108 protein-coding genes, 1 tRNA gene and 2 pseudogenes (1 of these 111 only partly in view) are annotated in these 112,059 nt (G+C 61.1%); 54 read left to right on the top strand and 57 right to left on the bottom strand.

The window, feature by feature from the left end; genetic code table 11:
* Positions 1-330, top strand: the end of a protein-coding gene (locus A3C3_RS0110935) for an MOSC domain-containing protein (protein ID WP_022714645.1). The gene continues 528 nt to the left of window position 1, outside the view; only the last 330 of its 858 coding nucleotides appear in the window; the start codon falls outside the window, past its left edge; it ends in the stop codon at positions 328-330.
* Here A3C3_RS0110935 and A3C3_RS0110930 read toward each other — a convergent pair.
* The 11 genes and pseudogenes from A3C3_RS0110930 to rpoZ form a co-directional block, all read right to left on the bottom strand.
* Complete coding sequence (locus tag A3C3_RS0110930) at positions 327-1,322, bottom strand: aldo/keto reductase (protein ID WP_022714644.1); 996 nt, start codon at positions 1,320-1,322, stop codon at positions 327-329. The two genes, A3C3_RS0110935 and A3C3_RS0110930, sit on opposite strands and share 4 nt — an antisense overlap.
* Before the next feature lie 98 nt (positions 1,323-1,420).
* Positions 1,421-2,194 (bottom strand): DNA repair protein RecO, encoded by a 774-nt coding sequence (gene recO / locus A3C3_RS0110925; protein WP_022714643.1) that lies wholly within the window; start codon positions 2,192-2,194, stop codon positions 1,421-1,423.
* Between the two features lie 54 nt (positions 2,195-2,248).
* Positions 2,249-2,674, bottom strand: a pseudogene (locus A3C3_RS38155) (response regulator); the annotation flags it as partial.
* Positions 2,675-2,907: 233 nt separating this feature from the next.
* Positions 2,908-3,849, bottom strand: coding sequence for a GTPase Era (gene era, locus A3C3_RS0110915; protein ID WP_022714642.1), 942 nt, complete (start codon positions 3,847-3,849; stop codon positions 2,908-2,910).
* Between the two features lie 7 nt (positions 3,850-3,856).
* Entirely contained in the window at positions 3,857-4,576 is a 720-nt protein-coding gene (gene rnc, locus A3C3_RS0110910; RefSeq protein ID WP_022714641.1) for a ribonuclease III, read from the bottom strand.
* Positions 4,573-5,316, bottom strand: coding sequence for a signal peptidase I (gene lepB / locus A3C3_RS0110905; RefSeq protein WP_028739562.1), 744 nt, complete (start codon positions 5,314-5,316; stop codon positions 4,573-4,575). Before lepB ends, rnc begins: the two co-directional genes overlap by 4 nt.
* Positions 5,317-5,430: 114 nt before the next feature.
* Positions 5,431-5,835, bottom strand: a complete 405-nt coding sequence (acpS, locus tag A3C3_RS0110900) for a holo-ACP synthase (protein WP_022714639.1) — start codon at positions 5,833-5,835, stop codon at positions 5,431-5,433.
* 25 nt (positions 5,836-5,860) lie between these two features.
* Positions 5,861-6,451: a DUF2062 domain-containing protein gene (locus tag A3C3_RS0110895; protein WP_028739561.1), complete on the bottom strand. Its 591-nt coding sequence runs from the start codon at positions 6,449-6,451 to the stop codon at positions 5,861-5,863.
* Between the two features lie 145 nt (positions 6,452-6,596).
* The gene (locus tag A3C3_RS43505) at positions 6,597-6,746 is read right to left on the bottom strand and encodes a DUF3563 family protein (RefSeq protein WP_074067150.1); all 150 of its coding nucleotides are present in this window, start codon (positions 6,744-6,746) and stop codon (positions 6,597-6,599) included.
* Between the two features lie 164 nt (positions 6,747-6,910).
* Complete coding sequence (locus tag A3C3_RS0110890; RefSeq protein ID WP_022714637.1) at positions 6,911-9,124, bottom strand: RelA/SpoT family protein; 2,214 nt, start codon at positions 9,122-9,124, stop codon at positions 6,911-6,913.
* A 119-nt stretch (positions 9,125-9,243) separates the two neighbouring features.
* Positions 9,244-9,648 (bottom strand): DNA-directed RNA polymerase subunit omega, encoded by a 405-nt coding sequence (gene rpoZ, locus A3C3_RS0110885; RefSeq protein WP_022714636.1) that lies wholly within the window; start codon positions 9,646-9,648, stop codon positions 9,244-9,246.
* A gap of 295 nt (positions 9,649-9,943) precedes the next feature.
* Here rpoZ and A3C3_RS0110880 point away from each other — a divergent pair, with 295 nt between their 5' ends.
* Positions 9,944-10,525 carry a LabA-like NYN domain-containing protein gene (locus A3C3_RS0110880; RefSeq protein WP_022714635.1) on the top strand — a complete coding sequence of 194 codons (582 nt, stop codon included), beginning with the start codon at positions 9,944-9,946 and terminating at the stop codon, positions 10,523-10,525.
* Between the two features lie 3 nt (positions 10,526-10,528).
* On the opposite strand, the gene A3C3_RS0110875 is transcribed toward A3C3_RS0110880, so the two are convergent.
* The 3 genes from A3C3_RS0110875 to dapA form a co-directional block, all read right to left on the bottom strand.
* Positions 10,529-10,945, bottom strand: coding sequence for a DUF3830 family protein (locus A3C3_RS0110875; protein WP_022714634.1), 417 nt, complete (start codon positions 10,943-10,945; stop codon positions 10,529-10,531).
* 3 nt (positions 10,946-10,948) lie between these two features.
* Complete coding sequence (gene smpB, locus A3C3_RS0110870; protein ID WP_022714633.1) at positions 10,949-11,428, bottom strand: SsrA-binding protein SmpB; 480 nt, start codon at positions 11,426-11,428, stop codon at positions 10,949-10,951.
* Positions 11,429-11,541: 113 nt separating this feature from the next.
* On the bottom strand, positions 11,542-12,426 hold the full coding sequence (gene dapA, locus A3C3_RS0110865) for a 4-hydroxy-tetrahydrodipicolinate synthase (RefSeq protein WP_022714632.1): 885 nt from the start codon (positions 12,424-12,426) through the stop codon (positions 11,542-11,544).
* 215 nt (positions 12,427-12,641) lie between these two features.
* Here dapA and A3C3_RS0110860 point away from each other — a divergent pair, with 215 nt between their 5' ends.
* Positions 12,642-14,717, top strand: coding sequence for a lytic transglycosylase domain-containing protein (locus A3C3_RS0110860; protein ID WP_028739560.1), 2,076 nt, complete (start codon positions 12,642-12,644; stop codon positions 14,715-14,717).
* A gap of 57 nt (positions 14,718-14,774) precedes the next feature.
* Entirely contained in the window at positions 14,775-15,668 is an 894-nt protein-coding gene (locus A3C3_RS0110855) for an alpha/beta fold hydrolase (RefSeq protein WP_022714630.1), read from the top strand.
* Positions 15,669-15,769: 101 nt separating this feature from the next.
* Here A3C3_RS0110855 and A3C3_RS0110850 read toward each other — a convergent pair whose 3' ends face one another.
* The 4 genes from A3C3_RS0110850 to A3C3_RS0110835 form a co-directional block, all read right to left on the bottom strand.
* A complete protein-coding gene (locus A3C3_RS0110850; RefSeq protein ID WP_028739559.1) occupies positions 15,770-16,834 on the bottom strand; it encodes a porin in 1,065 nt (354 codons plus the stop codon).
* 744 nt (positions 16,835-17,578) lie between these two features.
* Positions 17,579-17,669: transfer RNA gene (locus A3C3_RS0110845), tRNA-Ser, on the bottom strand.
* Between the two features lie 83 nt (positions 17,670-17,752).
* Positions 17,753-18,970 carry an NAD(P)/FAD-dependent oxidoreductase gene (locus A3C3_RS0110840; protein ID WP_022714628.1) on the bottom strand — a complete coding sequence of 406 codons (1,218 nt, stop codon included), beginning with the start codon at positions 18,968-18,970 and terminating at the stop codon, positions 17,753-17,755.
* Positions 18,971-19,055: 85 nt separating this feature from the next.
* Positions 19,056-20,171 (bottom strand): Gfo/Idh/MocA family protein, encoded by a 1,116-nt coding sequence (locus A3C3_RS0110835; RefSeq protein ID WP_022714627.1) that lies wholly within the window; start codon positions 20,169-20,171, stop codon positions 19,056-19,058.
* Positions 20,172-20,380: 209 nt separating this feature from the next.
* On the opposite strand from A3C3_RS0110835, the gene A3C3_RS0110830 reads away from it, so the two are divergent.
* From A3C3_RS0110830 to A3C3_RS46020, 8 genes are all read left to right on the top strand, one after another.
* Complete coding sequence (locus A3C3_RS0110830) at positions 20,381-21,253, top strand: MurR/RpiR family transcriptional regulator (protein WP_022714626.1); 873 nt, start codon at positions 20,381-20,383, stop codon at positions 21,251-21,253.
* A gap of 92 nt (positions 21,254-21,345) precedes the next feature.
* Positions 21,346-23,280, top strand: a complete 1,935-nt coding sequence (locus tag A3C3_RS0110825; RefSeq protein ID WP_022714625.1) for a bifunctional 5-dehydro-2-deoxygluconokinase/5-dehydro-2-deoxyphosphogluconate aldolase — start codon at positions 21,346-21,348, stop codon at positions 23,278-23,280.
* Positions 23,281-23,304: 24 nt separating this feature from the next.
* Positions 23,305-25,149: a 3D-(3,5/4)-trihydroxycyclohexane-1,2-dione acylhydrolase (decyclizing) gene (iolD, locus tag A3C3_RS0110820; RefSeq protein ID WP_022714624.1), complete on the top strand. Its 1,845-nt coding sequence runs from the start codon at positions 23,305-23,307 to the stop codon at positions 25,147-25,149.
* Positions 25,150-25,170: 21 nt separating this feature from the next.
* The gene (gene iolE, locus A3C3_RS0110815; protein ID WP_022714623.1) at positions 25,171-26,070 is read left to right on the top strand and encodes a myo-inosose-2 dehydratase; all 900 of its coding nucleotides are present in this window, start codon (positions 25,171-25,173) and stop codon (positions 26,068-26,070) included.
* 47 nt (positions 26,071-26,117) lie between these two features.
* Entirely contained in the window at positions 26,118-26,915 is a 798-nt protein-coding gene (gene iolB, locus A3C3_RS0110810; RefSeq protein WP_022714622.1) for a 5-deoxy-glucuronate isomerase, read from the top strand.
* 91 nt (positions 26,916-27,006) lie between these two features.
* A complete protein-coding gene (locus A3C3_RS0110805) occupies positions 27,007-27,231 on the top strand; it encodes a DUF1127 domain-containing protein (protein WP_022714621.1) in 225 nt (74 codons plus the stop codon).
* A 61-nt stretch (positions 27,232-27,292) separates the two neighbouring features.
* Positions 27,293-28,123 (top strand): helix-turn-helix transcriptional regulator, encoded by an 831-nt coding sequence (locus tag A3C3_RS0110800; RefSeq protein ID WP_022714620.1) that lies wholly within the window; start codon positions 27,293-27,295, stop codon positions 28,121-28,123.
* 102 nt (positions 28,124-28,225) lie between these two features.
* On the top strand, positions 28,226-28,387 hold the full coding sequence (locus tag A3C3_RS46020) for a hypothetical protein (RefSeq protein WP_167521945.1): 162 nt from the start codon (positions 28,226-28,228) through the stop codon (positions 28,385-28,387).
* A 22-nt stretch (positions 28,388-28,409) separates the two neighbouring features.
* Here A3C3_RS46020 and A3C3_RS0110790 read toward each other — a convergent pair whose 3' ends face one another.
* A complete protein-coding gene (locus A3C3_RS0110790; RefSeq protein WP_028739558.1) occupies positions 28,410-28,844 on the bottom strand; it encodes a glyoxalase superfamily protein in 435 nt (144 codons plus the stop codon).
* 339 nt (positions 28,845-29,183) lie between these two features.
* On the opposite strand from A3C3_RS0110790, the gene A3C3_RS0110785 reads away from it, so the two are divergent.
* Together A3C3_RS0110785 and A3C3_RS0110780 are read left to right on the top strand one after the other, a co-directional pair.
* Positions 29,184-29,534, top strand: a complete 351-nt coding sequence (locus A3C3_RS0110785; protein ID WP_022714617.1) for a hypothetical protein — start codon at positions 29,184-29,186, stop codon at positions 29,532-29,534.
* Positions 29,535-29,807: 273 nt separating this feature from the next.
* Positions 29,808-30,674 (top strand): LysR family transcriptional regulator, encoded by an 867-nt coding sequence (locus A3C3_RS0110780; protein WP_022714616.1) that lies wholly within the window; start codon positions 29,808-29,810, stop codon positions 30,672-30,674.
* Between the two features lie 45 nt (positions 30,675-30,719).
* Here the strand turns inward: A3C3_RS0110780 and A3C3_RS0110775 are convergent, their stop codons facing one another.
* Entirely contained in the window at positions 30,720-31,166 is a 447-nt protein-coding gene (locus A3C3_RS0110775) for a baeRF12 domain-containing protein (RefSeq protein ID WP_022714615.1), read from the bottom strand.
* Between the two features lie 269 nt (positions 31,167-31,435).
* On the opposite strand from A3C3_RS0110775, the gene A3C3_RS0110770 reads away from it, so the two are divergent.
* Together A3C3_RS0110770 and A3C3_RS0110765 are read left to right on the top strand one after the other, a co-directional pair.
* The gene (locus A3C3_RS0110770; RefSeq protein WP_022714614.1) at positions 31,436-31,843 is read left to right on the top strand and encodes a PilZ domain-containing protein; all 408 of its coding nucleotides are present in this window, start codon (positions 31,436-31,438) and stop codon (positions 31,841-31,843) included.
* Positions 31,844-31,936: 93 nt separating this feature from the next.
* Positions 31,937-33,049: a pyridoxal phosphate-dependent aminotransferase gene (locus tag A3C3_RS0110765; protein ID WP_028739557.1), complete on the top strand. Its 1,113-nt coding sequence runs from the start codon at positions 31,937-31,939 to the stop codon at positions 33,047-33,049.
* Positions 33,050-33,185: 136 nt separating this feature from the next.
* Here the strand turns inward: A3C3_RS0110765 and A3C3_RS0110760 are convergent, their stop codons facing one another.
* Positions 33,186-33,452 (bottom strand): sel1 repeat family protein, encoded by a 267-nt coding sequence (locus A3C3_RS0110760; RefSeq protein ID WP_022714612.1) that lies wholly within the window; start codon positions 33,450-33,452, stop codon positions 33,186-33,188.
* 441 nt (positions 33,453-33,893) lie between these two features.
* Between A3C3_RS0110760 and A3C3_RS0110755 the strand changes: the two genes are divergently transcribed.
* Entirely contained in the window at positions 33,894-34,232 is a 339-nt protein-coding gene (locus tag A3C3_RS0110755) for a DUF2147 domain-containing protein (RefSeq protein ID WP_022714611.1), read from the top strand.
* A 234-nt stretch (positions 34,233-34,466) separates the two neighbouring features.
* Here A3C3_RS0110755 and A3C3_RS0110750 read toward each other — a convergent pair whose 3' ends face one another.
* Complete coding sequence (locus tag A3C3_RS0110750) at positions 34,467-35,168, bottom strand: glutathione S-transferase family protein (protein WP_022714610.1); 702 nt, start codon at positions 35,166-35,168, stop codon at positions 34,467-34,469.
* Between the two features lie 163 nt (positions 35,169-35,331).
* Between A3C3_RS0110750 and A3C3_RS46015 the strand changes: the two genes are divergently transcribed.
* Both A3C3_RS46015 and A3C3_RS0110740 read left to right on the top strand, forming a co-directional pair.
* Entirely contained in the window at positions 35,332-35,502 is a 171-nt protein-coding gene (locus A3C3_RS46015) for a hypothetical protein (protein ID WP_167363805.1), read from the top strand.
* Between the two features lie 64 nt (positions 35,503-35,566).
* Positions 35,567-37,072: an AMP nucleosidase gene (locus A3C3_RS0110740; RefSeq protein ID WP_022714608.1), complete on the top strand. Its 1,506-nt coding sequence runs from the start codon at positions 35,567-35,569 to the stop codon at positions 37,070-37,072.
* Between the two features lie 3 nt (positions 37,073-37,075).
* Here the strand turns inward: A3C3_RS0110740 and A3C3_RS0110735 are convergent, their stop codons facing one another.
* A complete protein-coding gene (locus tag A3C3_RS0110735) occupies positions 37,076-37,294 on the bottom strand; it encodes a hypothetical protein (protein WP_022714607.1) in 219 nt (72 codons plus the stop codon).
* Positions 37,295-37,448: 154 nt separating this feature from the next.
* On the opposite strand from A3C3_RS0110735, the gene A3C3_RS0110730 reads away from it, so the two are divergent.
* Genes A3C3_RS0110730 through A3C3_RS0110715 form a run of 4 tightly spaced genes read left to right on the top strand, consistent with a single transcriptional unit; the run spans position 37,449 to position 39,782 of the window.
* Entirely contained in the window at positions 37,449-37,799 is a 351-nt protein-coding gene (locus tag A3C3_RS0110730) for a YciI family protein (RefSeq protein WP_022714606.1), read from the top strand.
* An 11-nt stretch (positions 37,800-37,810) separates the two neighbouring features.
* Complete coding sequence (locus A3C3_RS0110725; RefSeq protein WP_022714605.1) at positions 37,811-38,170, top strand: YciI family protein; 360 nt, start codon at positions 37,811-37,813, stop codon at positions 38,168-38,170.
* A 4-nt stretch (positions 38,171-38,174) separates the two neighbouring features.
* On the top strand, positions 38,175-38,534 hold the full coding sequence (locus A3C3_RS0110720; protein WP_022714604.1) for a YciI family protein: 360 nt from the start codon (positions 38,175-38,177) through the stop codon (positions 38,532-38,534).
* A gap of 3 nt (positions 38,535-38,537) precedes the next feature.
* Positions 38,538-39,782 (top strand): RNA polymerase sigma factor, encoded by a 1,245-nt coding sequence (locus A3C3_RS0110715; RefSeq protein WP_022714603.1) that lies wholly within the window; start codon positions 38,538-38,540, stop codon positions 39,780-39,782.
* Here A3C3_RS0110715 and A3C3_RS0110710 read toward each other — a convergent pair.
* Positions 39,750-40,712, bottom strand: coding sequence for a lysylphosphatidylglycerol synthase domain-containing protein (locus A3C3_RS0110710; protein WP_022714602.1), 963 nt, complete (start codon positions 40,710-40,712; stop codon positions 39,750-39,752). The two genes, A3C3_RS0110715 and A3C3_RS0110710, sit on opposite strands and share 33 nt — an antisense overlap.
* A 74-nt stretch (positions 40,713-40,786) precedes the next feature.
* Between A3C3_RS0110710 and A3C3_RS0110705 the strand changes: the two genes are divergently transcribed.
* The 3 genes from A3C3_RS0110705 to A3C3_RS0110695 are packed head-to-tail and all read left to right on the top strand — an operon-like array spanning position 40,787 to position 43,435.
* Complete coding sequence (locus tag A3C3_RS0110705; protein WP_022714601.1) at positions 40,787-41,800, top strand: glycosyltransferase family 2 protein; 1,014 nt, start codon at positions 40,787-40,789, stop codon at positions 41,798-41,800.
* Entirely contained in the window at positions 41,797-41,925 is a 129-nt protein-coding gene (locus A3C3_RS47895) for a hypothetical protein (RefSeq protein ID WP_022714600.1), read from the top strand. The genes A3C3_RS0110705 and A3C3_RS47895 overlap by 4 nt, the downstream gene beginning before the upstream one ends.
* A gap of 13 nt (positions 41,926-41,938) precedes the next feature.
* Complete coding sequence (locus A3C3_RS0110695; RefSeq protein ID WP_028739556.1) at positions 41,939-43,435, top strand: glycosyltransferase family 39 protein; 1,497 nt, start codon at positions 41,939-41,941, stop codon at positions 43,433-43,435.
* On the opposite strand, the gene A3C3_RS0110690 is transcribed toward A3C3_RS0110695, so the two are convergent.
* A complete protein-coding gene (locus tag A3C3_RS0110690; protein ID WP_022714598.1) occupies positions 43,432-44,799 on the bottom strand; it encodes an aspartate aminotransferase family protein in 1,368 nt (455 codons plus the stop codon). The genes A3C3_RS0110695 and A3C3_RS0110690 overlap by 4 nt on opposite strands.
* Before the next feature lie 83 nt (positions 44,800-44,882).
* Here A3C3_RS0110690 and A3C3_RS0110685 point away from each other — a divergent pair, with 83 nt between their 5' ends.
* Both A3C3_RS0110685 and A3C3_RS38145 read left to right on the top strand, forming a co-directional pair.
* Positions 44,883-46,238 (top strand): glutamine synthetase family protein, encoded by a 1,356-nt coding sequence (locus A3C3_RS0110685; RefSeq protein ID WP_033419646.1) that lies wholly within the window; start codon positions 44,883-44,885, stop codon positions 46,236-46,238.
* Positions 46,239-46,333: 95 nt separating this feature from the next.
* Positions 46,334-47,200: a nickel-binding protein gene (locus A3C3_RS38145; protein ID WP_022714596.1), complete on the top strand. Its 867-nt coding sequence runs from the start codon at positions 46,334-46,336 to the stop codon at positions 47,198-47,200.
* Here A3C3_RS38145 and A3C3_RS0110675 read toward each other — a convergent pair.
* The gene (locus A3C3_RS0110675) at positions 47,166-48,110 is read right to left on the bottom strand and encodes a diacylglycerol/lipid kinase family protein (protein WP_022714595.1); all 945 of its coding nucleotides are present in this window, start codon (positions 48,108-48,110) and stop codon (positions 47,166-47,168) included. The genes A3C3_RS38145 and A3C3_RS0110675 overlap by 35 nt on opposite strands.
* A gap of 314 nt (positions 48,111-48,424) precedes the next feature.
* On the opposite strand from A3C3_RS0110675, the gene A3C3_RS0110670 reads away from it, so the two are divergent.
* On the top strand, positions 48,425-49,642 hold the full coding sequence (locus A3C3_RS0110670; protein ID WP_022714594.1) for an MFS transporter: 1,218 nt from the start codon (positions 48,425-48,427) through the stop codon (positions 49,640-49,642).
* On the opposite strand, the gene A3C3_RS0110665 is transcribed toward A3C3_RS0110670, so the two are convergent.
* The gene (locus tag A3C3_RS0110665; protein WP_022714593.1) at positions 49,613-50,005 is read right to left on the bottom strand and encodes a winged helix-turn-helix transcriptional regulator; all 393 of its coding nucleotides are present in this window, start codon (positions 50,003-50,005) and stop codon (positions 49,613-49,615) included. The two genes, A3C3_RS0110670 and A3C3_RS0110665, sit on opposite strands and share 30 nt — an antisense overlap.
* 103 nt (positions 50,006-50,108) lie before the next feature.
* Here A3C3_RS0110665 and A3C3_RS0110660 point away from each other — a divergent pair, with 103 nt between their 5' ends.
* Positions 50,109-51,122: a zinc-binding alcohol dehydrogenase family protein gene (locus tag A3C3_RS0110660; protein WP_022714592.1), complete on the top strand. Its 1,014-nt coding sequence runs from the start codon at positions 50,109-50,111 to the stop codon at positions 51,120-51,122.
* A gap of 270 nt (positions 51,123-51,392) precedes the next feature.
* Entirely contained in the window at positions 51,393-52,769 is a 1,377-nt protein-coding gene (gene mgtE / locus A3C3_RS0110650) for a magnesium transporter (RefSeq protein ID WP_022714590.1), read from the top strand.
* Between the two features lie 343 nt (positions 52,770-53,112).
* Here the strand turns inward: mgtE and A3C3_RS0110645 are convergent, their stop codons facing one another.
* Complete coding sequence (locus A3C3_RS0110645) at positions 53,113-53,586, bottom strand: Lrp/AsnC family transcriptional regulator (RefSeq protein WP_022714589.1); 474 nt, start codon at positions 53,584-53,586, stop codon at positions 53,113-53,115.
* Positions 53,587-53,731: 145 nt separating this feature from the next.
* On the opposite strand from A3C3_RS0110645, the gene A3C3_RS0110640 reads away from it, so the two are divergent.
* Positions 53,732-54,637: a DMT family transporter gene (locus A3C3_RS0110640; RefSeq protein ID WP_022714588.1), complete on the top strand. Its 906-nt coding sequence runs from the start codon at positions 53,732-53,734 to the stop codon at positions 54,635-54,637.
* Between the two features lie 72 nt (positions 54,638-54,709).
* Here the strand turns inward: A3C3_RS0110640 and A3C3_RS0110635 are convergent, their stop codons facing one another.
* On the bottom strand, positions 54,710-56,374 hold the full coding sequence (locus A3C3_RS0110635; protein WP_022714587.1) for an electron transfer flavoprotein-ubiquinone oxidoreductase: 1,665 nt from the start codon (positions 56,372-56,374) through the stop codon (positions 54,710-54,712).
* Between the two features lie 255 nt (positions 56,375-56,629).
* Here A3C3_RS0110635 and A3C3_RS0110630 point away from each other — a divergent pair, with 255 nt between their 5' ends.
* The 7 genes from A3C3_RS0110630 to A3C3_RS46010 all read left to right on the top strand — a co-directional run bounded on the left by A3C3_RS0110630 (position 56,630) and on the right by A3C3_RS46010 (position 65,021).
* Positions 56,630-57,418: an SDR family oxidoreductase gene (locus A3C3_RS0110630; RefSeq protein ID WP_022714586.1), complete on the top strand. Its 789-nt coding sequence runs from the start codon at positions 56,630-56,632 to the stop codon at positions 57,416-57,418.
* Positions 57,419-57,580: 162 nt separating this feature from the next.
* Positions 57,581-58,846: an efflux RND transporter periplasmic adaptor subunit gene (locus A3C3_RS0110625; RefSeq protein ID WP_022714585.1), complete on the top strand. Its 1,266-nt coding sequence runs from the start codon at positions 57,581-57,583 to the stop codon at positions 58,844-58,846.
* Positions 58,843-61,956, top strand: coding sequence for an efflux RND transporter permease subunit (locus A3C3_RS0110620; protein WP_022714584.1), 3,114 nt, complete (start codon positions 58,843-58,845; stop codon positions 61,954-61,956). The genes A3C3_RS0110625 and A3C3_RS0110620 overlap by 4 nt, the downstream gene beginning before the upstream one ends.
* A gap of 317 nt (positions 61,957-62,273) precedes the next feature.
* A complete protein-coding gene (locus tag A3C3_RS0110615; RefSeq protein WP_022714583.1) occupies positions 62,274-63,566 on the top strand; it encodes an Hsp70 family protein in 1,293 nt (430 codons plus the stop codon).
* Between the two features lie 57 nt (positions 63,567-63,623).
* Positions 63,624-64,499, top strand: a complete 876-nt coding sequence (locus A3C3_RS0110610; protein ID WP_022714582.1) for a uracil-DNA glycosylase — start codon at positions 63,624-63,626, stop codon at positions 64,497-64,499.
* A 134-nt stretch (positions 64,500-64,633) separates the two neighbouring features.
* Entirely contained in the window at positions 64,634-64,825 is a 192-nt protein-coding gene (locus A3C3_RS0110605; protein ID WP_022714581.1) for a hypothetical protein, read from the top strand.
* 46 nt (positions 64,826-64,871) lie between these two features.
* On the top strand, positions 64,872-65,021 hold the full coding sequence (locus A3C3_RS46010) for a hypothetical protein (protein ID WP_167521946.1): 150 nt from the start codon (positions 64,872-64,874) through the stop codon (positions 65,019-65,021).
* Here the strand turns inward: A3C3_RS46010 and A3C3_RS0110595 are convergent.
* On the bottom strand, positions 65,018-65,908 hold the full coding sequence (locus A3C3_RS0110595) for a hypothetical protein (RefSeq protein WP_022714579.1): 891 nt from the start codon (positions 65,906-65,908) through the stop codon (positions 65,018-65,020). The genes A3C3_RS46010 and A3C3_RS0110595 overlap by 4 nt on opposite strands.
* A gap of 212 nt (positions 65,909-66,120) precedes the next feature.
* Positions 66,121-67,059, bottom strand: a complete 939-nt coding sequence (locus A3C3_RS0110590; RefSeq protein WP_022714578.1) for a DMT family transporter — start codon at positions 67,057-67,059, stop codon at positions 66,121-66,123.
* Positions 67,060-67,364: 305 nt separating this feature from the next.
* On the opposite strand from A3C3_RS0110590, the gene A3C3_RS47890 reads away from it, so the two are divergent.
* The 3 genes from A3C3_RS47890 to A3C3_RS0110570 all read left to right on the top strand — a co-directional run bounded on the left by A3C3_RS47890 (position 67,365) and on the right by A3C3_RS0110570 (position 73,795).
* Complete coding sequence (locus A3C3_RS47890) at positions 67,365-68,468, top strand: methyl-accepting chemotaxis protein (RefSeq protein ID WP_022714576.1); 1,104 nt, start codon at positions 67,365-67,367, stop codon at positions 68,466-68,468.
* Positions 68,469-68,645: 177 nt separating this feature from the next.
* The gene (pepN, locus tag A3C3_RS0110575) at positions 68,646-71,294 is read left to right on the top strand and encodes an aminopeptidase N (RefSeq protein ID WP_022714575.1); all 2,649 of its coding nucleotides are present in this window, start codon (positions 68,646-68,648) and stop codon (positions 71,292-71,294) included.
* Between the two features lie 182 nt (positions 71,295-71,476).
* Entirely contained in the window at positions 71,477-73,795 is a 2,319-nt protein-coding gene (locus A3C3_RS0110570) for a PAS domain-containing sensor histidine kinase (RefSeq protein WP_022714574.1), read from the top strand.
* Here A3C3_RS0110570 and A3C3_RS0110565 read toward each other — a convergent pair.
* The 4 genes from A3C3_RS0110565 to A3C3_RS0110550 form a co-directional block, all read right to left on the bottom strand.
* Positions 73,792-76,746, bottom strand: coding sequence for a bifunctional [glutamine synthetase] adenylyltransferase/[glutamine synthetase]-adenylyl-L-tyrosine phosphorylase (locus tag A3C3_RS0110565; protein WP_022714573.1), 2,955 nt, complete (start codon positions 76,744-76,746; stop codon positions 73,792-73,794). The genes A3C3_RS0110570 and A3C3_RS0110565 overlap by 4 nt on opposite strands.
* A gap of 83 nt (positions 76,747-76,829) precedes the next feature.
* Positions 76,830-78,236 (bottom strand): sensor histidine kinase, encoded by a 1,407-nt coding sequence (locus A3C3_RS0110560; RefSeq protein WP_022714572.1) that lies wholly within the window; start codon positions 78,234-78,236, stop codon positions 76,830-76,832.
* Entirely contained in the window at positions 78,233-78,910 is a 678-nt protein-coding gene (locus tag A3C3_RS0110555) for a response regulator transcription factor (protein ID WP_194730100.1), read from the bottom strand. Before A3C3_RS0110555 ends, A3C3_RS0110560 begins: the two co-directional genes overlap by 4 nt.
* A gap of 153 nt (positions 78,911-79,063) precedes the next feature.
* The gene (locus tag A3C3_RS0110550) at positions 79,064-80,626 is read right to left on the bottom strand and encodes a Do family serine endopeptidase (RefSeq protein WP_022714570.1); all 1,563 of its coding nucleotides are present in this window, start codon (positions 80,624-80,626) and stop codon (positions 79,064-79,066) included.
* A 266-nt stretch (positions 80,627-80,892) separates the two neighbouring features.
* On the opposite strand from A3C3_RS0110550, the gene A3C3_RS0110545 reads away from it, so the two are divergent.
* On the top strand, positions 80,893-81,483 hold the full coding sequence (locus A3C3_RS0110545; RefSeq protein ID WP_028739554.1) for an ankyrin repeat domain-containing protein: 591 nt from the start codon (positions 80,893-80,895) through the stop codon (positions 81,481-81,483).
* Between the two features lie 41 nt (positions 81,484-81,524).
* A complete protein-coding gene (locus A3C3_RS0110540) occupies positions 81,525-82,046 on the top strand; it encodes a YHS domain-containing (seleno)protein (protein ID WP_022714568.1) in 522 nt (173 codons plus the stop codon).
* A gap of 2 nt (positions 82,047-82,048) precedes the next feature.
* Here A3C3_RS0110540 and A3C3_RS0110535 read toward each other — a convergent pair whose 3' ends face one another.
* The 9 genes from A3C3_RS0110535 to A3C3_RS0110495 form a co-directional block, all read right to left on the bottom strand.
* Positions 82,049-84,265 (bottom strand): adenylate/guanylate cyclase domain-containing protein, encoded by a 2,217-nt coding sequence (locus A3C3_RS0110535; RefSeq protein WP_022714567.1) that lies wholly within the window; start codon positions 84,263-84,265, stop codon positions 82,049-82,051.
* Between the two features lie 93 nt (positions 84,266-84,358).
* Positions 84,359-84,814, bottom strand: coding sequence for a cytochrome c-type biogenesis protein (locus tag A3C3_RS0110530; RefSeq protein WP_022714566.1), 456 nt, complete (start codon positions 84,812-84,814; stop codon positions 84,359-84,361).
* The gene (locus tag A3C3_RS0110525; RefSeq protein WP_022714565.1) at positions 84,811-86,799 is read right to left on the bottom strand and encodes a heme lyase CcmF/NrfE family subunit; all 1,989 of its coding nucleotides are present in this window, start codon (positions 86,797-86,799) and stop codon (positions 84,811-84,813) included. Before A3C3_RS0110525 ends, A3C3_RS0110530 begins: the two co-directional genes overlap by 4 nt.
* The gene (gene ccmE / locus A3C3_RS0110520; protein ID WP_022714564.1) at positions 86,796-87,248 is read right to left on the bottom strand and encodes a cytochrome c maturation protein CcmE; all 453 of its coding nucleotides are present in this window, start codon (positions 87,246-87,248) and stop codon (positions 86,796-86,798) included. Before ccmE ends, A3C3_RS0110525 begins: the two co-directional genes overlap by 4 nt.
* Entirely contained in the window at positions 87,245-88,378 is a 1,134-nt protein-coding gene (gene ccmI / locus A3C3_RS0110515) for a c-type cytochrome biogenesis protein CcmI (protein ID WP_022714563.1), read from the bottom strand. Before ccmI ends, ccmE begins: the two co-directional genes overlap by 4 nt.
* A 115-nt stretch (positions 88,379-88,493) precedes the next feature.
* Complete coding sequence (locus tag A3C3_RS0110510; protein WP_022714562.1) at positions 88,494-88,886, bottom strand: lipA protein; 393 nt, start codon at positions 88,884-88,886, stop codon at positions 88,494-88,496.
* A 118-nt stretch (positions 88,887-89,004) separates the two neighbouring features.
* Positions 89,005-90,408, bottom strand: coding sequence for a sensor histidine kinase (locus A3C3_RS0110505; protein WP_022714561.1), 1,404 nt, complete (start codon positions 90,406-90,408; stop codon positions 89,005-89,007).
* Positions 90,398-91,069 carry a response regulator transcription factor gene (locus tag A3C3_RS0110500; protein WP_022714560.1) on the bottom strand — a complete coding sequence of 224 codons (672 nt, stop codon included), beginning with the start codon at positions 91,067-91,069 and terminating at the stop codon, positions 90,398-90,400. Before A3C3_RS0110500 ends, A3C3_RS0110505 begins: the two co-directional genes overlap by 11 nt.
* 52 nt (positions 91,070-91,121) lie before the next feature.
* Complete coding sequence (locus A3C3_RS0110495; protein ID WP_022714559.1) at positions 91,122-91,370, bottom strand: hypothetical protein; 249 nt, start codon at positions 91,368-91,370, stop codon at positions 91,122-91,124.
* Between the two features lie 506 nt (positions 91,371-91,876).
* On the opposite strand from A3C3_RS0110495, the gene A3C3_RS0110490 reads away from it, so the two are divergent.
* Positions 91,877-93,091: an MFS transporter gene (locus tag A3C3_RS0110490; RefSeq protein WP_084796945.1), complete on the top strand. Its 1,215-nt coding sequence runs from the start codon at positions 91,877-91,879 to the stop codon at positions 93,089-93,091.
* Positions 93,092-93,563: 472 nt separating this feature from the next.
* Here the strand turns inward: A3C3_RS0110490 and A3C3_RS0110485 are convergent, their stop codons facing one another.
* Both A3C3_RS0110485 and A3C3_RS0110480 read right to left on the bottom strand, forming a co-directional pair.
* Positions 93,564-93,872 carry a Dabb family protein gene (locus A3C3_RS0110485; protein WP_022714557.1) on the bottom strand — a complete coding sequence of 103 codons (309 nt, stop codon included), beginning with the start codon at positions 93,870-93,872 and terminating at the stop codon, positions 93,564-93,566.
* 17 nt (positions 93,873-93,889) lie between these two features.
* Positions 93,890-94,573: a chitinase gene (locus tag A3C3_RS0110480; RefSeq protein WP_022714556.1), complete on the bottom strand. Its 684-nt coding sequence runs from the start codon at positions 94,571-94,573 to the stop codon at positions 93,890-93,892.
* A gap of 129 nt (positions 94,574-94,702) precedes the next feature.
* Between A3C3_RS0110480 and A3C3_RS47885 the strand changes: the two genes are divergently transcribed.
* Positions 94,703-94,834, top strand: coding sequence for a hypothetical protein (locus A3C3_RS47885; protein WP_022714555.1), 132 nt, complete (start codon positions 94,703-94,705; stop codon positions 94,832-94,834).
* A 35-nt stretch (positions 94,835-94,869) separates the two neighbouring features.
* Here A3C3_RS47885 and A3C3_RS48145 read toward each other — a convergent pair whose 3' ends face one another.
* Together A3C3_RS48145 and A3C3_RS0110465 are read right to left on the bottom strand one after the other, a co-directional pair.
* Positions 94,870-95,016: a hypothetical protein gene (locus tag A3C3_RS48145; RefSeq protein ID WP_022714554.1), complete on the bottom strand. Its 147-nt coding sequence runs from the start codon at positions 95,014-95,016 to the stop codon at positions 94,870-94,872.
* A 212-nt stretch (positions 95,017-95,228) separates the two neighbouring features.
* Positions 95,229-95,702, bottom strand: a complete 474-nt coding sequence (locus A3C3_RS0110465) for a YcgN family cysteine cluster protein (protein WP_028739552.1) — start codon at positions 95,700-95,702, stop codon at positions 95,229-95,231.
* A gap of 186 nt (positions 95,703-95,888) precedes the next feature.
* Between A3C3_RS0110465 and A3C3_RS0110460 the strand changes: the two genes are divergently transcribed.
* Complete coding sequence (locus A3C3_RS0110460) at positions 95,889-98,027, top strand: transglycosylase domain-containing protein (protein ID WP_022714552.1); 2,139 nt, start codon at positions 95,889-95,891, stop codon at positions 98,025-98,027.
* A gap of 104 nt (positions 98,028-98,131) precedes the next feature.
* Here A3C3_RS0110460 and A3C3_RS48140 read toward each other — a convergent pair.
* A pseudogene (locus A3C3_RS48140) lies at positions 98,132-98,435 on the bottom strand (GIY-YIG nuclease family protein).
* 452 nt (positions 98,436-98,887) lie between these two features.
* On the opposite strand from A3C3_RS48140, the gene A3C3_RS0110445 reads away from it, so the two are divergent.
* Positions 98,888-99,475, top strand: a complete 588-nt coding sequence (locus A3C3_RS0110445) for a DUF1214 domain-containing protein (RefSeq protein ID WP_022714550.1) — start codon at positions 98,888-98,890, stop codon at positions 99,473-99,475.
* On the top strand, positions 99,468-100,019 hold the full coding sequence (locus A3C3_RS0110440; protein ID WP_022714549.1) for a DUF1254 domain-containing protein: 552 nt from the start codon (positions 99,468-99,470) through the stop codon (positions 100,017-100,019). The genes A3C3_RS0110445 and A3C3_RS0110440 overlap by 8 nt, the downstream gene beginning before the upstream one ends.
* A 9-nt stretch (positions 100,020-100,028) precedes the next feature.
* Here A3C3_RS0110440 and A3C3_RS0110435 read toward each other — a convergent pair whose 3' ends face one another.
* Positions 100,029-100,208, bottom strand: a complete 180-nt coding sequence (locus A3C3_RS0110435; RefSeq protein WP_028739551.1) for a hypothetical protein — start codon at positions 100,206-100,208, stop codon at positions 100,029-100,031.
* A gap of 521 nt (positions 100,209-100,729) precedes the next feature.
* Between A3C3_RS0110435 and A3C3_RS0110430 the strand changes: the two genes are divergently transcribed.
* A complete protein-coding gene (locus A3C3_RS0110430; protein ID WP_028739550.1) occupies positions 100,730-100,936 on the top strand; it encodes a hypothetical protein in 207 nt (68 codons plus the stop codon).
* 229 nt (positions 100,937-101,165) lie between these two features.
* A complete protein-coding gene (locus tag A3C3_RS0110420; protein ID WP_028739549.1) occupies positions 101,166-102,206 on the top strand; it encodes a DUF2336 domain-containing protein in 1,041 nt (346 codons plus the stop codon).
* Between the two features lie 5 nt (positions 102,207-102,211).
* Here A3C3_RS0110420 and A3C3_RS0110415 read toward each other — a convergent pair whose 3' ends face one another.
* From A3C3_RS0110415 to A3C3_RS38125, 3 genes are all read right to left on the bottom strand, one after another.
* Positions 102,212-102,568 (bottom strand): DUF1491 family protein, encoded by a 357-nt coding sequence (locus A3C3_RS0110415; protein WP_022714544.1) that lies wholly within the window; start codon positions 102,566-102,568, stop codon positions 102,212-102,214.
* A 37-nt stretch (positions 102,569-102,605) separates the two neighbouring features.
* The gene (locus tag A3C3_RS0110410) at positions 102,606-104,042 is read right to left on the bottom strand and encodes a methyl-accepting chemotaxis protein (RefSeq protein WP_022714543.1); all 1,437 of its coding nucleotides are present in this window, start codon (positions 104,040-104,042) and stop codon (positions 102,606-102,608) included.
* Between the two features lie 119 nt (positions 104,043-104,161).
* Positions 104,162-104,734, bottom strand: coding sequence for a TetR/AcrR family transcriptional regulator (locus tag A3C3_RS38125; protein WP_022714542.1), 573 nt, complete (start codon positions 104,732-104,734; stop codon positions 104,162-104,164).
* Between the two features lie 267 nt (positions 104,735-105,001).
* Here A3C3_RS38125 and A3C3_RS42560 point away from each other — a divergent pair, with 267 nt between their 5' ends.
* On the top strand, positions 105,002-105,637 hold the full coding sequence (locus A3C3_RS42560) for a TetR/AcrR family transcriptional regulator (protein WP_022714541.1): 636 nt from the start codon (positions 105,002-105,004) through the stop codon (positions 105,635-105,637).
* Positions 105,638-105,721: 84 nt separating this feature from the next.
* Here the strand turns inward: A3C3_RS42560 and A3C3_RS0110395 are convergent, their stop codons facing one another.
* The 3 genes from A3C3_RS0110395 to A3C3_RS0110385 form a co-directional block, all read right to left on the bottom strand.
* Positions 105,722-106,819 (bottom strand): porin, encoded by a 1,098-nt coding sequence (locus tag A3C3_RS0110395; protein ID WP_022714540.1) that lies wholly within the window; start codon positions 106,817-106,819, stop codon positions 105,722-105,724.
* 375 nt (positions 106,820-107,194) lie between these two features.
* Positions 107,195-107,962 carry a TetR/AcrR family transcriptional regulator C-terminal domain-containing protein gene (locus A3C3_RS0110390; protein WP_145611880.1) on the bottom strand — a complete coding sequence of 256 codons (768 nt, stop codon included), beginning with the start codon at positions 107,960-107,962 and terminating at the stop codon, positions 107,195-107,197.
* Positions 107,963-108,375: 413 nt separating this feature from the next.
* Positions 108,376-109,014 (bottom strand): class I SAM-dependent methyltransferase, encoded by a 639-nt coding sequence (locus tag A3C3_RS0110385; RefSeq protein ID WP_022714538.1) that lies wholly within the window; start codon positions 109,012-109,014, stop codon positions 108,376-108,378.
* A gap of 160 nt (positions 109,015-109,174) precedes the next feature.
* Between A3C3_RS0110385 and A3C3_RS47880 the strand changes: the two genes are divergently transcribed.
* A complete protein-coding gene (locus A3C3_RS47880) occupies positions 109,175-110,515 on the top strand; it encodes an Ig-like domain-containing protein (RefSeq protein WP_022714537.1) in 1,341 nt (446 codons plus the stop codon).
* A gap of 241 nt (positions 110,516-110,756) precedes the next feature.
* Positions 110,757-111,722, top strand: coding sequence for a phytanoyl-CoA dioxygenase family protein (locus tag A3C3_RS0110375; RefSeq protein WP_022714536.1), 966 nt, complete (start codon positions 110,757-110,759; stop codon positions 111,720-111,722).
* An 85-nt stretch (positions 111,723-111,807) separates the two neighbouring features.
* Here the strand turns inward: A3C3_RS0110375 and A3C3_RS0110370 are convergent, their stop codons facing one another.
* Positions 111,808-112,044 (bottom strand): hypothetical protein, encoded by a 237-nt coding sequence (locus tag A3C3_RS0110370; protein ID WP_028739548.1) that lies wholly within the window; start codon positions 112,042-112,044, stop codon positions 111,808-111,810.
* Positions 112,045-112,059: the final 15 nt, after the last annotated feature.

Here is a 112,059-nt window from a genome sequence, read left to right as displayed (position 1 = left end):
CGGCCGAACATCGTTATCGATACGGACGAAGCCTGGCCGGAGGACCGCTGGGCGGCAATCGAGATCAGCGGCATCCGTCTCGATCTCGTGAAACCCTGCGCGCGCTGCATCATGACGACGCAGGACCAACTGACGGGCTCGCGCGAGGTGCCAAACCCGATGCCCGCCATGGGCCGCATCCGCATGTCGGCAGACCGCCGCGTGCGCGGCGCGATTTTCGGCTGGAATGCCGTACCGCGCAGCACCGGCCGGATCGCCATCGGCGATGCCGTCACCATCATCGAGGAACGGCCGGAAGGCTGGGCTTTCAAGTTGCGGGCGGCGGGTTAACGGCCGGCTAGCGCTGCATCGATCCGTGCCATCACATCCCGTGGCAGCGGTCCCTTTTCCAAAGCGCCGGCGTTTTCCTCAACCTGGGCGACTGTGCGGAAACCGGGAATGGGCAGCGTGCGCGGCGAGCGTGCCCATAACCACGCAAGAGCACCTTGTGTCAGCGTGCGGCCGCCGGTGGCCAGCAGGTCGCGAACGGCTTCCAGGCGGGCTGCGAATTCCGGCGCGATGCGCCCATCCTTGAAATAAACCATCCAGTCGAGGCTCGTGGCGCGGACATCCGTGGCGCCGACTGTCTTCTCCGGCGTGAACTTGCCGCTCAAAAGCCCCATCGCCAGCGGTCCGCGGTTGATCGACAGCAGGCCGTTCTTCTCGATTACATCGACCATGGCCGGCACCGGCTCGAAGACATTCATCGTGTGCTGTATGGATACGAAACCCTTGCAACCTGCGTGGCGGGCGGCGCGATCGGGGAAGTCCGTGCTCCAACCGAAGGCGTCGATCTTACCCTCTGCCTTAAGTGCCTCGAGTACATCGAAAACGTCGTCCGACGCTTCGAGCGGGAAATCGTTCAGGTGGAACTGCAGGAGATCGAGCCGATCACGCTTGAGCCGGCGCAGCGACGTTTCCGCCGATTTGCGGATGAAGGCCGGATCGGCAAAGGCGCCCGTTGCCTGCTTCGTTTTCTCGTCGGTGGCAAAGCCGAATTTCGTGGCAATAACGATATCGTCGCGATTGCCGATCGCGCGGCCAACGACTTCTTCCGAATGCCCGGCGCCATAGTTCGAGGCCGTGTCGAAAAAGCGGATGCCGAGATCGACGGCGCGATGAATGGCCTCGATCGACTCGTCATCGTCGACCTCCCCCCAGCCGAGTGGCACGTCGCCTGCGAAGAACGGCCCGCCGATCGCCCAGCAGCCCATGCCGAGCCTCGGGACTTCGCGGCCATTCCAGAGCGTGATCGTTGTCGCATTATCTGTCTTAGTCAGCATGAAAGTCCTCCAAAGCAAGATGAGCAGACATAGGCAGGACGCCGGAACGGATAAACCTCCAATTCCGCAGCATGTTTTTCAGCAGTGAAAAACAACCCTCAGGCCGAGAGCTCGTCCGGCGCAGCAGGAGTGGCCCTAAGAGACGAATTGAGTGCCTTCAGGGCTGCCTGAATGAAGCCGTCGCGGGCTGCAGTCGCTTCGATGCCGCGCGGCTCGTAGACGTGGCGATGAAGGAAAAAGCCCGTCAGGCGAAAGGCCGCGCTCAGACTGTCGAAGTCAGCGGCATCATTGCCGTCGGTGCGCAGAAAGCCCGGAAGCACGAACATCTTGTCCGCCCAGGGGGCACCGGCTGACCGGCTGACCGCCCGGCCGGATTTCGGCGAGACATAGGCAAGATCGGTCCGCGCGCCGGTTGCTGCGCATTCGGCAAGGTCAAGGCCGAAGCCAAGGTCGTTAAGGACGGCGAGCTCGAAGCGGACGAAGAGTTCACCGGCATCTGCCGGATTGTGCAGATTGTCGAGGATGACCTCGAGCGCATCGTAAAGATGCGGATGCGGGTCGCGCTCCGGCAAAAGCCGCAAAAGAGCGCCCATCGCCTGCACCCCATAGACGGCGGTGGCTGTTTCCATGAGCTGTGCTGCGCGCAGCCGCAGCGGCTCGACGCGGAATTCGCCGAGATGCTCGTCAAGGCGCGCGCGCCAGATGACATCCACCTCGTTGCCGGGCTGCAGCACCGGCTGCATCGCGCGCGAACGGCCGGAACGCACCAGGCCGAGATGCCGGCCGCGAGCACGCGTCATTACCTCGGCAATGACGCTGGTCTCGCCGTGGCGTTTGACGCCAAGGATGATTGCATGATCCTGCCACTGCATGGCGAACGAACCTCAAGCTTGCGGAATTGATCCTAAAGCAAGCACAGCGCTATGTCATGAAGCCGGGTCCAATTCGGCACTCGGAAAGAGCTTCTCGAGGAATTCGCGCATCGCACCTTCGTCGAAGGGCTTTACGAGAAGCGGCACATCCTGGAGGTCCGGCGGGAAGTCTCGCGTGTCGGAATAGCCGCTAACGAAGCCGAAAGGGATGCCCGTGTCATTCAAATGCCGGGCAAAGCCGAAGCTCATCGCCTCGCCGAGATTGACATCGAGCAGCGCGAAATCATAGCTTTCCGATTTCACCGCATCCATCGCCTGATCAAGCCCGCTTGCGATATCGATGGTCTCCACGCCGACGGCGCGGAGCATATCTTCCGCTTCCATCGCGATGATGAGACTGTCTTCAAGGACCAGAACACGGCTTGCGTTCATGATCTCCGCGCCCTTCGCTGAACGCCGTTTACGGCGCACACCGCCTGCTTAACCCGCATCTCTACCTCTGGTACCCCCTTATGCCCGGTTCCGGGCTATAAGCCATGCGACCTGAGCCGCTTTTCCGTTTCTGTCGATAAGAAGCAAAATCGGAGGAAAAGTGGCATCACCGACCTTATTTTCTGTTTGACCGATTTGCATTCAAAAAAGACATAGCCGCAAAATTTTATGGGCGGCCGCCTGGTTCCGCCAAGCCATTCCAGCCGGTCTTTTTCAATCGGTCAACGCGGAAAGTCGAGCCCCATTTCCCGGAACCGCTCCGGGTCATCGCCCCAGTTCTCGCGAACCTTGACGAACAGGAACAGGTGCACCGGCTGTTCAAGGATTTCGGCGAGTTCCTTTCGGGATGCCGAGGAGATCGCCTTGATCGTCTCGCCACCCTTGCCAAGCGTGATCTTCTTCTGGCTGTCGCGCTCGACGTAGATCACCTGCTCGATACGGACCGAGCCGTCCTTGCGCTCTTCCCACTTTTCCGTTTCGACGTGGGACGAATAGGGAAGCTCCTGGTGCAGACGCAGGAAGAGCTTTTCGCGGGTGATCTCGGCGGCGAGCTGGCGCATCGGCAGATCGGAAATCTGATCTTCCGGATAGTACCATGGACCCTGGGGCAGGGTCTTCGCCAGATAATCCATGACGTCGTCGCAGCCGGAGCCGTTCTCCGCCGAGATCATGAAGGTCTGCTCGAAGGCGATCTTCTCGTTCGCGGCAGCGGCCAGCGCCAACAGGTCTTCGCGCTTGACGCGGTCGATCTTGTTGAGCAGGAGTATCTTCGGCTGCCGCACCTCCTTGAGCCCTTCCAGGATCGCCTCCGCGTCGCCGCGCAGGCCGCGCTCGCTGTCAATCAGCAGCACAATGAGATCGGCATCCTTGGCCCCGCCCCAGGCCGACGTGACCATGGCGCGGTCCAGTCTGCGGCGCGGCTTGAAGATGCCGGGTGTATCCATGAAGACGATCTGCGCATTGCCATGGATCGCGATGCCGCGGACAATGGCGCGTGTCGTCTGCACCTTGTGGCTGACGATCGACACCTTGGCACCGACAAGGCGGTTTACCAAGGTCGATTTTCCGGCATTGGTCGGGCCGATCAGTGCGACGAAGCCGGAATGTGTTTCGCCATTGGTTTCAGCGGCGACTTCATGCGCCATATCGTTTTCTTCCGTCATTGTCCTGTCAATTTCCGGCAGAGGCTTGCTGCCAAATGCCTTCGCGTTCCAGCATCTTTGCTGCGGCGACCTGTTCGGCCGCACGCTTCGAGCGCTCGACGCCCGTTTCCGGCTTCACGCCGACGACTTCCACCGTCACCGTGAAGCGCGGATCATGATCCGGCCCGGTGCGTTCTTCAACCCGATATTGCGGCGTGACGCCGAATTTCGCATGCGCCCATTCCTGCAGTTCGGTCTTGGCGTCGCGCTTTGCGCCGTCGGCGCGGGTCGCCCGCTTTTCCCAGTATTTCAGGATGAAGCGGCGGGCGACCTCAAGACCGCCGTCGAGATAGAGTGCCGCGATCAGGCTTTCGACGACATCGGCGCGCACGTTCATCATGCGCTTGCCGGTAAGCTTCTTGACGTCGGCGCCTGTGCGGACAAAGAGGTGCAGACCCAGTTCGTCGGCCACTTCCGCGCAGGTCTCGGCGCTGACCAGCTGGTTCAGGCGCACCGACAGCTCGCCCTCCCCAGCCGTCCCAAAAGTGCGAAAAAGCAGTTCAGCGATGCAGAGGCCCAGCACACGGTCGCCCAGGAACTCCAGACGTTCGTAATTGGCGCCCTTCTGCGTGCGGGCGCTCGCATGCGTCAAAGCCCGGTCCAGGCGCTCCTTCCCGGCGAACTCGTGGCCGATCAAGGCTTCAAGCCTCGTCCGGTCCGCCGCCGAAAGCGTCTGCACTTTGCTCATTCAACAACCTTGAAGAGGCGGTCCCACCGCATGTTGGTCGGCCATTTCCAGATTTCGCGGAACGACGTGTCGTTGCCGAGCGAGAAGAAGATGACGCTGGCGCGGCCGACGAGGTTTTCCGCCGGAACGAAGCCGACGTCGAAACGGCTGTCGAGAGAATTGTCGCGATTGTCGCCCATCATGAAGTAATGGCCTTCCGGCACGACGAAATCCTGGGTGTTGTCGCCGCGCGAAACGGGCGACTGGTCCAGCGTGTCGTAGGTCTTGCCATTGTCGAGCGTTTCGCGGAACACCGGCACGTCTTCGCCCGGATCGAGCTTGTAATCCGAGGTAAAGGCGCCGTCCGCCACCTTCGGAACCGGCTTGCCATTGATATGGAGCACGCCATCCGTCACCTGGATATGGTCGCCCGGCAGGCCGACGACGCGCTTGATGTAGTCGATGTCCGGGTTCGGCGGAAAGCGGAAGACGACGATATCGCCGCGATTCGGCTCGGAGCCGAAGATGCGGCCGGCGAAAAGGTTCGGCGAAAAAGGCAGCGAGTATTTCGAATAGCCGTAAGCGAACTTGTTGACGAAGATGTAGTCGCCGACGAGCAGGGTCGGCATCATCGAACCGGATGGAATCGTGAACGGCTGGAAGAAGACCGTCCGGATCACCATCGCCAGCAACAATGCCTGAATAATGACTTTAATATTTTCCCAAAGGGCGTTCGGCTTAGTATCGGCTTTTTCGGACACGCAGTCTTGTTCCTTAAAGGCGCCGCAGCGGCGCATTCTCTGTTTGCTTCTCTCTAGCGGCTTCGGCGGGTGGCGGCAATGCCGCGAACATTAAAAGCGACGACACGCCGCTCCTCACGCGCTTTCCGGCAGGGCTTCAATGATCACGAATGCCTGAGCGAGCGGGTAATCATCGGTTATCGTCAAATGCACCATCGCCCTGTGTCCGGCGGGCAGCATGGACTGAAGCACGACAGCGGCGCCGCCCGTCAGTTGCATCGTCGGCTTGCCGCTCGGCAGGTTGACAACACCCAGATCCTTCCAGAAAACGCCCTGCGCCATGCCCGTGCCGAGCGCCTTCGAACAGGCTTCCTTGGCGGCGAAACGCTTCGCATAGGATTCGGCGCGGTTGGCACGGCGGTCGGAGCGCGCCCGCTCGATCTCGGTGAAGCAACGGTGGGTGAAGCGCTCGCCGAAGCGCTCAAGCGACTTTTCGACACGGCGGATGTCGATCAGATCGCTGCCAATGCCGATGATCATGCGATGCCTCTCTGTCGAAACGAAATCATACAGTCGGAATATCCTGCGTGGGATGGGCAAGGTGAAGGCGCGCCCGCTCCATCAGCCTCTCGCGGCGGCGGACCTGAAAACCCTTCACGGTGTAGAACGTCAGAATATAAAGCACAACGGAGCTGATGGCGGCCGGAGGAATGGCGCCGATCAGCATGGGCTCGAGCACCGGCTTCCAGAGCTCGGTGAAACGGAGCTTGTGAAAAAGCTCCATCAGATCGACGGACTGCCCGGTCATCGCATTCTCGCGCATGAGCAGCAGATGACCGATTTCCCAGGTGGCCGCCCAGATGAAGGGATATGTGAGGGGATTGCCGAAGGCCGCCGTACCGAGCGCTGCAGCAACCATGTTTCCGGAGAGGAAATAGGCTAGCACGAAGGCCATGATGAAATGCACGCCGATGAACGGCGTCCAGGATACGAAGACGCCGGCTGCAACGCCCATTGCCACGGCGTGCGGCGAAGCCGTCAGGCGCAGGATGCGCATCTTCAGATAGCGCAGCGGACGCAGAAAGCCCTTGCGGGGCCAGAACAACTCTCGCGTCCTTTCACGAAATCCTGCAGGTTTTCTACGGCGAAACAGCATGGCGGCTATTTAGGGCAGCGCACGTCGCCATGACAAGAGCAGTCAAACGTCTAGGGGGCTCGCCTCAGCCGCCGTCGAAGCTCTTCACCGAAGGGCGCGCGTCATGCATGGCGCCCTCTCGCACCCTTGGAAGTTTAGACCGCAATCAACGGCTACGGAACAGGCCCCGGTCAACCTGACGCTGACGGTATTCAAGATCGATACGGTCATACGAACCGTTGAGGTATGCCATTTCACGTTCCTGTACGCTCGGAACGCGAAGAGCGCGGGCGATTTTCTTGATTGGAGTAAACATAGCGTTGGTTCTTTCTCTCGTTCATTCTCTGATGACCGGAAGATAGGTGCTGCAGCGCACAATTACCAACGCTCTAATATAGGCACAGCCATGCAGCGCGTGCATGCCTTGCCTTTTCGGTACGCGAATTCTGCAACAAAGCGATCATAAAATGTGCAAACGCCTCAGTCGTAGAGGCGCCGCACTGTCGCAATGCAATCCAAATCCTTCAGTTGCGCGAGCAGCTGGTTGAGCTGGCGGAGATCCCATACTTCGACATCGACCGCCATTTCGGTGAAGTCGGCGGCGACGCGCACCGTGTTTAAGGAACGGATATTCACGTCAAGGCCCGCAACGGATTGCGCCACCTTGGCCAGCGTGCCAGGCTCGTTCAATGCGTTGATGAGCACGCGCGCCATGAAGCGCGACTTGTTTGCCTCGTCCAGGTCCCAGCGCACATCGATCCAGCGATCGGGCTGATCATCGAAACGTTGCAGCGCGGACGACTGTATCGGGTAGATGGTTATGCCCTTCCCCTTCTCCATGATGCCCACGATGCGATCGCCGGGCACGGCGCCTGCGGGTGCGAACTGGACGGCGATATTGCCGGAAATGCCGCGGATCGGGCCCATATCAGCATCCGTCTCCGCCTCCGTCTTGGCCTTGTCTGGAACCTTGAAGATCATGCCAGAGGCGCTGCGGACATTGAACCAGCCGTCATCGCCGCTCGGCTTGACCGTGACGCGCTCATCCTGATGGTCAGGATAGACAGCGCGCAGGACATCGAGCGACGACATCTCGCCCCGGCCGACGGCGGCGATTGCGTCCTCGACATCCTTCTGGCCGAGGCGGTGCAGGGCCGGCTTCATCGCGTCTCGAGAAAATATCTTCCCCGCCCGCTCGAAGGTGCGCTCCAGAATGCGATGGCCAAGGCCGGCATATTGCTTGCGGATCGCCAGGCGCGTGGCGCGGCGGATTGCGGCACGCGCCTTGCCGGTCACGACGATCTCCTCCCACGCAGCTGGCGGCACCTGCACGCCGGAGCGGATGATCTCGACCTCGTCGCCGTTCGCAAGTCTTGTCACCAGCGGCATGATGCGGCCGTTGATCTTGGCGCCAACCGTCGTGTCGCCGATATTGGTGTGAACGGCATAGGCAAAGTCGATCGGCGTTGCGCCGCGCGGCAAGGCGATCAGTTTGCCCTTCGGCGTGAAGCAGAAGACCTGGTCCTGGAACAGCTCAAGCTTGGTGTGTTCGAGGAATTCCTCGGGGCTATCGCCTTCGGCTAGCGCCTCGATCGTGTGGCGGAGCCATGAATAGGCATTGGACTCGCGCGAGAGAATATCGCCCTCGGTATTGGTCGCGCCGTCCTTGTAAAGGGCGTGCGCGGCGATGCCGTATTCGGCGATTTCATGCATGCGCTTGGTGCGGATCTGCAGTTCGATGCGCTGGCTGGAGGGGCCGACGATCGTCGTGTGCAGCGAACGGTAGTCGTTCTGCTTTGGCGTTGAGATGTAATCCTTGAAGCGGCCAGGCACGACGCGCCAGCGCATATGAACGATGCCGAGCGCGCGATAGCAGGCTGGAACGTCCTCGACGAGGATGCGGAAGCCATAGACATCCGAAAGCTGCTCGAAGGAAAGCGACTTCGACTGCATCTTGCGGAAAACCGAGTACGGCTTCTTCTGGCGCCCCTTGACCTTAGCCGTCGCCAAGCCGTTGGTCACCAGCAGATCGCGCAGTTCCGTTTCGATCTTCTTGACCAGGCCTTCGTTGCGCTGCGAGAGCTCCTGCAGGCGCTTCGTGACGGTTTCGTAAGCCTCCGGGTTGATATGGCGGAAGGAAAGCTCCTCCAGCTCATCGCGCATGTCCTGCATACCCATGCGACCCGCAAGCGGCGCATAGATCTCCATCGTCTCCTCGGAGATACGGGCACGCTTGTCTGCCGACATGTGGTCGAGCGTTCGCATATTGTGCAGGCGGTCGGCCAGCTTGACGAGCAGCACGCGCACATCGTCGGAGATCGCAAGCAGCAGCTTGCGCAGGTTCTCCGCCTGCTTGGCCTTCTTGGTGACGAGATCGAGCTTCTTGATCTTCGTCAGGCCCTCGACCAGCCGGCCGATATCTTCGCCGAAGAGCTCGTCGATTTCGGCGCGTGTCGCCGTCGTATCCTCGATCGTATCATGCAGCAGAGCGACGGCAATGGTCGACTCGTCGAGATGCATGTCCGTCAGAATCGCGGCGACTTCGAGCGGATGGGAGATATAGGGATCACCGCTGGCACGCTTCTGCTGTCCATGCTTTTGCATGGCATAGACGTAGGCCTTGTTCAGCAGAGCTTCATTGGCGTCGGGCTTGTATTTCTGCACCCGCTCCACGAGCTCGTACTGCCGCATCATCCCGGAACTACTCCAATAAAAACAAAAGCGCGCCAATCACCGATTGGCGCACGCCTGGTAATAATATGCCTTAGCAATAAAGGCGCAAGATTGACGATTGGTAATCGTCTCGCGACGTATCAGTAGTCGTCGCTCTTTTCCGGAGGCACAAGACCTTCGATACCGGCCAGAAGCTCTTCTTCCGACATCTGGTCGAAAGTGATCGTCTCGGGCTGATCGTCCTGCTCCTCGCCTTCCGCAGCCGCAACGCCGCCAGCGGCAATGAGGCTTGCCGGATCGGGCTCGGGTTCGTCGACTTCGACGTGCTTCTGCAGCGAGTGGATGAGGTCTTCCTTCAGATCGTCGGGAGACAGCGTTTCATCGGCGATTTCGCGCAGCGCCACGACGGGGTTCTTGTCGTTGTCGCGATCGATGGTGATCGAGGCACCCTGGGAAATCAGCCGGGCGCGGTGGCTGGCAAGCAGAACCAGCTCGAAGCGGTTCTCAACTTTGTCGATGCAATCTTCAACTGTGACACGGGCCATTGCCTGTCCTTTACGGTCGTGATTTCGGGATTAGAACGCCCGATACAATTAAAAGCCGACGAATTCAAGTTTTTCATGCACGGCCCCGCCGTTTATGGGTCGCCCTGCTAAAATTTTCGAGTGAATGTGACAATTCCACCGTTAGTTGCTTGGAATATGCCGAATCGTGCCCTAAATCTCCTTTATATGAATAATTCATAAATTAAGAATTATTCTTTCTTCGTTAACTAAGCCATTGTTTTTATGGAATTTTGACCGAAGAAGATTTGGATTACTCTAATTGGATTGGCAAGCGATGTTCGACCCACGCGAAAAAATTGCACTCTTCATAGACGGCGCCAACCTCTACGCTGCATCCAAGAGCCTCGGCTTTGATATCGATTATCGCAAGCTATTGAAAGCGTTCCAGAAACGCGGATACCTGCTGCGCGCCTACTATTATACCGCGCTGATCGAGGATCAGGAATATTCCTCCATCCGCCCGCTGATCGACTGGCTCGATTACAACGGATACAAGGTCGTCACCAAGCCTGCCAAGGAATTCACCGACTCCATGGGCCGCCGGAAGATCAAGGGCAACATGGATATCGAACTGGCGATCGACGCCATGGAGCAATCCGAAACCGTCGACCACCTCGTCATCTTTTCCGGCGACGGCGATTTTACCACCCTGGTGGAAGCCCTTCAGCGTAAGGGCCGCAAGGTGTCGATCATCTCCACGATGGCGACGCAGCCGCCCATGATCGCCGACGACCTGCGCCGCCAAGCGGATCACTTCATCGATCTTCTGTCGCTGAAAAGCGAGATCGGCCGCGACCCGTCCGAACGCCCGCAAAAGCCTGTCGAGATCGCCCCGGCGAGCGACTTCGAGGAGTAATTCTCAATCCAAAGCCTCAAACAGGATCGGCTGGGCGCCTTTCCAGAGCACCAGTTTACCCATGTCATCGAGTTGTTCGCGGCCTTCGACGATCGTCAGGAAATGATTGCCGGCAAGGGCGCCCATCTTGCTCGCAAATGACGAGCTGCCATAGGCAAAGAGCAGCTCTGTCTCGCTGTGCCCGCCCGGATAAAGCAGGATATCGCCGCGCGAGGGATAGCAGGTGTGATTTTCGAAATCCACGCCGAACTGATAATCGCCGAGCGGCACCCAGATCGCCTCCCCGCTCCATCGCGAATGGATAGTCTGATTTCGAAAGGGTAGCAGCGACGTGAACGCAGCGCAGGTTTTCGGCGCCTTTTCGACCTCCAGTTTCGCCACGAAGACTTGCGAGGCCACCGAAATCTTCAGCCTTCGCATCGCTTAGCCATTGTCCTTCAGCAGGCGGCTCTTCTGCCTGTTCCAATCGCGCTCCTTCTCGGACTCGCGCTTGTCGTGCAGCTTCTTGCCCTTGGCGAGCGCTAGTTCCATCTTCGCCCGGCCGCGGTCATTGAAATAGATCTTCAACGGGATCAGCGTCATGCCTTCGCGGTTGATGCCGGCACGCAATCTGTTGATCTCGCGGCTCGAAAGCAAAAGCTTGCGGCGGCGGCGCGGCTCGTGGTTGAAGCGGTTGGCCTGCAGATATTCCGGCAGGTAGGAATTAATGAGCCAGATCTCGCCGCCTTCATCCGAAGCGTAGGATTCAGCGATATTGGCCTTGCCTTCGCGCAAGGACTTGACTTCGGTGCCCATCAGAACGAGCCCGGCCTCATATGTATCGATGATTTCGTAGTTGAAGCGGGCCTTGCGGTTTTCGGCCACGACCTTCTTCACGATACGCTGGCTGCCTTTGGGGGCCATGACTCGATCCAATCCTTGCGGGCGCACAAAACCGCGCGCCCTCATTTCCTGCCCTTATGTAGGGGAACAGCCGAAACTTGTGAAGACGGACGCAGTCCGCCTTCCAGCCCCGCTCAGTTCAGCAGCCCGGCGTGACGCATCGCGGCATCGATTGCCGCTTCCGTCGCCGGCTCCAGCGTGGAGATCAGCGGCGAGCGCACGTTGCGCCTCATGCGTTCGAGCCTAAAGAGGCCGTATTTCGCGCCGCAGAGGCCCGGCTCCAGGAAGATCGCCTTGTGCAGCGGCATCAAGCGGTCCTGATATTCGAGCGCCTTGTTGTAATCGCCGGCAAGCGTTGCCGCCTGGAATTCTGCACAGAGACGCGGCGCGACATTCGCCGTTACCGAAATGCAACCAACGCCGCCATGGGCGTTGAAGCCGAGTGCCGTCGCATCCTCGCCGGAGAGCTGGCGGAAATCCTTGCCGCAAGTGATGCGCTGTTCGGAAACGCGCTCGATCTTGCCGGTGGCATCCTTGACGCCGACGATGTTCGAATGCGCCTTGGCAAGCGCGCCCATCGTTTCCGGTGTCATGTCGACCACCGAGCGGCCGGGAATGTTGTAGATATAGATCGGCAGCCTGACGGCCTCGGCGATTGCCGAGAAGTGCGCGATCAGACCCTTTTGGGTCGGCTTGTTGTAATAAGGCGTGACGACGAGCACGGCGTCGGCGCCCGCCTTTTCGGCATGCTGGGCAAGCTCGATCGCCTCGCGCGTATTGTTCGAGCCGGCGCCAGCCATGACCGGCACGCGCCTGGCCGCCGCTTCGATGCAGATTTCCACGACCCGTTTGTGCTCGCCATGCGACAGCGTCGGAGACTCGCCGGTCGTGCCGACGGGAACGAGACCACTGCTGCCTTCCCTGATCTGCCAATCGACATGGGAAGCGAAGGAGGCTTCATCAACCAGTCCGGCATCAGTGAAGGGGGTGACGAGGGCGGGAATGGATCCCTTAAACATGCGCAACTCCTCACGGCCGATATCCACGCTTCAGCCGCATTCCTTGAATATAGGTTGCGCACCATAAAGCGGCGAAATCGCCGCGACAAGCGCGCATGGATCGGTTTAGGGCAAATTCCGACATCAAATGTGAACGAATTTTACCGGTTTCGGTAAGGTTTCATTAAGAGGCCTATTGCGAAACTCGAGGCATATTTTCCTGACGAGTATCCCGGATGAAAAGAGCTGTGTTGATCCTCTCCACCCTCGGCCTTGCGGCCGCCGCGTGGAGCAGCGCCGCCTCGCCGCTGCCTGACACCGGCGCTCCGGTACCCGAGGTAAAGCCAATCGGCTTCGTGCCGCAAACCTCGGTACCTGAATCGATCATGACCGGTGCCATCCCGCGCAGCACGACCGTCGCGCCCGTGAGCGGAAACCTGAAGGCCGCATTAGACGCGCTTTCCAGCAAGGATCCGCAGCAGGCCATCTCGATCCGCAACGGCATGGGCAAGGGCACGCTCGACCGGCATATCTTGACATGGGCGATCGCCGTTTCCGGCATCAAGGGCGTGCCTTCCTATGAAATCGCAGGCGCGGCACAGGAACTCAAAGGCTGGCCGGGACTTTCCAAGCTGCGCGCTTATTCCGAGCGCGCACTCTACGACGAAAATCCGCACCCGGCTGCGATCCTTGCTGCTTTCGGCGACACCGCACCGGAAACGACGCCGGGCGCGATGATCCTCTCGCGAGCGCTGGTCTCTGCCGGCAGACAAACACAGGCCGCGAAACATATCCGCAAGGTCTGGCGCAGCGAAGCACTCGACAAGCAGACCGAAGACAAGATCCTGGCGGAGTTCTCAGCACTGCTCGGCGCCGCCGACCACAAGGCGCGCATGGAATATCTGATGTATCGCGGCCGGACGGCGCAGGCCAAGCGTTTTGGCGACATGGGCCAGGCGCAATCCCTCTACAAGGCATGGTCGGCGGTCGCGAGCAAGGCGGCCAATGCCGGCGCGCTCCTGAATGCTGTCGATGGCAAATGGTCGAATGACCCAGGCTATCTGTTTGCCCGCATCGAATATCTGCGCAAGCAGGACAAATATGCCGAAGCCGCCAAGCTTCTGGCGCAAATGCCTTCGGCGCGCGATGAACTGGTGAATTCCGGCGAGTGGTGGAATGAGCAGCGCATCGTCAGTCGCGGCCTCGTCGACCAGGGCCAGTTCAAGGCCGCCTACCGTGTCGTCGCCAACCACGTCGCGACGAACCCGGCAGATATTGTCGAAGCCGAATTCCACGCCGGCTGGTATGCGTTGCGAGGACTGCAGGATCCGGCGACGGCCGAGACGCATTTCCGCAAGATTCTTCAGGTTTCGAACGGTCCGATCTCCGTTTCGCGGGCCTGGTATTGGCTGGGCCGTGCCGCAGATGCCGGCGGAGCGGGCAAATCCAGCGAATTCTACGCAAAGGCAGCAAACTTCCCGAGCACTTTCTACGGTCAGCTCGCAGCTGAGCGGCTTGGGCGCAAGACGCTCACAGTCTCCTATCCGTCGCCCACAATGGAAGACCGGCAGCGCCTCCAATCCCGCGAAGCCGTTCAGGCGATTTCGCGCCTTGAGGCCGCGGGCCATGGCTGGCGTGCGGCAAGCCTTTACCTGGCGCTCGCCGAGCAGCTTCAAAGTGCCGGCGAACTTGCCATCCTGGCGGCGCAGGCGGAAGGCTCCGGCAACCATCACCTGTCGCTGCAAGTCGGCAAGATCGCCTATGCGCGCGGGATGGATGTCGCGGCGCTGGCCTTCCCTGTCGGCGTCATTCCCTCGAACGCGAATATCTCCGGCTCGGGCAAGGCGCTCGCCTATGCCATCGCAAGGCAGGAAAGCGCTTTCAACCCCGCCGCCGTCTCGTCCGCAAACGCCCGTGGCCTTCTGCAACTTTTGCCCGGGACCGCCAAGGCAGTCGCCCAGCGCCACAACATCACCTATTCAGCCGACAAGCTGACAGCGGACGCCGGCTACAACGCCACGCTCGGCGCGCATTATCTCGGCGAACAGATCGACGCCTTCGGCGGCTCCTACATCTTGACCTTTATCGCCTATAATGCCGGGCCGAAGCGCGTGCCCGAATGGATCAGCCGCTACGGCGACCCGCGCGGCAAATCCATCAATGAAATCGTCGACTGGATTGAGCGCATCCCCTTTCCGGAAACGCGCAACTATGTCCAGCGCGTGATGGAGAATTACGAGGTCTATAAGGCGCGGCTCGGTCAGACGCCGGATATCGAGCGCGACCTGATCGGCGGGCGGTCTTCATCCTGATCATTTGCTTTGACGCTGAAGCAGGCTAGATTTCCTGAGCGCAATTGGGAAATCGCAATGTTTTCAAACACCACCGAAGGCTTCGAGGAGAAGACATACCTGTCAGTCGACGGGCTCAAGCTCTACGCCCGCGACTATGGAGCCGGGAATCCGTCGGCATCCGTCTCCCCGCCGGTAATTTGCCTTCCCGGCCTGACACGCAATTCCCGCGATTTTCATCAGCTTGCGCTCATCCTTTCGAAGGACCCGGAGCGTCCCAGACGCGTAATCGCGCTCGACTATCGGGGACGCGGCCGCTCGGCGTGGGACGACAACAAGCAGAATTACAATCTCGGCGTGGAAGCAAACGACGTTCTGACCGCCTGCAGCGCATTCGGCATCACGCAAGCCGTCTTCATCGGAACGTCACGCGGCGGGCTTATCCTGCATCTCATCGCCGAGATGAAGCCGGAACTGCTGGCATCCGTCGTGCTCAACGATGTCGGCCCGGTGCTCGAACTAGAAGGGCTTCGGCATATTCAAGCTTATCTCGCAAATCCGCGAAGGCCCCGTGACTGGGACGATGCGGCCGGATTGCTTCGCCAACTGCACGAGGCGGAATTTCCTGCTCTTTCCGCCGACGATTGGCGCGGCATGGCCTTCGCAATCTATCGCGAAACCGATTATGGGTTGGTCACGGATATCGATCCGGCCATCGCCGAGGCAGTGATCGCTGCCGATTTCAGCAAGCCGCTGCCGGATCTTTGGAAACCGTTCGACGCAATGGCGGCGATACCGCTGCTGGTTATCCGCGGCGAGACTTCAAAACTGTTGTCAAAGGCAACGGTCGAAGAGATGCTGCGGCGACATCCGGCAGCACGGCAGTTCACAGCAAGATGTCAGGGCCATGCGCCGCTGTTGCATCTCGATGATGTGGCGGAGGAAATCCGTCGCTTTCTCCGCGACCTCTAAAGGCATCCGTCTCAGGGCCGTCGGAAGCTGACCCCCGCAAAGAAAAAAGCCCGGCTCAAAAGCCGGGCTTCCCGATTTGACCGAAGTCAGATCAGATTAGATTAGAACGAACGCTGCAGGCGGAAGAAGCCCGTTACGCCGTCTTCGTCTTCATCGCCATTGTCGTGGTCCTGGCTGATGTAGTTAACGGTCACCTTCGTCGTCAGGTTCTCGACGATTTCGTAGTCGAGCGTAACGCCAGCGCGCCATTCGCTGCCACCGTCGAAATCGTCTTCTCCGTCGACGTCGATGTTGTTGGTGTACTGAACAGCCGGGGTGATGGTGAACTTGTCAGTTGCCTTGACAGCGTACTGAGCAGCAATAGCCCATTCGCCGTTGTCATAGTAGTCGCTCGGGCCGCTAGCCCAGACGCCGGCGAGACCGAAGGTGCCCGGGCCGATGTCTGCGTAGATGATGCCACGGATAGCACCGTCGGCGCGGTCGAGGTCGTAGCCGCCGAGAAGTTCCCAGCTGAGGGCGCCGAACTTGCCGCCGACAGCAGCGTCGATACCGATGTTGTTGCCACCGTTGTCGAGGGGCACGACATCCCCACCGGTACGGGTCAGCTCTTCAACAGCAATACCGGCGTAGAAGTCGCCAGAGTCGTACTGGTAACGGATCGCGTTGAAGTTGGTGTTGTTGTTGATAACTTCCGTTTCACCGGAGAAGTCAGCATCCCACCAGTTGACGAACTTACCAACGCGGAAGCCGGCCAGATCGATGTAGGCTTCATCGATAACCGTGTCGTTCTGATCATCCTGGCTGTTGGCAACACCGTTCGGGCGGAAGTTTGCCTGATAAACGATAACGCCGGTGAGCGGACCGTATTCAGTGTCGCTCTTCGCCGTGAAGGCAACCTGACCGCGGGTACGGGCCGACCAGTCTTCGCCGCCGCCGTTGTCAGCGAGGTCGCCGAACGTGAAGTCGGTCTGGAAGCGGATGTAACCTTCGATCTTCAGGCAGGTTTCCGTGCCCGGGATGTAGAAGTAGCCGGTGCCGTAAGCGTCGCAGACGCGAACGTATTCAACCGGTTCCGGCTCAGCAGCGACGATAGCGTCAGCGGCCTGAGCACCGGAAACTACTGCGAGAGCAGCAGCGGAGCCGAGAAGAAGGCTCTTGATGTTCATAGTGACCTCCAATTCAAAGTTTCGATCGGGTCTGGGATTTTTCGCCTTGAGCAGCGTTCCCTGCCCCATCCCCATGTTTCAAGAAGTCGGACGATCAACCGCCCTCGCTTCCGAGGTTGAAAATACAAGACCGCGCCTGTCACGCAATCACCAACTTACTCCTTTGTGGTATTTGCATCAGCCTTACCGCCGCCCTGTTGCTGAAAGGCCACAAGTTGGGCACGCGTCGCCGCATTTCTTTATGCTTTGTTAAGAAACTGCCGGTTTTGCAGGGGTTTAGCATCGCCTCACATGTATGGCACGACGCATCCTGTGCCGCATTGATACCAATTTCCAGCCAGATTCGGCGGCTTTTATGACGGCCCCGCAATGCGACCGTGGACAAGGGGGCATCCGAATTGACGATGCTTCGCCGCAGGAATCACGTCCGGATGAGAATTGATTCTCTTCAGGCGATTCTGGCGCGGAGGGATTCGATTTCACGGGATCCGTATAGGCCGGGGCAGATCAAACCGATTTTATGATTTCCCCCCACCTGCGAGATAGGGTGATTGCCCGGCAGGAGTTGGTCGGCGTTTATACGGGAACGCGATTGTCGGCGATGCTCAGGCAGCAATGGATGCCAAACACAGGGTCGATCTTGACACGGGCATTTTCTACCGGAAGGCTTAGGGAGAGCGTCTGCAAGTCACCCGTGACACTTAGGTACGTTTTGGTACCTACCGGGTCGGACAATATATTTTGTGGCGGAGAGGAAGGGATTCGAACCCTCGATACGCTTTTGACGTATACTCCCTTAGCAGGGGAGCGCCTTCGACCACTCGGCCACCTCTCCGGTGGGAGCCCTGATAGAGTCATTCGGCAGGTGAAGCAAGCGCTTTTTCGGCTTCCATCCGGGAAGAAAACAATGCTGTGATCTTAAGCCAGCAACTGCTTGAGATCGGCGGCCGCGTCCGCCAGCACGGCCTTGTCGGGATTGATTCCTGTTTCCAGCAGCTTCTTGCCCGTCACATAGGCCTTTGCGTCATTGATCGCGTCGACGGCGATGAACTGGCCGTTTCTGAAGTACCAGACGGAATGCGCGCCTTCGCGGGCGCCGGGGCGCAAAAGGGTTTCGTCGTAGCCGAGGTTGAAGCCGGCAATCTGCAGCTTCACGTCATACTGATCGGACCAGAACCACGGCTTCGGGTCATAGGGCGCGTCACCGCCGGCGATGACCGCAGCGGCGGCTTCAGCCTGGTCGACGGCGTTCTGTACCGATTCGAGTCTTATCCGCCCATCCTGCCAGGGTTGCACGGCGCAATCGCCGGCGGCAAAGATCGACGTGTCCGAGGTGCGGGCGAATTCGTTGACGAGGATGCCGTTCGCAACGTCTAGACCGGCTTCCTTGGCCAGTTGGTCGTTCGGCACGACGCCGATGCCGACGACGGCGAAATCGATCTCGATCACCGAGCCGTCAGAGAGCTCAGCGCCGCAAACATGACCATCCCTGCCGACGAGACGCTTAAGCCCGGTCTTTTCGCGGATCACGACATCATGACTCTCGTGGATCGCGCGGATGATATCGGCCGTTTCCTTGGCGGCAACGCGCTGGAGAATGCGGTCGGCCATTTCGATGACGGTCACTTCGAGCCCGCGATAGCGCGCAACGGCTGCCGCTTCGAGACCGATATAACCGCCGCCTATAATAAGGACGCGCCGACCGGGCCGCATCTCGTCGGCGAGGAGGTCCGCATCGCGCTTGTCGCGGGCGACATAGACGCCGTCGAGATCGCCACCGACGGCTGCCGGCAGCCTGCGCGGCGTCGAACCCGTGGTCAGCGCCAGCGTGCCGTAGTCAAGGATCGAGCCGTCCTGCAGCGCGACCTCTTTCTTGTCGCGGTCGATCTGCTCGACAAAGGTCGCAAGGCGGATTTCGACATTATTGTCCGGATACCAGTGCTCGGGGCGGAACAGCAGGCGGTCGAAGGTCATCTCGCCGAGCAGGTATTTCTTCGAAAGCGGCGGCCGCTGGTAGGGCAGAACGTCCTCGGCGCCGATAATGGTGATTGGGCGGGTGTCGTGCAGCGCGCGCAGCTTTGCGGCCATCGCGAAGCCCGCCTGCCCCGCACCGATGATTACCAGTCTGTCCGTCACGATCCCACTCCCACAAGCAGCGTTATTATAGAGGCGAGACGTAGCCCCCGCCCTTGGCGCCGTCAACAGGAAGCGATCTTGCCCGTCAGCCGATCTCGATCCAGCGGCGCTCGTGGAAGGACTGTGCCATGGCATGCACCGACCTCTCTATCCTGAGACCGTCTTCGAACGTGACCAAGGACGACGGCTGACCGGAAATGGCGCGGATCAGCTCGCGGCATTCGATGATCTTCAGGTCGTTGAAGCCGAGGCCATGGCCAGGCGCGGGAATGAAGCGGTCGTAAGGCTGGTGGGCGGGCGCTGCGAGGATCTTGCGGAAGCCCTGCTCGGTGCCGCGGCCCTCGGCCTGATAGAGCTCGAATTCGTTCATGCGTTCCTGATCGTAGGCGATCGATCCTTTCGATCCAAAAATCTGCAGTGCGATGCGGCCCTTGCGGCCCCAGGCGGCACGGTTTGCCATCAGTACGGCGCAGATGCCGCCGCCAAGACGCATCAGGACGTTTGCGCCATCGTGATTCTCGACCGCACGGCGACCGCCTCCCATGAGCGGACGGTCGGCATAAGGTTTAACCATGTCGGTAATGACCGCTTCGACGTGGCCGGAGAGATACCAGAGCAGCGAGAGCGGATGCACGGCGAAATCGTCAAGCGCGCCATAACCGGAAGCCAGTTCGCTCTTCCAATAGAAGAGGCCCTCCGGATCGGCCATGAAATCCTCATCCATCTCGACGCGCATGTGATTGACAGCGCCGATGGCACCCTCACCGATCAGCGTCTTGATGTGCCGCACGACCGGGTTCTGGATATAGTTGTATCCGAGAACGGCTACCTTGCCCGAAGCCCTCGCCGCTTTCAGCATGTGCTCGGCATCGGCAAAGGCGGGAGCCATCGGTTTTTCGCACCACACATGTTTTCCGGCCTCGAGCGCCGCAATTGCCATTTCGGCATGGAACTGGTTCGGTGTGGTAACGGAGACGACATCGACTTCCGGATCGGCAATCAGCGCTTTCCAGTCGGCCGTCGCCTTTTCGAAGCCGAATTCGGCAGCGCGCGATTTCGCGAGGTCTGCGTTGGCTTCGGCCAGATGCACGAGCCTTGGACGCTCGACATCACCGAAGACAGTCTTCACCGCATTCCAGGCCAGCGCGTGGCACTTGCCCATATAACCGGTGCCGATCAAACCGATGCCGAGTGGTTTCATTTTCCGTACTTTCCTCCATGTCCGCGATGATTTTTGGAATATTTGGACCGTTTTGACAAGGCGGCACGGCTGCGTCATTTGCGTCAGGCAACGTCGAATATTGTTCAAAACCCTTTATTTCCAGGGGATTAAAAACAGTTAGGATCGCAAAGCGAAATCATTTATGCTTTTGAATATGGAATATTTGTTTCATCGCATGGACTGCCTGCATGGATAACGACACCAAGAGATTTGTGCGCGTGCCCCGCGATTTCGAAAGCCTGCGCAGCACGATCATCGAGCGCAAGGCAAGCATGCCGAAGCGGCTGGCCCAGGTCGCCGCCTTTGCGCTCGGCAATCCGGACGAGATTGCCTTCGGCACGACGGCGAGCATCGCGGCGGCTTCGGACGTCCAGCCGTCGACGCTGGTGCGGCTCGCCCGTCACCTCGGTTATGAGGGCTTCTCCGACCTCCAAAGCATTTTCCGCGAGCGGCTGCGCGAGCGGACGCTGAGCTACGAGGAGCGCCTCGCCACGCTGGAGCAATCCGAAGGTGACGAGGATGCCAATCTGCTTTCAGGGTTCATCGCCGCGGCCACCCAATCCATCAACCGCATGGCGGCGACCGTCGAGACGGAGACCTTCACCAGGGCCGTCGATATCCTGGCGGCGGCGGACACCATATTTCTTATAGCGAAACGCCGCTCCTATCCGCTCACGGCGCATATGACATATGCCCTCTCAAAACTTGGCATCCGCCACCAGATCGTCGCTTCGCCGAATGGGGTCGATCCGGAGATGGTGCAGTTCGCAACGCCGAAGGATGCGGCGATCGCCGCCAGCTTCTCGCCGTACGCTGCCGACAGCCTCAGCCAGGCCGAAGGGTTGGCCGATCGCGGCGTGCCGGTCGTCGCGATCACCGATTCGGCTTTCTCACCGCTTGCGGCCCGCGCCGCTTGCTGGTTCGAGGTTGCCGAAGCTGACTTTGCCGGCTTCCGCTCGCTTTCCGCCTCCATGGCGCTGGTGATGGCGCTGCCGGTGGCGATCGCCGAGCGCCGGCGCAAACTTCACCATCCCAAAACCGCAAAAGAGAAAATGGAATAAATATTCCGAATTGACAAAAACTCGGAACCAATGTTTCATTATTCGAAATCTGCAGGCGGCAAGGTCCTGCAGGAATTTAGCGGGAGGACATCATGGCACAATCGAATCCGGGTCTGCAGCCCGAGCCGTCTCTTGATGTAATCACCATCGGCCGCTCTTCCGTCGATCTCTATGGCCAGCAGATCGGTTCGCGGCTGGAGGACATCGGCTCGTTCGCCAAATCCGTCGGCGGCTGCCCGGCCAATATCGCTATCGGCACGGCGCGCCTCGGCCTCAAGTCCGGCCTGATCACTCGCGTCGGCAACGAACAAATGGGCCGCTTCATCATCGAGCAGTCGGCGCGCGAAGGTGTGGAAACTAAGGGTATCCGGACAGACAACGAACGGCTGACGGCACTCGTGCTGCTTGCGGTGGAAGCAGAAGGCGTTTCGCCGATGATCTTCTATCGCTCGGATTGCGCCGACATGGCGCTCGACGAAGGCGATATCGACGAGGACTTCATCCAGTCGTCACGCGCCGTTCTCGTGTCCGGCACACATTTCTCGCGACAAAACACTGAGGCTGCGCAGCGAAAGGCGATCCGGATCGCCAAGGCGAATGGCCGCAAGGTGATCTTCGACATCGACTACCGGCCGAACCTCTGGGGGCTTGCCGGCCATGCCGAGGGCTTCGAGCGCTATGTGAAGTCCGACCGCGTCTCGTCGAAGATGAAGGAGACGCTGCCGGATTGCGACCTCATCGTGGGCACCGAGGAGGAAATCCTGATCGCCTCCGGCGCGGATGACGTGCTCGGCGCGCTCAAGGAAATCCGCCGCCTTTCGCCGGCAACAATCGTGCTGAAGCGCGGCGCGATGGGCTGCATCGTCTACGACGGACCGATCGCCGACGATCTGGAAGCAGGCATCATCGGCCAGGGCTTCCCGATCGAGGTCTTCAACGTGCTCGGCGCCGGCGACGCCTTCATGTCCGGCTTCCTGCGCGGCTGGCTGAAGGACGAGCCGCTGAAGACCTGCGCCACCTGGGCCAATGCATGCGGCGCCTTTGCCGTCTCCCGCCTGCTTTGCTCGCCGGAATATCCGACCTGGGCGGAGCTCGATTTCTTCCTGAGGAACGGTAGCGAGCACCGCGCGCTACGCAAGGACGAGGCGATCAACCACATCCACTGGGCTTCGACGCGCAAGGGCGATATTCCGCTGCTGATGGCGCTCGCCATCGACCATCGGTCGCAACTCACTAGCGTGTGCGACGAGTTGGGCGTCGACTACAAGAAGATCGTCGCCTTCAAGCGACTGGCCGTCGAAGCGGCAGCGCGCGTTGCCGGCGGCCGCGACGGCTATGGCATGCTGATCGACGAGCGGTTCGGCCGTGACGCCTTCTTCGATGCGGCGAGCAAGAACTTCTCTTGGATCGGACGGCCGGTCGAATTGCCGGGTTCGAAGCCACTGCGCTTCGAGTTCAGCCAGGATATCGGCTCGCAGCTTGTCGAATGGCCACTCGACCACTGCATCAAGTGCCTGTGCTTCTATCATCCAGATGATCCGACCGATCTCAAGAGCAAGCAGCAGGAGAAGCTGCGCACCCTCTTTCAGGCCGCGCGCAAAGTCGGCCGCGAACTGCTGGTGGAAATCATCGCCAGCAAGAACGGCCCGCTGACCGACGAGACGATCTCGACGGCAATGGAAGAGCTTTATGCGCTCGGTATCAAGCCGGACTGGTGGAAACTGGAGCCGCAGGCTTCGACGGCTGCCTGGAGGAAGATCGAAGCCGTGATCGCCAAGAACGATCCGTGGTGCCGCGGCATCGTGCTGCTCGGGCTGGAGGCGCCGGCCGAAGAGCTCGTGAAGGGCTTCGAGGCAACGCTTGCCGCCCCTTCGGTAAAAGGCTTTGCCGTCGGCCGCACCATTTTTGCCGATGCGGCGCGCGCCTGGCTCTCCGGCAATATGAATGACGAGGAAGCAATCGCCGACATGGCCGGACGCTTCCGCCGACTGACCGAGGCCTGGTTGAAAACCCGCGGCCTGCATTAACTAAGAGCATTTGGGAGGTGCCCGATGGGCAAGACGATCCGATTGACGATGGCGCAGGCTGTTGCGCATTTCCTGAAGAAGCAAATGACTGTCGTCGACGGCAAGAAGGTGCCGATCTTCGGCGGCGTCTGGGCAATCTTCGGCCACGGCAATGTCGCCGGCATCGGCGAGGCGCTCTATCAGGTGCGCGGCGAGCTGCCGACGTATCGCGCCCATAACGAACAGGGCATGGCCCATGCGGCGATCGCCTATGCAAAGGCAAGCTTCCGCCAGCGGTTCATGGCCTGCACGACCTCGATCGGCCCCGGCGCACTGAATATGGTGACGGCGGCCGGCGTCGCACATGTCAACCGCATCCCGGTGCTCTTCCTGCCAGGCGATGTCTTCGCCAACCGCGCGCCCGATCCGGTGCTGCAGCAGATCGAGGACTGGGGCGACGGCACGGTTTCGGCCAACGACGCCTTTCGCGCGGTGTCGCGCTACTTCGACCGCATTACCCGCCCCGAGCAGATCATCACGGCGCTGAAGCGCGCCATGCAGGTCTTGACCGATCCGCTGGATTGCGGCCCGGTGACACTCTCGCTTTGCCAGGACGTCCAGGCGGAAGCCTTCGACTATCCGGAGAGCCTCTTCGAAGAAAAGGTCTGGACGATCCGCCGCCCGCAGCCGGACGCCGATGAACTGGCCTCTGCGATCACGCTGATCAAATCCGCCGAAAAGCCGGTGATCATCTCCGGCGGCGGCGTGCTCTATTCACAGGCGACGCAGGAACTTGAAGCCTTCGTCGAGGCCCACGGCATTCCCGTCGTCGTCAGCCAGGCCGGCAAATCCTCGATCGACGAGCGCCACCCTCTGGCGCTCGGCTCCGTCGGCGTCACCGGCACTTCGGCTGCCAACGCCATTGCTGAGGAAACCGACCTCATCATCGCCGTCGGCACCCGCTGCCAGGACTTCACCACCGGCTCCTGGGCGCTGTTCAAGAACGACAAGCTGAAGATCCTCGGCCTCAACATCGCCGCCTACGATGCCTACAAGCATGACGGTCAGCCGCTGGTCGCCGACGCCCGCGAAGGCCTGAAGGCACTGTCGAAAGGGCTTGGCGACTGGAAGGCGCCGGCGGCACTCACGGAAAGGGCGACGAAGGAAAAGAACGTCTGGATGGATGCTGCCAACAAGGCGATGGCTTCCACCAATGCCGCTCTGCCCTCGGATGCGCAGGTGATCGGCGCGGTGACGCGCTCGATCGAACTGGAAAAGGCGATCGGACTTTGCGCCGCAGGCGGCCTGCCGGGCGAGATGCACAAGCTGTGGCCGGCAACAGCCCCCGGCAGCTACCACATGGAATACGGCTTCTCCTGCATGGGTTACGAGGTCGCCGGCGGCCTCGGCACCAAGATGGCGAACCCGGATAAGGAGGTTTTCGTTCTCGTCGGTGACGGCTCCTACATGATGCTGAACTCCGAGCTCGCAACCTCGGTGATGATGGGGATCAAGGTGAACGTCGTCCTGCTCGACAACCGCGGCTACGGCTGCATCAACCGCCTGCAGATGGAAACGGGCGGTGCGAACTTCAACAACCTGCTGAAGGACTCCTACCATCAGGTGATGCCGGAAATCGACTTCCGGGCACATGCCGAGAGCATGGGCGCCATCGCGGTCAAGGTTTCTTCGATTGCCGAACTGGAGAGGGCGATTGCCGATTCGAAAAAGAACGACCGTACCTCGGTCTTCGTCATCGATACCGACCCGCTGATCACGACAAAAGCCGGCGGTCACTGGTGGGATGTCGCCGTTCCTGAGGTCAGCCCGCGCGAACAGGTCAACAAGGCGCGCAAGAACTATGTCGAAGCGCGCAAGCATCAACGCTAAATCACATATCCGGAGACAACGATGATCCGCTACGGGACCAACCCCATCGCCTGGAGCAATGACGACGACCGCACGATCGGCGCGCATTTGACGCTCGAAGACTGCCTCAGCGATTGCGAAAGGATCGGCTTCGACGGCATCGAGAAAGGCCACAAGATGCCGTCCGACGGCCACGAACTGAAGAAAGTGCTCGCCGCGCACAAACTCGTCTTCGTATCCGGCTGGCACTCGCTTAACCTGCTCGACCACAGTGTCGAGGACGAGAGACAAGCGATCCAGCCGCATCTCGACATGCTCAAGGCCAATGATTGCAAGGTGTGCATCGTCTGCGAAACGTCGAACGCCATCCACGGCAACGACAGCAAAGCTCTGGCCGACAAGCCGGCTCTCGCCGACGATCAGTGGAAGAAGTTCGGCGCCGATATCGAGGCGATCGCGCAATATTGCGCGGATCAGGGCATCGATCTCGTCTATCATCACCATATGGGCACGGTCGTGCAGACAGGTGCCGAGATCGACAAGCTGATGGAGAATACCGGCCCGGCAACGAAGCTGCTGCTCGACACCGGACATGCCTGGTTCGGCGGCAGCGACCCGGTGGAAGTCGCAAAGAAGTACATGCACCGCGTCCGCCATATCCACGCGAAGAACGTCCGCCCGGACATCCGCAATCAGGTCGAGGGCAACAAGCTCTCCTTCCTCGAAGGCGTGCGCCGCGGCGTCTTTACGGTCCCCGGCGACAAGGAGGGCGGCGTCGATTTCCTGCCGGTCCTTAGGGTCGCCGCCGAACACGGTTACGAGGGCTGGCTGGTGATCGAAGCCGAGCAGGACCCGCTCAAGCGCAATCCGTTCGAGTATCAGTCGATGGGGCTCAAGGCACTGAAGGGTTTTGCGAAGGAAGCTGGGTTGGACAAGGGTTGAGTTGACTGCCGGAGCCAGCCCCCCAGAGCTTACAAGGAGAAACCACCATGCCCAATCTCAAGGTCAAGCCGAACGGCACGAACGGCCGCGTCACCCATGTCACGCCGGAGAATGCCGGCTGGACCTATGTGGGCTTCGACCTCCACCGGCTGAAGCCGGGCGAAACTGCGTCCGGCGAGACCGGCGACCGCGAGGTCTGCCTCGTCTGGGTGAGCGGCAAGGGCAAGGCGAAGGCCGGTACCAAGGATTTCGGTACGCTTGGCGAGCGCATGAGCCCCTTTGAGGGCAGCCCGCATGCGCTTTATATCCCGATGGAATCGACCTGGTCGGTGACGGCCGAGACCGATCTGGAACTCGCCGTCTGCTCGGCACCGGGCGGCGGCACCTACGAGGCGAAGGCCCTCCCGCCGGGCACCCATCCGGCACTCACGCGCGGCAAGGGCACGAATGTCCGCTACGTCAACAACATCATGCCGGAGGACGACAGCTCGGCGCATTCGTTGCTGGTCGTCGAAGTCATCACGCCGGGCGGCCATACGTCTTCCTATCCGCCGCACAAGCACGACCAGGACAACCTGCCGAACGAAAGCTTCCTCGAAGAGACCTATTACCACCGTCTGAACCCGCCGCAGGGCTTCGGCTTCCAGCGCGTCTACACCGACGACCGCTCGCTGGACGAGGTGATGGTGCTGGAAGACGGCGACGTGACGCTGGTGCCGAAGGGCTACCACCCCTGTGCTGCCTGCCACGGCTACGACCTTTACTATCTCAACGTCATGGCCGGTCCGAAGCGCATCTGGAAATTCCACAATGCGCCCGAGCACGAATGGCTGCTGAAGGCGTAGCGCGGCCTTCGATCGCTAAATAATCTGACAGCGCGGAAGACCCGCAGGTGGTTCACTGCCTCCATCCAATCAGAAAGGATGGAGGATCACCATGCGCAGCTCAAGCTTCATCCCGTCCCGGCGATTGCCTTCCTCGCATGCGATGCAGCCATGGCTGCTTGCAATCCTCGTCGCGGCAGCGCGCTGGATGGCGCGCAAGATGGCCGAACGGCGCAATCGCAACGCCCTGCTCGAGCTTTCAGACGGCCAGCTCAAGGATATCGGTCTTTCGCGCGGCCAGACCGAAAGCGACGTCCATGTCTACTCACGCTACTGAGGTGTGATACCGTGCAAACAGGCGGGCCTCCTATCGCCGCCTATCGGACCGGGAAGACTCGATGCCGCAGATATCAACCGCCCTGCTCTTGAAAACGAAGACCGCGACGATTCGTGACATCGTCTGCAGTGGGGAGTGCCGCCACAAGAGCGGCGAGGAATGCGCCCACGGGACAAGTCTCGTCTATCCCTATCGCGGCGTCTTCATGCGCCATGTCGGCCGCAACGATACGGTGGCCGAGGCCAACCAGATGCTGTTCTTCAATGCCGGCCAGGGTTACCGGATCAGCCATCCGGTCGAAGGCGGCGATGCCTGCATCGATCTGGCGATCGACGAATCCGTACTTGCAGAGCTTGCGCCGAAGGAGCAGGTGCAGGCAGGCGAACTTCTCTCCTTCCGCCGCCAGCGCCGCCGGATCGATCCGCGCGCCCAGGCGCTGGTTGCGCTGCTGCGCCATGGCCTGCACCGGCAAGCAGCCGAGCCGCTTGAGGCCGAGACACTGGCGCTGACGCTCGTGCGCCGCTCGCTCGGCGAGCGCACCTCGCATGCCGCGGGCGCCAGCGCCGGACGGCAGAAGCTGGTCGACCGGACAAAGCTCGTGCTCTCTTCAGATCCCGCGCGCCGCTGGACCCTGGCCGAGATCGCCAAGGAAGTCGGCGTCTCGCCCGTCTATCTGACCCAGGTTTTCCAGCAGGTGGAAGCGACGCCGCTTTATCGCTATCAACTGCGGCTGCGCCTTGCCCGCGCCCTTGATCTTCTTGGAAAATACGAGGACCTTACCGCGCTCGGCCTCGATCTGGGCTTCTCGAGCCACAGCCACTTCAGTGCCTCCTTCAAGCAGGCCTTCGGCCAGACGCCCGCCGAATTTCAACGCTTGGCGCGACTGAGGTGAACCGCAGGGCCGATCGCTAAAGATTTCGACAGCGCCGATGCCTCTCCTGATGATCTTATGATCCTGTCCCGGTCGCGGGACGATCAAACGGAGGATCATCAGATGAAGAAGACCACATGCGCTGCCTGCGACTGCGAACTCGGTCCTACGGCTATAAGCGTCAAACTCGGCGGCAAGACCGTCGAGGTCTGCTGCGAAGAATGCGCCGCAGCGCTGAAGGAGGCCGACGCCGCTGCAACCGCAGCGACGACCGGCAAGAACTAAGGTCAGGACCTCTCCCCCGCGGCTAGATATCGAGCACCAGATGCGGCTGGCCCGTCGATGTCTTCCGCGGCGAGACGCCGTTCGTGTCGATCTGCGCGTTGATGCGCTGCCGGAACGCGGAGAAGCTCTCGAAGGTCACGACATCCACCGGTTCATCGAAATGGATGGTGATCTTGTAAAGCCCACCGCCGGTCTCTGCGAGTGCCAGAACCTTGCCGGTAAACGGCTGGTTCAGGTAGCGGCCGCGCACGTGCGAGCCGACAAGGAGCGCGGCGATGGGATCGGCGTTCGGCTTTGTTGCGAGGGCCGAAAGCGTATTCCAGTCGCGCGCACCATGTTGCCGGGCAAGGAGTTCGAGCGCGGCCCCGTGCGAAATCGCAGTACCGCGCGTTTCCATCGCCTGGCGAAGTCGCTTTGCCTGGGCCTTCAGTTCGTCGATGGTAAGATAGGTCGTCATGTGCGGAGCCTTTCGGAAGGCATGCCATTTTGACTGCAAAGGGGAGCTCGCATTGCCGTCGGTCAGCATGCACCAATTGGCTGCGACGTGAACTTCGAGGACTTCACCATGGACTTTCGTCCGCGAGCGGCCGGCGCCTCGAACCGGCGCCTGCTATGGGCGAAGCGGCCCGCTATGTCAAGAATTGCCCCAGAATGGACCGCCCGGCTCTTCCGCGATTGCGGAAATCAAGGGTTTTTTCCGTCAAGCTACGCATAAGGCTCAAATTCTATTGATCCGGTTCAGTACCTGTCAGCATTCATGCGTTACCTTTCAATCGTACAACGAGCGGAGGCTGAAATGGCCTTTCAGACGCACCTCAACGACGACAGCAACGAGCGGGAGAAATCCTACCGGGATTTCTCCCTCGACCGGCCCGGCAAGATCATTATCGTCGGCCATCACCTCAGCACCGGCACGCAGGTCCGCTGCCTCATCCGCACCATCAATCTCGCCGGCGCCGTCCTCGAAGTGAGCCCGACGCTCGAGGTTCCGAACCACTTTTTCCTGGAAATCCTCGGCATCCGCGACGAGATCGGTTCGACGGTCGTCAAACGCGAAGGCGAGCTTGTAACGATCAGCTTCAACATGCTGATCAATGCGGAATTCCTGCACCATGTGCTGCGCCTGAGCTTCGAAGCGGACGTCTGACTCTCCTTGCTGCCCGGTCGGGAGGGCGGGCACTGTCGCGCGCGGCAAACCACACGATCAACGGCAGGAGCCACCGCAGGCCGTCCCATTCCGGCCCATCGAGCGGGTCTGCCAGGGGATCGCGGCGGCTTCTGTCTCTTTCCTCAAGCTCGTTCCAAAGAACTACCCAGTTGAGAAGCATTGTCAGGTTCTCCATCTATCTGTTGGAGCACTTGAACTAGGCCTTCGCCGCAACCGAATGTAGAGCCTGCGGAAGAAAGGGGGTTTTCAAAAATGAAAGACGCGAACTGGGACGATCTTCAACTCTTCTTCCATGTCGCGACCGCCGGCGGACTGTCGGCGGCAGCGTCAAAGACCGGCCTCAGCGCGCCGACGATCGGCCGGCGCATGCTGGCGCTCGAGCGGGCCACGGGCCGCGCGCTCTTCACACGTGGGCCAACCGGTTATCTGCTGGCAAAGGACGGCACGGCGCTTCTGGAGCGCGTGCGCCTGATGCAGGAGGCCGCTCAGTCGATCTCCGACTGGCGCGGCGAAGTGCTGACCCTGCCGATCGTTTCGACGGCCGCCGACAGCTGGACGTCGCGTTTCATCGCCGACCACTTGGCAAGAATCTGGACGCCGAAGGACCGGTTCCGCATGTGCTACAAGACCTGTGACGCGGGCGTCGACTTCACCTATCGCGAAGCGCATATCGCCATCCGGCACAGCCGTCCGGAAAACGGCAATATCGCGATTCGCCGTTCGGTAACGGTAGCGCACGCCGCCTACCAGGCGGCAAGCTTTGACGATGACAACCGCAACTGGATTTCGCTGGGCACCGACATCGCGATCACACCGGCGGACAAATGGACCTTCGAGCAGCCGGACTATTGGATCACCGGCTGGACGAACACGCCACATATGCTCTTCCACCTGATCCGCGGCGGTGCCGGCCGCGGCGTGCTGCCATGCTTCATAGGCGATGCTGAGCCCGGCCTGACGCGCGCCGGACCGATCATCGAGCCGCTCACCTATGACATGTGGATCACGGCGCATGACGACGAGCGCCAGCGTCCGGAGGTGCGTACGGTCATCGACAGACTAGCCGCGCTTTTCGGCGAGAACGAGGATTTGTTTGCAGGAGGAAAGCGCGGTGGATGAAAAAAGCGCGAGCCTTTTACCCGCGCTCTTCTTCCGGTGAAACGATCAGGCAGCCAGGCGGCGCTCGATCTCATCGACCGGCATGTTGGTATAATCCTTGGGAACTTCCGCGGAGATGGCTGCCTGCGCTTCGGCACTCAGGTTCGGTCTCAAAGTACCGAGCGCCTTGGGCGGCGCAACCAGGATGATGCGGCTACCGTTCCTTTCACGGACCAGCTTATCCAACTTCGCGGCGATCCGCCTCAGAAAATCGGCTTCCGCCTGCTCCTGCCAGTCTGTTTGCTCCATGGCGCTGCCGCTCGTGCCGTCCGGAGCATGGGCGCGCCCAGGCTTATCTGTGCCGAGTTCGCGGGTGGGCTCGCTGGGTTGGCTCAGCGTCTCATGCACCTGCAGGTTCATGAGAAGCGCATTGCCTGCATTGCGCATGATCAAAGCCTTCGCACCATCACAGACCACGACCCATGATTCCCACGGCACTTTGATGTCAGCCATTTTCGTTTCCTCTTAATGATAATTCGAAGCGAAATGCTTCATCGACAGAGGCAAAACGTACAGTAAATGAAAGAGTTCGGAGGGTCCACGCATAAATCGATTCGGAAAGGTGATCCGATGCCTGAACGAATGAAATCAGGCCTGTGCGCTTAAAACAAAATTAGCTTTCGTTAAAATTGTCTCGATCCGTTTGACGAATGCGAAAAACATTCATGTGACGTTATGCGACAACAGGGCCAGGATGAGCTTGGCCCAGGGAGAGCCGCGTCATGTCCATGCTCCGAGCAACCCACCTTGCTACGGTCAGATCGGAAGTTTACGACGTACGCTGGGAACAGTTCAACGTTCGGCGCCCGGCCCGCATCGTCGCCGTCCGCCCGTGCCTGACCGGCATCTCGCTTCGAAGCGCGGAGATCCTGGATATTTCCCGCGGCGGCGCCACCTTCGTCGTCTCGTCGGCGGCCGGGCTGCCGAAACACTACTATCTCAATATTCTCGGCCTTGCCTATCGCATCGGCTGCGCGGAGGTCCACCGCAACAACGAGCGCATCGGTGTCCGCTTCATCAACACGCTGGACCCCGAAGTGCTTCGGCGCGTCGTTCGAGCCGACTTCATGGCTGGTAATCTCGAAGCGATCGAAGCGTATCGCGCACCGCGTATCGAAAGCAGACCGTAACCCACGCGCGCGATAGAATAATCTTCCTTGCCTTGAGGATGGCAGTGCCTATTGTTGGCGCGATTTTTCATCATCCCGGGAACCTGCATTTCGATGTCCGCCTTCTCGCGCTTTACGCCGCTGGTCAGCGTCCTTCCTTCCACCGTTCCCTTTGTCGGCCCCGAGGCCATCGAGCGCCAGCGCGGCCTCAAGGTCGAGGCCCGCATCGGCGCCAATGAAAACGGCTTCGGCCCCGCGCCCTCCGTGCTTACCGCGATGCGCGAGCAGGCGGGCGATATCTGGAAATACAACGATCCGGAAAACTTCGATCTCCGCGAGGCGCTGGCTGCCCATCTCGGCGTGACGGCTGCCAATATCGCGATCGGCGGCGGCATCGACGAACTCCTCGGCCAGATCGTCCGCCTGGTGATCGAACCGGGAATGCCGGTCGTCACGTCGCTCGGCGGCTATCCGACCTTCAATTTCCATGTCGCAGGCTTCGGCGGGCGGCTGGTGACGGTGCCCTACGTCAACGACCGCGAGGATCTCTCCGGCCTGCTCGATGCGGTGAAGCGCGAAAACGCCCCACTCGTTTACTTCGCTAATCCAGACAATCCGATGGGAAGCTGGTGGGATGCCGACAGGATCGTCGCCTTCGCCCGCGCCCTTCCGGAAACCTGCCTGCTGGTGCTCGACGAAGCCTATAGCGAAACCGGCCCTGCCGGCTCACTTCCCTCGATCGAGGCGCTGATCGGCCTGGCGAACGTCGTCCGCACCCGTACCTTCTCGAAGGCCTATGGTCTCGCCGGGGCACGCGTCGGCTATGCCATCTCGACGCCCGGCACGGCGCTCGCCTTCGACAAGATCAGGAACCACTTCGGCATGAACCGGCTGGCGACGGCGGCGGCACTTGCCGCGCTCAAGGATCAGGCCTATCTCGCCGAGGTCGTCGGCAATATCCATGCTGCGCGCGAACACATCGCCTCGATCGCCCGCGCCAACCAGCTTTCGCCGCTGCCGTCTGCCACGAACTTCGTCACAATCGACGCCGGACGCGAGGGTACCTATGCCCGCTCAATCGTCGACGGGCTGATGCAGCACGGCGTCTTTATCCGCATGCCGGGTGTCGCGCCGCTCAACCGCTGCATCCGCGTCAGCGTCGGGCCGGAGCGGGATATGGCCCGCTTCGAGGACGCCCTGCCCCGGGTTCTCCGCTTGCTGGACTAAATGGAAAAACCGCGCCGGCCTTGTTCCTGCCGGTCGCGGTTTCCGTTCTCCCGGCCCCGGCCCCGTCCAAGGTGCCCGCCAGTCCCTCTTTTGAGGTTGTTATTTCTCTCAATTGTTCCTTCGCGCCGGAGACGGTCTAGTGGACCGTCATCCACTCACGGGCAGCGCGGAGCGCCGCGGCGAGCTGCATCTTGTCCATCGTGGCGGCGACATCGGCGCGAAGTTCGGCAGCGCGGTCGTTGCCCTTGATCGCGGCGATGTTCAGCCACTTGTGCGCGGCGACGAGATCAACGTCGCAGCCGCGGCCCGTTGCATACATCAGGCCCATTTCGCAGAAGATATCGGCGTTGTTGTCGCCACCCATGGTGGCCATTTCAGCATTGTGCATTTCAAAGCGTGCCATCGGTTCAATCCCTGTTTAGTCTGCTATCGACTTGCCCTGTTTTACCTTCCGGGCCCTGCCGTCTATCGCAGCTTTCGGTCCCTTCGGTCCGGCGGGTTTGCCCCGCTCGTTTGATGGCTCCACTATGCCGGTACGCTTTCAAAAAACGCCTAAAATGCATGATTAATTTGCGACAAACAAAGTGCAAACGCTTGGTAAAATTGGGTTTTCGTTAAACATCGGAGTCCCTGCACATTAAGGACTTTCCAAACAATTTTACGAAAGATTCACGTTTGAAAATCAACCTTTCGTTCACCACGAAATCAGTCCGCAACAAGCGAGCTGGAAACAATTCGGCGAAAAAGCACCTTGGAAATCAGCGAAATTTCACGATCGCGGCCTGTTTACCTTTACGTTCGCGTCAGTTATTTTCGCCGCGCTCAGGACATCAGGGAGGAAAGGATGATCCGTACACTTATTCTCGCCGGCGCCATGGCGCTTTCAGCCAGCCTTGCTTGCGCGGAGGAGCCGATCGTCGGCAACTGGAAGACGGCCTCGGGCGAAACCGCCCAAATCGCTTCTTGCGGCGGCAGCTACTGCGTGACGCTGAAAACCGGCAAATTCGCGGGCAAGAAGATCGGGACACTTGCCGGCACCGGCGCCACCTATAACGGCGAGATCACCGACCCTAAGAACGACAAGACCTACAGCGGCTCGGGAAGCCTCTCCGGCAATTCGCTGAAGATGAAGGGCTGCGTGCTTAAGGTGCTCTGCAAGTCGCAGACCTGGACACGGCTTTAGAATCAAAAGCGGCCGGCAATAACTGCACAGCCTCAGCGAAAGTCAGGTTTTCGCTTTATCACCATTTTCACGCAGGGCCTGACTTTTGCAACATTGCCAACCGACCTTCTGCAACAATCGAAATCCGCGAACTCACCGCTGAAGTATCTTGAACAAGGAAGGCCGCCCTAACAACGTGGTTCGAGCGGCCTTCCCTTTCATTCGACATTCAAGCTTTACCCTTGGGTACTGCCTTCAGCGGGCGCGCTGGCCGAAGAGAATCTTCTGCGCTTCCTTGTCCTCGGCGAGATTTGCCTGGCGTTCGCGCTCTTCCTTGCCGACTTCGATACCCCTCAAGACCGCCGGGCGCTGATGCATACGCTCGAACCAGGCCTTAAGGTTCGGGAAATCATTGAGGTTCTGTCCCTGTCGCTCGTAAGGGATCACCCAGCCGATGCAGGCCATGTCGGCGATCGAGTAGTCGCCGGCGAAGTAGCCGCGGCCTTCCAGCCGCCTGTTCATCACGCCGTAGAGGCGGTTCACTTCGTTCGTGTAGCGGTTGATGCCGTATTCGATCTTTTCCGGCGCATAGCTACGGAAGTGGTGCGCCTGGCCGGCCATCGGGCCGAGGCCGCCGACCTGCCAAAAGAGCCATTCTTCCACCTGCACGCGCGTGCGCTCGTCCTGTGGATAGAACTTGCCGTATTTGCGGCCGAGATATTGGAGAATGGCGCCCGATTCGAAGACGGAGATCGGCGCCCCGCCGGGACCGTCCGGATCGATGATCGCCGGCATGCGGTTGTTCGGCGCGATTTTCAGGAAGTCGGGGGCGAACTGCTCGCCCTTGCCGATGTTGATGTACTTCACCTCGTAGGGAACTCCGAGCTCCTCGAGCATGATGCTGATCTTAAAGCCGTTCGGGGTCGGCCAGTAATAAAGTTCAATCGGTGCGGTCATGAAATCTCCTTTGCGGGACTAGACACATAAGTTGCGGAGCGCCGGCTTCAAGCCGTCGACCATTGTGAACGCCAAATGAACCGGAACCTCAGCACCCGTTCAGCCGGCGTGTGGCAAGACTTATCTCAACGATAAGACGCATATCGCCCCGAGGAACATGGACGTGCTTATTCTCGCAAGACGCTTCACCGTCATCACGCTGTTCGCGGCGGTTTTCGCGATCACATTTTCGGCAGCGGTCGTGCGCGGCGGCGGGGGCGGAGCACAATCGCATTTCGGTGCGAACTACACCTGCCTCAACGTAACAAGCCCCTTCTGCACCGGCGTCCGCTGAATAATTCTCGAACTGGCCGAAGGCGCGTCGCTTGCTTGTTAAAAAGGGCAACCTATAATGCGCCATGAGCAAACGAATCTCTCCATTACCTCTTGATATTTCCTCGCCACCTGCCTTTGAACCGCAAAGCTTCGACGATCCAGCGCAGGCCGTCGATGCGCTGACTGCGCTTTACGAACGCAATACCACCTTCCTGATCGACAGTTTTTCGGAGCTTGCCAAGGGCGCGCCGATTACCTCGCGCTACCGGGCCTTCTACCCTCAAGTCAGCATCGAGACGACCAGCTTCGGCCATGTCGACTCCCGCCTCTCCTACGGGCATGTGACGGCACCGGGCGTCTATACGACGACCGTCACCCGGCCGAAGCTTTTCCGTCACTACCTGAAGGAACAGCTGGCGCTCTTGATGAGGAGCCATAACGTTCCGATCGTCGTGTCCGAATCCTCGACGCCGATCCCGCTGCATTTCGCCTTCGGCGAAGGCGCGCATGTCGAAGCGTCCGCCTCGACCTTCATCGACATCCCGATGCGCGACCTCTTCGATACGCCGGACCTCAATACCACCGACGACGAGATCGCCAACGGCGAATATATCCCGCCGCCGGGCGAGCCCTCGCCACTCGCCGCATTCACGGCGCAGCGCACCGATTATTCGCTCGCCCGCCTTGCCCATTACACAGCAACGAGCGCTCAGCACTTCCAGAACTTCGTGCTTTTCACGAATTACCAGTTCTATATGGACGAGTTCTGCACCTGGGCGCGCGAGACGATTGCCAAGGGCGGCGGCGAAGACAGCTATACGGCCTTCGTCGAGCCGGGCAATATCATCACCCATGCCGGATCGTGCCAGCCGGAAACCGATGCCACGGCCCCCCGCCTGCCGCAGATGCCTGCCTATCACCTGAAGAAAAAGGGCCATGCCGGGATCACCATGATCAATATCGGCGTCGGCCCCTCCAACGCCAAGACGATCACCGACCACGTGGCCGTTCTGCGCCCACATGCCTGGCTGATGCTTGGCCACTGCGCCGGTTTGCGCAACAGCCAGCGGCTCGGCGACTATGTCCTGGCGCACGCCTATATGCGCGAGGATCATGTTCTCGACGACGACCTGCCGGTCTGGGTGCCAATCCCCGCGCTTGCCGAAGTGCAGGTGGCGCTGGAAGCAGCCGTCGCCGAAATCACCGGCTACGAAGGCTTCGAGCTGAAGCGCATCATGCGCACCGGCACCGTCGGCACGATCGACAACCGCAACTGGGAACTACGCGACCAGCGCGGCCCTGTGAAACGGCTCTCCCAGGCGCGTGCCATCGCGCTCGACATGGAATCGGCGACGATCGCAGCCAACGGCTTCCGCTTCCGTGTCCCCTACGGCACGCTTCTTTGCGTTTCCGACAAGCCGCTGCATGGCGAGCTGAAACTGCCGGGCATGGCGACCGCCTTCTACCGAACACAGGTCAACCAGCACCTGCAGATCGGCATCCGCGCCATCCAGAAGCTTGCGGCAATGCCGCCGGAGGCACTGCATTCCCGCAAGCTTCGCAGCTTCTTCGAGACGGCCTTTCAGTAGGCCTCAGTTCGCTTCCGCCACCGTGCGATCCGCAATTATTTTCGGGTCGTCGGGGCGTGCAGCCGCAATCTGCAGTCCTGTGATGACCGCTGCAAACACCGCAAGGGCAACCACCATCCGCCCAAGGAACTGGCCAATATCTGTCCCGTAAAGCTCATCGCGAGGCTGCTCCCCGCGGCGTGCCCAGATGAGACTTGCAATGGCGACTTCCAGAACGCCCATGTCCTTCACTCCTTCAATGTTATCGATGGAGCTTTGTCGAATGCGCGCCGCTGATTTCGACAGTCCGGGCGAACAAAGATTTTTTCTTTGCTGTCGATTTCAGCCTAGTCTCTTCGTCAACAGCCTGTGAGCGGCAGCCCGGAGGAGGCAAGCGATGAAATATCTGTGTCAGGTGTGGTTCAAGCCATCCGTGCTCGAGCGTATGAGGAAAGAGGAGAAGAAGAAGCTCGACAGGGATTCGCTTCGTTATGATGAGGACCTTGTCGCAAGCGGCCACATGATCCACGCCGAGGCTCTACAATCGCCGAAGAGTGCAATGACCATCCGTGTCCGCAATGGCGAGGTGTCGGTGACAGATGGCCCCCATGCCGAGACGAAGGAACATCTCGGCGGCTTCATCCTGATCGAGGCCAACGATCTGAACGATGCGATCCGTGTCGCAGCCGGTATTCCACTGGCAAAACTCGGCAGCATTGAAGTTCGTCCTGTCTACACGTTCGGCTGAGGAGGCACCCCATGAAGTTTCTTTGCCAGGTCTGGTTCGATAGCGAAAAAAGCAATCTGGTCCCGCAGGAAGAATGGGAGGCGCTGACGCAGGAATGCATCGTCAGTGACGAACTGTGGCGCGAGCGCGGTTTCCTTCAGGTTGCGCTTGCGCTGCGCGAGCCCGCGTCAGCCGTCACTCTGCGCATCCGCAACGGCACGACGGTTGCGACGGATGGTCCCTTCGCAGAAATCAAGGAGCACCTCGGCGGCTTCGTATTGCTCGAAGCCAGGGACATGGAAGTGGCGAAATCGATCGTTTCGACTTTCCCGATCCTGAAATATGCCTCTGTCGAGATCCGCCCGGCCTATTCCATCAAAGATGGAGAGTAGGTCGATGCGTTATGTTTGCCTGACCTACAATTCCGCAGACGTTGACGGCACGCTGACGCCGAAGGAGACTGGCGAACTCGTCAAAGCGCATTTCAGCTTCGACGAAGGGCTGCGCCGCAACGGCACTCTGATCCACTGCGATGCGCTGGACAAGCCGGAGAAAGCAACCGTGCTGCGCGTCCGCAATAACGCACTGCAGGCGACCGATGGGCCGTATGTCGAAACCAAGGAGCATCTTGCGGGTTTCTACGTGATCCAAGCACCGGACGATGCAGCGGCGCAGGAGATTGCCGCACGCATCCCCTCCGCACGCGTCGGCGCCGTGGAACTGCGGCCCGTGCGGATACTCACTTTGCCGGAGTAGCATTTGGAGAAATTGATCGAGGACATCTACCGGTCGCAATCGAGACGGGTACTCGCCACTCTCATCCGCCTGCTCGGCGATTTCGACCGGGCGGAGGAGGCCCTGCACGACGCCTTTGCGGCGGCCGCGCGCGCATGGCCGCGCGACGGCGTTCCCGGCAATCCCTTTTCATGGCTCGTTTCCACCGGCCGCCACAAGGCGATCGACCATATCCGACGGCGCTCGCGCTTCGATGCGTCGCTGAAGGACATCGAGGACAGCCTATACGGCGAGGCCGACGCTACGGAGATCGGCGACATGGAGCTTATCGGCGACGACATGCTGCGGCTGATCTTCACCTGCTGCCATCCGGCCATTCCATCCGACGCGCAGATGGCAATGGCGCTGCGCGAAGTCTGCGGCCTGACGACTGAGGAAATCGCCCATGCATTCCTCGTTCCGGCCCCGACCGTCGCACAGCGGATCGTGCGGGCAAAGAGCAAGATACGTTCCGACCGCATTCCTTACGAGGTTCCGGACCTCGACGAACTGCCGCAGCGCCTCGACCGCGTGCTACACGTCATCTACCTCGTCTTCAACGAGGGGTATTCGGCTTCTTGGGGCACAGAAGTGGTACGGGCGGACCTGACGACCGAGGCGATCCGGCTGGCGCGGCTGGTGGTGGACTTGCTGCCGCACCCCGATGTCGAGGGCCTGCTGGCGCTGATGCTGCTGCAGGACTCCCGCGGGCTGGCGCGGCGCGCTGAGGACCGCAGCCTGATCCTGCTTGCAGAGCAGGATCGATCGACCTGGGATCGCAGGAAGATAGAGGAAGGTCTGGACCTGCTGCGGCGGGCGATGGAACCTGGTGAGGTCGGCCTCTACACTGTCCAGGCGGCCATTGCCGCCGAACATGTTAAGGCCGCAACGCCGGAGGCAACGGATTGGCCGCGCATCGCTGCCTATTATGATCTGCTGATTACGGCGCAGCCCTCGCCGATCGTCGAACTCAACCGTGCAGTGGCGATCGCAATGTCGGAAGGGCCGCAGAGAGGGCTTGAGATCATCGACGGCATCCTGGCATCCGGAAAGCTCGGCACCTATCACCTTGCGCATGCCGCACGCGCCGATTTCCTGCGCCAGCTCGGCCGACCGGCGGAGGCGATCACCGCCTATGAACGCGCGCTGTCCCTCTGTCAGCAAGGGCCTGAGCTGGCTTTCCTGCGCAAGAGGATATCAGAGCTGGCGGCGGCGCCCGAGGGGCAGTGAGAGTGCTGTTCCCGTCAAGGCCGAGACGATGATCAATAGATGTGCGTTGATGCTTGCCTGCGCCAGGGCTGCAAGCGCGGCCTTTCCGCCCGGTGCACCCAAGGCAACGGCGCCTGCGGTAATGCCCGCGGGATAGGTGCCAACGCCGCCCGGCGCATGGACCGGCAAGACCGACGAAAGCTCGCCGCCGAGCGCGCCGCCGAAGCTCGCCGTCAGCGGCGAAACGCCCATGAGGCTAAGCGCCCAGGCGAGCACGACGACCTTCACCAGCCAGTTCACCGCCGTCATCGCCCAGGCCCGCGCGAAGGCTGTGGCATTTGTGGGCAGGCCGTTTTCGATCTCCGACAGCAGGCCGTGCGCCTTGGCGGGAAAGAGCCGGAAGCCGAAGCGAAGCAATGGCTTGCGGATCAGGAAAGCGGTGATCGGCAAGAGCAGGAATGCGGCCCACAAAAACCAGGCCAGAACGGCAATCGGGGCGGCTGCCGCAAATCCGATGCCGGCTGCGGCAAGCAGCGCGTGCAGATCGAGCAGACGCATGACAAGCAGGGCGGAGGTTGCCCGCGTCAGCGGAATGCCGAATTCCGCGCGCATGAGAACCGGAAAGCTCGTCTCCCCGGTGCGGAACGGCATCATGATATTGAGCAGGTTATGAACCTGCGTCACCCGGAAAAGCGTGCGGAACCTGCCCGCCGTCTCCCGCGGGAAGTAATCGAGGATGCGCCATGTCCGCAGGAAATAGGTACTGGTCAATAATGCAAGAGCGACGAGGATCGGCATCACGCCGACGCCGGCCCATTGGGCGATGATGGCCGACCATCCCCAGAGCCACTCGATGAAAAATGCATAGGCTGCGACGATTACGACCGTCAGCAGTGTCATGCGATTGCGTCCGAACCAGGATTGTCGGCTGGCGCCAACCGGAGAGTTCATGTACTAGGCTTCCTGACTTCAGCGGCCAAAACGCCGCTCGACTGGCCGTCACGGCCTTTTAGGAGCAATAACAGTTGCAGACAACGTCAGAGTCGCTGCAAAGCGCAAATGATCTAACGCAGTCGCTCGAACTTTCGCTTGTGGTGCCGGTCTTCAACGAGGAAGAAAGCGTCGGCCCGCTTGTCGAACGGATATGCGATGCGATGGTCGCTTATCCTGACCGGTGGGAGATTATCCTGATCGATGACGGCAGCACGGATGCCACGCTCGTCAACGCCCGCAAATATCTAGGGCGTGAAGGGCTGGCGCTCAGGATTGTGGAGTTGCAGCGCAACTTCGGCCAAACCGCTGCGATGCAGGCCGGCATCGACACGGCGCAAGGCCGGCTGATTGCAACGATGGACGGCGACCTGCAGAATGATCCGAAGGACATTCCTTCGATGATTTCCGAACTCGAGCGCCGTGAACTCGATCTCCTGGTCGGCTGGCGAAAGAACCGCAAGGACGGCCTGCTGCTGCGCAAGATTCCCTCATGGTGCGCCAACTATCTGATCGGCCGCATCACCGGCGTGAAGCTGCACGACTATGGCTGCAGCCTGAAGATCTACCGCGCCTCGATCATCAAGCAGGTGAAGCTGATGGGTGAAATGCACCGCTTCATCCCCGCCTGGGTCGCCGGCGTCGTCCCGAGCTCGCGCATCGGCGAAATGGGCGTCACCCACCATGCCCGCCAGCACGGCCAGTCGAAATACGGCATCTCCCGGACCTTCCGCGTTATCCTCGACCTGCTGTCGGTGATGTTCTTCATGCGCTACAAGGCGCGGCCCGGCCATTTCTTCGGCTCGCTCGGCCTCGGCCTCGGAGCACTCGCAACGCTGATCCTGCTATACCTGTTCTTCGACAAGTTCATTTTGGGCAACGATATTGGTACCCGCCCGATGCTCATGGTCGGCGTCGTGCTGCTGCTCTCGTCCGTGCAGTTGATCACGACTGGCATCCTGGCAGAGATGATTGCCCGCACCTACTATCGCGACGACGCTTCGCCTAATTATATCGTGCGGCAGATTTTCGATGGAAGCGACGTTTGAGAGGCGGCGGGGCAACTCGCTGCGGCATCGAACCAGACGCGATCGGCTCGCTGGCGCTCCGGTTCCATTTCGGCAAGCGCGGCAACACCTTTGCGCTCGGCTATGTCTGGCTTGAACGGAAATGAAATGAACGAGGACATGGACAAGGCCCGCAACGTCGACATGCGGTGGTTTTTCGCTGTGCTTGCCGCATATTTTCTCGTACAGATCGCCGTTCGCGTCGCGATGCCGCCGACACTCGGGCTCGACGAAGCCGAGCAGGCCTTCCGCTCGCAATGGCTTGCCGCCGGTTATGGCCCGCAGCCGCCTTTCTATAACTGGCTGCAATATGCCGCCTTTTCGATCAGCGGTGTGTCGCTGCTTTCGCTTGCCGTCGTCAAGAATGCGCTGCTCTTCACATCCTACTTGATTTACGGCCTGACAGCACGGATGATCCTGAAGAACAGCACGCTTGCGGTGGTCGCAACGCTCGGGCTCCTGACGCTTCCGCAGGTCGCATTCGAAATGCAGCGCGACCTGACGCATACGGTCGCGGTGTTCTTCTCCGGCTGCGTCTTCCTCTACGGATTTATCCGATCGCTCAAAAAGCCGGATGTGCTCTCATATCTTGTGACCGGCGTCGGCATCGGCATCGGCCTGCTGTCCAAATATAATTTCGGCCTTCTGCCCGCTTCGGCTCTCTTGGCGGCACTGCTCGATCCGCAGATGCGCAAGCGCGTCTTCGACTGGCGCATTGCCCTGACCACAATCACCGCCCTCGTCATCGCACTGCCGCATCTCTTCTGGCTGAAGGACAATCTCGGCTTCGCAACAGCCCGGACACTGCAAAAGCTGACCGACGGCGGCAATGCGAGCTACGTCGTGCAGGTCGCCATGGGTTCAGGGTTGCTCGTTCTGGCAGTGATTGGCTTTTGCGCCGTCACGTTGCTTGTCTTCGCGATCGCGTTCGGCAAGCCGTTTCTCTCGGCCTTCTCCGGCAGGTCGGAGTGGACGCAGCTCGTCGAGCGCATGATGCTTTTTTCCATCCTTGGCATCCTGCTTCTCGTCGTCTTCGGCGGAGCGGCCCATGTCAAGGATCGCTGGCTGGTGCCGCTCCTCTTCATCTTCCCGCTTTACCTTTGTCTGAAGATCGAGGCATCGAATGTTGCGGTTCTAAATCCTTTGCGCCGCCTCCTGCCGATCGTCGCGATAATCATGATCGCCGTTCCAAGTATTCTCTTCGGACGCATTGCAGCTGCCACTTTGAACGGCGATTACGAGCGTTTGAACGTGCCCTACGCTCAGCTCGCCGCAGCGCTGCGGCAACAGGGCGAGCCTGCCGCTATTCTTGCGGAAGGCAGCCTGCTTGCGGGGAACTTGCGGAAGGACCTTCTTCCGGCGACCGTGATTTCAACAGACTATCCAGGGTTCAAGCCTACGGTCTCGATCTCGAAGCAGCGCCCGCTGCTCGTTGTCTGGCCGCTAAACACTGCACAAGGCAATGCCCTGCCCGCCAAAGCGGCCGAGTGGCTGAGATCGGTGCCGGAGCTCGGCAGCATCGCGCCCGAGGTTTCGACGATCGAGGTTCCGTATTACTACGCCCGCAACGGCGATTCCTATCGTTTCGGCTACGCGTGGGTCGCGCCCGCGGATTAGATTTTCAGTTCCTTCCACGCGGCATCCAGCGCGATCTTTGCGATCCGCGCCATTTCGTCCACCTCGTCATGAGTGATGACAAGTGGCGGGGACGCCAGCATGCGGTCGCCAGTGGCCCGCAGCACGAGGCCGTTCGCGAGTGCATGGTTGCCGACGAGCGCTCCGACCGCGTCGGGCTTTTCGAATCGGGTGCGCGTCTTCTTATCGGCAGTGAGCTGCAGGCCGCCCATCAGGCCGATACTCACCGCTTCGCCAACAAGGTCATGGTCGCCGAGAGCACCCCAGGCTTTGGCAAAATAAGGACCGATGTCGCCGCGGACGCGCTCGACCAGCTTTTCGTCCTCGATGATGCGCAGGTTCTCCAGCGCCGCGGCAGCGCAGACCGGATGGCCGGAATAGGTGAAGCCGTGGTTGAAGTCGCCGACCTCGTTGATCAGCACATCGGCGATGCGACCGCTGACTAACAGGCCACCGATCGGCAGGTAGCCCGATGAGAGACCCTTGGCGATCGGCGCCAGATCTGGCTCGACGCCGAAATGCTGATGGCCGAACCATTCGCCGAGACGGCCGAAGCCGCAGATGACTTCGTCGGCAACGAGCAGGATGTTGCGCGCCTTGCAGATGCGGTCGATCTCCGGCCAATAGGTCTCGGGCGGGATGATGACGCCGGCCGCACCCTGCACCGGCTCTGCGACGAAAGCGGCGACATTCTCCTCGCCGAGCTCATCGATCTTCGCCTCCAGTTCGCGGGCAGCCTTAAGGCCGAATTCGGCGAGCGAGAGGTCGCCGCCCTCGCCGTACCAATAAGGCTGGCCGATATGGACGATGCCGGGGATCGGCAGGTCGCCCTGCTCATGCATATATTTCATGCCGCCGAGGCTGGCGCCGGCAACCGTCGAGCCGTGGTAGCCGTTCTTACGGGCGATCACGATCCTCTTCGAAGGCTTGCCGACTGCACTCCAATAGACGCGCGCCATGCGGAACCAGGTATCGTTGGCCTCTGAGCCGGAGCCGGTGAAGAAGACATGGTTGAAGCGCGGGCCGGCATGCGCGGTCACCTTTTCCGCAAGCAGCGTCGTCGGCGCGCTCGTCGTGCCGAAGAAGGTGTTGTAGTAAGGCAGCTCGTTCATCTGCCGCGCGACGGCATCGGTGATTTCTTTGCGGGCGTAGCCGATATTGACGCACCAGAGCCCGGCAAAACCATCCAGATACTTCTTGCCGTGGTTATCCCAGATGTAGACACCCTCGCCGCGCTGGATGATGCGCGTGCCGTCGGCATTCAGCTTCTTCATGTCGGAGAAGGGATGCAGATGGTGGGCGGCATCGATGGCGGCGAGATTTGAGCGCTGGTAAGTATCGGACATGATTTGCAAAACACCTGCGGAGATTGAAAGGCCCGTCTCAATGAGCTACGACCTTGGCCTTGTCCGCGGGGATTTTCAAGATCATGACGGCTGACATCATGCATGGCAAAGCTGCGACAGGCGAACCGAGGATCGAAATCCTGCTGGTCGGCATGAACGGGGATTTGCGCGGCAAGCAGATCCCGCTGGATGCCCAGAAGAAAATCTGGGAAGGCGAGGTGCGTCTCCCCTCCTCGACGCAGTCGCTCGATATCTGGGGCGACGATAACGACCACATAACCGGCCTGTCGCTGACGATCGGCGATCCGGACGGCAATTGCATCGCCGATGAGCGCAGCCTTGCGCCGATGCCCTGGGCGGCGCCGGAAGGCTCCATGCAGGTGCTGGCGACGATGCACGAATTCGACGGCAGCCCGAGCTTCATGGATCCGCGAGCGATCCTGGCGGCGGTCCTGAAGCGCTACGAAGAGCGCGGCCTCACGCCGGTCGTCGCGACGGAACTCGAATTCTATGTGATGGAACAGGACTGGCGCGATACCGGCCATCCCTCGCCGCCGAAAAGCCTGACCTATCGCGGAGAGCCGAACGGCTTCCAGCTCTACGACATGAGCGCCGTCGATGCGCTCGACGATTACCTGCAGACGGTGCGCGCCTATGCCAAGGCGCAGAACCTGCCTGCGGAGGCGACGACGGCCGAGTTCGGGCCTGGGCAATTCGAAATCAACCTGCTGCATCGGCCGGATGCCTTGGCTGCCGCTGACGACTGCATTTACCTGAAGCGCATCGTCGAACAGGCCGCCCGCAAGCACGGCCTCAAATCGACTTGCATGGCCAAGCCCTATTCCCAACATGCCGGCTCAGGCCTGCATGTGCATGCGAGCGTCATCGACAGGGAGGGCCGCAATATCCTCGATGCGAAGGGCGGCGAGCCGAAACGGCTGAAATCCGTCTGCGCCGGACTGCTGAACACGATGCGCGAGGCGCAGCTGATCTTTGCGCCTTTCGCCAATTCCTACCGCCGCTTCCAGCCGGGCTCCTTTGCGCCAATCGACCTCACTTGGGGTACCGGCCATCGCGGCACGGCGATCCGCATCCCGGATACGTCCGGTCCGGCAGCGCGCATCGAGCATCGCGTCGCCGGCGCAGATGCCAATCCTTACCTGCTGCTGGCCGCCATCCTCGGCGGCATGCTGCTTGGCCTCGACGACGATCTCGACCCCGGTGAGGAGACGACGCCGTCGCATGTGCCGGAAAACACGGCGCGGCTGACGCATGATTTCCTGACGGCGGTGGAAGCCTTTCGCGCATCGCCCTTCATCGCCGATATCTTCGGCGAGCGCTATCGGAAGCTCTACGGCGACACCAAATACAAGGAAGCCATCACCTATCTGCGCACAGTCTCGGACTTCGACTACCGGACCTATCTGCCGCGCGTCTAAGGCCTGCTGGCAGCCATCTCAAAGGTGGACCGGGCGGTGTCCAAGTCGTAGAATGAAACTTCCTGTAGGCGGAGGTTTCCGAAAGGAGCGCGCAAATGGCTATCTTCATGGACCGGCATGAACTCACGGGAACGACAGCCGCCGACGTTGCCGAGGCCCATCGCAAGGATCTCGAGATCCAGGACCGGTATGGCGTTAAGTTCCTCACCTACTGGTTCGACCAGCGGCGTGGGACCGCATTTTGCCTCATGGACGCGCCCGACGCGGAAACCGCTCAATGCGTGCACCGCGAAGCGCACGGCTTCGTCGCCGGCGAGGTTGTCGAGGTCGCGTTGTCGGCGGTCGAGGCGTTTCTTGGCCGAATTCACGACCCCGAGCCGGCGCCCGGTCAAGCCTCAGGTGAGGTGGATTCCGGCCACCGGGCCATCCTGTTCACCGACATCGTCGGCTCGACCGCGATGACATCGCGCCTTGGCGACCGCATGGCGACCGAACTGGTCAGGGCGCACGACTCGATCGTGCACAGATGCCTCAGCCACTCTTCAGGCCGCGAGGTAAAGCACACCGGCGACGGCATCATGGCGACATTCGCCTCGACAGCCGCAGCCGTCGATTGCGCCAGGACGATCCAGCAGGAATTCAAACGTTACAACCGCGGAAATCCTGAGCCGCTTCATGTTCGCATCGGACTGGATTGCGGCGAGCCCGTCGAAGACAGCAACGACCTGTTCGGCTGCACTGTGCAGCTTGCAGCACGCTTGTGCGCGGCCGCCTCCAGCGACCATATCCTCGTGTCGGAGAACATTTTTCGGGAGTACGGCACCGCTGATCTCTTCACTCATGCGACGCGCCGGCGTTTGAAAGGATTTTCGAAGCCCGTGCTGGCATTCCAATGCGACTGGGCCGATGCTGGCGTGAAGAGGCAAACTAAGCCGCAGGCTCCCGCCGCTCGGCCTCATTGACCTGCGCGGCAAGGCCCTGCTTGACCAGCACCTTCAGCTCTTCGGGATGCAGCTTGATGGAAATGTCGCGTTCGAGCGGCAAAAGCTCGCCATCCATGACGCAATTGGCCTTTGCCCTCAGCTTCGGGAAATGCAGATGTACTTCGGCCGGATGCATGACCATCACATCGGCATTTTCGCGTACCTTGCCCCGCAGCATATCGACGGCAAGACGGGCGACGCCGATCGGCTTCAGTGGTTTTGCAGTGTAGAAGCCAAGCTCGCCGCTACGCAGGTTATCGGCGTAAAGAAGCGCGTTCTCGCCGAAGGGATTGTTGGAGACCGAAACGGCCGATACGCGGCGCGTCTCGCGCACGCCGAGCGCCTGGAATTCGACTTCGAATTCCGGCGGGTTGAGCACCACGCCGAAGGCTGCGCGGACGCTGGCGCGCATCTTGCCGAAACGGGAGCGATAGCTGAAGGAGTTGCGGTATCGCACCATGCGCGCATGAAGCCCTGCCGAGAACTGATGGATAAAGGGCCGACCGTTGGCGCTTGCAATGTCGACATGATCGACCTCGCCGGTGGCCAACACATCCAACGCCTGCCAGATATCGAGCGGCACTTTCAGCGAGCGGGCGAAGAGGTTCATGGTTCCGGCCGGTACCACACCGAGGGCGACGCCGTTCTTCCAGGCAATCGAGGCCGCTGCCGAAATCGTGCCGTCGCCGCCGCCCGCAACGATGCCGTCGATATCGTCGCGCCGGGCGGCCCGCTCCATCGCGGGAACGATCTCCTTGCCGGAAAAGACGATGGCCTCGAAATCATGTCCCGCTTCCCGGAAAGTCGCCTCTGCCCGCTTTTCGTAGGCCTCCATATCGGTGGTGCGGAAGGTACCACCGTCTTTATTGAAAAAACCTACAAGCTTCATCAGGCGTGCCGTTCCTCGCGTCGTGGCGTCTCAGTTCAGTGCCCCTTAAGATGGTTGGACCCTCTTCGTTTTCAAGCGCGGCATGCCTGAGACCGACGTATCTGCGAGGCGTCCAAGCGGAAATATTGCAATGCACGTATGCACATAGCAGGACGCTGCACTGCGAAAAACGCACTCGACGTTGATGGCGCGTTCACCCATGATTTCAATGATGGAGACGCTTGTTCTCCGTCTCCCGCCATAGAACGGCCGACATCCGCCTCAGCGCTTGCTCTTCGGATGGTTTGCCCTGCAGACATGCCTCAGGAGCTCGCGTGAGCCAGATCGCCGTAGACGATTCCATCGATTCCAGTCCGGCTTGCGAAGCCCCCTCGCCGATGGCGATCGCCCTGGTGCAGCTGGCGCTCGCCTGCGGCGGCTTCGGCATCGGCACCGGCGAATTCGCCATTATGGGCCTGCTGCCGAATGTGGCGGACACGTTTTCGGTCACGACCCCGCAGGCGGGTTACGTCATTAGCGCCTATGCGCTCGGCGTTGTCATCGGCGCACCGGTGATTGCGGTCCTCGCCGCCAAGATGACACGCCGCTCACTGCTTCTGCTGTTGATGGGCATTTTCGCGGTCGGCAATATCTTGAGCGCACTGGCCCCAACCTTCGAGAGCTTCACCGTGACGCGCTTCATCACCGGCCTGCCTCACGGCGCCTATTTCGGCGTCGCCGCGATTGTCGCTGCTTCGATGGTGCCAGTGCACAAGCGAGCACGAACCGTCGGCCGGGTGATGCTGGGTCTGACGATCGCAACCCTGCTCGGCACGCCACTCGCTACCTTCTTCGGCCAGTCGCTCGACTGGCGCGTCGCCTTCACCTCCGTCGGCGTCATCGGCCTCGTGACCGTGGCGCTCATCTGGTACTACGTGCCGCGCGACCAGGTCGCGGACGGTGCCAGCTTCCTGCGCGAGCTCGGCGCCTTCAAGCGTCCGCAGGTGCTCTTGACGCTCGGCATCGCAGCCGTCGGCTATGGCGGCATGTTCGCGATGTTCAGCTATATCGCCGGCACGACCATGAAGGTCGCGATGCTGCCGGAGAGCATGGTGGCCGTTATGATGGTCCTCTTCGGCGTCGGCATGAATGCCGGCAACATCGTCGGCTCATGGCTCGCCGACAAATCGATCATGGGAACGATCGGCGGCTCGCTGGTCTTCAACATCGTTGTGCTGACGCTGTTTTCGCTAACGGCATCAAGCCCCATTATGCTGGCGATCTGCGTGTTCCTCGTCGGCTGCGGCTTTGCGGCTGGTCCTGCGCTGCAGACGCGGCTGATGGACGTCGCCGCCGATGCGCAAACGCTTGCCGCCGCCTCAAACCACTCTGCCTTCAACATCGCCAATGCACTCGGCGCCTGGCTCGGTGGCCTTGTGATCGCCTGGGGCTACGGCTTTGCGGCAACGGGCTATGTCGGCGCCGTGCTGTCCTTGTTCGGCCTCTTCGTCTACGCCGCCTCGCTACACCTGGAGCGCGGCCGGCGCGCATGAAGGATCGCGCAGTTCGTGGCCTTCCGGGCGGCAGAAGACATATTCTTCGCCCCAGGCCGCCAGTGCCCGGATGACCGGCTTCAACGTTTCGCCAAGCGGCGTCAGCGCATATTCCACACGCGGCGGCACGACTGGATAGACCGTGCGCGAGACGAGGCCGGATTCTTCCAGTTCCCGCAGCTGCTTGGTCAGCATGCGCTGCGTCACCGCCGGGAGCTTCCGGCGCAATTCGTTGAAGCGCAACGTTCCGTCCATGAGGTGGAACAGGATGACGCCTTTCCATTTTCCATCAAGATGGCCCAGCGTCGCCTCGACCGGACAGCCGGGGAAATTCTTCGTCAGCTTGGCGCGGGGCAACGACATTTTACAGTATCCTTTTTGGTACTATGTACCGAATTTGTGCATTCTTGCAGTTTTTGAACATAAGACGCATCTAGCCTCTGTGCAACGAACATAGGAGGTTTCCATGCGCGCCATCGCCTACAAGATCCCGCAGCCCATTTCCGCCGAGACCTCGCTGATCGATGTCGACCTGCCGGTTCCGGAGGCGACCGGGCATGACCTGCTCGTCGAGATCAAGGCCGTCTCCGTCAATCCGGTCGATGTGAAAGTGCGGGCACATTCGGCACCACCGGCAGATGAAGTGAAGGTTCTCGGCTGGGACGCAGCCGGCATCGTCAAGGCCGTGGGTCCGGATGTCACGCTCTTCAAGCCCGGAGACGAAGTGTACTATGCCGGTGCGATCAATCGCCCGGGCACGTACGCAGAATTCCATCTCGTCGACGAGCGCATCGTTGGCCGCAAGCCGAAGAGCCTCGATTTCGCCGCCGCCGCCGCACTGCCGCTGACTTCGATCACCGCCTATGAAGCACTGTTCGACCGACTGAAGGTTCAGGACGCGGTGCCGGGCGCTGCTCGCGCTCTCCTCGTCATCGGCGGAGCCGGCGGCGTCGGCTCGATCACCATCCAGATCGCCCGCGCGCTGACCGATCTGACAGTCATTGCAACCGCCTCCCGTCCCGAAACACAGGTCTGGGTGAAGGAACTTGGCGCGCACCACGTCGTCGATCACTCGAAGCCGATCGCGCCGCAGGTTGCGGCTCTCGGCATCGGGGCTCCAGGCTTCATCTTCTCGACAACCAACACCGACAGCCATATCCCCGACATCGTCGAGGCGATCGCACCGCAGGGCCGTTTCGCGCTGATCGACGATCCGAAGTTCCTCGACGTCGTGCCCTTCAAGCGCAAAGCCGTTTCGGTGCATTGGGAGCTGATGTTCACACGGCCGCTCTTTTCGACGCCCGATATGATCGAGCAGCATAACCTCCTCAACAAAGTGTCGGAGCTTGTCGATGCCGGCAATATCCGCACGACACTCAGCCAAAACCTCGGCGCGATCAATGCGGCCAATATGAAGAAGGCGCATTCGATGGTCGAGAGCGGCAGGATGAAGGGCAAGGCAGTACTCCTCGGCTTCTGAGGAGCACCGATATTCCACGCATATTGCCGCACCCTAGGTGCGGCAATATGCTCCGAAACCACCGCCGCTTGACTTTTCTTGATCGGAGGAGCAGGTCTTACGGCACGCGGATGACAGCGCTTTTCCGCGGAAAATCAACGGAGCCATCAACCCGATGCCAAGCGACAGTAGCAGTCGATTGCCCTTGCCGTACGCGGCCGCCGTGCGCTGACCGACGCCTGTCGGGCTCGCCCGCCGGACGCTGCGGCGGATCGACGGAAAGGCGAGCCAGTGAACTTCAATCGCTTCCCCCTGCGGGCAGGCCATGCTGCCCGTTTCTTCACCAACGACAGCCTCGGAGCGGTCACCACCGCAGAGCGCGTCGAGCGTCTCAACATACTCGACATCCCGGAGGCAGCGGCTATCCTCGCCACGCTTTCGCAACAGAAGGCCGTCCGCATCCTCGGCAGGCCGGAGCTGCACAACGCTGCCGCAATCCTCGCCGAGATGCCGGTCGAGCATGCCGCACGGCTGCTCAACGCCACCGCAAACGATCGCGTCGCCGATCTGTTCCATGAACTGGACGAGGATTCCCGCGCGACACTTTTCGCGAAGCTCGACCGCACGACGGCGCTCGCCGTCAAGCACCTGATGGGCTATCCGCCGCGCACGGCCGGCAGCATCATGACGACCGAGTTCGTCAGCGTGCCGGACGCCTGGACCGTTGCCGAGACCCTCGACCATGTTCGCCAGGTCGAGCGCTCGCGCGAGACGGTCTATGCGATCTACGTCCTCGACGCGGCAACGCAGCGGCTGACCAATGTCGTGACACTGCGCCGCCTCATCACCGGCGAACCGCAGGCATCGGTTTTCTCCGTCGCGCAGAAGGGCGGCCTCGTTCGCTGCGATCCGTTGATGACGCAGGAGGACGTCGCCCGGCTGATCCGCAAGCACAATCTGCTGGCGCTGCCGGTCGTCAGCGACGACGGCCACATGCTCGGCATCGTCACCGTCGATGACGTCATCGACACGATGATCGCGGATACGACCGAGGACGCCCAGAAGTTCGGCGGCATGGAAGCCCTCGGCAAGCCCTACATGAAGATCGGTTTTTTCGGCATGATCCGCAAACGGGCCGGCTGGCTTTCGGCCCTTTTCCTCGGCGAGATGCTGACGGCAAGCGCCATGCAGTATTTCGAAGGGGAGTTGGCGAAGGCGATCGTGCTGACGCTCTTCATCCCTCTCATCATGAGCTCGGGCGGCAATTCCGGATCGCAGGCGACGTCGCTTATCATCCGTGCCCTGGCGCTCGGCGAGCTCAAGCTTTCGGACTGGTGGCGCGTGCTCATCCACGAGCTGCCGACCGGTATCGTGCTTGGTGCCATCCTCGGGCTCGTCGGCTTCGGCCGCATCGTGCTCTGGCAGAAAATCGGCCTCTACGACTACGGCGAGCACTGGCTGCTCGTCGGCGTCACCGTCTTCGCCGCGCTGATCGGCATCGTCACCTTCGGCTCGCTCTGCGGCTCGATGCTGCCGTTCCTGCTGCAAAGGCTTCGCCTGGACCCCGCCAGCGCGTCGGCACCGTTCGTCGCGACGCTGGTCGACGTGACCGGCCTGGTGATCTACTTCTCTGTGGCCCTGCTCATCCTCAGCGGGACGTTGCTTTAGAAAAGGCCGTTCCCCTTCTTCTGGTGGACAAGGGGGACTGCGTGGCTCGTCCTCTAAGCGAGCGACGAAAGAGCGAGCAAGGAGACGAGCGGCATGCACAACGTTGCTGTGTTGTTGATCGCCTTCAACCTTCTTCCTCATCCCTTGCGTGCCACAGGGATCCAGCAGCGCCGCGTCCATGTCGCTGACATGAAAGGTTCATTTACGGCGGACGCGCCATGGCTGGGTTCCTGTCACAAGGACAGGAATGAGAAAATCCGGGGCGAGCTCTCGACACCATCAAGGCTCGCTCACATGTTGCCTCCATCTGCTTCATCGGCTGGGACTTGGCGAGCGTGCAGATCTACCTCCCCTTGGGCAGCTTCAAAGGCCCGTGGGTCTTCATGCTGCGGATGGCGAAGTTCGAGCGGATGTCGCTGACGTTCGGTAGCGTCAGCAATGTATCGGTGAGAAGCCGCTCGTAGGCTGCAAGGTCCTCCACAACGACTTCTGCCAGGAAATCCGCGCTTCCAGAAATCAGGAAACAGGAAACGATCTCCGGGATCGCAAGCAGAGCCGCCTGCTGGGATTCCGAATTCTCGCGGCTGTGATGGGCCACTTTGAATTCGACTAAGACCGTCAGCCCCAGCCCCACTTCCTTTCGGTCGATATCGGCGCGGTAGCCGCGGATCACGCCCGCCTTTTCCAGGTTGCGGATCCGCCGCAGGCAGGGCGACGGCGAGAGGTTTACCTTTTCGGCGATTTCGACGTTGGTGGCGCGCGCATCCTCCTGCAGACACTCGAGGATGGCTAGATCGAATCTATCAAGATGTGGCATAATTTCCAACTTTGGCCTTTATGATTGGCAGATCATTGCTGATATCATGGTTTTGGCGCTACAGATAGCAAGGACATGCCCTGACCATTGGGCCTATCTTTTTCTTGGTCGGACAGCACACCGAATGACAAGAAAGGATAGACTGATGACCAGCTTCAGCATCGCCAACGCGAAGTCCCCATCCCTCATCGCCGGTTACGCGGGCGCAACCGTCACGGTGCTCATCTGGGCGACGTGGCTTCTTGCGACCCGCCACAGCGCGGCAACGCCGCTCGGCTCGATCGATATCGGGCTCATCCGCTACGGCATTCCCGCGCTTGCCCTTTCGCCCGTTTGGCTCAAGTCCGGCCTGTTGCCGAAGGCCGTTCCGCTGCATCTTCTGGCATTGATGGTGACCGGCGCAGGTGCTGTCTTCTTTCTCGTCACCACGCTTGCCATCCATGCGACCCCGGCAGGTTCGTCGGGCATCCTGCTCGGCGGCTCCATGCCGCTTGCGACGGCACTCATCGGCATATTCATCTTCGGGGAGCGGCTGGATATGACTCGCAAGCTCGGCCTCGCCGCGATCGTCTGCGGCGTGCTGATCCTGCTTGTGCAGAGCCTTTCGGATGCATCGCTGCCGTGGACAAGCTTCGTGCTTTTGCCGGCGGGCGCCATTCTTTGGGCAAGCTATACGCACGCCTTCCGCCGCAGCGGGCTCACCGCCATCCAGGCGAGCGCACTGATCGCCATCTGGTCGTTCCTGATCATTGCAGCGCTTGCCACCGGCTTCGGCACCTCGCTGACCCGGGCAAGCGCTGAAGATCTCGGACTGCAGGTCCTGAGCCAGGGCATCCTGTCCGGCCTTGTCGCCATGGTTGCCTACGGCACCGCCGTCAAGACGCTGGGCGGCACGCAGGCGGCTGCCTTTACGGCGATCACGCCGGTGTTGGCAACGCTTGGCGGGGGAGTCCTGCTGGGCGAGGAAATTGGCCTGGCGGAAATCGCAGCCGCTGTCATCACAGGGATCGGGGTAGCTCTGTCGACGGGCATCGCCGCCCGTCAGCGCTGAATGAGCCCCAGACACAAAGGAGCCCGGCGTTTGCCGGGCTCCTTTGTGTCTGAAAATCAAGCCTGCTCGACCTCACATATTCGGATAGACCGGCCCCTCGCCGCCCTGGGGCGGCACCCAGTTGATGTTCTGGTTGGGGTCCTTGATGTCGCAGGTCTTGCAGTGCACGCAGTTCTGGGCGTTGATGACGAAGGTGTCCCTGCCGTCCTTCTCCACCCATTCATAGACGCCGGCCGGACAGTAGCGCGCCGACGGTCCGGCATAGATGTCGTGCTCGGACGACTTCTGCAACGCCATGTCCTTGACTTGTAGATGGACCGGCTGGTCTTCCTCGTGGTTGGTGTTCGACAGGAACACCGAGGAGAGACGATCGAAGGTCAAGACGCCATCCGGCTTCGGATAGTCGATCTTCCTGTGCTGGGCGGCCGGCTCCAGCGACTGGGCATCGGTCTTGCCGTGGCCGAGCGTGCCGAAGAAGGAGAAGCCGAACAGCGTGTTGGTCCACATGTCGAGACCGCCGAGCGCCACGCCGAGCGCCGTGCCGAACTTCGACCAGAGCGGCTTGACGTTGCGGACCTTCTTCAAGTCCTTGCCGATATCACTCTTGCGCCAGTCGTTTTCGATCTCGACGACTTCATCGTTGGCGCGACCCGAAGCGATCGCCGCGGCGATCTTGTCGGCCGCCAGCATGCCCGACAGCACGGCATTATGGCTGCCCTTGATACGCGGCACGTTGACGAAGCCCGCCGAACAGCCGATCAGCGCGCCGCCGGGGAAGGAAAGCTTCGGCACCGACTGGTAGCCGCCCTCGGTGATGGCGCGGGCACCGTAGGAGAGCCGCTTGGCCCCCTTGAAGGTGCCGCGGATCGCCGGATGGGTCTTGAAGCGCTGGAACTCCTCGAACGGATGGAGATAAGGGTTCTTGTAGTTGAGATGGACGACGAAGCCGACGGCGACGAGGTTGTCTTCCAGATGATAGAGGAACGAGCCGCCGCCGGTCTTGAAGCCGAGCGGCCAGCCGAAGGAATGCTGCACCAGGCCAGGCTTGTGGTGCTCCGGCTTGACCTGCCAGAGCTCCTTGAGGCCGATGCCGAATTTCTGCCGTTCGCGGCCCTTCGAAAGGTCGAACTTGGCGATCAGCTGCTTGGCGAGCGAACCGCGCACGCCTTCGCCGATCAGCGTGTACTTGCCGATGAGCGCCATGCCGCGGGTATAGTTCGGCCCTGGCTCGCCGCTCTTGTCGATGCCCATGTCGCCGGTGGCGACACCGATGACCGCACCTTCGTCGTTGTAGAGCACCTCGGTTGCCGCAAAGCCCGGATAGATCTCGACGCCGAGCGCTTCGGCGTGGCCCGCCAGCCAGCGACAGACAAGCCCAAGCGAGACGATGTAGTTGCCGTGGTTGCTCATCAACGGCGGCATCAAGACATTCGGCAGGCGGACCGAGCCGGCCGGGCCGAGCACCAGGAAATGATCGGCGGTCACCTCGGTCTTGAAGGGATGGTCGCTTTCGCTGCGCCAATCCGGCAGCAGCCGGTCGATGCCGATCGGATCGACGACGGCGCCTGACAGGATATGCGCGCCGACTTCCGCACCCTTTTCCAGCACGACGACGGAAAGCTCCGGATTGACCTGCTTCAGCCGGATGGCGGCAGACAGGCCGGCAGGCCCCCCACCGACAATCACAACGTCGAATTCCATCGATTCACGTTCCGGCACCTCAGTCGTCTCGGTCATTCATCCGTCTCCGCTCGGCCGCCCACGCGGCCATCATCCCTTGTCGGGTCATTGTCTTCTCAAAACCGGAAAGCATTGTCGAGCCGGGAAGCGACAGCCGATCCTCCAATTCGCACAATGATTATCTCCTCTACCGCAAGATTATATAACGCTTACGTTAACGTCAATTATTCTTCGGCAAATGAGAGCCAGAAGCACCCTTCCCTTTTCCGTCGACTGCGCCTTATACAGAAGCCGAAGCATCTGGAGGACATCATGGATCTCGGAATCAACGGCAAACGCGCACTCGTTCTGGCTTCGTCGCGCGGGCTTGGCCATGGCATTGCGGTCGCACTCGCGCGTGAAGGCGCAAACGTGCTTCTGTGCGGCCGCAGCGGTGAACAGCTGGAGGTGAACTGCAAGGCGATCAACGCCGAGGGCAACGGCAAGGCCGACTGGATCTGGGCTGATCTGTCTGACGAGAAATTCGTCGAGACGGTGACTGCCGCCGTCAAGGAAAAGTTCGGCGGCCTGGATATCCTGGTGAACAATACCGGCGGCCCGACGCCCGGAACGACCGAGGACATGACGCCTGAGAAGCTCGAGACTTATTTCTTCTCGATGGTGCTGCGCGTCATTTCACTGACCAACGCCCTGCTTCCGGGCATGAAGGCGCAAGGTTGGGGCCGCATCCTCACCGTCGCCTCGTCTGGCGTCATAGAGCCCATCGCCAATTTGGCGCTTTCCAACACGCTGCGCCCTGCCCTTGCCGGCTGGTCGAAGACGCTCGCCTCGGAAGTCGCAAGCCACGGCGTGACGGCCAATTTGCTTTTGCCGGGCAGTATCCTCACCGGACGCCTCGACGAGCTTGATGGCGCGGCCGCCAAGCGCACCGGCAAAAGCATTGAAGACGTCCGCAGCGACAAGGAAGCGCGCATTCCGGTTGGCCGCTATGGCAAGGTGGAGGAATTCGCAGCAACCGCCGCTTTCCTCTGCAGCCAACCAGCGAGCTACATCACCGGCTCGCTGATCCGTTGCGACGGCGGTGCGGCGCGTTCGGTTTGACCGCCAGCGCGAGATGGGCGCCACGCCGATCATTACGAAAATTTAAGCCATTATAACCACTTAGTGATTGCGGCTGGCGGATTATGTCTTTTTCGCGCCGCAATGCGGGCGGCTCAATCGGGACCGGAAACTTCGCGCAACCCGTCAAGACCGGTCTCACACATGAAGAAATTTTGGATCACCTTCAGCATTAGCGCTGTTACTGCCGTCGGCATTTGGCAATTCGGAAACAGGATTCCCTTCGTCGACCAGCTTCCGTACGTCTCGCAGTTGGTCACGGCGCCTGCGCATCAAGGCGGCAAGGCGCAAGCGGACCAGCAAGTCGGCGGGCAGCATAACCGGCGGGGAGGCAGCGGCCCGACGCTCGTGAAAACGGTCGCCGCCGTAAAGACAGTGCTGCCGCGAGACGTCACGGCCTCGGGTTGGGCGGAAGCCGAAAACACCACCACGATCGCGGCGCAGGAACAGGGCCTTGTCACCTCGATCGTCGCGACCGACGGCGCCACGGTCAAGCAAGGCGACCTGATCGTCAAGCTCGACGACCGGCCGGCGCAAGCGGCGGTCGACAAGGACAAAGCAACGATCGTCCGAGACACAGCGACGCTCTCGGAAGCCGAAACCGCTCTCACACGCGCAGCTGATCTCCTGGCGCAAAAGGCCGGCACGCAGCAGAGCTACGACCAGGCCAAGGCCGCTCGCGACACGGCTGCCGCCACCGTCGAGGCCGACAAGGCCTCGCTCGCCTCCGATCAGGTTCTGCTCGAACACACGCAAATCCGCGCGCCTTTCGACGGCCGCCTTGGCGACATCGCGGTCAGCCCTGGGGCTTTCGTCGGTGCCGGAACGGCGATCGTGACGATTGCCCAATATGATCCGATCTATGTGAAGTTCCATCTGCAGGAACGCGATCTGCGCCAGTTGAAGCAATCGCTCGCCACCGGACCCGTCGAGGTCACGACCGCACCGGACTCGACGAAGGGCAGCGTGCGCCGCGGCGCGATCAGCTTCTATGACAATACGGTCGACACTGCTTCCGGCACGATCCTCGCGAAGGCGCGCTTCGAAAACGCGACCGGCGCGCTCTGGCCCGGGCAATCCGTCAATCTCGTCGTTCACTTCAACAATAAAGAACAGCAGGTCGTCGTACCGACGGTCGCCGTCAGCCCCGGCGCCAATGGGTTCTTTTCTTATGTCGTGAAGGATGAAAAGGTGCAGATGACGCCCGTCACCGTCGCCCGCGAGAACGGCGGTTTCACCGCCGTTTCCGCCGGGCTCTCGGAAGGCGATCACGTCGTCATCGAGGGACAGGCGCAGCTTGCCGACCAGCAGCATGTCGACGAGCAATTCGATGACAAGGCGCTGAACGTCGCCTCCGCCGACCAGCCGGCTCACCAGACCGAAACCCTGGCGGCGGAGGCAGAACAATGATCCCGAATTTCTGCATCCGGCGGCCGGTTGCGACGACGCTTCTCGCCATCGGCGTGATCCTTGCAGGTCTTGCAGGTTACCGGCTCGTGCCAGTCGCGGCCTTGCCGCAGGTCGACTTCCCGACGATCAACGTCTCGGCCGCCCTCACCGGCGCCTCGCCGCAGACCATGGCGACTTCAGTTGCAACGCCGCTGATCAAGCAGTTCCAGACCATCCCTGGCATCAGCGAAATCAGCGCGACCAATTCGCTCGGCAATACCAGCATCATTCTGCAGTTTGACCTCAACCGCAACATCGATGCGGCCGCGGCCGACGTGCAGGCCGCAATCTCGCATGCGACCCGGCAGTTGCCGGACAACATGACCACGCCGCCGAGCTACCGTAAGACAAACCCGGCCGACGCGCCGGTGATGCTGCTTGCGGTGCAGAGCGATACGATGCCGCGCAGCAAGCTCGACGCCATCGCCGAAGACATCATCTCGCCGTCGCTCTCCACCCTGCCCGGCGTGGCCGAAGTGACCGTATTCGGCGCGCAGACTTATGCCGTCCGCGTCGAGGTCGATCCCAACAAGCTGCTTGCCCGCAACATCGGCATCGATACGGTCAACCAGGCAATCAGCGCCGCCAATAGCCAGGTGCCGGTCGGCACGCTGCAGAACGACGCGCAGAGCATGACGATCAATGCCGACACGCAGCGCACCAACGCAGCGCAATTCCGCTCGCTGGTGATCGCAAACCCGAACGGGGCACCGGTTCATCTCGGCGACATCGCCAAGGTGGAAGACAGCGTCGAGAACCAGAATACCGGCAGCTGGTACGACGGTAACCGCGGTATTATCCTCGCCATCCAGCGCCAGCCGGATGCGAACACGGTCGAGGTCGTCGATGCGATCAACGCCAAACTGCCGACGTTGCATGCCGAGATCCCGTCGTCAGTCACCACCGAGGTCATGAACGATTCCGCCAAGCCGATCCGCGACGCGATTTCCGATGTAAAGTTCACCCTGATGCTGACGATTGGCCTCGTTGTGCTCGTTATCTACCTCTTCACCGGCCATTTGACCGCGACCATCATTCCGGGCCTTGCCGTTCCGCTCTCGCTGATCTCGACCTTCGGCATGATGTACGTGCTCGGCTACAGCGTCGATAACATCTCGCTGCTCGGATTGACGCTCGCGGTCGGCCTCGTGGTGGACGATGCGATCGTGATGCTGGAAAACATCCTTAGGCATGTCGAAGAGGGAATGCCGGTCCTCGATGCGGCGATCAAGGGCGCCGGCGAGGTCAGCTACACGATCATTTCGATGTCGGTGTCGCTGATTGCGGTCTTCATCCCGATCCTGTTGATGGGCGGGGTCGTCGGCCGCATCTTCAACGAATTCGGCATGGTCGTCGCAATGGCGATCGTCGCATCCGCCATCGTCTCGCTGACGGTAACGCCGATGCTCGGCTCGCGGCTTTCAAGCGGTAAGGGCACCCCGCCCCTCTTCGTCCGCTGGTTCGATGCGGGCTTTGAACGCACGCTCACAGGTTACGATCGGGCGGTCGGCTGGTGCCTCGGCCACCGGCCTGCGATCCTTGGCCTGTTCCTCGCTTCGATCGGCTTGAACGCCTATCTGTTCATGACGCTGCCCTCCAGCTTCTTCCCGACCGAGGACATCGGCCGGCTGAACATCTCCACAAGAGCACGCCAGGACATCTCCTATCCTGCGATGGTAGCCTTGCAGAACCAGGCCGCAGCGATCGTGAAACAGAATCCGGCGGTCAATCACGTCATGTCGATCGTCGGCGGCAATGCGCGGAGCCCGCTCAACAATGGCACGATGTATGTCGAGCTGAAGGACAAGGAGCAGCGTCCGCCGCTTGACCAGACCTTGCGCGAATTGCGGGCCAGCATCGGCAAGGTGCCCGGCCTGCAAGCCTTCATCACGCCGCAGCAGAGCCTGCGCTTCGGCGGTCGTCAGACCGCAAGCCAGTATCAGCTCGTCGTTCAGGCACTCAGCGCCGACCAGACCAATCTCTGGGCCAATAAAATCCAGCAGGCAATGCACGGCGATCCGCGCTTCACCGACGTGACAACCGATGCGCAGAACAATGCGCTGCAGGCCAATATCGTCGTCGATTCCGAAAAGGCAGCCGCCTTCGGCATCGATAACAGCCAGCTGCGCACGACCTTGCAGGAATCGTTCAGCGGTTATACGGCAGCGCAAATCCAATCCACCGGCGACAGCTACGACGTCATCGTCGAATACGATACCAATAAGCCCTGGGACGATCAGAAGCTTCAGGATATCCGGGTCGCCTCAACCAACGGCACGCTGGTCCCGTTGTCGAATTTCGCGAGGGTCGAGCGAAACACCGGACCGGTGACGATCAACCAGACGGGTCAGCTCGTCTCGACGACGGTTTCGTTCAACCTACCTGCCGATGAGGCGCTGGGTGACGCAACGGCCGCGATCGATCAGATCAAGAAGGACATCAACATGCCGGCGGACGTCTTCACCTCCTACGGCGGTACGGCGCAGATCTTCGAGCAGTCGCAAGGCAACACGCCGCTTCTGATCCTCGCCGCGGTGCTGACGATCTATGTGGTCCTCGGCGTTCTCTACGAGAGCTTCATCCACCCGCTCACCATTCTGTCCGGCCTGCCGGCCGCCGCTCTGGGCGCACTGCTGGCTCTGAAGGCGATGGGCTTCGACCTCTCGATCATCGCGCTCATCGGCCTCCTGATGCTGATCGGCATCGTGAAGAAGAACGCGATCATGATGATCGACGTGGCGCTGGAGAACCTGCGCTCCACATCGATGTCGCCTATGGAGGCCATTCACGAGGCCTGCGTGCGACGCTTCCGGCCGATCATGATGACGACCTTCTGTGCGCTTCTCGGCGCTCTTCCGATCGCGCTCGGCACCGGTGCCAGCTCCGAGCTGCGCCAGCCTTTGGGTGTCGCCGTCGTCGGCGGCCTCATTGTTTCCCAGGCTCTGACACTCTTCATCACACCCGTTATCTTCATCGAGATGGGCCGGCTGAACAGCTGGCTTCAAAGGCTTTGGCAGCGAAAGAAGCCGGTGCCGGACGAAGAGGAGCCGACGGCGATCGCGGCGGAGTGATCTTTCGGTCGGGCTTTCGCGCATTGCCTCTCACCCTAACTCTCTCCGCTCCAGCGGGGAGAGAGGACGCGCCTCATTCGACGTCGCACAAGTGGGCAAGCCAGCGCGGCACATCCCCTTCGCCGCGTTTACGGGCGAGGGCGCCAGCAGGTGGATTGGGGGCCCCACCAGATTGGCACAACGCCCCTCGCCTTCCCTCTTGAATGTGTCGCCCCTCTATGGCATCACGCGCCCTCCTAAATTCCGGGCGCGCGTGCGTCCTTCATGCGGAGCAAGGCTCCGGTCTCAATCACAATCGGCATGAAGAGGTGCGTGGCATGGCTCAGGCGCTGGGTTTCGACTTCGGCACGACGAACACGGTTCTCGCCACGGCCAATGGCGGGACGACGCATTCTATGGCGTTCACCAGCGCGGAAGGCACGGCCGACAGCATGCGCACGGCTCTTTCCTTCATGAAGGATCCGCAGCTCGGCACATCGGCCCTGAAGGTCGAGGCCGGGCATGCGGCGATCCGCCAGTTCATCGACAATCCCGGCGATTGCCGCTTCCTCCAGTCGATCAAGACCTTTGCGGCAAGCGCCCTCTTCCAGGGCACGCTGATCTTTGCCAAGCGCCACAGCTTCGAAGACCTGATGGAGGTCTTCATCCGGCGGCTGCGCGCCTATGCGGGCGAAAACTGGTCGACGGATGTGACGCGCATCGTCACCGGGCGGCCGGTACACTTCGCCGGCGCCAGTCCCGATCCGGCGCTCGCAACCGAACGCTACAACCAAGCGCTCTTGCGCTTCGGCTTTCCGGAAATCCACTACGTCTACGAACCGGTTGCCGCCGCCTTCTACTTCGCGCAGAACCTGAAGTCGGACGCGACGGTGCTCGTTGCCGATTTCGGCGGCGGCACGACGGACTATTCGCTGATCCGATTCGAAACCGTTGCCGGCAAGCTCACGGCAACGCCGGTCGGCCATTCGGGCGTTGGCGTCGCGGGCGATCATTTCGACTACCGGATGATCGACAACATCGTCGCGCCGCAGATCGGCAAGGGGAGTCATTTCAAAAGCTTCGACAAGATTCTTGAGGTGCCGTCGAACTATTATTCGAGCTTCGGCCGCTGGAACCAGCTTTCTATCTTCAAGACCTCGCGCGAATTCGAGGATCTGAAGAAACTGGTCCGCACGGCGCTCGAGCCGGAGAAGCTCGAGACCTTCGTCGATCTTGTCGATCACGACGAGGGCTATCCGCTCTATCAAGCGATCTCCGCCACCAAGATGGCACTGTCTTCGGCAGACGAAGCACCATTCGATTTCGGCCCGCTCGGCCGCGGCGGCCATCGCATCATTCGCCGGAAGGACTTCGAAAGCTGGATCGCGGAGGATCTGGCTCGTATCGAAGGCACGCTGGACGAGGTTCTGGAGAAGACAGAAACCAAGCCTGGCGAAATCGACAAGGTCTTCCTGACCGGCGGCACATCCTTCGTGCCTGCCGTCCGCCGCATCTTCACCGAACGCTTCGACGCCGGCAAGATCGAAACAGGCGGCGAGCTCCTCTCCATTGCCCACGGGCTTGCCCTGATCGGCGAACGCGACGACATCGCGCAATGGACTGTGCAATAGCCGCAGGGCACGCCACCCGCCCTTTCATTGCTGCTGCCACTTCGCTAAGGTCGCCGGATGGTCTCCGTCAACGAACTTTCCCCGGCCGAGCTTGCCGCGCTTTTGTATTTCCATGCAGAAGCCGGCGTCGAATGGCTGCTTCAGGAGGAGGCTGTCGACCGCTTCGCCGAATTCGAGGCGATGAAGGCTGCGCGGCGCAACGCCGCCACTCCTCCGCAAAGCCCGACCCCGCCCGAGCGGCAAGCGGCGGCGCAACGTCAAGCCGCAGCGCCGGCTGAGCGCGCAGCCCCTCGGCCGCAGCCTGCCATTCCTGATGGCGAAGCCGTGCAGCACGCGCGCTTTGCGGCCGAGAGTGCGCGATCGCTCGCCGAGCTCAAGACCGCGATCGAGGCCTTCAACGGCTGCAATCTCAAGCACAGTGCGCGTTCGACGATCTTTGCGACGGGCAACGCTGCAAGCGGCATTATGGTGATAGGCTCGGCACCTGGCGCCGACGACGACCGCGAGGGCACGCCTTTTGCCGGGCGCGGGGGAGAACTTCTCAACAGGATGCTGGCGGCCATTGGGCTCGATCGCGACGCCATTCTTCTGACGCAGGTCATTCCCTGGCGCCCGCCAGGCAACCGTGTCGCCTCTGTCGCCGAAATGGAAATCTGCCGTCCCTTCATCGAACGCCAGATCGCGCTTGCCGAACCGAAGGTAATCCTGCTGTTCGGCAATTTCGCCGCCCGCTTCTTCTTCGGCGAGAACGACACCATTCACGGCCTGCGTGGGAAGTGGAAAGAGATCGGAGCCGGGACGCTGACGATACCGGCAATCGCGACGCTGCACCCGCAGGATCTCCTGACCGCTCCGATCAACAAGCGGCTGGCTTGGAGTGATCTCCTGGCGTTTCAGGCACGGCTTAAGTCGCTCGACCTGATTAGAAAATAGACAAACATTAAGTTTTCATGAAACAACCCATGCATTTCCCGCATGGCTGTATCCTGTTTTGGTGCATTGCAGAATCGATGCTGCACTGCAATATATAGTCTTGTCTTGGGAGGAATCTGACAGGAACCAAGGCAATGAACGCAAGTTTTCGTCCTATACACTGCGGGTTTGAAACCCTCCGCCTGGCAAGTGATCCGGCTCGCACCACGCAAGGCTACAGCCGCTTGGGCTTTGCGACCAACGAGCAGATGATCGCCCGCGGGACCGGTATCGGCGGCCGCACGACGCGGCCCTCGGCAATCTTCGTGGACTTCCAGGAATATTGAGATGAGCGCTCGGCCCGGCCTTCGGCCGCGCGATCGGAGTTTTGTGATGTCTGCAGTTCTCGTTTCGCTTCTGCGCAATATCGACACGATCGAGCATATCCGCGCTGCCGTGTGCGCCGCGAAGGAGTCTCAACGCGAGCTTTCCACCGCCAAGCCGGATTCGCTGGTCAAAGAAATCGCGGCGATCGCGCTTTAAGCTTGCGCCAGCATCTTGGCCGGTACGCCCTCCAGTTTTGCCCGGGCAACGTGAAAGGCCTCCTCGACATAGGCAAACTTGACAGCCTGCCAGCCGCAATATTCCCTGACGAAATCGCGCGACACCCATAACTGCGTCTTCCTGGGCTCGCCGTACCAGCCAAGGCAGCCTTGTTGCACCGCCTTTGCAAAAAGGCGCTGCAGGTGCGTTCGCGACATCATGAAATCGCCGGCCAGATTGCGCGTTTCGACGCGGCCGACGTCGAACCTTTCCGTGTCGGCACCGTTAAGGTCAATTCGTGCCATGAGATGGTCCACTACCAGACCGCCCGCTTCCGTCCAAAGGAAGAGCGCAATTGGCTCCGGAGGCTCCCGCCAGGCCGTATCCTCGAGGCAGCTGCGGGCAACAAGCGGCTGGGCAATCCGAAAGAGCTCCGGATGCGCCTGCAGGCAGCCGGCGCGATCGCCGTGGTCCAATATGTCGAGGGCGGCGAGATTGGCGAGAAGCCAGCCGTACATTGCCTGATTGCTGACTTCGGCCGGTTCGAAATGGCGCGGGCGGCGGCGCTCTTCGCCCGGCGCGTGGGTAATGAAGCGATAGGTGAAGAGCTCTTCGATGAAGTTCAAGACCGTGTTGCGGCTCGCGACCTTGTGTTGTGTTATCAGCGTCGTCAGCGAAACTGCGGAAAAACCCGAAGAGGGATCGCCAGGATCGTACTGCATGGCGAGCGCATAGGCCGTCTGGGTGAGCAGCCAGCGCTGGTGGGAGGTGAGCAGACGGGCAAGGCGCGGACCGGCTTGGAACATGCCGCGTAAAGTCGAGGCCAGATGACGGATGCTGAGCAGAAAATCAGGGTGCCGCGCCAGTTCTTCTGCCGTAAATTTCATGGGCGTCCCGCTCGCAAGCCAGCGTTCGGAGCAGCTAAGCACGGGGACCAGGATCCGGCATCAGCGGCCAATCAGACATGCAGGGCTTTGAATAAATGAAGTTTCGTCATATTTAGAAACCACATTTGGGGGCCGATTGGTATCCTTAAATTTCGCGAGTGCGGTCCCGGCCGGGCAGGACAATCGGCAGCGGGATTTCTGCCTTGATCCGATCAGGGCTGCGGCGTGCCGGCTTTCCGGGCTTTGCGGCGTTCCAACCCGAGTTGATGCTCGCGGTAGATGATGAATATGCCGGCTGCGATGACGATCGCCGTTCCGACCATCATATGGACGCCCGGGACATCGCCAAACACGAAATAGGCGATAATGCCGCCAAGCAGGATCGACGTGTATTCGAACGGCGCCACTGTCGACACATCAGCGTGACGGTAGCTCTCCGTAAGAAGGATTTGCCCGACGCCGCCGCAAAAGCCTGCGCAGACCAGCAGAAACTTCGTGTTAAGATCGAGCGAGGCCCAGCCGAACGGCAGCGTCGCGAGCGAGAAGAGCGATGCGATCATCGAGAAATAGAGAACGATCGTCGCCGTCCTTTCCTCTTCGACGAGCTTGCGGACCTGGATCATCGCCATGCCGGCAAGCACGGCGGACACCAGGACGCACAACGCCCCGACTCCCTGCTCTGCCTCCATGCCGCCCTGCCTGAAAAGCGTAAGCTTGGGCCATGAGACGATGGCAACGCCTATGATGCCGAAGAAAACCGCACTCCAACGGTATATTCTGACCGTCTCCCCGAGGAAGACTGCCGCGAAAATGACAGCGACCAAGGGTGTCGCATAGCCGAGCGCAATCGCCTCCGGCAACGGCAGATGCAGTAGGCCGTAAAAGCCGAAGCCCATGGAAAGGATGCCGATCGTGCCCCGCTTCAGATGGCCAATCGGATTTGCCGTATGGAAGGCCGCCCGCAACTGCCTGCGATAAGCAAGATAACCCATGATCGGGAAGAGCGCGAAGAAGGAGCGATAGAAGGTCACCTGGCCCGGCGCGACATCGGAACCGGCGAGCTTGATGAAGGTCTGCATGCCGAGAAAGACCACCACCGACGAGACCTTCATCAGGATTCCTCTCATCGGGTTTTCGAAAGCCGACTGCATGTCAGAAACTCGCGCGCCAGTTATTTGAAGCGGGGAAATGCGTCAGACTCGACGCAACATGACTGTGACAGGCGCTGCGCCTGAAGAATAGGCCAAAAGTGAAAAAAGAGGCCAGCGCATTCATCTCCCTCGCATGACGGTGCATAACTGCACAAAAAATCAGCACAAAAGAGATGTGCCCAAAAATGTTTGGTTGAACATTTCAACTCTTAATCTTTTGAAAACCATAAACTCGCATTGATTTCATCAATATCGCAGCGACCATTATCTTAACCGCCATTTCAAGTGTTTTCAGGATCACCTCCATGATGCCGCTTAAGACAAGCGATCAGACACAGCATGCCGCAACGCCGCGTTCCATGCGCATTGTGACGGAAGGGATCGGTACCGATCTTGAGCATTTCAGTTTAGCCAACACGCATGTGGTGAAGCAGATCAAGCTGCTGGCGATCAACGCACTGATCGAGGCCGCTCGCGCAGGCGAGACCGGCAAGGGCTTTGCCGTCGTTGCCAACGAGGTGCAACGTCTGGCGCAGGTTGCAAGCGATATCGCGGCAAAATTCGAGAGCAACGTCCTTGGCCGCATCGGGCTGTCGCGGACGATGGCGGAATCGCTGGTGAACGAGATGGAAGGCGTGAGGTTGACGGACCTTGCGCAAGCCCTCGTCCAGCTTATCGTGCGCAACCTCTTCGAACGGACGGCTGACGTGCGATGGTGGGCAACCGATACCGCATTGTGGCAGGCCCTGCAGGAGCCGGGCAGCGACAAGGCGAGATTTGCCTCCGAGCGGCTCGGCGTGATAAACCGGTTCTACACGGTCTATCTGGACCTGGTGCTGACCGATCTTTCCGGGCGTATCGTCGCCTCGGCAAATCCCGAGTTCCAGCGCAAAATCACCAACCGTTCGCTTGCCGGCGACGCCTGGTTCCAGGCGGCGGCGCATTGCAAGTGCGGCGGCGACTACATCGTCGACGAGGTCCGCCCCAGCCCGCTGCACGACGGCCGGACCGCGCTTGTCTATGCCACCGGCGTCCGCGACGGCGGCAAAGTCGACGGGGCGATCGTCGGGACGCTCGGCGTCTATTTCGACTGGCAGAATCAGGGACAGGCGATCGTCGACAAAGAGGCCAACCTGCCGCCGCAGGTTGCGGAAAAGACGACCGTCATGCTACTCGATGGCGCAGGCAGGATCATCGCCGCAAGCAATCCGGCACTTCTCTTCACGCACTTCGCACTGCAAAATCACACAGGCCAATCCCGTGGCAGCTACTACGACAACAACGGATCGATCGTCGCCTTTGCGAAGACCTTGGGATACGAAGATTATGACGGTCTCGGGTGGCATGGCGTCGTCGTCCAGAAGACAGAAGACGATGCTGCCATAAGGGCCGCGCTCAATCTCAGATAGTGCACACTCGTCCGCTCGTCATCCAAGCATCTCCGCCAATTGCGGCCATCAAAACTTGCACTCCCTCCATTTCGCTTTAAGTTTAGTTCAGACTTTAATGTGATGATGCTGCAAAACTTACGGCAGAGCATTCGCGTCTGTCCCAGCCCATATCGACAAAGGTCTTCAGGGAACACTATGCGTACAGACACGGGCCAGGTCATCAATCTGGCAGACTACCGCCCCACCGATTTCGTTCTGGAACGCGTGGACCTGACCTTCGATCTTGATCCCACAGAAACCAAAGTCGAAGCGCGATTGATCTTCCATCGCCGCGAAGGTGCCGATCCGAAGGCGCCGCTCGTTCTCGACGGCGACGAGCTTTCACTTTCCGGCCTGCTCTTCGACCAGATGGAAATGCCGGCCGAGCAATATACGGCGACAGCCGATAGCCTGGCCGTCTACAACCTTCCCGCAGCCGACCCCTTCGAACTGACGATTTCGACGATCATCAATCCGCAAGCCAATACCCAGCTGATGGGCCTCTACCGCACCAGCGGTATCTACTGCACTCAATGCGAGGCCGAGGGCTTCCGCCGCATCACCTATTTCCCAGACCGTCCGGATGTTCTGGCGCCCTATACTGTCAACATCATCGCCGACAAGGCCGCCAATCCGCTTCTGCTTTCCAACGGCAACTTCCTCGGCGGCGCCGGCTACGGCGAAGGCAAGCATTTCGCGGCCTGGTTCGATCCGCATCCGAAGCCTAGCTATCTCTTCGCGCTCGTCGCCGGCGATCTCGGCGTCATCGAGGACACGTTCACGACGATGTCCGGCCGGGAGGTCGCACTGAAGATCTATGTCGAGCACGGCAAGGAGCCGCGTGCAGCCTATGCCATGGACGCCCTGAAGCGCTCCATGAAATGGGACGAGGAGGCCTTCGGACGAGAATACGATCTCGACATCTTCATGATCGTCGCCGTTTCCGACTTCAACATGGGGGCGATGGAGAACAAGGGCCTCAATATCTTCAACGACAAATACGTTCTCGCCGATCCGGAAACCGCAACCGATGCCGACTACGCCAATATCGAAGCAATCATCGCGCATGAATATTTCCACAACTGGACCGGCAACCGCATTACCTGCCGCGACTGGTTCCAGCTCTGCCTCAAGGAAGGCCTGACCGTCTATCGCGACCATGAATTCTCGTCCGATCAGCGCTCGCGTCCCGTCAAGCGCATTGCCGAGGTCCGGCATCTGAAGTCGGAGCAGTTTCCCGAAGACGCCGGCCCGCTCGCCCACCCGGTTCGTCCGACGAAGTATCGGGAAATCAATAACTTCTATACGACAACGGTCTACGAGAAGGGCAGCGAAGTCACCCGCATGATCGCCACTTTGCTCGGCAACGTGACCTTCAAGAAGGGCATGGACATTTATTTCGATCGCCATGACGGCCAGGCGGTCACGATCGAGGATTTCGTCAAGTGCTTCGAGGATGCGAGTGGCCGCGACCTTGCGCAGTTCTCGCTTTGGTACCACCAGGCCGGCACGCCGCTCGTCACCGCCTCCGGCAGCTACGATGCGACCGCCAAGACCTTCAGCCTGTCGCTTGAGCAGATGGTTCCGGCGACGCCGGGCCAAACCGACAAGAAGCCGATGCATATCCCGCTCAGCCTTGCCCTCTTCGGCGAGAACGGCGGCAAGATCGAGCCGGCCTCCGTCGAGGGAGCCGAATATACCGGAGAGGTGCTGCATCTCATCGGCAGAACGCAGACTGCTGTTTTCCACGGCATCGGATCGCGGCCGGTCGTTTCGATCAACCGCAGCTTTTCGGCGCCGATCAACCTGCATCTCGACCAAAGCCCAGCCGACCTCGCGCTGCTCGCCCGTCACGAGACGGACCATTTCGCTCGCTGGCAGGCGCTGACCGATCTGGCATTGCCGAACCTGCTGAAGGCAGCGCGCGATGCGCGTGAAGGCAAAGCGATTGCCTGCGAACAGACCTCCATCGATGCACTGCTTCATGCCGCCGCCGACGAGAGCCTTGAGCCCGCCTTCCGCGCCCAGGCGCTCGCCCTGCCGAGCGAATCCGACATCTCCCGCGAACTCGGCAGCAACAACGATCCGGACGCGATCCATGCCGGGCGCCAGGCCGTCATGAAGCAGATTGCAGATCGTGGCATCGCAATCTTTACCGGTCTCTTCGAGAAAATGACAACGCCGGGCGACTTCAGCCCTGACGCAAAGAGCGCCGGCCGCCGGGCGCTACGCAATGCCGCGCTGACCTACCTTTCCTATGTGGAAAATGGCCCAGCACGCGCCAAGGCTGCGTTCGATGCCGCCAACAACATGACCGAGCGGCTGCACGCGCTGACGGTTCTGGCTCACCGCTTTCCCGAAAGCGATGAAGCGATCACTGCTCTTTCAACATTCCGGGACCACTTCGCGGAGAACGCCCTCGTCATCGACAAGTGGTTCTCCGTGCAGGCAACCATCCCTGGCGCCAGCGCGCTCAACCGGGTCCGCAAGCTGATGGAAAGTCCGCTCTTCAAGCGCACCAATCCGAACCGCGTTCGCGCCCTTGTCGGCACGTTTGCCTTCACCAATCCCACCGGCTTCGGCCGGGCCGATGGCGAAGGCTATCGATTCCTGGCGCGCGAGATTCTCGATATCGACCAGCGTAATCCGCAGCTTGCCGCCCGCATCCTGACATCCATGCGTTCATGGCGGTCGCTGGAGCCGGTGCGCGCTGGTTTGGCCCGCGCTGCCCTGACGGAGATCGAACGCGCACCCGCCCTTTCGACGGACGTGCGCGACATCGTCGAGCGCACGTTGAAGGGGTGATTTGCTCGCCACAGGCGCCGCGCGACCCTGCGGCGCCTCGAAACGTCTCGGCAAAAAATCAGCACTTATAGATAGTTAACAGATTTTTACCTTTCCCTCTGGACACGGCGAATCAGTAGTGATTCATTGAGTGAGGTTCGAGCGAGCGGCGCTGCGAATCGCACGAGGGATCAAGGCTAGTGATGATGAACGTGCGGCGGGCAACTGCGGCCGGAGGGCGGCTGCGTGTTGATTTTGAGGGGCTTCGTGCCTGGCACGGCAATGCCTCCAACCGGACCGCGGCGATCTCCAAGCCGATAGCAAACCGCCTTCCGCACACCGAAGTCATCCTAAAGCGCGCCATCCCGGCACTGATCGTGGCCTTCCTTGCCGTCGTCGCAGCCTCGCATCTTTTCGGGATGATGTCGGAATACGCCCGCATGGGCGCAGCCGCCCGGCATGCGACCGCACTTTCGGCCGCGACCGTCGCGGCCGTATTTGCCGATTCCAGCGATCTCTTCGACAACGGCAGAGCCGCCGAAGCCCAAGCGAAACTTGCGAAATTCCTGCCACAGGACCGTCTCGGCAGCGGCTCCTTCATTCTGCTCGTGCAGACGAGCGGCAAAGTCTTCGCCGCATCCACCGCGGGCCTTGCCTATGTCGGATCGAATGCCGGCGATTTCTTTCCCGAGGTTTCGGCCATCCGCCGCTTCGGGGATCGGGCCGGCGTGATTGAAACGACGATCAGCGGCAATCCGCATTACGCCGAAATCACCCTGGTCGGCAGCACCGGCGGCTATATCATCGCAGCAACCTCTCTGGACGAGGTCGGCAGGCTCTGGCGCGAAGAGCTGACGCTCAACGTGACGCTGTTTGCCGGCATTTCTTCGATCTTGCTGGTGATCCTTTACGCCTACTACATGCAGGTCAAGCGCGCCCGGGACGCCGACGAGATCTTCGTCGAATCGAACCAGCGCGTCGAGACAGCACTTTCGCGCGGCCGCTGCGGGCTTTGGGATTTCGATTTCGACAGCCGCGAATTCTTCTGGTCGCGTTCGATGTACGGAATGCTCGGCCTGCCGGCTTCCGACAAATCGATTTCCTTCGGCGACGCGGCACGGCTGATGCATCCCGAAGACGGTGGGCTGCACGAAATCGCGCGCTCGATCGCCAAGGGCAGTTCCGGCCAGGTCGACCAGATCTTCCGCATGCGCCATGCCGGCGGCCACTATGTGTGGATGCGCGCCCGCGCCCAGATGATCCGCAGCAATTCCGGCCGCGTCCACATGATCGGCATCGCGATGGACGTGACCGAGCAGCATCGCCTCGCGCAGCGCTACGCCGAGGCCGACCAGCGCCTTGCGGACGCGATCGAATGCACGTCGGAAGCCTTCGTTCTCTGGGACAAAAATGACCGCCTGGTGATGTGCAACGCCCACTTCCAGCAGGCCTATGGGCTCCCGGACAGCGTCCTCGTTCCGGGCACCGAGCGCAGCGTGGTCAATGCCGCAGCCGCCCGGCCGGTCATCGAGCGCCGCATGGCGGATGCCGATGGCGCCGGCCATTCGCGCACGACCGAGGTCCAGCTTGCCGACGAGCGCTGGCTGCAGATCAACGAACGCCGCACCCGCGACGGCGGCATGGTTTCGGTCGGCACCGACATTACGCTTCTGAAGCGCAACCAGGAGCGCCTACGCGAATCCGAGCGGCGTCTCATCGCGACCATCGGCGACCTCAAGGCATCGCGTCAGACGCTCGAAAGTCAGAAAGCCGCTCTTTCGGTCGCAAACGCCAACTACCAGGCCGAGAAGGAACGCGCGGAAGCGGCGAACAAGGCGAAGTCGGAATTCCTTGCCAACATGTCGCATGAGCTGCGCACACCGCTCAACGCCATCCTCGGCTTCTCCGAAATTCTGCAGAACCAGATGTTCGGCCCGCTCGGTTCGCTGAAATACGACGAATATGCCCGCGACATCCATGATAGCGGCAAGCACCTGCTCAACGTCATCAACGATATCCTGGATATGTCGAAGATCGAGGCAGGGCACATGAAACTGCACCGCGAGAAGATCGATCTTGCGCCGCTGATCGAGGAAAGCCTGCGCTTCACCGCCATTCCGGCCGCTCAGAAGAACATCGTCATCGAGCAGCGCGTTTGTGATGGCATGACGCTGACGGCAGACCGCCGCGCCATGAAGCAGATCCTCCTCAACCTTCTCTCCAATGCGGTGAAGTTCACCAACGACGGCGGCCGTATCGCGCTCCGCACCCGCCGCGATGCGGCAGGCGTCATCGTCACGATCGCCGATACCGGGATCGGCATCCCGCACGAAGCGCTCACGAAGATCGGCCAACCTTTCGAGCAGGTTCAGAGTCAATATGCCAAGAGCAAGGGCGGTTCCGGTCTCGGCCTCGCCATCTCCCGCTCGCTGACGGCACTTCACGACGGCAAGATGCGCATCCGTTCGCGTGAGGCGATCGGCACCGTCGTCTCGTTCCGCATTCCGGACGGAGCGCGTTAGGAATTCACAGTCGTCTGGAATATCTTCCGGACAGCCTTCGAAAGCCGTTTGACCTCGCCTTCAAGCGTCTTGACGTCCGGGCAATCCCCTGCCCTGCACACCAGCTCGGTCAGCCCGGACGGCGCCTCGGCGGGATTAAAAGGCCCGTCGATGCAAAGCCGGATCAGCTGCGACAGCTCCGTATAGAGCGTGAACGCCTCCAGGCAGAGGTCGAGGTCGGCCACCGGCATGAGCTTGCCGCCGAGCGTCTTCAGCGCCTCGCCGGTATTCATCCCGCCGATCTTCGCCGTGACGTTCCTGGCCGGCGCGATCAGCGCCAGATATTGGGCGATGAATTCGATATCGATCACGCCGCCCGCAATGAGTTTCAGATCCCAGATGCCATCCGGCGCTTTCTCCTTGTCGATCAGTTCGCGCATCTCAGCGACGTCGCGGCTCACTCTTGCGGCATCGCGTGTCTTTGAGAGCACATCGCGGATAATCTGTTCCGCCTCGCTCATCAGGCTCTGATCACCACAGATCAGACGGGCGCGGCTAAGCGCCATATGCTCCCATGTCCAAGCCTCGTCGCGCTGGTATTTCTCGAAAGACCTGATGCGCGTGGCGACCGGGCCCTTGTTTCCCGAGGGGCGAAGCCGCATGTCAACTTCGTAGAGAACGCCTTCGGCGGTCGGCGCCGAGAACGCCGCGATCAGCCGCTGCGTCATGCGGGTAAAGTAGCGCACGGCATCCAATGGCTTCCCGCCGTCGGATTCGGAAGCCGCATCGTCATAGTCGTAGAGCAGGATGAGATCGATGTCGGAGCCCGCCGTCAGCTCGAAGCTGCCAAGCTTGCCCATGCCGGCAATGGCGACCTTGCCGCCGGGAAAATCGCCGTGCGCCGCTCGCATTTCCTGCCTGACCGCATCGAGCGCGGCCTCGATTGCAAGGTCGGCCAGATGGGTGAAGGCGCGCGCTGCCATCAGCCCGTTGATCGCGCCGGTCAAGAGCCGGATGCCGATCAGGAAGCGCTGCTCGGCCGCAAAGATGCGCAGCCGGTCCAGCACCTCCTCGTAGTGGCCCGCCTGCGCCAGCGACGCCTTCAAACGTTCGCCGAGATAATCACGCGTCGGCAGCTCCGCCATCAGTCCCGGATCGAGCATGCCGTCGAAGACGTGCGGCTTGGCGGCGATCACGTCTGCAAGCTTTGGCGCCGAGGACATGATGTTGACGATCAGCGAAAGCAGCGCCGGATTGCTGCCGAGCAGGGAGAAAAGCTGAATACCGGCCGGCAGGCCGGAAATGAAGCTGTCGAAGCGCAGCAGCGCCTCGTCAGCCCGCTTGCTTTCGCCGAAGACGCGAAGCAGCTCCGGCGCGAGCTCCGTCAGCCGCTCCCGCGCTTCGACGGATTGCGTCGCGCGGTAACGGCCGTAATGCCAAGTGCGGATAATGCGGGAAATATCGGACGTACGCTTGAAGCCGAGCTTCTTCAGCGTCTCCAGCGTATCCGGATCGTCGGCCTGGCCCGTGAACACCAGATTTCCGGTATCGGTCGACAGCCTGGTCTCCTGCTCGAAGAGCCGCGCATAGCGCCGCTCCACGGTCCGCAGCACCTCCACCAACCGCTCAGCAAAACTCGCCGTATCCGTAAAGCCCATCATGAAGGCGATGCGCTTCAGATCGGCCTCTGTTTCCGGCAGCAAATGCGTCTGCTCGTCGCGCACCATCTGGATACGGTGTTCCACATCACGGAGAAACCAGTAGGCCTCCGTCAGTTCGTCGCGCGTTTCCGCATCGATCCATTGCGCCTTGGTCAGTTCGGCAAGCGTCTCCTCCGTGCCGCGACTGCGCAGCGCCGGCATGCGCCCGCCGGCGATCAGCTGTTGTGTCTGCACGAAGAATTCGATCTCGCGGATGCCGCCGCGGCCGAGCTTGACATTGTGGCCCTTGACCGCAATTGCGCCGTGGCCCTTGTGCGCGTGGATCTGCCGCTTGATCGAGTGAATGTCTGCGATCGCCGCATAGTCCAGATATTTGCGGAAGACGAAGGGCGCAAGGCCGCGCACGAACCCCTCTCCCGCCTTCATATCCCCGGCAACGGGCCGCGCCTTGATGAAGGCTGCCCTCTCCCAATTCTGGCCGCGCCCCTCATAGTAGATCATCGCGGCATCGACCGGGATCGCAAGCGGTGTCGAACCGGGATCGGGACGCAGCCGCAGATCGGTACGGAAGACATATCCGTCGGCCGTCCGTTCCTGAAGAATTCGCACTAGCCGCCGCATCATCCGCGGAAAGATGTCGATCGCATCATCCGGATCAGGCACGATGCCCGCATGCTCGTCGAAGAAAACCACAAGATCGATATCCGACGAATAGTTCAGTTCCGATGCGCCGAGCTTTCCCATCCCGAGCACGACGAGACCGGAACCTTCGCTCGGATTTTCGGCGTCCTTCAATTGCAGTTTGCCGGCCTCATGGGCAGACAGCAGCAGATGGTCGATCGCGGCTTTGACCGACGCTTCGGCCAGAGCGCTCAGCCAGGCCGTCGTCTGCCGCCCGTCGAAGAGGCCGGCGAGATCGGCGAGAGCGACAAGAAACGCCATTTTCCGCTTGATGGTCCGCAACCGGCTCATGACGGCAGATTCGGCAGGCGAAATCCCGTCTTCGGGCTTCCAGCAGTCGCGCGCTTCAGCGATCAGCACTTCGATCTGCGGCTCGACAGGCGATGAAATCGCAGCAGCGAGAAGCGCATTGTCGATATTGGCAATCTCGCGAAGATAGGGCGAAAGCGTCAGTACCGCAGCGATGAAGTCGGATAGCGGACCACCTGCCTTCAGCATCGCCGCGACCGCCGGTTCGTGTCTGCCGATATCCTGAATGTCGGCCTGCGCCAGCTTGAGCTCGGATTGGTTCAACGGGCGCAATAGACCGCCACCCACATCCTTCAGGCTATGTGTCGATTTCGTCAGCATTTCACCTCCCGGTGCGGCCGCGCCCGGAATCAGCGCTGCCATACGAGCCCCTAACCTAGGGTCACAATCCGGGGCGGCCAACCCTAAGCAGGCTTGACGGGGAAAATCACGCTGACGGTAAGGCCACGACCGTCTTCTTTTTCCGGATCTGTATCGGAAAGCTCCAGCGTGCCGCCATGCAGTTCCATCACTGCCTCGACCAGCGAAAGGCCAAGCCCCGTGCCGGGCTTGGACCGGCTCTCGTCAAGGCGCACGAAGCGCTTGACGACATCCTCGCGCTTGTCGGCAGGGATGCCCGGCCCGTGGTCGGCGACCGAAAGGCAAATGCCGTCAGGCCGGCGCAGCAGCTTCAGGCTGATTTCACCGCCTTTGGCATCCCCGGAATATTTGATTGCGTTGTCGATCAGATTGAAGATCGCCTGGCCGATCAGTTCGCGGTTACCTTGGATGGATATGCCGGGTTCGATGCTGGATGTCAGCACCAGTCCGGCCTCATCCGCAACCGGCTCGTAAAGTTCGGCGCTGTCGGCAACAATCGTCGAAAGCTCGATTGGCGACATCTCCGCGGCGACAGAACCCGCTTCCACGCGCGAGATCATCAGAAGCGCATCGAAGGTTCGGATCAATTGATCGGATTCGGAGATGATCCCATCCAGAGCCAGGCGGCGCTGATCCTCATTGGCCGTGTCAATCGCATCAGCGGCCTTGTTGCGCAGGCGCGTCAGCGGCGTCTTGAGGTCGTGAGCAATGTTGTCGGAAACCTGCCGCAGGCCCTCGTTCAGCTTTTCGATGCGCTCCAGCATCGTGTTCAGCGAAACCGACAGGCGGTCGAACTCGTCGCCCGAACCGCCGACCGGCAGACGCTGCGAGAGGTCGCCCGCCATGATCTTCTTGCTTGCGGCGGACATGCGGTCGATCCGCTTCAGCGCGTTGCGGCCGATACCAAACCAGATGATGATGGCGCCGAGGCCCATGATCGCAAGCGCGATCATCAGCGCCTGGCGCACCAACACGCGGAAGCGCTCGGGCTCGCCGAGATCGCGGCCGACGAGAATGCGCAGGCCGTTGTCGAGCACGAAGACATTGGCGATCGCCATGTGGCGGCGGTCGATCCCGCTGTCGGCGTAGCGTTGATAGAAGAAGGGAACGGAGGTCCAACCGGTTTCCTCAAAGACGCCCGGCTGCACCGAGGCGACGTTGCCCGCAAGGATATCGCCCGACGGGCCGGCGATGACATAGAGATTGGCGCCCGGCTGGCGCGTGCGGCGCTCCATCGCGCGCAGCAGCGCGTTCATGCCCCCCAGATCATACGCACGCCTGACCACATCGACTTCTTGCTGGACAGCCTCGCGGATCTGCCCGCTGAGCAGCCGCTGCGACATCGCCGTCACGTAGAAGACGAGCGTTGCGGCACAGATTGCGAAAAGCAGGATATAAAGGGCCGAAAGGCGGACTGCGGTGGACTTGAAGAGAACCCAAAAACGGCTCATCCCTCGTCCTTGATCATGTATCCCGCACCGCGGATCGTCTTCAGCAGCGGCCGGCTGAAGTCCTTCTCGATCTTCGAGCGCAGGCGCGAGACATGCACGTCGATGACGTTCGTCTGTGGATCGAAATGGTAATCCCAGACATGCTCGAGCAGCATGGTGCGCGTGACGACCTGCCCGGCATTCTTCATCAGATATTCGAGAAGGCGGAATTCGCGCGGCTGCAGCGGGATTTCCTTGCCGCCGCGCCGGACTTCATGGGAAAGCCGGTCGAGTTCGAGGTCGCCGACGCGGTAGACCACGTCCTGTTCCGGCGTGCCCTTGCGGCGGCCGAGCACTTCGACACGGGCGAGAAGCTCGCTGAACGCATAGGGCTTCGGCAGATAGTCGTCGCCACCGGCGCGAAGGCCGGTCACGCGGTCATCGACCTGCCCCAGGGCGGAAAGAATGAGAAGCGGCGTATGAACGCCCTTGCGCCGCAACTCGCTGATGACGGAGAGCCCGTCGCGGCGCGGCAGCATGCGGTCGATGACGATTACGTCGTAGCTGTTTTCGGACCCCATGAAGAGCCCGCTTTCGCCGTCGCTTGCATGATCGGCGATGATGCCCGCCTCACGAAAGGCCTTCGTGAGGTAGGCCGCGGCTTCAAGATCGTCTTCGATGATGAGAATCTTCATCCGGCCGACATTACCTGCCGGTTGCGTTTGGGCAAGGCTCAAAGCGTCATCCTGTTGCAGTGGGGTCATCGCCATCGTCCTTGACAAGGATGGAGAAAGGGAGCCGCGCGGAGGTCGGATCGCGGCTCCCCTTTTTAGGCCAAGGTGGGAGGATCAGCCTTGGCCGTTGATCGGCAGCGCAACGAAGCGGCTGCCTTCCTGGGACTGGATCTGGAAGAGAGCCCGGGTGCGTCCGTCCTTCTTCGCCTGGTTCAGAACCTTTACGACATCATCGGCGTTCGAGACCTGCTGGTTGTTCACCGAGGTGATCTTTTCGCCTTGCTTGATGCCCTTGTCGGCAGCATCCGAATCCGCGTCGATGCCGGTGATCGTCAGGCCCTTGCCGTCATCAGAGGGGCCGACCGTCAGGCCGAGATCGGCAAGCGCCTTCTCGGATGCCGGCGCCTCAGGCTGAGGTGCCGGACCGCCATTATCGTCGTTGGAAGCGTCCTTCTGATCAATCGGCAAGGTGCCGAGTTCAACGGTGAGGGACTGAGCCTTGCCGTCGCGCCAGACCGACACTTCGACCTTGCTGCCAGGCTGCATGGCGCCGATTCGGCGGCTGAGATCGCGGGCATCCTTGACCGTTTCGCCGTTGACGGCAGTAACGACGTCGCCAGCCTTCATGCCCGCCTTCTGGCCCGGCGTTCCATCTTGAGCCGAGACGACCAGCGCGCCGTTGGCTTCCGATAGGCCGAGCGAATCGGCGATGTCCTTGGTAACCGGTTGGATCTGTACGCCGAGATAGCCGCGCGAAACCGTACCGTCCTTCATCAGGTCGGCAACGACGTCCCTGGCGGTCGAAGCCGGGATCGCGAAGGCGATGCCGACGCTGCCGCCCGACGGCGAAAAGATCGCGGTGTTGATGCCGACCACCTGGCCACTGAGGTTGAAGGTCGGACCACCGGAGTTACCGCGGTTCACGGCTGCGTCCACCTGTAGGTAGTCGTCATAAGGACCGGAGCCGATATCGCGGCCACGGGCCGAAATGATGCCTGCCGTTACCGTGCCGCCAAGACCGAACGGATTGCCGACCGCCACGACCCAGTCACCGACGCGGACATTATTGTCGTCAGCCCAATTGACATAGGTGAACTTGCGGCCCTTGCCATCAACCTTGAGCACTGCAAGGTCCGTGCGCGGGTCCCGCCCGATCAGCTTGGCGTCAAACTCGGTCCCGTCGGTCATGACGGCAACGAAGGCCGAGCCGTCGGAAACGACGTGATTGTTGGTGACGACATAGCCGTCCTCGGAAATGAAGAAGCCGGAGCCCTGCGCGACTGGGCGCAGGCGGCCCTTGCCATCCGGCGGACCAAACCTTCTGTTCGGACCGCCCTGCGGACCGTTCGGGCCTTGTTCGCCGAACTGCCTGAAGAAGCGCTTCAGCGGGTGGTCGTCGGGAAGATCGTCGAAACCGCGGCCGTTGAAATCGAACGCGAAGCCGTCGGTGCTGTCGGAGGCCGGATTGATGCGGGATTCAACGCGAACGGAAACCACGGCCGGGGAAACGGCGTCGACGACATTCGCAAAGCTCGGGACCGACGGAGCTTGAACATTGACAGCTTCGGCGTAGGAACGCGTGATCTCAAGCGGCACACCGGTTGCAAACACGGCGGCAGCGAGACCTGCGACAGTGGACGCCTTCAGCATCGTTTTGAGGGAGGGAGTCTTGAACATTTTAGGCACCTTCTCTTCTTCTTTTCTTGTCTTCGTCCCGGCCAATGCCGGATCGGTCGATGGATGAAGATATAGGATGTCGCACCTTACTGCGAACTGTCCGCATAATGAAAAATTCGTAATGTAGGGCCAATCGCTGTATAAATCTCTGTGTCCGAGGCAACCTCGACGGGTCAGGCGCCGTACTTCTTGCTCCCTTAGATATATTCATGATATCTTAAATATTCTTCCACTCCGACGAGGATGCCTTGGGGCAGGGTCATGCGATGAGGGTTGTCGGAACATCTGCGTTGGGTGTCTTGCTTGGTATCTCGCTCGCCTGGGCTGGTCCTCTGCACGATGCGGCAAGGGACGGCAATCGCGAACATGCCGGCCAGCTTATCGATCAGGGCGCGAATATCGCCGAGCCGGATGCGGCAGGAGAGCCGCCTCTACTGATCGCGGCACTTGCTGGAAACAAGGATATCGTTGCACTTCTGCTCGATAAAGGCGCCGATATCGAGATCAGAAACAAGGGCGGGCTGACGGCGTTGCACGCGGCCGCCTATGGCGGACACCTCGATGTCGTTGAACTGCTCGTATCGAAGGGTGCGCTGATCAATGATGAAAAGAACTTCTACCAAATGTCGCCGCTTCATGCTGCGGCCGAAGAAGGTCATGCCGATGTCGTCGCCTTTCTCGTCGCGCACAAGGCAGACATAGAAGCAAAGGAACGCAACGGCTACACGCCGTTGACGCAGGCCGGATGGCGATCCCACTGGGATGCCGCAGACCTGCTGTTGAAAGCGGGCGCTGTTTGCCAGCAGGCCGATCTGGTCGGCGACTGGCTGTACGGCGAGTGCACGAAGCGGAAATAACGCTTGCTGCATCTCATTGCCCGAACTGGGAGAATGGACACATGTCATATCGCAAGCAGACAGGCGGCACTGCCGCCTATATTATCGCTGGCGCCGCGATCCTCTTGGCGTTTGCACAGCCGGCAGCGGCGGAAGAGCCGGTGAATACCGGCTATTTCGGGGACGTGGCGATCAAGGGCTACGATCCGGTGGCCTATTTCACCGAGAACAAGGCCGTGGAAGGATCTCCGGTCTACTCGTATCGCTGGCTGGGTGCCGAATGGCATTTTACCAGTTCCGAAAACCGCGACCGCTTCATTGCCGAACCCGGCAAATATGCGCCTCAATACGGCGGCTATTGCGCTGACGGCGTTTCCTTCGGAACCGTCACGACCAATATCGACCCGAAGGCATGGCGGATCATCGATGGCAAGCTCTATCTGAGTTACGATCCCGGTGCCGCGGAAGGCTTCGAAAAGAAGCCGACCAAGGTCGTCGACTCTCAAAAGCACTGGTCGGAGGTGCAGAGCACCCTGATTTCCGACAAGGTGCGCAAGGACTGGCAGCATATGTCGGCCAAGTGAATTCACGGGGTTAGCGAGAAGAACTTCAGCGCCTGCGGGGTTACGTGAACATACTGGGCGCCGCCTGGTCCGGCGTCCTTGTTTCTGTAAACCTGCCCGCACACCATGCGATCGAGAAAATAGCCGCCGAACCGCTCGCAGAGCCTGTTTCCCTGCACCTCCACCGTGCCGGTGATGTTGGTATTGGCGCTACGGTAGGCGGTATTGCCCGCCTTGTCGAAATACTGGACGAACGCCGTTCCGTTTTTGTGTTTTCCGCTCCACGTCTTGTCGCTGATCAGGTTGTGCAAGGCGTCTGCATCAAGCTGATCAGCGTCCGAACCGACGAACCCAAAGGGCCATTCCGGAATCCCGGCCGCGCGCAATCCCGCCAGATGATGCTCCAGGTCGTCTTCGCGCCAGTAGTCGTAGAGATAGTTGTAGTAAGTAAGGTTGGCGTCCGGAAACAGTTCCAGAAGCTTGGCCTTTTCCTGGGCGCCGCGAACCCGGTCCCCTTCATACGCATAGGCTGCCGTCAGGTACTCGCGCGCAGGCTCTGCGTTGGGAAGCGCATCTCGCGCCGCCTCGATGAGTGGAATTGCGCGCCTGTTGTCCCGCGCGGTGTAAAAGACGATTCCGGCCAGCAGCCGGAAGCTCGACGGTGGAGCGGGATCGAGCCGCAAAGCCTTTTCCATCTCAGCTACCGCCTCTTCGTGACTTCCCGTATGGACGAGGATCAAAGCCAGGTTGCCGAAGGCCTCCGCACTGTTGGGCTGCGCCTGTACCGCCCGGTTTGCCGAGTCCCGCGCCTCCGCGGCCCGACCGTCAACCAGCTGCAGCAGGGCGAGAACGGTGTGGGCGCGCGCATTGTCGGGGTCGAGCTTGAGCGCTTGTCCGGCCGCATCATAGGCGATCTTGCGCGCCACCGCCGCCGACCAGAGGAAGTTGTAGTCGTTGCGCCAGACGTCGACGGCAACGCGCGCAATGCCGGCATGCGCATCAGCAAAGTTCGGATCGAGATCGATCGCCTTCTGATAATAGGACAGCGTGCGGCGATAGGTTTCCACGTCGCTGTAGGCGAGGCCCTCCTGCTCCGCCCGCATGTAGTAATCGTAGGCTTCCAGATTGTCGCTCGGTATCCGCTCCAGCTGGGTGCGCTCACCGTCGCTGAGTTCCACTGCAAGCGCGGAGATGATCTTGCCGGTGACGTCGTCCTGAATTGCGAATAGATCGGCATATTGGCGGTCGTAGCGCTCGGCCCAAACCGAAAGCCCGCTCAGCGCGTCGATCAGCTTGACGTTGATCCGCAGCCGCGGTCCTGCGCGCTGCAAGGTGCCTTCGAGAACGTAGTGGACGCCGAGTTCCGCCGCGACATCCTGGATCTTTCCTGCACCGTTCTGAACGGCAAGTACCGAATGCCTGGCGATGACGAAGAGTCCCGAAACCTTGGACAGCTCCGTGATCAGGTCGTCGGTCAGCCCCTGGGCCAGATGATCCTGCTCCGTATCACCGCTGACATTGATGAACGGCAACACCGCCACCGAAGGTTTGTCCGGCAGGGGATAGGCGAAGCGCTCGACCAGCGTTGGCGTCAGGCCAAGCTCCCACGGCTGCCACCAGTAGGCTGTGGCAGCGGCAAAAAGCAGGACGGCAATGGCAGCCGCTCGGCCAGCAGGCATCCTCAACAGACCCTTGACGCTTCTCGGCAATATCCGGGCTTTATTCGGATCCAGTACGACCCGGTAGACGCGGATCGGCTCGACGATGCCCTTCACTTTTTGTCTGCCAAGCGAGGTGTAGCCGACATCAAGCTTGGTGTTTACCTGGTCGTATGTCGTGCCGGAGATCGCAATCCCTCCCGGCTCGGCCAGCGCCTGTATGCGGTCCGCGATATTGACGCCATCACCCTGAATGTCGTCGCCCTCGACAATGATGTCTCCAAGGTTGACGCCGATGCGGAAATCGAGCCGCATCGCTCCATCGCCGGATGCTTTTCGCAATGCCTTCTCGCGCTGTACGTCCATTGCGCAATGCAAGGCGTCGACAACGCTGTGAAATTCGACAAGCAGGCCGTCGCCCATGGTCTTCACCAGCCGGCCATGATGTTCGGTGATCTTGGGCAGGAAGATGTCGTCCATATCCGCCTGGAAGCAGCGACGCGTGCCCTCTTCGTCGATCTGGCTCAAACGGCTGTAACCGGCGACGTCAGCGATCAGAATTGCTGCAAGACGGCGCTCCATGTCTTCCCCGCATGCTGCGATGGCTCCCGGGCGCGCATCTTACCGCAGGTTGATAGGCGAAGCCATTATGCTGTCAGCAAGATGCGGGCGTGATCACTTGCCGAGCAGTTCGTCGAGCTTTGCCTGCTCCTCCGCAGTCAGAGGGCTACCGGTCGGCTTTCCCGCACGCCGCCGCGCGAAGACCAGCAGCGAGATGCCACCTACGATGATCAGGAGCACTGGCGCACCCCAAAGCAGGACGGTGCGGGTGCTGAGCCTTGGCTTCAGCAGCACGAATTCGCCGTAGCGCGAGACGATGTAGCTCAGCACCTCCTCGTCGGTGTCGCCATCGGTGATGCGCTCGCGCACCAGCAGCCTGAGGTCCTTGGCAAGGTCGGCATTGGAATCGTCGATCGACTGGTTCTGGCAGACCATGCAGCGCAGTTCAGCCGACAGCGCCCGGGCACGCGCCTCGAGCGCCGGGTCGGACAGCACCTCGTCGGGATTGACGGCAAAGGCTGGTGCTGCAGAAAGAAACAGCGCGATGGCGAGGAGGATTGGCCGGATCATTCCGCCGCCTCCAGGACCGGTTTTACCGGTTTTGCCTTGCGGCGCGGGGCGCCGACGCGCAGCCGCCGGTCGCAGAGCGACACGAAGCCACCCGCCGCCATCAGCAGCGTCCCGCCCCAGATCAACAGGATGAACGGCTTCCACCAGATGCGCACGACGATGCCGCCGTCCCTGGTCGGATCGCCGAGCGACACGTAGAGCTGGCTTGCCCCGAAAGTCAGGATGCCGGCTTCCGTCGTCGGCATCTGGCGGGCGGCATAAAGGCGCTTCGCCGACCAGGTCTCGGCGACCTCGGCGCCGCCGCGCCGCACCGTGAAGTGTCCGCGCTCTTCGCTATAGTTCGGCCCTTTCGCCGGCCTGAGACCGTCGAAGGAAAGCGTGTAGCCACCAGCCTCGGTAGTCTCGCCCGGCTTCATCTCGAGCACATGCTCGGTCGAAAAGGCCGACACCGCAACGATGCCGATGACGCTGACGCCAAGTCCGGCATGCGCAAGTGCGGTGCCGAAGGCCGAGCGCGGCAGGCCTGTCAGCCGCTTCCAGGCGACATGCGGCTTTACCTTGCCGATGCCGGCGCGGTACCAGAGGTCGGCAGCCGCACCTGCGACCAGGAACAGCCCGGCCGCCAGCCCGAGCACCGACAGCACCGGCCCGCCGTGCTCGATGTAGAAGACGGCGAGTGCCGCGGCGAAGGCAATCCCTGCCACGACATAGAGCCGCTGCAGCACCCCCAGAAGATCGCCGCGCTTCCAGGCAAGCAGCGGCCCGAACGGCACGGCGACGAGCAACGGTGCCATCAAGAGCCCGAAGGTCATGTTGAAGAACGGCGCGCCAACGGAGATCTTGTCGCCGGTGAGCGTCTCCAGAAGCAGCGGATAGAGCGTCCCGGTCAAGACCGTGCCGCAGGCAACCGTCAGGATCAGGTTGTTCAGCACCAGGGCGCCTTCGCGCGAGACCGGCGCAAACAGGCCGCCCGCACTCAAACGCGGTGCGCGAAACGCAAACAGCGACAGCGCCCCGCCGATGAAGAGCATGAGAATGCAGAGAATGAAGACGCCGCGGCTCGGGTCGCTGGCAAAGGCGTGCACGGAGGTCAAGACGCCGGAGCGCACCAGGAAGGTGCCAAGCAGCGACAGCGAGAAGGTGAGGATCGCAAGCAGCACGGTCCAGATCTTCAGCGCCTCGCGCTTTTCCATCACCAGCGCCGAATGCAGGAGTGCGGTTCCGGCAAGCCACGGCATGAAGGAGGCGTTTTCGACCGGATCCCAGAACCACCAGCCGCCCCAGCCGAGTTCGTAATAGGCCCAGTAGGAGCCCATGGCGATGCCGAGCGTCAGGAAGGTCCAGGCCGCCAGCGTCCAGGGCCTGACCCAGCGCGCCCAGGCGGCGTCGATCCGGCCTTCCATCAAGGCGGCGACGGCAAAGGAGAAGCACACCGAAAAGCCGACATAACCGAGATAAAGCAGCGGCGGATGGATGGCGAGCCCGATATCCTGCAGCACCGGATTGAGGTCGCGGCCCTCGGCAGGTGCCGGATCGAGGCGGACGAACGGGTTGGAGGTCAACAGGATGAAGAGGATGAAGGCGGCGGAGATCCAGGCCTGAACCGAAAGCACATTGGCCTTCAGCCTGTCCGGCAAATTGCCGCCGAAGAGCGCCACCAGCGCGCTGAACAGCGCAAGGATCAGCAGCCACAGCATCATCGAGCCTTCGTGATTGCCCCAGACGCCGGAATATTTGTAGATCAGCGGCACCAGCGAATGCGAGTTCTCCCAGACGTTTCGGACGGTAAAGTCGGAGACCACATGGGCATAGGTCAAAACGCCGAAGGAGAAGGTCACGAGCGCAAAGAGCACGATGGAGCCGAGCGGCGCGACATCCATCATCGCCTGGTCAAGCCTGCGCGCGCCGATCGCCGGCACCAGCGAAACAACGATCGCTGCCGCCAGCGCCAGGACAAGTGCGTAGTGGCCGATCTCGATGATCATTGCGTATCCTCGCCTTCCTGCCACAGACCCTGCGCCTTCAGCCGGTCGGCAACGTCCTTCGGCATGTATTTCTCGTCATGCTTGGCAAGCACCGTGTCGGCGATGAACTCCCGGCTGCCGGCCGCAAACCGGCCCTCGGTGACGACCCCCTGCCCTTCGCGGAACAGGTCCGGCAGGATGCCGGTATATTTGACCTTCACCGCATCGCCGCTGCCGTCGGTGACGGCAAATTCCACCGTCGAGCCTGCGCCGCGCACGACGCTGCCCTCGCCGACCAGCCCGCCGAGGCGGATGCGCGTCTCTGGCGCCACCGGTGTTTTGGCAAGGTCGGCCGGCATGTAGAAATAGGCGACCGACTGGCTGAAGGCGAACATGACGAGCAGCACCGCGGCGAGGATGAAGCCCATGCCGCCGCCAATCACCGCCAGGCGCTTCTGCTTGCGGGTCATTCCGTTCCTCCTTCCGCAATGCCGAGTTCGCGCGCCAGCGCCATCAGCTGCCTGCCCTCTTCGCCGTCGGCCGGAAAGGCCGCCAGGGCGCGCTTCAGCGCACTTGCGGCACGATCCTTGTCGTTCAAGACGGCATAGGAGCGGACAAGCCGCATCCAGCCCTCGAAATTGTTCGGGTCTGCGACAAGCTTCGCATCGAGGCTCTCCACCATGCCGCGGATCATCTGCTGCTGCTCACTGCTGCTCATATCTTGCGCCGCTGCGACATCCTCCTCTGTCGGGTTGCCCGGCGCCTTGCCGCCCGCCACCACCGGAGCGCCGCCGTTTTTGGCGATATGCTCGTTGACGAGCGGCAGCCATGGCGCATCGGCGGGCGATTCTTTCGCCAACGCCTCGAAGGCCGCCTTCGCCTGCCCCGTTTGCCCCGCCTGCTCCAGGCCCAGCGCCACGTAGAACCTCGCACGCGGATTGTCAGGCTCGAGCGAAAGCGACTGCTCCAGCGCCTTGCGGCTCTCCTCGGTCACCACGCCGCCAGCGCCCGCCATCAGCGTTTCGGCCAGCCCGTCGAGACGGATCGGGCTCGGCCCAAGCAGCCGGATGGCATTGCGGTAGGCCTTCTCCGCATCGGCGATGCGCTGCGCATTGTAATAGATCGGCGCCAGCACATCCCAGCCCCTGCCGTCTTCCGGATCCTCCGCCAGGTGACGCTCCGCCTTCACAATCAACATCGCCATGTCGTTGCCAGGATCCGCCAGCCGATCCGCCAACGGCCGCGACGGAACATCAGGACGACCGAGCGCGGTGTAAAGACAGAGCCCGAGAACCGGCAGCAGCAGGAGAACGAAAGCCTCGCTGAAACGGTGCGGGCGAACGGGCTTGCGTTCCGCCTTCGGCTCGGCAGCCGAGACGGCAATCAGCCTGCGGCCGATTTCGGCCCGCGCATAGTCCGCCTCGTCGGCCGAAATCAATCCGCCAGCCAAATCGCGATCGAGTTCGCGTAACTGATCGCGGTAGACCGCCGCTTCGCCGGCACGGTCATCGTCAGCCGCCTTCGCGCCGCGCAAAAGCGGATAAACCAGAAAGGCGGCAACAGCCGCGGTCATCGCGGCCACCAGAATCCAGAACATCATACCGGCCCAAATACTTGAAGCGCGGGGCCATTCCAACTGGCAAAGTCGGAATGACGAAGATTTGAGGCGTTTGGCCGCAATTTCAGGAGGCCGTTATCTGCAGCACCGGCCGAAGTCAGCCGAGCGGCGACCAGCTTCCGTCACTGTTGCGGCAGGCCGCGCCACGCGTAACAATGTCCTTGCTGTCCGCAGTCAGCGTATGCGTATATTGACGGCAGTTCTGCGAACCCACCTGATAGGGCGCGGCCGCCACAACCTTACCGCTTACATTGCGCCCGCTCCAGACGACCGGCTGGCCGACACCAGCGCCTTCGAGCGCCCGGTATTCGGCTTCGAGAGCCCGCTGCTTGTCGCTGTCGCTCAGCTGCACGCCGCTGCGGCCGGCAATCCCGCCCTGCAGCGCCGTGATGAACGCCGCCGATGCCGAAGGCCTGGAGGTCGTGCACGACGACAGCGCAACGGCAACGAGAAGCGAAGAAACGATCAAAACATTCGGTCGTAACATCATTCGGTCAAACCAGCATCGGGGTGTGAATCAGTGCCGCCAGATGCGCATCGCCCCATGTCGGCATTAAGGCAAAGCATGCTATGCAATTGCCTATGTCTTTGTGGCATCAAGCAATTGCTCATGCAACATCCTTTGTGACGCCGGGCAGGATTAGCCGCGCCTTCAGGCCGCCCCACTCCCCGCGGGAGAGCTCGAGCCGGCCCTGATATTCGTTGGAAATCTCCGTTACGATCGAAAGCCCGAGGCCCGTTCCCGGCTTGCTCTCGTCCAATCGCCGCCCGCGCTTCAGCGCCTCGCGGATCTGGTCGGGCTCCAGTCCCGGTCCGTCGTCTTCGATGACAAGCTCCACCCAGTGCCGCCGCGCGCTTGCTTCGGCACCCTTCACATCCTCGGCCGCTTCGGCTGCACTGAGGCGCACCTTCGTCGTGGCAAAACGCGACGCATTCTCCAAAAGGTTGCCGACGGTCTCTTCCAGATCCTGCTGCTCCATGGCAACCGCGAGGTTCTGAGGCGTCACGTTGAGCTCGAATTCCTTGTCGCCATTGAGCCGCCGCATCACGCGCACCAGCCGCTCCAGCGCAGGTTCCGCATCGGTACGCGCCAGCACCGATTCGCGCTGTGCGGCGATGCGTGCCCGGTTGAGGTAGGATTGCACCTGTCCCTGCATCGCTTCTGCCTGGCTGCGCACCAGCTCGCCGTGCGAGCGCTCCAGCACCCTCGCCTCGTTAAGCAGAACCGCAATCGGCGTTTTCAGCGAATGCGCCAGGTTGCCGACCTGCATCCGGGCGCGCTCGACGATGCGCCGGTTGCTGTCGATCAGCGCATTCACCTCGTTGGCAAGCGGTAGGATTTCCCGCGGGAAATCGCCCTTCAGCAGTTCGCTCTCTCCCGCCCGGATGCGCTCCAGCGCCGCGCGCGCCTTATCGAGCGGCTTCAAGCCGTAGAGAATGGCAAGCGCATTGACGATCAGGCTTCCGACCCCGAAGCCTGCAAGCGCCAGATAAAGACTGTGGGAGAAGTTGCTGACGTCGCTCTCGACGACCTCGACATTGCCCGACACCCTGAAGCGCGCAGCGCGTCCGTCCGTGTCGAGCACCACTTCGGTTTCCGCCACCTGCACGCGGTTTCCGGTCGCATCCGTCACCTGGTAGTAGCGCTCGTAGTTCTTGTCGAAGGGCGCTTCCAGCACGGAGGGAACAGGGATCGTCGCCGATCCCAGCGAAGGCGAAACCAGCGGCGCCGCCGTGTAGGTCCCGAGTGGTTCCACCACCCAGTACCAGCCGGTCCTCGGCTGGGCGAAGCGCAGGTCGCCGAGTTGGGGGCTGCCGCTCAACGCGCCCTGATCGCCGATCGTCACGGAATTGATGACGTTATAGAGCTGGGCGCGCAGCAGATCCTGGAACCCACGCTCGGCGCTGCGGCGGTAAAGCGTGGAAATCAGCAGGCCGATCACTACAAGCGCCACGGTCGACCAGACGGTCGTCAGAAGCAGAACACGTGCGGTGAGCGACTTAATGCGCATTGTTCGGCGCTTGGATGCGGTAGCCGAGACCGCGCACCGTTTCGATCAGGTCCACGCCCATCTTCTTGCGCAGGCGGCCGACGAATACCTCGATCGTATTGGAATCGCGATCGAAATCCTGGTCGTACATGTGCTCGACCAGCTCCGAGCGCGAAACCACTTCGCCCATATGGTGCATCAGATAGGCAAGCAGCCGGTATTCGTGCGAGGTGAGCTTCAGCGTCATGCCGTTGACCATCGCCTTGGAGGTCTTGGTGTCGAGCCGCACCGGGCCGCAGATGATCTCGGAGGAGGAATGCCCGGCCGCACGGCGGATCAGTGCGCGAATGCGCGCCAGCACTTCCTCGACATGGAAGGGCTTGGTCACGTAGTCATCGGCCCCGGCATCGATGCCGGCGACCTTGTCGCTCCAGCGGTCGCGAGCCGTCAAGATCAGAACCGGCACGCCGCGGCCCGCACCGCGCCACTTTTCAAGGACGGTCACGCCGTCCATTTCCGGCAGGCCGATGTCGAGGATGATCGCGTCATAAGGCTCGGTGTCACCGAGGAAATGTCCTTCCTCGCCGTCGAAGGCCTGATCGACGACATAGCCCGCCTCCTTCAGCGTATCGGCGAGCTGCCGGTTCAGATTGACATCGTCTTCGACTACCAGAATGCGCATCGGTCCGCTTTCACCTCAAGTGTATCATTGGTGTTTCATAGGCCGATTCCGCCTACATCGGAACCCTGACGGTCACCTTGCGTGGACGCTGGCCGTTGCCTTGGACGAGAACGGTGATGATGCAGGTGTTGCCGGATGGCTGCACGGAAAGAAGCTGCCCGCCCGTCTGCTCGACGACCTGCTCAGCCGCCGCGCTGCAATCGCCTGCGACGCGCACGATCAGACCGCGCGGTTCGTCCGGTGAGGGCGCCGATACCGCCAGCCCGGCGGCCAAAACTACGACGCTCAAGGGAGAGGCCATGTGCATGCTTCCAACGTAATTCCAACTTGGTCCGACTATGTACTCACGTGACCTGAATGGCAAATGAATGCCCGGTAACGCCGGATGTTTAGAACAATTCTGGACTGTATTTTCCCAGACCTTCCACACCCAAAAGACGAGAGGGCGGGATGCCTTGAAAACACGTATGTCCCGCCCTGAGATTTCCTCGGCGAACGACCTGCCGGGCCGCCGGATGGCAGCTCGCGCGCCCGAAGGAATAGGCTGCCTGGCCTGCGCCACTATAAGGATCGGGCAGCGAATTTTTCTCGGTGATGTCCAGCGCGAAGGGATAAGGAAAGACCTCAATCCCCGCGCCTTCAGATGGGCAAGCGCCGAGACCGCACTCGACTTGATGAAGGCCGAAGATACAAAGCCACACCTACCAGACAGGAGGCGCCGGTCCGCAAATGGTTGCTGCGGCTTTCGCCGCACATGCGAAACTGCTATTCCCCATGTCCTCAGCTCTCAAATCCGTTTCAGCACGAATGTCCAAATTCCCCTTGCGCTCGGCGCAGACGATCGCCGTGCTTGCCGTCAGTCAACTCATCGGCTGGGGCACCACCTTCGATATGCTCGGCGTCATGGGCCGCGTCGTGGCACCCGATCTCGGCATGCCCAACGAAGTGGTCTTCGCCGGCCTCACCGTCATGATGGTCGTCAGCGCCATCGCCGGCCCCGCGACCGGCCGCTGGCTCGCGCGCTTTGGTGCAGCCCGCGTGCTTGGCGCATCCTCGGTCACCTTCGCGACGGGCCTGCTCATGCTTGCCGCCACGCATGGGGTCGTCCTCTATGCGGCTGCCTGGGTCGTCATCGGTCTCGGCGGCGCGCTTGGCCTTTCCGCGCCCGCCTATACCGCCGTCGTCGAGCGAGAAGGCCTGAACGGCAAGCGGATCATCGCCATTCTCATGCTCTTCACCGGCCTGTCGGCAACGCTCTTCTGGCCGGTCCTGACGCTGGTGACGGACGCCTATGGCTGGCGCATCGCCTTCATCTTCTCGGCGGCACTTCACATTGTCGTCTGCCTGCCGCTTCATCTTTTCGCGCTGCCGAAGCCCGCCGCAACGCACACGCAAGGCACTGCCGCGGAGACTCCACCGATCGCGTTATCGCCGCATGAGCGCCGCAAGGCCTTCCTGCTGCTTGCCACCTCGACGACGCTCGGCACCTTCATCAGCTTCGGCATTGCGCCGTCGCTGATCGAAATCTTCCGCCAGTCCGGCGCCTCGCCGGCGCTTGCCCTGCAGCTCGGTTCCGCCCGCGGCGTCATCGGCATTTCCGCCCGCGGGCTCGACATGCTGCTCGGCAAACGCGGCAACCCGATCCTCACCTCGGTCATGGGCATCAGCCTCATGCTGGTGAGCTTCCTCATGCTTTTGCTGTGCGGCGCCTCGACGCCGCTGCTTGTCGCCTTCATCGTGATGTACGGCTTCGGCTCCGGCGTGCTTGCCGTTGCCCGTGCGCTGCTGCCGCTCGCCTTCTTCTCGCCCCGCGAATACGGCCTGCAAGCCGCCCGCCTCTCGCTGCCGCAAAACCTCGCCAACGCCATCGCCCCCGTCATATTCACCGCCACCCTCGACCGCGCCGGCACCGGACTGACGCTCACCATCTGCGCAGCGCTCGCCGCCCTCGCCCTGGTCTTCGTTTTCATGCTGGCGGGAATGGTCAGGTCGGCAAAGCAGCTGGTTCCGGCACAGCCCTGAACCGCATCTCCGCTACGTGCAGCTTGGTCTTCCTCTCCCGCCGCGTGCACGTCAGCGACGCACCCCCCACCGGGTTCCCATGACAGCGCCCCATAAGAGCACCCCGTCCCGCTCGCCTGCCCCTGCGCTGCCAGCGACAGGAAACCGGACGCCGCCTTCTTCTCGGCCACAGTCTTTCGTCCGCCGCAAAGCCCCGCGGCAGGAAAGATCGGATGTTCGTGGTGTTTTCCTCAGAGTTTGCCGCTGTCCTCATCCGTCTTCACCACCTTCTGCCCGTGATCGCGGGAGAAGGGATTTGCCGCGCCCTCTTAAACGGCCGGCGGCCGGCGTGGGCGCCATGTCCCCTCACCTCGCGCGCGGGGAGAAGGTGAGGGTGAGGGGTGAGGGGTGAGGGGCAAAATTTCAGGTGAAGCGCGAAACTTCAAACGATCCGCAATCAAACGCTGGGGCCGTTGCAAACCGTCAATCGCAATCAGCCGAGCGGCTGCCTTACCGCTGTCTCGACATCGTAATCCGCTGCGATCCGCATTTCCCGCGCCGGCCGCACGAGTTCGATCGAGCGCTGGTAGTCAGGATGCGCCTTATAAGCCGCAAGTGCCGCCTCGTCGTCGAATTCGCCGTAGACCACCAGGTCGACATCGGTGCCGAGCTGGTCGGTCTTCACATTGGTGCCGATCTCCAGCAGCCGCGCATGCGGTATCGCCGTCAGCACCGAAAGCCCGGCGCGTACCGTCTCCAGGTTTTCCGCGCTTGCGGTGAAGAAAACGATATGGCGGATCACCGGGGCACTCCTCATCTTCAACAAAGCCGCGCGATAGCACGCGCAAGCCACCCCTTCAACCGCTGCAGAATGCCTGGCGCGTCTTCGCGGCGCAGGGCCGCATGGAAGGTCCGGCCGTATTCGGCGAGCTTCTCCGCCCGGTCCGTGCCGTTGACGATGCGGCGTGCGTTCACCCAGTCTTCCTTTTCGGCGTTGAGGTGGTCGGCAAGCCTGTGCCCGGTGAAACTGCCAGCCAGCATGCCCTCGATCAGGATCGTCACGGCCGCCGCCATCTCCATCGCCCGGTCCGGCTCGGCGACGAGGTCGATGCCGGTGATCGCACTCATCGCCTCGTAGTTGCGCTTGTGGGTGAGCTGAACCAGCCCGCGCCCCAGCCAGCACTTTCCGTCCTCGTCCGGCTTCCAGTAAGCGGCCTTCACCCAGGAAAGCTTGCCCGCCGCATAGGCGCGGTCGAGAATCTCGATCGCCATTGCGTCGCTGCCGGCCAGCGTCTCACGCACAGGCTGCATCGTGAAGGCCGTCTCGTGGAAAGCCGTCGCCAGGATATAGGCCAGCCACCGCCGGTCCGCCTGCGGCATGCGTTCCTCGAAGAAGTCGAGAATCGCCGTCATGCCTTCGGCCTGTCCCTCGGAAAGGGTGCCTTTGAACAGGCTTTGCCGCACAGCATCGAAGAAGAATGTCCGGTCGATGTGGAAAACCATAAAATCTGACCCAGCCCTAATCGATTAAAATACTTTCAATCGTTTAAAGCGTTTAAACCCCTGATTTACACCGCATTTGGCCTGTGTCATGCGTTTCCTGTCGAAGCTCGCCGAAGGACAGGAGACCGAATGCAAACGCCCGCCCACAGCCAGCCCACCATTCCCCAGCACCTCGTCGACCAGATGGAAAACGAGTGGCGCCAGATCCGCCCGGCGCGCGAAACGCCGCGCCCGGCGCCACAGCCGCCCAAGCAGCGATAAACCCATAAAACTCAAAAGGCGAGGCCGCGGATCCTTCAAATCCCCGCACCCTGGGCTCGCCGCCGCCGTCCCAGGATCAGCGCAGTCAGCGCCAAGACGAGCGCATCCAGCCTGTCCGGCGAGCGGCCGCCCGAAAGCCCGTCGACGCGCAGGACAATGCCCTTGCCGCCGGCACCCGTCACAACTCCGCCGTTTCCTCGATCGTCTCCGGCCCCCCATATCCGATTGCCGCTCTCTGTTGTGCGACCGGTCGCGCCCGCCGCGCCGAGTTCTACGGCAATCCCGCATACGGAGACCCGCGTGCCGCTTCAACGAGTGCCGCCTTTCCCCTGAGGTCTGCTGCCACTTTCCCGTCCTCCAGGTTCGAAAGCTTCGCCGCAGCTTAGGCCAGCATCTACCTCTTAGCCCGCTCGCCGTCGCCCACCGTCAGCGGCCAGTCGACGATATAGTCCTCCAGGTCGTCGGGATTGATCTCCGTCTCGCTGATCGTCCGCCCGCGGGCGGAAATGCCGGCCTGGTGCACGGTTTCCGGGTCGCCGGAAACCAGTCGATGCCACCAGTAAAGATCGCGCCCCTCGTTCACGAGCCGGTAGCCACAGGTCGGCGGGAGCCAGGCGATTTCCTGCACCTTCGCCTTCGTCAGCTGCACGCAGTCCGGCACGAAATCCCGCCGCTTCTCGTAGTTCGAACAGCGGCAGCTTTGGCCGTCAAGGAGCTTGCAGGCAACGGAGGTGAAGTAGACGTCGCCCGAATCCCACTCCTCAAGCTTGTTGAGGCAACAGAGCCCGCAGCCGTCGCAGAGGCTTTCCCATTCCTCGCGGTTCATTTCGTTCAGCGTTTTCCGTTTCCAGAAGGGTAGTTCGTTCATCATTCGTTTTCTTGCAACAGCCTCCGCAAATCCGCGTGAGACGCCTTCAATTCTCTTGTTATCGGCCGCCAAATCAATCAATTATTCAGCATGCTTCGTTTATCGAAGAGCGCAATGCCGAAGGATAGCTGTGCTCTGACGCCTGGCTCGCCAGCCGTCAAGCGCGATCGGGCGGGAATATAGAACGTGCAGGATCCGGACAATCCAGAAGAACGCCCGCGCAGGAGCCGGCACATCCTGCTGAAGATCGATTCATGGATCGATTCCACCCTCTGGAACGCCGGTTTCCGCTCCGCCGAGATCTGGGAAGACGTCACCATCTTTTTCCGCCGCTTCCGCGTGCGCGGCTGGAAGCGCTTCGTCTTCGAACTGAGCGGCGAAGCGTTAACGCTCGGCGCTGCCGGGTCGGTTCTGATGCTCCTCCTCGCCCAGCCTGCCTTCGAGGCTACCAAGGAAGATTGGCGCAATCGCGGCGATTTCGCCGTCACCTTCACCGACCGCTACGGCAATGTCATCGGCCACCGCGGCGTCATCCACCAGAATTCGGTGCCCATCGACGAATTGCCTGATTCGCTGATCAAGGCGGTGCTCGCCACCGAGGACCGCCGCTTCTTCGACCATTTCGGCATTGATTTCATCGGCCTGTTCCGCGCCATGAGCGAGAATGCCCGCGCCGGCGAAGTCGTCCAGGGCGGCTCGACGCTCACGCAGCAGCTTGCCAAGAACCTTTTCCTGTCCAACGAGCGCTCGATCGACCGCAAGATCACCGAAGCCTTCCTGGCGCTCTGGCTCGAAGCCAACCTGTCGAAGAAGGAGATCCTCTCCACCTATCTCGACCGCGCCTATATGGGCGGCGGCACCTTCGGTGCGGCGGCGGCCTCGCAGTTCTATTTCGGCAAGAACATCACCGATGTGAACCTCGCAGAATCGGCCATGCTTGCCGGCCTCTTCAAGGCGCCGGCGAAATATGCGCCCCACGTCAATTTGCCGGCGGCGCGCGCCCGCGCCAACGAAGTGCTTACCAATATCGTCCAGAGCGGATTGATGACCGAGGGCCAGGTGATTGCCGCCCGCCGCAGTCCGGCGACGATCGTCGACCGCAACGAGCAGGAATCGCCCGATTTCTTCCTCGACTGGGCCTTCGAGGAGGTCCAGCGCCTTGCTGCCCGCTTCCACCAGCATTCACTGATCGTGCGCACCACGATCGACATGGGTATCCAGAAGGCGGCGGAAGATGCAGTCGAGACGTCGCTGCGCGAATATGGCGAGTCCTTTCACGCCAAGCAGGGCGCGATGGTGATGCTTGAAAACGGCGGTGCGGTGCGCGCCATGGTCGGAGGGCGGGACTACGGCGAAAGCCAGTTCAACCGCGCGACGCGGGCGCTGCGCCAGCCGGGCTCCTCCTTCAAGGTCTATACCTATGCAGTGGCGATGGAGAGCGGCATGACCCCGCAGACGACCATCGTCGATGCGCCGATCTATTGGGGCAACTGGAGCCCGCACAACTACGCCAACCGCTATGCCGGGCGCGTCACGCTCGAAACGGCGATCGCGCAATCGATCAATACGATCCCGGTGCGGCTTGCCAAGGACAAGCTTGGCATCCAGCCGATCCGCGCCATGGCCAAGGCGATGGGCATCGAATCGCCGGTGCGCGACGACGTGACAATCCCGATCGGAACGTCGGAAGTCACCGTTCTCGACCAGGCGACGGCTTATGCGGTGTTTCCGGCGGGGGGCTATCAATCACATCGCCATGGCATCGCCCAGATCCTCGATTACGGCGGCGACGTGCTCTACGATTTCGACCGCGACGAGCCGCCGGCCAAGCGCGTGCTGTCGGAAAAAGCCGATACCTACATGAACCAGATGCTGACCCGCATCCCCTATTTCGGCACCGCCCGCAAGGCAGCGCTCGACAACGGCATCCTCACCGGCGGCAAGACCGGCACGACGCAGGCCTATCGCGACGCCTGGTTCGTCGGCTTCACCGGCAACTACACCTGCGCCGTCTGGTTCGGCAATGACGACTACACCTCGACGAACAACATGACCGGCGGCTCGCTTCCCGCCATGACCTTCAAGCGCGCCATGGATTACGCCCACCAGGGCATCGTGCTGCGCACCATCCCCGGTGTCGAAAACCCGGCGCCGCCGGCCAAAGACACCGCCAAGACCGCCGCCGCCAAACCCGAAGACAGCATCCCACAGCTCATCCGTCCCCGCATGCTCTCGGTGGAATCGACCAGGATCCTCAAAGAGCTCGGCGAAAAGCTGAAATCCGCCCCGCCGCTCGAAGCGCAGAAGGTGGCGAGCGCGGGGTAGGTTTCACTGCAAGGCTGGTGGGTGGCGTCGTGTTCACTCCCACGAACCTCATCCTGCGCTCGTCACAGGAGCCCAGCCACGGTGCGTCCGCGCGGCGAAGAGCCTCATAGGCCATGCAGTAATTGCGAGATGTCGCCCAATTCGGCATCCATCGCCTCTATCCGATTGCCGCGGCCTTTTCTTGATGGTTTTCTCGCCGGTGATTGCCGAGACAACGAAATCATGCTTTTCGAACCAGACGAGGGTCTTTCCGCAATATTTCGAGGCAAAGCCCGGCGTCAGCTCGTTCTGGTGCTCGGATAGCTGGCCCGCAAGGTCGCGGGTTACGCCGGTATGAAGCGTGCCGGTGCGTTTGGATGCAAGGATGATGCTTTTCTGGGGCTTCAAGTGCCATTCACAGCGCCGCATGCACCGTGGCCGGGATTCCTGCGACGAGCATCGGAATTAGCCGGCATGCGTCTGCAAGCCGAAAAGTTCAAGCAACCGGCCTTCGCCTGCGCTCCATGAAAACCTACTCATTCTCAAGCCCCATAAAGAAGCCTTCCGACAGTCCAAAATAACGCGTGAGCAAAATGCTCACATCGGATGTCATCTCGCACTTGCCGTCCACAATGTCATCGGTCCGATCCGGTGACACTGCGACAGCGTCTGCCTCAAGCTGCACCGGCTTCAAGACTCTCTCGAAGTATTTCGCCCGCATGTGGATTGGGCAGCAAATGGTCGCTCGTCTTTGGCATGGCAGCCCTCCTCCTCCACATATCAATCTCCACCGCATATTCGCCCGCGCCCGCGCCCGCACCATTCCACCCCGCCGGAATCAATGCTAACCCTTTCACCTGATTTGTTTCCAAGGGCATGCAGTGTTTCGATTCCCGCTTTTTATCGCGATCACGCTGATTGTCGCTTTCGGCGGCGGGATCGTGGTTTCGCTCTATGCGCTGGACGCGACGCAAGGGTTTGGCGCGATCAAGCTCGGCGCCTGGGAAGCCTTTCCCGAATTGCAGACGGCCGATGCCGATCCTTATGCGAAGTCCCACCGCGCCCGCGCCGGCAAGCTGCTTTATGGCAGCGCCGAGGGGCTGGCATTCACGGCGAGCGTCGACGACAGCGGCGAGCGGCTGAACGCGGCCTGCAGCTACCGCATCAGCGGCCAGACGCCGCCTGCCCGGCTGTGGACGCTGTTTACTTCGGACAATAGCGGCAATCCCGCTTCCATCCGTCCCGGGCTGCCGGCGGCGCTGAATTCCTGGACGATCCTGCGCCAGGCCGACAGCAGCTTCACGATCGAGATTTCCGCCAATGCAAGACCGGGCAACTGGCTGGCGCTTCCCGCCGCCGGCACGTTCCGGCTGGTGCTGACGCTGTTCGACACGCCGACTGCCGGAAGTTCGGGCGTCATCGATCTCGCTATGCCGAGGCTTACGAAGATCGGATGCGGCCATGCTTAGGCTGATATTCTCAATCCTGACCGGCCTCTTCGGCGCCGCACTGCTGCATCTCGTCATCATTCTCGCGCTGCCACACTACACCGGCAGGGACGCCCAGACGCGGGTGCTTGCTGAGGGCGATCCGAACCGTTTCTATCTGCTCTCAGCACAGAACGACGATGCGGGGCTTGCAAACAGCGATCCCTTCCTGCGCACCGCCGTCTGCGCCTTCGAGCTGGAAGACAACCCCGTCCGCTTTACGGCAAAAGGCAACGTGCCGTTCTGGTCGATCGCCGTCTATGACGGCGCCTCGAACGAAGTCTTCAGCATGAATGACAGGACGTCTGTGGGGGGAGCGCTGGATGTACTCGTCGCAACGCCGATCCAGCTTACCGGTTTGCGCAAATCGCTGCCGGCAGAGCTGCAGCCGACCATTCTTGTCGAGATGAGCCATCCGCAAGGCTATGCGGTGCTCAGAACGCTTGCCCCGCAGGCAAGCTTCGATGAGGCAGCCAGAAGCTTCCTCGCGGGCGCCGGCTGTGAGGCCTATGCACCCGCCGACTGAGGCTTGGCCTCACTCGTTCTCTACGCGGTTCTCCACACGCGATGCGCGCTGCGCCGGGCGCTTCGGCATCTCCGGGAGGCGCTCGTAACGTACACCCGTAAACAGCAGAATCTGAGCCTTGACCGGCTCCTTTTCCTTGCGGCGTGGCGCTTGTGGCCGCCGGTCCGCCAATGCGACTACTATGGCCATTCTCGTCTCCATGCACTGCCCGAGACGGATGAACGTGAGCGGATTTCACCCTGCCCGCCTGCACGGGCCAGCGCGTCCTGCGGCGCCGGATATTCCGGGCCGAGGGCATTCGCGCCTTTCTCACGGCACCTATTCGAAATACCGTGAAGCGGAATCTTGACGACCGAAGCACTCAATCGCGCCGTTCCTATCCGAATTGAGACACACGATAGTTAACAGTTTACTAATATTGCAGACTCGCGGCGTCTGCACGACACCGGTTATTAAACGCGGTTACCGGCCGTTTGGTTTCAATCGGACGGGAGCAAAAGCGCAAATATAATTTAACAATGATTTCAGTTACTTAAAATCACCAACCGGCGGATCCCCGGGAAAGGGCGACTGTTGCATATTTGCGTCACAGAAAATATTTAATTGCAGCCGCCTCATTTGCGCGTATCGTGTTTTTGCCAGTCGAGTTTCAGGGCAACGGCCGGTTGGGAGACCATGTATGCTCTTGCCGCAAGAACGGGGGGCAGATGATGTCTTTGATGTTGAACTCGTCATATTCTCCGGAAGACCTCGATGTGCTGAGATGCGCATTGGACGCATGGTGCGCGGAAAAGCGGATCGATATCAAAAGCGCCGAAGCGCGATTTGCCGCCTCTGCCGCGCTCGATCTTTACCAGGCAGGCCATACCGATAGCGAAAAGCTGCTGACGGCCATGCGTTCGCACAAAGGTCTTTGAACTGCATCCCGAGGAACGTCCGGAAGCGCCTTGCCGTTGCAAGGCGCTTTTTCATTGCGCCGGCGATCGTTAAGGATGCCCGTTTTGCGTGCATCGTCGTCTCGCATTTGATTAAAATCTTCAGCAACCGTTAACCGTGCCGGTGTAGGATTTGTTCATCTTCGCATGGGTTGATGTGCGTCCCGCCAGCGCATAAGGGCCCGAGTTCCGCGTTTCCCAGGGTGTTCGTGTGCGTGACCGGTTTCGAGACCTAGAAGGCCCCCTGGCCATCCGGAAAAAGGATGTGGTATTGATGGCGACAGTCAGCAGCTTCGAAGGATTGGCTCATCCCACCCGATCCGAGCTGCGCCAGTTCGCCGAACTGTTCATGCCGCTTTTTCAGGCCTCGTCCGACGAAGCGCGCCGCCAGGCGGTTGCCGCACTTTCCCAGTCCAAGACCATCCCACCGGCCGTTGCCCTCTTCATCGGCAGCCAGCCGATCGCAATCGCCGCGCCGTTCCTGACGGCCTCTCAGGCGATCGACGACGATATTTTGATCATCATCGCCCGGTCGCAGGGAACTGCCCACGCCCGGGCGATCGTCAGCCGCGACAGCCTTTCGCCGAAGGTCATCGATGCGCTTGTGGCGCTGCGTCATTCCGAGCCGCGCCAGACCGCGCCGGCCGCCGTTGCCGAGGAGCCGGCAGAAGCGCTTGCGCTCCCGCCGACCGGTGCCTCGATGGAGGCGGCCGATTTCGTCGAGCGCCTTGCCAGCGAAGAGGCGATGCGCGAAAGGATCAAAGGGCTGGCACGACATCTCGGACGCAATGACGGCAACCGCCTCGGCCTGCGCACGCTGTCCGACATCCAGGAGGCCCTGCTCGTCCGCTTTGCCCGCGCGCGGGAGGCCGAGTCCTTCGCAACGGCGCTTGCCGATGCGCTTTCGGCCAGCCGCTGGCTTGCCGAGCGCATCATGCTCGATCTCTCCGGCCAGCAGCTCGCAACGACACTGACCAGCCTCGGCATGGGCTTTCTCGACGCCGTCTTCGTGCTTGAGAGATTGTATCGGCATCTTGCCGAGCCGCAGCACAACGTGACCCGCGCCTGGATGGTGCTGGATGCGCTCGATCCGGAGGAATGCCATCAGCGGGTCGAAGCCTGGCGTCGCGCCGACAGCTATACCTACAAGCCGGAAGACCAGGCGCGGACGGAGCAAGCCGCCGCTTCCGCCCCGAACGCCGTGCGCCAGGTGCCGCCGGCACGCGATATCCGCATCGTCGGCCGCCGATAAGAACTTTAGAGGGGGGTCTTCCGCTCGTCGGCCAGCGGCACGATCTCGGCGACGTCGTCGGCTTCGAGCTCGACGATCCAGAGATCCGGATCGAACTTCCGCTCGCGGTCGAGCAGTTCGCGCACCTTCTCGGCCTCCGCTTTGTCAAGCCTGATTTCAAAAAGACGCATGCCGCTCTCCTCCTCATCGAAGAAGCTTTGCGGCGCAGGCGCGTAAAGCGTTTCGAGCCCGTCGCGGAAATGCTGGCGGATGAAGATGGCACCCGCTTCCTCCGCCCCCTTCTTTTCAATAGCGGCGAAATCGCCCCTAGCGAAAACGCGGCGCACGAGGGCGGAAACGAAGATGTCGGTGCGCAATCTCATGGGCGCGGTATAGACCGGCGGAGTGCGGGCGGCAACGCTAGACCTTTACCGCCAGCCTCAGCCCGCCCCAATGCCGCCCGTGGACGGTGATCGGCGCGGAGATGTCCTTCATCATCACGAAACTGCCGCCGCCCATGTCGCGGCGATAGGTCTGCACCAGGAAAGCTGCTGTGCTTTTTCCCGCGGCAAGGCCGACGCGGTCGTTGAAGATGCGCCGGTTGCGGCAGTTGGCGGTGTTCCACACCGTATCGCCCGGCCGCTGGGGTTCGGAGAATCTCCGGTTGTGCGTCGGCAGATAGCCGTTCTCGTCGACCGCCGCGCAAAAGGCGATGCGCTCGTCGCTGGCTGCGACGGGCTCCTGGATCGGCGGCAGGACGCGGTCGGTGAGTTGCGTGAAAGCCGCCATGAGCTGCACCGGATCGGTTCCCGGGATCGGCCGGTACTGCCGGTTGAACAACGCCTCAAAGCCGATGCGGCCTTCGGCGACGGCATGTTCGAAGACGTCGGAAATCGCGGCGGCCACACCTTGCGCCTTGGCGATCCAGAGGCTGTCTGCCGTTTGCACACCGGCGCTCGCCGTCAACTGCACCAGTTTCTCGGAAAGGCCGACGACGCTGTCGACACGCTTTGCGGCGTGCTGGAGCTTCACGTTGGAGTTCAGCACTTCGGCCGACATCTCGCCGAGCTTGGCGACGAAACCGGCGCATTGCTGGTCGACAGCCTCGGTGGTCCTTGCCATCACCGTGGAGCTGTCGAGGATCTGGGTGATCACATGCTCCATCTTGCCGAATGCGCCGCGCATCGCCTCGGTCTTGTCCTTGACGCCGGCAGCACTTTCGCGCGCACCGCTGCCTGCCGCCGAGAGACGGTCGATCCTGATGCGCAGCTCGTCCAGCGTTTCCTGGATGGAGCCAGTCGCCTTGGAGGTCTGCAGCGACAGCGCGCGGATTTCGGAGGCGACGACGGCAAAGCCCTTGCCCGCCTCGCCGGCGCGTGCCGCCTCGATCGCGGCGTTGAGCGCCAAAAGGTTCGTCTGCCGCGCGATGGTGCTGATCTCTGCGGCAACCTTGTCGACATCGGCAAGCGATTTGGAGAAGGTATTGATCTCGGCGCTGATCTCCTCGGACGACTCCACCATATGGCCGATCTCTTCGACCGACCCCGACAGGCGGCCGGCCGATTCCTTCAGCATGTGCCGAGCCTCCACTGCCGTCCGGTCGGTCTCGTTGAGCGACACGGCAACTGCCCGGTTCGTCTCGGCGATCGAAAGTGCTGTCCGCGTCACATCGTCGAATGCCCCCGCATGACGGGCCGACATCGCCGCCATGTCCTGGATGGCGCCGGCGATATCGACGAGATCGATGCCAAGCGTGGACGCCTCTTCCGCCAGTCTGGAAAGGACATGCCGCAAAGCCTCCGCGCTGTGCCCGCCCGGCTCATCGGCAACCTCCTCCACCGTCTTCAGCGCATACATGACCCCGGCTCCCCCAAGTAAATTAGGAAAGTTTCAGGTAATGTGGTTAATAAGTTGCAAACGAAGTGGACGGCTTAGACTTAGGTTGTAGGGCGCATGCCCGAATCGGGGCCAGTATCCTAGTTCTTGCGTTGCGCACCCGGCTTTCTGGTGGTTGCCAAAAGCTCAGACCTCAGCTTCTCTGGATCGGTGATCTTGATCTTATAAAGATGGGCGAGCCAGATGCCGTCGGCAGCCAGGCGCGCGATCTTCAAGTGCGTATCTCCATCCGTCTCATTGTGGCGTTGCGCCCTTTCCTCGACCCAGCTTGCCATGAGATTGCGCAGATACGGGTCCGTCAGCGCCGAAATCGTCAGCGGCGCCCACTGGCCGCCCTTGGCGCAGAGATTGTTTTGGAAGACCGAGTTGATGTAAGCGCGCGTGAACGCGCCATAGGGTTCGGGGTCCTTGGCCATACGGGCATCGATATCGTCATCGATCGCTTCAAGGAGTTCCCCGAAGACGGCGTCGATCAGGTCCTTCTTGCTCGGAAAATGATGGATGAAGCCGCCCTTGGTCACGCCCGCTGCGTCGGATACGGCCTGAACGGTCACGGAGGCAAGGCCTTCCCGCACGGCAAGTTTTGCCGCTTCATCTATCAGGGTCCGCTTGACCAGCTCCGGCTGTTTCCTGCGCCTGTACGAACTTTCCATCGTCTATCTCTTGCCCCCCGGCACGCAATCAAGGCACGCAATCAGAGCGTGCCGCGCGATGGCAATGTGTGTCGCACAAAATAACATCTGTATTGCTTCGGGCAAATTCTTTTGAGAAGCTTGAGATCGTAACGCGACGGTGACAATGCGTGAGCTCGGCGTGATGGCCGCACGTTGGATGAGAGGGGCCAGACGGCCTGTACCCGCCAGGTCGGTTCATGTATCAGTCGAGGCCGGGGTGGGAAAAATTATAAGCGATGAGGGATCGTGAGTTCAAAAACAGGGGAAGATGTAAAGAGGCCGCGCGGTCGTCCTAAAAGCGTGGACACCGATCAGCGACGGGATGAGATAACCGGCGTGGGATGCGATGTCTTCATCGAATACGGATACATCAATACGACGGTGGATGTGATAGCGGCCAGATGCGGCATTTCCAAAAGAACCTTCTACGAGTTCTTCAACGGAAAAGCCGACCTTCTGCGGAATATACTGAAATCTCGAAGCGATTCCATTTTCTTCGTACCGGAAATTGATGACCAGCTTCCGCTGGAGGAACAACTCGCCAGAATCTTCTTTATCGATGAAGACGGTGCGGCAGACGCGGCCGGCATGAATGACTACTTCATGATAGAGGTCGGCTGGGAAGCGGCCGAACAAGTCGCGGAATTGCGGGACGATTTCAGCCTCGCACGTGCAAAGCTCGCCGAGTGGCTCAGGCGGATGAAGCAGACGGGCCGTATAACGGTTGCTGACGCAGACGCTGCAGCCACCATGCTGATCGGCATCGTCTTCGGGAGCTTGAGCATCGGCCGGGCGGAAATGGATTTGGAAGAACGCGCGAAACGGACTCGAGCCTATCTTCGTTCGAGCCTTAAAATTTTCGCCAAGGGGCTGACCGCCTGAATTGAAGAAGAGCCCGGCTGGGATACCGGGCTCTTCCCTCGAAACTGATCAGAGGTCAATTCAGATCAGTTTTATAGCGTTTGATTAGAAGTCGCGCTGCAGGCGGAAGAAGCCTTCGACCCAGTCCTGATCCGCCGCGTTGTCGTGATCGTCCGAAACATAGGTTGCAGTGAGCTTTGTGGAAAGGTTCTCTACGACCTTGTAATCGAGCGTAACGCCAGCACGCAGCTCGCTACCGCTGTCCCAGCTGCCACTCGCGTCGGCATCGATGTTGTCGATGTACTGAACTGCAGGGGTGACCGTGAACTTGTCGGTTGCCTTGAGCGCGTACTGAGCAGCCACGGACCATTCGCCGGCGTCGTAGTAGCCGTTGAAGCCCTGATCGCCCAGACCGGTGGAGTAGATACCGGCAACCGAGAGCGTGCCCGGGCCAACGTCAACGCCGACCTTTGCGAGTACGGCGCCTTCCTGGGCGTCGGTGTCGTAGGCGCCGATAATCGCATAGGTGAAGCCGCCGACCTTACCGCCGATGGAACCGTCGATACCGAGGTTGTTGGCATTTCCGCCCTCTGTCTGAACCAGCTCTTCGAGAGCGATGCCGGCATAGAAGTCGCCAGCGTCGTACTGATAGCGGATGGAGTTCTGCTTCGTCGAACCATCGAGGGTCGTCATGACGTCGGTTTCGCCCGAGAAGTCATCATCCCACCAGTTGGCGAACTTGCCGACACGGAAGCCGGCGAGATCGATGTAAGCCTCGTCGATGCCAGTGCTGTCCTGAGAACTGCCGAACGTAGACGATGCTCCAGCCGAACGAGCGTCGCTGTCAACTTCGTTCGGACGGAAATTGGATTCAAGAATGATCGCACTCGTCAGAACGCCGTATTCCGTATCGCTCTTTGCGATGACGTTGATGTGCGCACGCGTGCGGGCATCCCAGTCCTCAGAGCCGTTGTTCTTGAATGCGTCACCAGCACCGAAGCCAACGTCGAAGCGGATGTAGCCGCCGATCTGGAGGCAGGTTTCCGTGCCCGGGATGTAGAAGTAGCCGGTGCCGTAAGCGTCGCAGACGCGGACGTATTCAACCGGTTCCGGTTCGGCAGCGACGATGGCGTCGGCGGCCTGAGCACCGGAAACTACTGCGAGGGCAGCAGCGGAGCCGAGAAGAAGGCTCTTAATGTTCATTTTTGTCTCCGTTCCAGAGGCCAACCCCAAGGTTGGCTCTTGCTAGCGCGATGGATGCGGTCCCCTGAAATTTCAGTCCGCCAGGAGTTGCCGGGGCGATTTGCTCCGGCAACGCAACCTTTAGAACAGGCGATGCGCCAGCCCGTCAATTATTTAATAAACGTCTTCGTACCAAAAATAGTTTCGAACAGCGAGCGTTGTATTTTTGCCACAATCAGACCTGGCCGAGCCACCGTTTCGCGGTCAAGATTGTCCTGCCTGGGCAAGCTAAAGAGGCCGCTGCGAGAGATGCCAACCAAAGAAAGCCGAGCTCCACCGCCACTCAAAAATGGCGTGGTGAACAGTAGCCGGCCCGTTCCATATCGGCTCTTCCGGTCAGGCGGCCTCTTTACAGCGGCAACCTCTCACGAAGAGGTGGATGCACCCTTTGAGATAGCCAAGAAGGCTCGATCTGTCCGGCAAGCCGCCACCTGCGGTCATGCAAGACGCCATTCCTCCAAACATCATCGAGATGAGCATCGTTGCCGCGTGGTCGGGGTCTTCGATGTCAAGCACGCGCTTTGCATCCTGGAACGACAACCAGTCAGCGAGCTGCGCTATTGCTCTTTGGCCGTTATAGTCCTGCGCTTCTCGCTGCAATCTCGGAGCGGAGGGATAGAGCGCGCTGATGCATGCCATGATCTTTCGTTCGGCTTCGACCGGATCAGCTTGATCAAGATGGAAGATCACCATCAGCACATCTTCAGGAACCCGCGTTTCATCCAGCGGACGAGGAAGCTGCAGGAAACCGCGCGGAGGTGCCACGCGCGAAGTGCTCCACTGAAGAGCAAAGCCCGTGATGTATTTTCGTGCTCGTGAGTTCAATGATCGGGTGATCGAGGCGAAGCGGGAAATGTCGGAGTAGACAACCTCGAAAGTGAGGTCCTTCGACCCTCGAAGGAGCCGAAATGTCTGATCGCCCCCTAAGTGAAATTCAGCCACGCTCGATTTGGCTATCGCTGGATAGAGCGACGAGAAATGGTCGAAAAGAACCTTATAAAGCCGCCGGTTGTCCGCGCTGCTCAGGGAGGCGATTGATTTATACATGACGCGATCAGAACTATGTGTTTCGGATAGAGCGCTGCCGGAATCTTGAAACAACATTCGGGCTATCCCGGCAGGCAAAAATCTTTGAGCTGGCCGGCCATGGGCCGTCGGCCAACAGTATCAGACAGAAAAAAGATACCATACGGCTGGTATCTTTCAAGCGAAGTTGACCACGGTCTCAAAACGTACCTCTTCGCCAGCCAGCGGCCGATGACAATCAAAATTACATTTCGATATTGCCCTAACGAATTTCAAGGCCCTGCAAGCACATTGCCTTTCCAATTTTCTGCAGTGCGAAAGTCGGTCCACCGCAGTCAAATCGCCCTAATTTCTTTCAGGTTTCGAGGCTCCGTCGCGTTGGCTTCACACGCACGACAGAAGGGACGCGACAACTCGCCGCAATTGGCGCGCACCAATAATCTGATCGATGCGGGCGGCGATGGAGGAGCCGGCGTGCCGGGCGTCTCGAATCAAGCACACCGCTCCGCGCCACCGACCTTCTCGAACGTGCTGAACTGGAATTGCTGCACCGATCCCGATGGGGTCGTGTGCTCATGCCGGTGCGTTGCGGCAAGCTTGAACCCGCTGCCGAGAACAGCCTGCAGGCTTTCCGCATCGTAGCGGGCGACCGGCAGGCCGCTGCATCTTGCCGGTCCGTCGGGCGCAAAGGTACCGATCACGGCTTTGCCGCCATTCTTGAGAGCCTGCCCCAGCACCCGAACATAGGCCTTTTGGTCGGCCGCCTCCGTCAGGAAGTGAAAGGCGGCGCGATCGTGCCAGAGATCATACTGGCGGCCGGGCGTCCAGGCGGTCATGTCCGATACGATCCACTGCACACGCGTCGCATCCGTCAGTCGCGACTTTGCCGTCTCGATGGCTGCGGCAGACAGATCGAGGACGCTGATATGGGCCTGGCCGGATGCCACAAGAGCATCGACCAGCCGCGAGGTCCCGCCGCCGATGTCGATCACGGACATGTCCGGCGTCAACCCGGCTTGACGCAGCAGAACCATCGAGAGTTCCGGCGCATCCTCGTACCAACTGACTTCGCTCTCCGCCTTGGTCTTATAGACCGCCTGCCAATGAGCTTTCCGGTCACTTGTGGACATACCCACTCCTTTTTGAGGAAGAAAGTTTACCAGATTTCGAGCGAGCATGCCGAAGGAAGCGTCAACCCCATCGCCAAGCTTGATCGGACCGCATCCCTGCCTATCTTGCCTCTCCGTGAAGATGTCCGCAGTGCCGTTTCCCTGCAACGAAGGAAATACGATGCCCACTTTGAGCAATGGCAGTGAGCTTAACGTATGGGAAGACATCAACAACGAGAGCCCCGATGCGATCCTTTTCAGCATAACGGAAACGGACGGCGACGTCCTCGGACCGGGGGCCGCGCATACAGACTATCCGTACGGCTGGGTCGATCTTGCCTCGGTCGACGTGTTCGACGGCTTCTTTACCGTCACCACCTTCACCAATGACGGCAGGACCGAGATCTTCACGACGGTGGAAACTTTCGTCTTCGACAACGAGGGCCGCTATATCCGCACGCTGTCCGACCAGGCGGCCTATCTTTCGACTGAGATTATCTCCGTCACTGCCGAAAGCCCCGACGACGTAGTGGTGACATGGCAGGGCGCCAACGAATATTTCGGCGGCGAAAACACCCAGTACGGCCCGCATCAGATCATCCTGGAAGGCGGCGCGCTGCAGCCCGACACCTTCGTCAACCATGCGCCCACCGCCGCCGACATGAGCTTCTCGCTTTCGCAGGGCCAATCGCTCGACGACATCAAGTTCAGCGCGTCGGATGCCGATTTCGACCTGTTGAGCTTCGTCATCGTGGACGGGCCGGACCATGGCACGCTCCAGCAGGAGACGCGATATGAAGCAGGCTACTATCCGTTTCATCAGGGCCAATATGTAGGCAGCCTGCACTATCACCAGGACTACCTGAACGGTAACCTCTTCGACTATTCTCCGGCGGCCGGCTTCACCGGCACCGACAGTTTCACGGTCTACGCCACCGATGGCCAGGGCAACAGCAATCTGGCGACGATCACTATCATGATCGTGCCGCCGGCCGAAGAGATCACACTCACCGATGCGAAAGACGTCGCCAGCTATGGGGCCTACGATCACCCGGTTCTGGTCGCCGCGATGGGCGGCAATGACCGGATCACCGGCAGCCGGTTCGACGATACCGTTGATGGGGGCGCTGGCAAGGACCGCCTGCGCGGCGGCGACGGCGACGACACTCTCAACGGCGGAACCGGCCGCGACACGCTCGCCGGCGGGGCGGGCGGCGACATCTTCGTTTTCGACACTGAGCCCGGCCGGGCGAACTGCGACAAAATCCTCGACTTCAGCTCCGCTGACGACGTCTTCCGGCTGGACAGCTCAGTGTTCGCCGGCGTTGTGGCGGGCGCGCTCGACCCCGGGGCCTTCGCGAAGGGCACAGCCGCGCTGGATGAGGACGACCACATCATCTACGACACATGCTCCGGCCGCTTGCTCTTCGATTCCGACGGGAGCGGCGATGCGGCCGCAGTGGCGTTTGCGGCCGTGAGCCACGGCACATCGCTTGCCGCCGACGACTTCCATTTCTTCTAGGCGTCGCCCCAACCGGCTTTAGCACCGGCGCGCCGCCCGTTTGTTGCCACATACGCACGGGCTCAGCTCCGCTGCCCGCTAGGGGTCGGCGTCCGAAATTCTTCAATTTATTCAATTGGTTATTAACCATGTCGCAGGCTGCAATTCCCATGTTGCATTGCATCATGATCCAAAACCACCTACCGTAGGCCGGCGCCACGGGGAAACGCCATGGGAAACCATGTTCGAATAAGGATGTCAGATGCTTGATGCGCCCAAGTCTAAGCCGAAAGACCTCGAAGCCATTGCCCGCACAGGCGGGCCCCTTCGCCGCATGGCAGCGCGCGTACCAACCTATTTAACCGACCTCAAGGAAAATCCCGCCTGGCTGCCGATGTTCCTGCTGGCGCGCACGATGCCTTTTCGTCGCGCCCATTGGCTGACGGCCAGACCTGTTGCGTCTTCGGCAACAACCGCACCGTCAATGTTTGGCGGGATCAAGGCGGAGAACGCCGCCGCGGAATTGCGAAGAAACGGCATCTTCACCGGCCTCACTTTGCCGCCAGCCATCCATGAGGAAATCGCCCGTTTTGCACGCGAGACGCCGTGTTTCGGCAATTTCGAGCGCAAGGTCGAGTTTCTCGCCGGAGAGCATGCTGAAGCCGAACGCCGCTTCGGGCGCACGATTTTGAGCGGCCATCATTTCGAGCGGGTTCTGCAATGCAAGGCAGCGGTCGCCGTGCAGCAAGACCCGCTGCTCCTCAATATCGCGCGGCATTATCTCGGCGGCGAGGCGAAATTGATCACCACGCGGACATGGTGGAGTTTCCCGACGAAGTCTGCCTCGGAAGCCGATCTGAGCCGCGCCTCGTTCAAGTTCCACTTCGATCTCGACGACTGGCGGATGCTGAAATTCTTCTTCTATCTGTCCGACGTCGATGCGGATGCCGGTCCCCATGTCTATGTTCAAGGCAGCCACAACCGCCGCCGGATGAAGCATCAGTTGACGCTGCTTGTCGGACATTCGGCCGAGGACGTGCTTGGCTTCTACGGCATGGAGAGTGCGGTCACGCTGACAGGAAAGGCGGGCACCGGCTTTGTCGAGGATCCCTTCGGCTTCCATATGGGAACGCTCGCCAAGCATACGCCGCGCCTGATGATGGAAGTCGGATTTGGCGTATCGAAGCCGTCAAAGCGCCGGTATCACGGCGAGCCGGTGATCAGATAACCGTCCCTGGATTTCCGAGGCCGGCCCGGCTGGACCGGCTTCGGCCGATTGGAGTGCTCTTGGCAGAACGGCCCGCCGTGGCGGTTCAGGCCTCCGGGCAGCCGTCCCGCAATTTACGCCATGTCGTGACGTTCAGCTCCATCTCGCAGCGCGCGAGATACGACGCCCCGCCCACCCTGATGCAGGCGGTCTGGCCAAGCTCGTACTTCGTGCCATCCCGATTGCGGCAGGTGCAGCGCGAATCCGGGTGCGCCGCAGCGACGCTCGCTGCGGCCAGGGCCAACGAAAGCATTGCAATCGATTTGGCGTGCCGGCGTTCCATCGATTGAGCATAGCG

Origin of the sequence: Rhizobium mongolense USDA 1844, assembly GCF_000419765.1 — a bacterium.
Lineage (GTDB): Bacteria > Pseudomonadota > Alphaproteobacteria > Rhizobiales > Rhizobiaceae > Rhizobium > Rhizobium mongolense.
This window is presented reverse-complemented; position numbering and strand designations above follow the sequence as displayed.

Excerpts from the sequence above, each read along its gene's own strand:
- A3C3_RS47885 (WP_022714555.1), top strand. The coding sequence starts at position 94,703 with ATGCAAACGCCCGCCCACAGCCAGCCCACCATTCCCCAGCACCTCGTC.
- A3C3_RS0110630 (WP_022714586.1), top strand. The coding sequence starts at position 56,630 with ATGGATCTCGGAATCAACGGCAAACGCGCACTCGTTCTGGCTTCGTCG.
- A3C3_RS0110830 (WP_022714626.1), top strand. The coding sequence starts at position 20,381 with ATGGATAACGACACCAAGAGATTTGTGCGCGTGCCCCGCGATTTCGAA.
- A3C3_RS0110675 (WP_022714595.1), bottom strand. The coding sequence starts at position 48,110 with ATGAAGCTTGTAGGTTTTTTCAATAAAGACGGTGGTACCTTCCGCACC.
- A3C3_RS0110860 (WP_028739560.1), top strand. The coding sequence starts at position 12,642 with ATGAAAAGAGCTGTGTTGATCCTCTCCACCCTCGGCCTTGCGGCCGCC.
- iolE (WP_022714623.1), top strand. The coding sequence starts at position 25,171 with ATGATCCGCTACGGGACCAACCCCATCGCCTGGAGCAATGACGACGAC.
- A3C3_RS0110785 (WP_022714617.1), top strand. The coding sequence starts at position 29,184 with ATGGCCTTTCAGACGCACCTCAACGACGACAGCAACGAGCGGGAGAAA.
- A3C3_RS0110385 (WP_022714538.1), bottom strand. The coding sequence starts at position 109,014 with ATGTCCACAAGTGACCGGAAAGCTCATTGGCAGGCGGTCTATAAGACC.
- A3C3_RS0110895 (WP_028739561.1), bottom strand. The coding sequence starts at position 6,451 with ATGCTGTTTCGCCGTAGAAAACCTGCAGGATTTCGTGAAAGGACGCGA.
- A3C3_RS47890 (WP_022714576.1), top strand. The coding sequence starts at position 67,365 with ATGATGCCGCTTAAGACAAGCGATCAGACACAGCATGCCGCAACGCCG.
- A3C3_RS0110645 (WP_022714589.1), bottom strand. The coding sequence starts at position 53,586 with ATGCCACATCTTGATAGATTCGATCTAGCCATCCTCGAGTGTCTGCAG.
- A3C3_RS0110625 (WP_022714585.1), top strand. The coding sequence starts at position 57,581 with ATGAAGAAATTTTGGATCACCTTCAGCATTAGCGCTGTTACTGCCGTC.
- A3C3_RS0110415 (WP_022714544.1), bottom strand. The coding sequence starts at position 102,568 with ATGAGATTGCGCACCGACATCTTCGTTTCCGCCCTCGTGCGCCGCGTT.
- A3C3_RS47880 (WP_022714537.1), top strand. The coding sequence starts at position 109,175 with ATGCCCACTTTGAGCAATGGCAGTGAGCTTAACGTATGGGAAGACATC.
- A3C3_RS0110550 (WP_022714570.1), bottom strand. The coding sequence starts at position 80,626 with ATGTTCAAGACTCCCTCCCTCAAAACGATGCTGAAGGCGTCCACTGTC.
- A3C3_RS0110635 (WP_022714587.1), bottom strand. The coding sequence starts at position 56,374 with ATGACCGAGACGACTGAGGTGCCGGAACGTGAATCGATGGAATTCGAC.
- A3C3_RS0110555 (WP_194730100.1), bottom strand. The coding sequence starts at position 78,910 with ATGAAGATTCTCATCATCGAAGACGATCTTGAAGCCGCGGCCTACCTC.
- A3C3_RS0110780 (WP_022714616.1), top strand. The coding sequence starts at position 29,808 with ATGAAAGACGCGAACTGGGACGATCTTCAACTCTTCTTCCATGTCGCG.
- pepN (WP_022714575.1), top strand. The coding sequence starts at position 68,646 with ATGCGTACAGACACGGGCCAGGTCATCAATCTGGCAGACTACCGCCCC.
- A3C3_RS0110665 (WP_022714593.1), bottom strand. The coding sequence starts at position 50,005 with ATGTCGTTGCCCCGCGCCAAGCTGACGAAGAATTTCCCCGGCTGTCCG.
- A3C3_RS0110530 (WP_022714566.1), bottom strand. The coding sequence starts at position 84,814 with ATGATCCGGCCAATCCTCCTCGCCATCGCGCTGTTTCTTTCTGCAGCA.
- A3C3_RS0110875 (WP_022714634.1), bottom strand. The coding sequence starts at position 10,945 with ATGCGAAGGCTGAAGATTTCGGTGGCCTCGCAAGTCTTCGTGGCGAAA.
- A3C3_RS0110890 (WP_022714637.1), bottom strand. The coding sequence starts at position 9,124 with ATGATGCGGCAGTACGAGCTCGTGGAGCGGGTGCAGAAATACAAGCCC.
- A3C3_RS0110685 (WP_033419646.1), top strand. The coding sequence starts at position 44,883 with ATGACGGCTGACATCATGCATGGCAAAGCTGCGACAGGCGAACCGAGG.
- A3C3_RS46010 (WP_167521946.1), top strand. The coding sequence starts at position 64,872 with ATGTCTGCAGTTCTCGTTTCGCTTCTGCGCAATATCGACACGATCGAG.
- A3C3_RS38125 (WP_022714542.1), bottom strand. The coding sequence starts at position 104,734 with ATGGAAAGTTCGTACAGGCGCAGGAAACAGCCGGAGCTGGTCAAGCGG.
- A3C3_RS0110595 (WP_022714579.1), bottom strand. The coding sequence starts at position 65,908 with ATGAAATTTACGGCAGAAGAACTGGCGCGGCACCCTGATTTTCTGCTC.
- A3C3_RS0110690 (WP_022714598.1), bottom strand. The coding sequence starts at position 44,799 with ATGTCCGATACTTACCAGCGCTCAAATCTCGCCGCCATCGATGCCGCC.
- A3C3_RS0110390 (WP_145611880.1), bottom strand. The coding sequence starts at position 107,962 with ATGTTGTTTCAAGATTCCGGCAGCGCTCTATCCGAAACACATAGTTCT.
- A3C3_RS0110850 (WP_028739559.1), bottom strand. The coding sequence starts at position 16,834 with ATGAACATCAAGAGCCTTCTTCTCGGCTCCGCTGCTGCTCTCGCAGTA.
- A3C3_RS0110540 (WP_022714568.1), top strand. The coding sequence starts at position 81,525 with ATGTCATATCGCAAGCAGACAGGCGGCACTGCCGCCTATATTATCGCT.
- A3C3_RS0110720 (WP_022714604.1), top strand. The coding sequence starts at position 38,175 with ATGCGTTATGTTTGCCTGACCTACAATTCCGCAGACGTTGACGGCACG.
- era (WP_022714642.1), bottom strand. The coding sequence starts at position 3,849 with ATGACGGAAGAAAACGATATGGCGCATGAAGTCGCCGCTGAAACCAAT.
- A3C3_RS46020 (WP_167521945.1), top strand. The coding sequence starts at position 28,226 with ATGAAGAAGACCACATGCGCTGCCTGCGACTGCGAACTCGGTCCTACG.
- dapA (WP_022714632.1), bottom strand. The coding sequence starts at position 12,426 with ATGTTTAAGGGATCCATTCCCGCCCTCGTCACCCCCTTCACTGATGCC.
- A3C3_RS0110880 (WP_022714635.1), top strand. The coding sequence starts at position 9,944 with ATGTTCGACCCACGCGAAAAAATTGCACTCTTCATAGACGGCGCCAAC.
- A3C3_RS0110500 (WP_022714560.1), bottom strand. The coding sequence starts at position 91,069 with ATGCGCATTCTGGTAGTCGAAGACGATGTCAATCTGAACCGGCAGCTC.
- ccmI (WP_022714563.1), bottom strand. The coding sequence starts at position 88,378 with ATGATGTTCTGGATTCTGGTGGCCGCGATGACCGCGGCTGTTGCCGCC.
- A3C3_RS0110465 (WP_028739552.1), bottom strand. The coding sequence starts at position 95,702 with ATGAACGAACTACCCTTCTGGAAACGGAAAACGCTGAACGAAATGAAC.
- A3C3_RS0110640 (WP_022714588.1), top strand. The coding sequence starts at position 53,732 with ATGACCAGCTTCAGCATCGCCAACGCGAAGTCCCCATCCCTCATCGCC.
- A3C3_RS0110535 (WP_022714567.1), bottom strand. The coding sequence starts at position 84,265 with ATGGAGCGCCGTCTTGCAGCAATTCTGATCGCTGACGTCGCCGGTTAC.
- A3C3_RS0110695 (WP_028739556.1), top strand. The coding sequence starts at position 41,939 with ATGGACAAGGCCCGCAACGTCGACATGCGGTGGTTTTTCGCTGTGCTT.
- A3C3_RS0110930 (WP_022714644.1), bottom strand. The coding sequence starts at position 1,322 with ATGCTGACTAAGACAGATAATGCGACAACGATCACGCTCTGGAATGGC.
- A3C3_RS0110430 (WP_028739550.1), top strand. The coding sequence starts at position 100,730 with ATGTCTTTGATGTTGAACTCGTCATATTCTCCGGAAGACCTCGATGTG.
- A3C3_RS0110370 (WP_028739548.1), bottom strand. The coding sequence starts at position 112,044 with ATGGAACGCCGGCACGCCAAATCGATTGCAATGCTTTCGTTGGCCCTG.
- A3C3_RS0110505 (WP_022714561.1), bottom strand. The coding sequence starts at position 90,408 with ATGCGCATTAAGTCGCTCACCGCACGTGTTCTGCTTCTGACGACCGTC.
- A3C3_RS0110710 (WP_022714602.1), bottom strand. The coding sequence starts at position 40,712 with ATGAACTCTCCGGTTGGCGCCAGCCGACAATCCTGGTTCGGACGCAAT.
- A3C3_RS0110660 (WP_022714592.1), top strand. The coding sequence starts at position 50,109 with ATGCGCGCCATCGCCTACAAGATCCCGCAGCCCATTTCCGCCGAGACC.
- A3C3_RS0110545 (WP_028739554.1), top strand. The coding sequence starts at position 80,893 with ATGAGGGTTGTCGGAACATCTGCGTTGGGTGTCTTGCTTGGTATCTCG.
- A3C3_RS0110740 (WP_022714608.1), top strand. The coding sequence starts at position 35,567 with ATGAGCAAACGAATCTCTCCATTACCTCTTGATATTTCCTCGCCACCT.
- A3C3_RS0110610 (WP_022714582.1), top strand. The coding sequence starts at position 63,624 with ATGGTCTCCGTCAACGAACTTTCCCCGGCCGAGCTTGCCGCGCTTTTG.
- A3C3_RS0110395 (WP_022714540.1), bottom strand. The coding sequence starts at position 106,819 with ATGAACATTAAGAGCCTTCTTCTCGGCTCCGCTGCTGCCCTCGCAGTA.
- A3C3_RS43505 (WP_074067150.1), bottom strand. The coding sequence starts at position 6,746 with ATGTTTACTCCAATCAAGAAAATCGCCCGCGCTCTTCGCGTTCCGAGC.
- A3C3_RS0110615 (WP_022714583.1), top strand. The coding sequence starts at position 62,274 with ATGGCTCAGGCGCTGGGTTTCGACTTCGGCACGACGAACACGGTTCTC.
- A3C3_RS38145 (WP_022714596.1), top strand. The coding sequence starts at position 46,334 with ATGGCTATCTTCATGGACCGGCATGAACTCACGGGAACGACAGCCGCC.
- A3C3_RS0110760 (WP_022714612.1), bottom strand. The coding sequence starts at position 33,452 with ATGGCACGCTTTGAAATGCACAATGCTGAAATGGCCACCATGGGTGGC.
- A3C3_RS0110375 (WP_022714536.1), top strand. The coding sequence starts at position 110,757 with ATGCTTGATGCGCCCAAGTCTAAGCCGAAAGACCTCGAAGCCATTGCC.
- recO (WP_022714643.1), bottom strand. The coding sequence starts at position 2,194 with ATGCAGTGGCAGGATCATGCAATCATCCTTGGCGTCAAACGCCACGGC.
- A3C3_RS0110730 (WP_022714606.1), top strand. The coding sequence starts at position 37,449 with ATGAAATATCTGTGTCAGGTGTGGTTCAAGCCATCCGTGCTCGAGCGT.
- A3C3_RS0110510 (WP_022714562.1), bottom strand. The coding sequence starts at position 88,886 with ATGATGTTACGACCGAATGTTTTGATCGTTTCTTCGCTTCTCGTTGCC.
- A3C3_RS0110805 (WP_022714621.1), top strand. The coding sequence starts at position 27,007 with ATGCGCAGCTCAAGCTTCATCCCGTCCCGGCGATTGCCTTCCTCGCAT.
- A3C3_RS0110560 (WP_022714572.1), bottom strand. The coding sequence starts at position 78,236 with ATGAGCCGTTTTTGGGTTCTCTTCAAGTCCACCGCAGTCCGCCTTTCG.
- A3C3_RS0110825 (WP_022714625.1), top strand. The coding sequence starts at position 21,346 with ATGGCACAATCGAATCCGGGTCTGCAGCCCGAGCCGTCTCTTGATGTA.
- A3C3_RS0110490 (WP_084796945.1), top strand. The coding sequence starts at position 91,877 with ATGTCCAAATTCCCCTTGCGCTCGGCGCAGACGATCGCCGTGCTTGCC.
- A3C3_RS0110605 (WP_022714581.1), top strand. The coding sequence starts at position 64,634 with ATGAACGCAAGTTTTCGTCCTATACACTGCGGGTTTGAAACCCTCCGC.
- smpB (WP_022714633.1), bottom strand. The coding sequence starts at position 11,428 with ATGGCCCCCAAAGGCAGCCAGCGTATCGTGAAGAAGGTCGTGGCCGAA.
- A3C3_RS0110525 (WP_022714565.1), bottom strand. The coding sequence starts at position 86,799 with ATGATCATCGAGATCGGCCACTACGCACTTGTCCTGGCGCTGGCGGCA.
- A3C3_RS0110725 (WP_022714605.1), top strand. The coding sequence starts at position 37,811 with ATGAAGTTTCTTTGCCAGGTCTGGTTCGATAGCGAAAAAAGCAATCTG.
- A3C3_RS0110800 (WP_022714620.1), top strand. The coding sequence starts at position 27,293 with ATGCCGCAGATATCAACCGCCCTGCTCTTGAAAACGAAGACCGCGACG.
- A3C3_RS0110755 (WP_022714611.1), top strand. The coding sequence starts at position 33,894 with ATGATCCGTACACTTATTCTCGCCGGCGCCATGGCGCTTTCAGCCAGC.
- A3C3_RS0110620 (WP_022714584.1), top strand. The coding sequence starts at position 58,843 with ATGATCCCGAATTTCTGCATCCGGCGGCCGGTTGCGACGACGCTTCTC.
- A3C3_RS0110750 (WP_022714610.1), bottom strand. The coding sequence starts at position 35,168 with ATGACCGCACCGATTGAACTTTATTACTGGCCGACCCCGAACGGCTTT.
- A3C3_RS0110435 (WP_028739551.1), bottom strand. The coding sequence starts at position 100,208 with ATGGCCATAGTAGTCGCATTGGCGGACCGGCGGCCACAAGCGCCACGC.
- ccmE (WP_022714564.1), bottom strand. The coding sequence starts at position 87,248 with ATGACCCGCAAGCAGAAGCGCCTGGCGGTGATTGGCGGCGGCATGGGC.
- A3C3_RS0110765 (WP_028739557.1), top strand. The coding sequence starts at position 31,937 with ATGTCCGCCTTCTCGCGCTTTACGCCGCTGGTCAGCGTCCTTCCTTCC.
- A3C3_RS0110480 (WP_022714556.1), bottom strand. The coding sequence starts at position 94,573 with ATGGTTTTCCACATCGACCGGACATTCTTCTTCGATGCTGTGCGGCAA.
- A3C3_RS0110855 (WP_022714630.1), top strand. The coding sequence starts at position 14,775 with ATGTTTTCAAACACCACCGAAGGCTTCGAGGAGAAGACATACCTGTCA.
- iolB (WP_022714622.1), top strand. The coding sequence starts at position 26,118 with ATGCCCAATCTCAAGGTCAAGCCGAACGGCACGAACGGCCGCGTCACC.
- A3C3_RS0110775 (WP_022714615.1), bottom strand. The coding sequence starts at position 31,166 with ATGGCTGACATCAAAGTGCCGTGGGAATCATGGGTCGTGGTCTGTGAT.
- A3C3_RS0110590 (WP_022714578.1), bottom strand. The coding sequence starts at position 67,059 with ATGCAGTCGGCTTTCGAAAACCCGATGAGAGGAATCCTGATGAAGGTC.
- A3C3_RS0110495 (WP_022714559.1), bottom strand. The coding sequence starts at position 91,370 with ATGGCCTCTCCCTTGAGCGTCGTAGTTTTGGCCGCCGGGCTGGCGGTA.
- A3C3_RS0110440 (WP_022714549.1), top strand. The coding sequence starts at position 99,468 with ATGCTTAGGCTGATATTCTCAATCCTGACCGGCCTCTTCGGCGCCGCA.
- A3C3_RS0110790 (WP_028739558.1), bottom strand. The coding sequence starts at position 28,844 with ATGACGACCTATCTTACCATCGACGAACTGAAGGCCCAGGCAAAGCGA.
- A3C3_RS0110410 (WP_022714543.1), bottom strand. The coding sequence starts at position 104,042 with ATGTATGCGCTGAAGACGGTGGAGGAGGTTGCCGATGAGCCGGGCGGG.
- iolD (WP_022714624.1), top strand. The coding sequence starts at position 23,305 with ATGGGCAAGACGATCCGATTGACGATGGCGCAGGCTGTTGCGCATTTC.
- acpS (WP_022714639.1), bottom strand. The coding sequence starts at position 5,835 with ATGATCATCGGCATTGGCAGCGATCTGATCGACATCCGCCGTGTCGAA.
- A3C3_RS0110570 (WP_022714574.1), top strand. The coding sequence starts at position 71,477 with ATGATGAACGTGCGGCGGGCAACTGCGGCCGGAGGGCGGCTGCGTGTT.
- A3C3_RS0110735 (WP_022714607.1), bottom strand. The coding sequence starts at position 37,294 with ATGGGCGTTCTGGAAGTCGCCATTGCAAGTCTCATCTGGGCACGCCGC.
- A3C3_RS0110835 (WP_022714627.1), bottom strand. The coding sequence starts at position 20,171 with ATGAAACCACTCGGCATCGGTTTGATCGGCACCGGTTATATGGGCAAG.
- rpoZ (WP_022714636.1), bottom strand. The coding sequence starts at position 9,648 with ATGGCCCGTGTCACAGTTGAAGATTGCATCGACAAAGTTGAGAACCGC.
- A3C3_RS0110770 (WP_022714614.1), top strand. The coding sequence starts at position 31,436 with ATGTCCATGCTCCGAGCAACCCACCTTGCTACGGTCAGATCGGAAGTT.
- A3C3_RS0110565 (WP_022714573.1), bottom strand. The coding sequence starts at position 76,746 with ATGCTGACGAAATCGACACATAGCCTGAAGGATGTGGGTGGCGGTCTA.
- rnc (WP_022714641.1), bottom strand. The coding sequence starts at position 4,576 with ATGAGCAAAGTGCAGACGCTTTCGGCGGCGGACCGGACGAGGCTTGAA.